At 72.5% G+C, this 111,279-nt stretch carries 92 protein-coding genes, 3 pseudogenes and 1 riboswitch (2 of these 96 running past the window's edge); of the genes and pseudogenes, 63 read left to right on the top strand and 32 right to left on the bottom strand.

Annotation, left to right across the window (positions count from 1 at the left end):
* Positions 1-4,473 carry the 5' portion of an ATP-dependent helicase gene (locus ABZ862_RS22750; RefSeq protein WP_360960810.1) on the bottom strand. The gene continues 402 nt to the left of window position 1, outside the view, so only the first 4,473 of its 4,875 coding nucleotides appear in the window; it begins with the start codon at positions 4,471-4,473; the stop codon falls past the left edge of the window.
* On the opposite strand from ABZ862_RS22750, the pseudogene ABZ862_RS22745 reads away from it, so the two are divergent.
* From ABZ862_RS22745 to recX, 7 genes and pseudogenes are all read left to right on the top strand, one after another.
* Positions 4,456-5,406 (top strand): annotated as a pseudogene (locus ABZ862_RS22745) (AraC family transcriptional regulator); the annotation flags it as partial. The gene ABZ862_RS22750 and the pseudogene ABZ862_RS22745 overlap by 18 nt on opposite strands.
* A gap of 167 nt (positions 5,407-5,573) precedes the next feature.
* On the top strand, positions 5,574-6,368 hold the full coding sequence (locus ABZ862_RS22740; RefSeq protein ID WP_360960852.1) for an AzlC family ABC transporter permease: 795 nt from the start codon (positions 5,574-5,576) through the stop codon (positions 6,366-6,368).
* Entirely contained in the window at positions 6,365-6,673 is a 309-nt protein-coding gene (locus ABZ862_RS22735; protein WP_360960808.1) for an AzlD domain-containing protein, read from the top strand. Before ABZ862_RS22740 ends, ABZ862_RS22735 begins: the two co-directional genes overlap by 4 nt.
* Before the next feature lie 89 nt (positions 6,674-6,762).
* Positions 6,763-6,957: a DUF3046 domain-containing protein gene (locus ABZ862_RS22730; RefSeq protein WP_360960806.1), complete on the top strand. Its 195-nt coding sequence runs from the start codon at positions 6,763-6,765 to the stop codon at positions 6,955-6,957.
* 60 nt (positions 6,958-7,017) lie between these two features.
* Positions 7,018-8,265 (top strand): AI-2E family transporter, encoded by a 1,248-nt coding sequence (locus ABZ862_RS22725; protein WP_360960804.1) that lies wholly within the window; start codon positions 7,018-7,020, stop codon positions 8,263-8,265.
* Positions 8,266-8,534: 269 nt separating this feature from the next.
* Positions 8,535-9,668, top strand: a complete 1,134-nt coding sequence (gene recA / locus ABZ862_RS22720; RefSeq protein WP_360960802.1) for a recombinase RecA — start codon at positions 8,535-8,537, stop codon at positions 9,666-9,668.
* 3 nt (positions 9,669-9,671) lie between these two features.
* Positions 9,672-10,475 carry a recombination regulator RecX gene (gene recX / locus ABZ862_RS22715; protein ID WP_360960800.1) on the top strand — a complete coding sequence of 268 codons (804 nt, stop codon included), beginning with the start codon at positions 9,672-9,674 and terminating at the stop codon, positions 10,473-10,475.
* 431 nt (positions 10,476-10,906) lie between these two features.
* Here the strand turns inward: recX and ABZ862_RS22710 are convergent.
* The 9 genes and pseudogenes from ABZ862_RS22710 to ABZ862_RS22670 form a co-directional block, all read right to left on the bottom strand.
* Positions 10,907-11,302, bottom strand: a pseudogene (locus ABZ862_RS22710) (rhodanese-like domain-containing protein); the annotation flags it as partial.
* A complete protein-coding gene (locus ABZ862_RS22705) occupies positions 11,299-11,928 on the bottom strand; it encodes a cysteine dioxygenase (RefSeq protein WP_360960798.1) in 630 nt (209 codons plus the stop codon). The pseudogene ABZ862_RS22710 and the gene ABZ862_RS22705, both read right to left, overlap by 4 nt.
* A 78-nt stretch (positions 11,929-12,006) precedes the next feature.
* On the bottom strand, positions 12,007-12,078 hold the full coding sequence (locus ABZ862_RS22700; protein WP_309544753.1) for a putative leader peptide: 72 nt from the start codon (positions 12,076-12,078) through the stop codon (positions 12,007-12,009).
* A 251-nt stretch (positions 12,079-12,329) separates the two neighbouring features.
* On the bottom strand, positions 12,330-13,940 hold the full coding sequence (locus tag ABZ862_RS22695) for an FAD-dependent monooxygenase (protein WP_360960796.1): 1,611 nt from the start codon (positions 13,938-13,940) through the stop codon (positions 12,330-12,332).
* 245 nt (positions 13,941-14,185) lie between these two features.
* Positions 14,186-15,100, bottom strand: a complete 915-nt coding sequence (locus ABZ862_RS22690; protein WP_360960794.1) for an amino acid ABC transporter permease — start codon at positions 15,098-15,100, stop codon at positions 14,186-14,188.
* Entirely contained in the window at positions 15,097-15,762 is a 666-nt protein-coding gene (locus ABZ862_RS22685; RefSeq protein WP_360960792.1) for an amino acid ABC transporter permease, read from the bottom strand. The genes ABZ862_RS22690 and ABZ862_RS22685 overlap by 4 nt, the downstream gene beginning before the upstream one ends.
* 112 nt (positions 15,763-15,874) lie before the next feature.
* Entirely contained in the window at positions 15,875-16,717 is an 843-nt protein-coding gene (locus tag ABZ862_RS22680) for a glutamate ABC transporter substrate-binding protein (RefSeq protein WP_360960790.1), read from the bottom strand.
* Positions 16,718-16,897: 180 nt separating this feature from the next.
* Positions 16,898-17,674 (bottom strand): amino acid ABC transporter ATP-binding protein, encoded by a 777-nt coding sequence (locus tag ABZ862_RS22675; protein WP_360960788.1) that lies wholly within the window; start codon positions 17,672-17,674, stop codon positions 16,898-16,900.
* 87 nt (positions 17,675-17,761) lie between these two features.
* Positions 17,762-17,887, bottom strand: coding sequence for a hypothetical protein (locus tag ABZ862_RS22670; protein ID WP_360960786.1), 126 nt, complete (start codon positions 17,885-17,887; stop codon positions 17,762-17,764).
* A 68-nt stretch (positions 17,888-17,955) separates the two neighbouring features.
* On the opposite strand from ABZ862_RS22670, the gene ABZ862_RS22665 reads away from it, so the two are divergent.
* Entirely contained in the window at positions 17,956-18,642 is a 687-nt protein-coding gene (locus ABZ862_RS22665) for a response regulator transcription factor (protein ID WP_360960784.1), read from the top strand.
* Positions 18,643-18,651: 9 nt separating this feature from the next.
* Positions 18,652-20,049 (top strand): HAMP domain-containing sensor histidine kinase, encoded by a 1,398-nt coding sequence (locus tag ABZ862_RS22660; RefSeq protein WP_360960782.1) that lies wholly within the window; start codon positions 18,652-18,654, stop codon positions 20,047-20,049.
* Positions 20,050-20,061: 12 nt separating this feature from the next.
* Here the strand turns inward: ABZ862_RS22660 and ABZ862_RS22655 are convergent, their stop codons facing one another.
* Positions 20,062-21,072, bottom strand: a complete 1,011-nt coding sequence (locus tag ABZ862_RS22655) for a TAXI family TRAP transporter solute-binding subunit (protein ID WP_360960780.1) — start codon at positions 21,070-21,072, stop codon at positions 20,062-20,064.
* A gap of 230 nt (positions 21,073-21,302) precedes the next feature.
* Between ABZ862_RS22655 and ABZ862_RS22650 the strand changes: the two genes are divergently transcribed.
* From ABZ862_RS22650 to ABZ862_RS22640, 3 genes are all read left to right on the top strand, one after another.
* On the top strand, positions 21,303-21,719 hold the full coding sequence (locus ABZ862_RS22650) for a MazG nucleotide pyrophosphohydrolase domain-containing protein (RefSeq protein ID WP_360960778.1): 417 nt from the start codon (positions 21,303-21,305) through the stop codon (positions 21,717-21,719).
* A 54-nt stretch (positions 21,720-21,773) separates the two neighbouring features.
* Positions 21,774-23,303: a tRNA (N6-isopentenyl adenosine(37)-C2)-methylthiotransferase MiaB gene (gene miaB, locus ABZ862_RS22645; protein WP_360960776.1), complete on the top strand. Its 1,530-nt coding sequence runs from the start codon at positions 21,774-21,776 to the stop codon at positions 23,301-23,303.
* A gap of 159 nt (positions 23,304-23,462) precedes the next feature.
* Positions 23,463-24,188 (top strand): class III extradiol dioxygenase subunit B-like domain-containing protein, encoded by a 726-nt coding sequence (locus ABZ862_RS22640; RefSeq protein WP_360960774.1) that lies wholly within the window; start codon positions 23,463-23,465, stop codon positions 24,186-24,188.
* A gap of 157 nt (positions 24,189-24,345) precedes the next feature.
* Here the strand turns inward: ABZ862_RS22640 and ABZ862_RS22635 are convergent, their stop codons facing one another.
* Positions 24,346-24,615 carry an antitoxin gene (locus ABZ862_RS22635; protein ID WP_360960772.1) on the bottom strand — a complete coding sequence of 90 codons (270 nt, stop codon included), beginning with the start codon at positions 24,613-24,615 and terminating at the stop codon, positions 24,346-24,348.
* Between the two features lie 169 nt (positions 24,616-24,784).
* Here ABZ862_RS22635 and miaA point away from each other — a divergent pair, with 169 nt between their 5' ends.
* The 6 genes from miaA (at position 24,785) to hflX (ending at position 33,363) form a co-directional block, all read left to right on the top strand.
* Positions 24,785-25,723 carry a tRNA (adenosine(37)-N6)-dimethylallyltransferase MiaA gene (gene miaA / locus ABZ862_RS22630; protein WP_360960770.1) on the top strand — a complete coding sequence of 313 codons (939 nt, stop codon included), beginning with the start codon at positions 24,785-24,787 and terminating at the stop codon, positions 25,721-25,723.
* Positions 25,724-25,831: 108 nt separating this feature from the next.
* The gene (locus ABZ862_RS22625; protein WP_360960850.1) at positions 25,832-26,335 is read left to right on the top strand and encodes a hypothetical protein; all 504 of its coding nucleotides are present in this window, start codon (positions 25,832-25,834) and stop codon (positions 26,333-26,335) included.
* Positions 26,336-26,445: 110 nt separating this feature from the next.
* On the top strand, positions 26,446-27,315 hold the full coding sequence (dapF, locus tag ABZ862_RS22620; protein ID WP_360960769.1) for a diaminopimelate epimerase: 870 nt from the start codon (positions 26,446-26,448) through the stop codon (positions 27,313-27,315).
* Between the two features lie 310 nt (positions 27,316-27,625).
* Positions 27,626-29,953 carry an HD domain-containing protein gene (locus tag ABZ862_RS22615; protein WP_360960767.1) on the top strand — a complete coding sequence of 776 codons (2,328 nt, stop codon included), beginning with the start codon at positions 27,626-27,628 and terminating at the stop codon, positions 29,951-29,953.
* Positions 29,954-30,052: 99 nt separating this feature from the next.
* A complete protein-coding gene (locus ABZ862_RS22610; protein WP_360960765.1) occupies positions 30,053-31,705 on the top strand; it encodes a M1 family metallopeptidase in 1,653 nt (550 codons plus the stop codon).
* Positions 31,706-31,869: 164 nt separating this feature from the next.
* Positions 31,870-33,363: a GTPase HflX gene (hflX, locus tag ABZ862_RS22605; RefSeq protein WP_360960763.1), complete on the top strand. Its 1,494-nt coding sequence runs from the start codon at positions 31,870-31,872 to the stop codon at positions 33,361-33,363.
* Positions 33,364-33,456: 93 nt separating this feature from the next.
* On the opposite strand, the gene ABZ862_RS22600 is transcribed toward hflX, so the two are convergent.
* Positions 33,457-34,698: a hypothetical protein gene (locus ABZ862_RS22600; RefSeq protein WP_360960761.1), complete on the bottom strand. Its 1,242-nt coding sequence runs from the start codon at positions 34,696-34,698 to the stop codon at positions 33,457-33,459.
* Between the two features lie 107 nt (positions 34,699-34,805).
* Positions 34,806-36,032 (bottom strand): hypothetical protein, encoded by a 1,227-nt coding sequence (locus ABZ862_RS22595; protein WP_360960759.1) that lies wholly within the window; start codon positions 36,030-36,032, stop codon positions 34,806-34,808.
* Positions 36,033-36,298: 266 nt separating this feature from the next.
* Between ABZ862_RS22595 and ABZ862_RS22590 the strand changes: the two genes are divergently transcribed.
* From ABZ862_RS22590 to ABZ862_RS22580, 3 genes are all read left to right on the top strand, one after another.
* Positions 36,299-37,366, top strand: a complete 1,068-nt coding sequence (locus ABZ862_RS22590) for a maleylacetate reductase (RefSeq protein WP_360960757.1) — start codon at positions 36,299-36,301, stop codon at positions 37,364-37,366.
* Positions 37,367-37,850: 484 nt separating this feature from the next.
* Positions 37,851-38,174, top strand: a complete 324-nt coding sequence (locus tag ABZ862_RS22585) for a hypothetical protein (RefSeq protein ID WP_360960755.1) — start codon at positions 37,851-37,853, stop codon at positions 38,172-38,174.
* Positions 38,175-38,186: 12 nt separating this feature from the next.
* Positions 38,187-40,205 (top strand): ATP-dependent DNA helicase, encoded by a 2,019-nt coding sequence (locus ABZ862_RS22580; protein WP_360960753.1) that lies wholly within the window; start codon positions 38,187-38,189, stop codon positions 40,203-40,205.
* Positions 40,206-40,583: 378 nt separating this feature from the next.
* Here the strand turns inward: ABZ862_RS22580 and lexA are convergent, their stop codons facing one another.
* Positions 40,584-41,366, bottom strand: coding sequence for a transcriptional repressor LexA (gene lexA, locus ABZ862_RS22575; RefSeq protein ID WP_360960751.1), 783 nt, complete (start codon positions 41,364-41,366; stop codon positions 40,584-40,586).
* A gap of 556 nt (positions 41,367-41,922) precedes the next feature.
* Here lexA and nrdR point away from each other — a divergent pair.
* Positions 41,923-42,474, top strand: a complete 552-nt coding sequence (gene nrdR, locus ABZ862_RS22570; protein ID WP_360960749.1) for a transcriptional regulator NrdR — start codon at positions 41,923-41,925, stop codon at positions 42,472-42,474.
* Between the two features lie 165 nt (positions 42,475-42,639).
* Positions 42,640-45,534, top strand: a complete 2,895-nt coding sequence (locus tag ABZ862_RS22565) for a vitamin B12-dependent ribonucleotide reductase (protein ID WP_360960747.1) — start codon at positions 42,640-42,642, stop codon at positions 45,532-45,534.
* 159 nt (positions 45,535-45,693) lie between these two features.
* Here the strand turns inward: ABZ862_RS22565 and ABZ862_RS22560 are convergent, their stop codons facing one another.
* Positions 45,694-46,224, bottom strand: coding sequence for a TerD family protein (locus ABZ862_RS22560; RefSeq protein ID WP_360960745.1), 531 nt, complete (start codon positions 46,222-46,224; stop codon positions 45,694-45,696).
* 153 nt (positions 46,225-46,377) lie between these two features.
* Here ABZ862_RS22560 and ABZ862_RS22555 point away from each other — a divergent pair, with 153 nt between their 5' ends.
* The 6 genes from ABZ862_RS22555 to ABZ862_RS22530 all read left to right on the top strand — a co-directional run bounded on the left by ABZ862_RS22555 (position 46,378) and on the right by ABZ862_RS22530 (position 51,238).
* Positions 46,378-46,983: a YdbC family protein gene (locus ABZ862_RS22555; RefSeq protein WP_360960743.1), complete on the top strand. Its 606-nt coding sequence runs from the start codon at positions 46,378-46,380 to the stop codon at positions 46,981-46,983.
* A gap of 205 nt (positions 46,984-47,188) precedes the next feature.
* The gene (locus tag ABZ862_RS22550) at positions 47,189-47,848 is read left to right on the top strand and encodes a phosphoglycerate mutase family protein (RefSeq protein WP_360960741.1); all 660 of its coding nucleotides are present in this window, start codon (positions 47,189-47,191) and stop codon (positions 47,846-47,848) included.
* A gap of 12 nt (positions 47,849-47,860) precedes the next feature.
* Complete coding sequence (locus tag ABZ862_RS22545; protein WP_360960739.1) at positions 47,861-48,763, top strand: ADP-ribosylglycohydrolase family protein; 903 nt, start codon at positions 47,861-47,863, stop codon at positions 48,761-48,763.
* A 357-nt stretch (positions 48,764-49,120) separates the two neighbouring features.
* The gene (locus ABZ862_RS22540) at positions 49,121-49,744 is read left to right on the top strand and encodes a TetR/AcrR family transcriptional regulator (protein ID WP_360960737.1); all 624 of its coding nucleotides are present in this window, start codon (positions 49,121-49,123) and stop codon (positions 49,742-49,744) included.
* Positions 49,745-49,826: 82 nt separating this feature from the next.
* Positions 49,827-50,528 (top strand): ribonuclease HII, encoded by a 702-nt coding sequence (locus tag ABZ862_RS22535; RefSeq protein WP_360960735.1) that lies wholly within the window; start codon positions 49,827-49,829, stop codon positions 50,526-50,528.
* Positions 50,529-50,596: 68 nt separating this feature from the next.
* A complete protein-coding gene (locus ABZ862_RS22530; protein ID WP_360960733.1) occupies positions 50,597-51,238 on the top strand; it encodes a hypothetical protein in 642 nt (213 codons plus the stop codon).
* A gap of 537 nt (positions 51,239-51,775) precedes the next feature.
* Here ABZ862_RS22530 and ABZ862_RS22525 read toward each other — a convergent pair.
* On the bottom strand, positions 51,776-52,396 hold the full coding sequence (locus tag ABZ862_RS22525; protein WP_360960731.1) for a hypothetical protein: 621 nt from the start codon (positions 52,394-52,396) through the stop codon (positions 51,776-51,778).
* Positions 52,397-52,687: 291 nt separating this feature from the next.
* Positions 52,688-54,856, bottom strand: coding sequence for a RecQ family ATP-dependent DNA helicase (locus ABZ862_RS22520; RefSeq protein WP_360960730.1), 2,169 nt, complete (start codon positions 54,854-54,856; stop codon positions 52,688-52,690).
* Between the two features lie 112 nt (positions 54,857-54,968).
* Between ABZ862_RS22520 and ABZ862_RS22515 the strand changes: the two genes are divergently transcribed.
* The 6 genes from ABZ862_RS22515 (at position 54,969) to ABZ862_RS22490 (ending at position 64,201) form a co-directional block, all read left to right on the top strand.
* Entirely contained in the window at positions 54,969-56,693 is a 1,725-nt protein-coding gene (locus ABZ862_RS22515; protein WP_360960729.1) for a DUF4192 domain-containing protein, read from the top strand.
* 388 nt (positions 56,694-57,081) lie between these two features.
* Positions 57,082-57,840, top strand: coding sequence for an NUDIX hydrolase (locus ABZ862_RS22510; protein ID WP_360960727.1), 759 nt, complete (start codon positions 57,082-57,084; stop codon positions 57,838-57,840).
* Positions 57,841-58,077: 237 nt separating this feature from the next.
* Positions 58,078-60,135: an ATP-binding cassette domain-containing protein gene (locus ABZ862_RS22505; protein ID WP_360960725.1), complete on the top strand. Its 2,058-nt coding sequence runs from the start codon at positions 58,078-58,080 to the stop codon at positions 60,133-60,135.
* A gap of 162 nt (positions 60,136-60,297) precedes the next feature.
* Entirely contained in the window at positions 60,298-61,185 is an 888-nt protein-coding gene (locus ABZ862_RS22500) for a FadR/GntR family transcriptional regulator (RefSeq protein WP_360960723.1), read from the top strand.
* A gap of 472 nt (positions 61,186-61,657) precedes the next feature.
* Entirely contained in the window at positions 61,658-63,202 is a 1,545-nt protein-coding gene (locus ABZ862_RS22495; RefSeq protein WP_360960721.1) for an RNA polymerase sigma factor, read from the top strand.
* A gap of 141 nt (positions 63,203-63,343) precedes the next feature.
* Positions 63,344-64,201, top strand: coding sequence for a serine protease (locus tag ABZ862_RS22490; RefSeq protein ID WP_360960719.1), 858 nt, complete (start codon positions 63,344-63,346; stop codon positions 64,199-64,201).
* 130 nt (positions 64,202-64,331) lie between these two features.
* Here the strand turns inward: ABZ862_RS22490 and ABZ862_RS22485 are convergent, their stop codons facing one another.
* On the bottom strand, positions 64,332-64,562 hold the full coding sequence (locus ABZ862_RS22485; protein ID WP_079309265.1) for a hypothetical protein: 231 nt from the start codon (positions 64,560-64,562) through the stop codon (positions 64,332-64,334).
* Between the two features lie 440 nt (positions 64,563-65,002).
* Between ABZ862_RS22485 and ABZ862_RS22480 the strand changes: the two genes are divergently transcribed.
* The 4 genes and pseudogenes from ABZ862_RS22480 to ABZ862_RS22465 all read left to right on the top strand — a co-directional run bounded on the left by ABZ862_RS22480 (position 65,003) and on the right by ABZ862_RS22465 (position 69,854).
* The gene (locus ABZ862_RS22480; protein WP_360960717.1) at positions 65,003-67,126 is read left to right on the top strand and encodes a DNA topoisomerase IV subunit B; all 2,124 of its coding nucleotides are present in this window, start codon (positions 65,003-65,005) and stop codon (positions 67,124-67,126) included.
* Between the two features lie 144 nt (positions 67,127-67,270).
* Positions 67,271-67,643 (top strand): annotated as a pseudogene (locus tag ABZ862_RS22475) (LuxR C-terminal-related transcriptional regulator); the annotation flags it as partial.
* A gap of 61 nt (positions 67,644-67,704) precedes the next feature.
* On the top strand, positions 67,705-68,268 hold the full coding sequence (locus ABZ862_RS22470; protein WP_360960715.1) for a DUF485 domain-containing protein: 564 nt from the start codon (positions 67,705-67,707) through the stop codon (positions 68,266-68,268).
* Complete coding sequence (locus tag ABZ862_RS22465) at positions 68,265-69,854, top strand: cation acetate symporter (protein ID WP_360960714.1); 1,590 nt, start codon at positions 68,265-68,267, stop codon at positions 69,852-69,854. Before ABZ862_RS22470 ends, ABZ862_RS22465 begins: the two co-directional genes overlap by 4 nt.
* Positions 69,855-69,986: 132 nt before the next feature.
* Here ABZ862_RS22465 and ABZ862_RS22460 read toward each other — a convergent pair whose 3' ends face one another.
* From ABZ862_RS22460 to ABZ862_RS22450, 3 genes are all read right to left on the bottom strand, one after another.
* Positions 69,987-70,928: a sucrase ferredoxin gene (locus tag ABZ862_RS22460; protein WP_360960712.1), complete on the bottom strand. Its 942-nt coding sequence runs from the start codon at positions 70,926-70,928 to the stop codon at positions 69,987-69,989.
* A 233-nt stretch (positions 70,929-71,161) separates the two neighbouring features.
* Positions 71,162-71,398, bottom strand: a complete 237-nt coding sequence (locus tag ABZ862_RS22455; RefSeq protein WP_360960710.1) for a hypothetical protein — start codon at positions 71,396-71,398, stop codon at positions 71,162-71,164.
* Positions 71,399-71,568: 170 nt separating this feature from the next.
* Positions 71,569-72,108, bottom strand: a complete 540-nt coding sequence (locus ABZ862_RS22450) for a DUF6082 family protein (protein ID WP_360960708.1) — start codon at positions 72,106-72,108, stop codon at positions 71,569-71,571.
* 535 nt (positions 72,109-72,643) lie between these two features.
* Between ABZ862_RS22450 and ABZ862_RS22445 the strand changes: the two genes are divergently transcribed.
* Positions 72,644-73,780 carry a GTP-binding protein gene (locus ABZ862_RS22445; RefSeq protein WP_360960848.1) on the top strand — a complete coding sequence of 379 codons (1,137 nt, stop codon included), beginning with the start codon at positions 72,644-72,646 and terminating at the stop codon, positions 73,778-73,780.
* 60 nt (positions 73,781-73,840) lie between these two features.
* Here ABZ862_RS22445 and ABZ862_RS22440 read toward each other — a convergent pair whose 3' ends face one another.
* Positions 73,841-76,297: a DNA topoisomerase IV subunit A gene (locus ABZ862_RS22440; protein WP_360960706.1), complete on the bottom strand. Its 2,457-nt coding sequence runs from the start codon at positions 76,295-76,297 to the stop codon at positions 73,841-73,843.
* Positions 76,298-76,909: 612 nt separating this feature from the next.
* Between ABZ862_RS22440 and ABZ862_RS22435 the strand changes: the two genes are divergently transcribed.
* From ABZ862_RS22435 to ABZ862_RS22420, 4 genes are all read left to right on the top strand, one after another.
* Positions 76,910-78,313, top strand: a complete 1,404-nt coding sequence (locus ABZ862_RS22435) for a pitrilysin family protein (protein WP_360960704.1) — start codon at positions 76,910-76,912, stop codon at positions 78,311-78,313.
* Positions 78,310-79,698, top strand: a complete 1,389-nt coding sequence (locus ABZ862_RS22430; RefSeq protein ID WP_360960702.1) for a pitrilysin family protein — start codon at positions 78,310-78,312, stop codon at positions 79,696-79,698. Before ABZ862_RS22435 ends, ABZ862_RS22430 begins: the two co-directional genes overlap by 4 nt.
* A gap of 226 nt (positions 79,699-79,924) precedes the next feature.
* Positions 79,925-80,087, top strand: a riboswitch (cyclic di-AMP (ydaO/yuaA leader).
* A 12-nt stretch (positions 80,088-80,099) separates the two neighbouring features.
* Positions 80,100-80,861 carry a M23 family metallopeptidase gene (locus ABZ862_RS22425; RefSeq protein WP_360960700.1) on the top strand — a complete coding sequence of 254 codons (762 nt, stop codon included), beginning with the start codon at positions 80,100-80,102 and terminating at the stop codon, positions 80,859-80,861.
* Between the two features lie 279 nt (positions 80,862-81,140).
* A complete protein-coding gene (locus ABZ862_RS22420; protein WP_360960698.1) occupies positions 81,141-81,836 on the top strand; it encodes a GntR family transcriptional regulator in 696 nt (231 codons plus the stop codon).
* A gap of 244 nt (positions 81,837-82,080) precedes the next feature.
* On the opposite strand, the gene ABZ862_RS22415 is transcribed toward ABZ862_RS22420, so the two are convergent.
* A complete protein-coding gene (locus ABZ862_RS22415) occupies positions 82,081-82,362 on the bottom strand; it encodes an HPr family phosphocarrier protein (RefSeq protein ID WP_360960697.1) in 282 nt (93 codons plus the stop codon).
* Positions 82,363-82,654: 292 nt separating this feature from the next.
* On the opposite strand from ABZ862_RS22415, the gene ABZ862_RS22410 reads away from it, so the two are divergent.
* From ABZ862_RS22410 to ABZ862_RS22395, 4 genes are all read left to right on the top strand, one after another.
* Positions 82,655-85,543, top strand: a complete 2,889-nt coding sequence (locus tag ABZ862_RS22410; protein ID WP_360960695.1) for a GNAT family N-acetyltransferase — start codon at positions 82,655-82,657, stop codon at positions 85,541-85,543.
* Positions 85,544-85,614: 71 nt separating this feature from the next.
* Complete coding sequence (locus tag ABZ862_RS22405; protein ID WP_360960693.1) at positions 85,615-86,211, top strand: DUF5998 family protein; 597 nt, start codon at positions 85,615-85,617, stop codon at positions 86,209-86,211.
* Complete coding sequence (locus ABZ862_RS22400) at positions 86,211-87,449, top strand: nucleotide pyrophosphatase/phosphodiesterase family protein (RefSeq protein ID WP_360960691.1); 1,239 nt, start codon at positions 86,211-86,213, stop codon at positions 87,447-87,449. The genes ABZ862_RS22405 and ABZ862_RS22400 overlap by 1 nt, the downstream gene beginning before the upstream one ends.
* 81 nt (positions 87,450-87,530) lie before the next feature.
* Positions 87,531-88,181, top strand: a complete 651-nt coding sequence (locus tag ABZ862_RS22395; RefSeq protein WP_360960689.1) for a thymidine kinase — start codon at positions 87,531-87,533, stop codon at positions 88,179-88,181.
* Between the two features lie 94 nt (positions 88,182-88,275).
* On the opposite strand, the gene ABZ862_RS22390 is transcribed toward ABZ862_RS22395, so the two are convergent.
* On the bottom strand, positions 88,276-89,079 hold the full coding sequence (locus tag ABZ862_RS22390) for a VOC family protein (RefSeq protein ID WP_360960687.1): 804 nt from the start codon (positions 89,077-89,079) through the stop codon (positions 88,276-88,278).
* A gap of 321 nt (positions 89,080-89,400) precedes the next feature.
* Between ABZ862_RS22390 and ABZ862_RS22385 the strand changes: the two genes are divergently transcribed.
* The gene (locus ABZ862_RS22385) at positions 89,401-90,252 is read left to right on the top strand and encodes a sulfurtransferase (protein WP_360960686.1); all 852 of its coding nucleotides are present in this window, start codon (positions 89,401-89,403) and stop codon (positions 90,250-90,252) included.
* A 304-nt stretch (positions 90,253-90,556) separates the two neighbouring features.
* On the opposite strand, the gene sepH is transcribed toward ABZ862_RS22385, so the two are convergent.
* The 3 genes from sepH to ABZ862_RS22370 form a co-directional block, all read right to left on the bottom strand.
* Positions 90,557-91,573 (bottom strand): septation protein SepH, encoded by a 1,017-nt coding sequence (sepH, locus tag ABZ862_RS22380; protein ID WP_360960684.1) that lies wholly within the window; start codon positions 91,571-91,573, stop codon positions 90,557-90,559.
* A 490-nt stretch (positions 91,574-92,063) separates the two neighbouring features.
* Complete coding sequence (locus ABZ862_RS22375; protein ID WP_360960682.1) at positions 92,064-93,383, bottom strand: D-arabinono-1,4-lactone oxidase; 1,320 nt, start codon at positions 93,381-93,383, stop codon at positions 92,064-92,066.
* Positions 93,343-94,581: an MFS transporter gene (locus ABZ862_RS22370; protein WP_360960680.1), complete on the bottom strand. Its 1,239-nt coding sequence runs from the start codon at positions 94,579-94,581 to the stop codon at positions 93,343-93,345. The genes ABZ862_RS22375 and ABZ862_RS22370 overlap by 41 nt, the downstream gene beginning before the upstream one ends.
* 324 nt (positions 94,582-94,905) lie before the next feature.
* Here ABZ862_RS22370 and ABZ862_RS22365 point away from each other — a divergent pair, with 324 nt between their 5' ends.
* On the top strand, positions 94,906-96,033 hold the full coding sequence (locus ABZ862_RS22365) for a ferrochelatase (RefSeq protein WP_360960678.1): 1,128 nt from the start codon (positions 94,906-94,908) through the stop codon (positions 96,031-96,033).
* 65 nt (positions 96,034-96,098) lie between these two features.
* Positions 96,099-96,926, top strand: a complete 828-nt coding sequence (locus tag ABZ862_RS22360) for an inositol monophosphatase family protein (RefSeq protein WP_360960846.1) — start codon at positions 96,099-96,101, stop codon at positions 96,924-96,926.
* A gap of 89 nt (positions 96,927-97,015) precedes the next feature.
* Here the strand turns inward: ABZ862_RS22360 and ABZ862_RS22355 are convergent, their stop codons facing one another.
* A complete protein-coding gene (locus tag ABZ862_RS22355; RefSeq protein WP_360960676.1) occupies positions 97,016-97,189 on the bottom strand; it encodes a hypothetical protein in 174 nt (57 codons plus the stop codon).
* 532 nt (positions 97,190-97,721) lie between these two features.
* Here ABZ862_RS22355 and ABZ862_RS22350 point away from each other — a divergent pair.
* From ABZ862_RS22350 to ABZ862_RS22335, 4 genes are all read left to right on the top strand, one after another.
* A complete protein-coding gene (locus ABZ862_RS22350; protein WP_360960674.1) occupies positions 97,722-98,375 on the top strand; it encodes a response regulator transcription factor in 654 nt (217 codons plus the stop codon).
* Positions 98,376-98,380: 5 nt separating this feature from the next.
* A complete protein-coding gene (locus ABZ862_RS22345) occupies positions 98,381-99,628 on the top strand; it encodes a HAMP domain-containing sensor histidine kinase (RefSeq protein WP_360960844.1) in 1,248 nt (415 codons plus the stop codon).
* A 433-nt stretch (positions 99,629-100,061) separates the two neighbouring features.
* Positions 100,062-100,358 carry a DUF4193 domain-containing protein gene (locus tag ABZ862_RS22340; protein ID WP_003993510.1) on the top strand — a complete coding sequence of 99 codons (297 nt, stop codon included), beginning with the start codon at positions 100,062-100,064 and terminating at the stop codon, positions 100,356-100,358.
* Between the two features lie 13 nt (positions 100,359-100,371).
* Entirely contained in the window at positions 100,372-101,412 is a 1,041-nt protein-coding gene (locus ABZ862_RS22335) for a hypothetical protein (protein ID WP_360960672.1), read from the top strand.
* 189 nt (positions 101,413-101,601) lie between these two features.
* On the opposite strand, the gene ABZ862_RS22330 is transcribed toward ABZ862_RS22335, so the two are convergent.
* A complete protein-coding gene (locus ABZ862_RS22330) occupies positions 101,602-102,069 on the bottom strand; it encodes a DUF3093 domain-containing protein (RefSeq protein WP_360960671.1) in 468 nt (155 codons plus the stop codon).
* A 58-nt stretch (positions 102,070-102,127) separates the two neighbouring features.
* On the opposite strand from ABZ862_RS22330, the gene ABZ862_RS22325 reads away from it, so the two are divergent.
* From ABZ862_RS22325 to ABZ862_RS22295, 7 genes are all read left to right on the top strand, one after another.
* Positions 102,128-102,712: a PaaI family thioesterase gene (locus ABZ862_RS22325; RefSeq protein ID WP_360960669.1), complete on the top strand. Its 585-nt coding sequence runs from the start codon at positions 102,128-102,130 to the stop codon at positions 102,710-102,712.
* 116 nt (positions 102,713-102,828) lie between these two features.
* Complete coding sequence (gene dut, locus ABZ862_RS22320; protein WP_360960842.1) at positions 102,829-103,380, top strand: dUTP diphosphatase; 552 nt, start codon at positions 102,829-102,831, stop codon at positions 103,378-103,380.
* Position 103,381: 1 nt separating this feature from the next.
* Positions 103,382-104,143, top strand: a complete 762-nt coding sequence (locus tag ABZ862_RS22315) for a DUF3710 domain-containing protein (RefSeq protein WP_360960667.1) — start codon at positions 103,382-103,384, stop codon at positions 104,141-104,143.
* 280 nt (positions 104,144-104,423) lie between these two features.
* Positions 104,424-107,108 (top strand): sensor histidine kinase KdpD, encoded by a 2,685-nt coding sequence (locus tag ABZ862_RS22310; RefSeq protein WP_360960665.1) that lies wholly within the window; start codon positions 104,424-104,426, stop codon positions 107,106-107,108.
* Positions 107,105-107,788 carry a response regulator gene (locus ABZ862_RS22305; protein ID WP_360960663.1) on the top strand — a complete coding sequence of 228 codons (684 nt, stop codon included), beginning with the start codon at positions 107,105-107,107 and terminating at the stop codon, positions 107,786-107,788. The genes ABZ862_RS22310 and ABZ862_RS22305 overlap by 4 nt, the downstream gene beginning before the upstream one ends.
* 84 nt (positions 107,789-107,872) lie before the next feature.
* Positions 107,873-108,271 (top strand): OB-fold nucleic acid binding domain-containing protein, encoded by a 399-nt coding sequence (locus ABZ862_RS22300; RefSeq protein ID WP_360960661.1) that lies wholly within the window; start codon positions 107,873-107,875, stop codon positions 108,269-108,271.
* A gap of 3 nt (positions 108,272-108,274) precedes the next feature.
* The gene (locus ABZ862_RS22295) at positions 108,275-109,048 is read left to right on the top strand and encodes a DUF3159 domain-containing protein (protein WP_360960659.1); all 774 of its coding nucleotides are present in this window, start codon (positions 108,275-108,277) and stop codon (positions 109,046-109,048) included.
* Between the two features lie 199 nt (positions 109,049-109,247).
* Here the strand turns inward: ABZ862_RS22295 and ABZ862_RS22290 are convergent, their stop codons facing one another.
* Both ABZ862_RS22290 and ABZ862_RS22285 read right to left on the bottom strand, forming a co-directional pair.
* Positions 109,248-109,925, bottom strand: coding sequence for a TrkA family potassium uptake protein (locus ABZ862_RS22290; protein ID WP_360960658.1), 678 nt, complete (start codon positions 109,923-109,925; stop codon positions 109,248-109,250).
* Positions 109,922-110,593: a TrkA family potassium uptake protein gene (locus ABZ862_RS22285; protein ID WP_360960656.1), complete on the bottom strand. Its 672-nt coding sequence runs from the start codon at positions 110,591-110,593 to the stop codon at positions 109,922-109,924. The genes ABZ862_RS22290 and ABZ862_RS22285 overlap by 4 nt, the downstream gene beginning before the upstream one ends.
* 637 nt (positions 110,594-111,230) lie before the next feature.
* Between ABZ862_RS22285 and ABZ862_RS22280 the strand changes: the two genes are divergently transcribed.
* Positions 111,231-111,279, top strand: partial view of an APC family permease gene (locus ABZ862_RS22280; protein WP_360960654.1) — the 5' portion only. It continues 2,006 nt past the right edge of the window; the window shows 49 of its 2,055 coding nt (coding positions 1-49); the start codon lies at positions 111,231-111,233; the stop codon falls past the right edge of the window.

Raw genomic sequence — 111,279 nt, 5'->3', positions numbered from 1 at the left:
GTGGGGGGGGGGGGGGGCGGCCCCGCCCCCGGGGGGGGGGGGGGCGGGGCCCGGGGCCCCCCCCCCGCCGCCGGGATCGCCGAAGTCCACCGGCCCGTCGGGGACTTCGAAGGGGCCGAGGGGCGTGAAGCCGTCCGGGTCGCGGGGACCGGTCCGGCCGGGGCCGGGGCCACGGCCGGTGACGGGGTCGACGCCGTACGGCAGGTCCGGCAGTGCCGTCCCGCGCTCGCGGGCGTTGGCCACCGCGCGGAGACGGTCCACGGCGCCGTCCATGGCGAACTGGGCCGCGCCCAGCCCCTCCACGACATAACCGCGCCGTGCCTGGCCGCTCTCCTCGAACACCGACAGCACCCGGTACGTCGCTGAGAAGCCGCCCTCGACGCCCTCCGCGGCGACCGCTCCCCGGGTCACCACCCCGTGCCGGTCCAGGAGCGTGCGCGCCAGGGCATGGGCGCGCACCGTGAGATCGGGCTCCTGGGCGGGAAGCAGCGACCAGCGGCCCCCCACCGTCGGGGGCCCGCCGCGGGACGCCGTGCGGGCGGCGGCCGTCAGCGAGCCGTAACGCCCGCGCGGCGCCGCGCGCCTGGCGCGGTGCGCGGTGGAGCCGGCGGTGCGGCCCGAGCCGAGCAGGGCACGCATCGGCGCCAGCGTGTCGTTGGTGAGCCGACCGGACCAGGCCAGGTCCCAGACCGCGTCGGCCAGCTGGGGATCGGTGGCCTCGGGGTGGGTGTCGGCACGGACCTGATCGGCGATCTGACGGAAGAACAGGCCGTAGCCGCCGGAGAGCGCGTCCAGGACGGACCGGTGCAGCGGGGTGAGCTCCAGGGGGTGCGGGGGAGGCAGCAGCAGCGGTGCCGCGTCCGCCAGGTACAGCGAGACCCAGCCGTCCTTGCCGGGCAGGGAGCCCGCTCCGGCCCACACCACTTCGCCCGCCGCGGTGAGTTCGTCGAGCATCGCCGGCGTGTACCCGGTGACCCTGGACGGCAGGACGAGCTTCTCCAGCGCGGAGGCGGGCACCGAGGCGCCCTGCACCTGCTCGACGGCGCGCACCAGCCCGTCCACCCCGCGCAGGGCGTGCCCCCTGCCGATGTGCTGCCACTGGGGGAGGAACTGGGCGAGGGCGGCGGGCGGCACCGGCTCCAGTTCCTGCCGCAGGGCGGCCAGCGAGCGGCGGCGCAGCCGGCGCAGGACCGCCGCGTCGCACCACTCCTGCCCGATGCCCGCCGGATGGAACTCTCCCTGCACGACACGCCCGTTCGCCGCGAGCCGCTGCAGCGCGCCCTCCGTGACGGCGACCCCCAGGCCGAAGCGGGCCGCCGCCGCGGCCGACGTGAACGGTCCGTGGGTGCGCGCATGGCGGGCGAGGAGGTCCCCCAGAGGGTCCTTCACCGGCTCCGTGAACGCTTCCGGGATTCCCACCGGGAGCGCCGTGCCGAGTGCGTCACGCAGCCGGCCCGCGTCCTCGACGGCCGCCCAGTGATCGGCTCCGGCGACACGGACCCGGATCGCCCGGCGGGCGGCGGCCAGCTCCGCCGCCCACTGCGGCTGTGCGCCGCGCTCGGCCAGCTCGGCCTCCGTCAGCGGCCCGAGCAGCCGCAGCAGATCGGCGACACCCTCGGCGTCCTTCACCCGGCGGTCCTCCGTGCGCCACTGCAGCTCGCGCTCCAGCTCGGCGAGGACCTCCGCGTCCAGCAGTTCGCGCAGTTCCGCCCGGCCCAGCAGCTCGGCCAGCAGCCGTGAGTCCAGCGACAGCGCGGCGGCCCGCCGCTCGGCGAGCGGCGAGTCCCCCTCGTACAGGAACTGGGCCACGTACCCGAACAGCAGGGAACGCGCGAACGGGGACGGCTCCGGCGTGGTCACCTCGACCAGACGCACCGTGCGGGACTCCAGGTCGCCCATCAGCTCGACCAGGCCGGGCAGGTCGAACACGTCCTGGAGGCACTCGCGGACGGCCTCCAGGACGATCGGGAACGAGCCGAACTCGCTCGCCACCTGGAGCAGCTGCGCCGCGCGCTGGCGCTGCTGCCACAGCGGCGTCCGCCTGCCGGGGCTGCGGCGCGGCAGCAGCAGCGCACGCGCCGCGCACTCGCGGAACCGGGACGCGAACAGCGCCGAACCGCCGACCTGGTCGGTGACGATCTGATCGACCTCGCCCCTGTCGAACACGATGTCCGCCGCGCCCACCGGCGCCTGGTCCGCGTCGGTCCCCGAAGCGAAGGGCGCCGGCTGCGCCGGATCCTGGTCGAGCAGGTCCAGGCCCATCAGATCGGCGTCCGGCAGGCGCAGCACGATGCCGTCGTCGGCGTGCATGACCTGGGCGTCCATGCCGTACCGCTCGGAGAGGCGGGCGCCCAGTGCCAGCGCCCACGGGGCGTGCACCTGGGCGCCGAACGGCGAGTGCACCACCACCCGCCAGTCGCCGAGCTCGTCACGGAAGCGCTCCACGACGATCGTGCGGTCGTCGGGCACATGGCCGCACGCCTCGCGCTGCTCGGCCAGATAGGACAGCAGGTTGCCGGCCGCCCAGGCGTCCAGCCCCGCCGCGAGCAGGCGCAGCCGGGCGTCCTCCTCGGGCAGCGAGCCGACCTCGCGCAGGAACGCGCCGACCGCGCGCCCCAGTTCGAGCGGGCGGCCCAGCTGGTCGCCCTTCCAGAACGGCAGTCTGCCCGGCACGCCCGGCGCCGGGGACACCAGGACGCGGTCGCGTGTGATGTCCTCGATCCGCCAGCTGCTGGTGCCGAGCGTGAACACATCGCCGACCCGGGACTCGTAGACCATCTCCTCGTCCAGCTCGCCGACCCGGCCGCCGCCCTTCTTCGGGTCGGCGCCCGCGAGGAACACGCCGAACAGCCCGCGGTCGGGGATGGTGCCGCCGGACGTGACGGCCAGGCGCTGCGCGCCCGGGCGCCCGGTGACCGTGCCCGTGATCCGGTCCCACACGACGCGGGGGCGCAGCTCGGCGAACGCGTCGGACGGGTAGCGGCCCGCGAGCATGTCCAGGACGGCCGTGAACGCCGACTCGGGCAGCGACGCGAAGGGCGCCGCCCGGCGGACCGTGGCGAGCAGGTCGTCGACCTGCCAGGTGTCCATCGACGTCATCGCCACCAGCTGCTGGGCGAGTACGTCCAGCGGGTTCGCCGGGACCCGCAGCGCCTCGATGGCACCCGTCCGCATCCGCTCGGTGACCACGGCGGACTGGACGAGGTCGCCCCGGTACTTCGGGAAGACGACACCCGTGGAGACCGCCCCGACCTGGTGCCCCGCGCGGCCGACGCGCTGCAGCCCGGAGGCCACCGACGGCGGTGACTCGACCTGGACCACCAGGTCCACCGCGCCCATGTCGATGCCCAGCTCGAGACTGGAGGTGGCCACCACGGCGGGCAGCCGGCCGGCCTTGAGGTCCTCCTCGACCAGGGCGCGCTGCTCCTTGGACACCGATCCGTGGTGGGCGCGCGCGAGGACCGGGGGCGCGCCCAGCGCCGCGCCCGAGCCGCCCATCAGCGCGGCGGGCGTGTGATGCTCGTCCAGAGGCTCGCCGGTCGCGCGCTCGTGGGCGATCTCGTTCAGCCGGTTGCACAGGCGCTCGGCGAGGCGGCGGGAGTTGGCGAACACGATCGTGGAACGGTGCGCCTGGACGAGATCGGCGATCCGCTCCTCCACGTGCGGCCAGATCGACGGCCGCTCGGCGCCCTCGCCGCCGTCGGCCACCGGGGATCCGCCCAGCTCGCCGAGGTCCTCCACCGGGACGACGACGGAGAGGTCGAACTCCTTGCCGGACTCCGGCTGGACGATCTCCGCCTTGCGGCGCGGCGAGAGGAAACGGGCCACCTCGTCCACCGGGCGCACGGTCGCGGACAGACCGATCCGGCGGGCCGGCCTCGGCAGCAGCTCGTCGAGCCGCTCCAGGGTGAGCGCCAGATGCGCGCCACGCTTGGTGCCCGCCACCGCGTGCACCTCGTCCAGGATCACCGTCTCCACCCCGGTCAGCGCGTCCCGGGCGGCCGACGTCAGCATCAGGAACAGCGACTCCGGGGTGGTGATCAGGATGTCCGGCGGGCGGGTGGCCAGGGCGCGGCGCTCGGCGGCCGGGGTGTCGCCGGAGCGGATGCCCACCTTCACCTCGGGCTCGGGCAGACCGCGCCGGACCGACTCCTGGCGGATGCCCGTCAGCGGGCTGCGCAGATTGCGTTCGACGTCGACCGCCAGGGCCTTGAGCGGGGAGACGTACAGCACGCGGCAGCGTTTGCGGGGGTCGGCGGGCGGCGGCGTCGAGGCGAGCTGGTCGAGGGCGGCGAGGAACGCGGCCAGGGTCTTGCCGGACCCCGTCGGCGCCACCACCAGCACGTCCGAGCCCGCGCCGATGGCCTGCCACGCGCCCGCCTGGGCCGCGGTGGGCGCGGAGAACGCCCCCGTGAACCAGCCGCGGGTCGCGGGGGAGAAGCCGTCGAGGGCCCGATGTGCGGAGTCGACCATGCGTCCATCCTGCACCCGGCCACTGACAATCGCTCTGACCTGCGCAAATGGTGCGAAAAAGGGGGGAATAGGTGTCAAGTGCGCTGTCCGGGCCCGCGCCGCGCTGCTCCGCCCCTCGTGGACAATGGCCCCATGACGGGCGCGGCGAAGGAACGGGCGCGGCACTGGCGGTACGCCGAGCTGCCCGGTGTCGATCTGCTCAGGGCCCGGTACGTGCGCAAGACGTTCGTCCGGCACACCCACGAGGACTACGTCATCGCCGCCGTCTCCGACGGCGTCGAGATCTTCCACCACCACGGCTCCGAGCAGTACGCGGGCGCCGGCACGCTGGCTCTCATCAACCCGGACACGCCGCACACCGGACGCGCGGGCGTCCCGGAGGGCTGGCGCTACGGGGCTCTCTACCCCTCTCCGGGACTGGTCGCCGAGATCGCGGCCGAGACCACCACACTCCGCGGCACGCCGGGCTTCGTCCACCCGGTGCTCGACGACCCGTACGCCGCCGCCCTGGTCCACCAGGTGCTGCGGGCCGCCGACGAGGGCGACGCGCTGACTGCCGACACGCTGCTCAGGGTTGCCGTGACCCGGCTGCTGAGGCTGAACGGCGGCCCGCTGCCGCGGCGCGAGCCCCGCACGGCCGGAGCCCTGACCGCCGCACGCGCGCGTGCCCTGCTCGAGGAGCGGATGGCCGACCCGCCGACCCTGGAGCAACTGGCCGCCGAGTTCGGCGCCGGTCCCTTCGCGCTGCTGCGGGCCTTCCGGGACGCCTACGGAATGCCGCCGCACACCTGGCTGACGGATGCGCGCGTGCGCCGGGCACGGCGGCTGCTGGACGCGGGCGGCACGCCCGCCGAGGCCGCCGCGGCTGTCGGGTTCGCCGACCAGCCGCACCTGAACCGCCACTTCACCCGCATCGTGGGCGTGCCCCCGGGCGCCTACCGGCGGGAGCGCAAGAACGTACAAGACGAGCACCGCGGGCTGCGCATATCGTCCGACGAGTGGCAGAACAGACCGCTCCCCCAGACACCGAAGACGTCGAACACGCCGAACACGTCAAGAACGTCAAGAACGCCAAGAACGCCAAGAACAACGTCAAGGACATCGCAGACACCGAAGGCGCCGCAGACGCCGAAGACACCGCCGCGGGCAGGCCGGACTCCGCCGTCGTCAGGGACGCCCTCGGGGTCGGCGTCGCGGTGGGACTGTCCGGCTTCGCCTTCGGGGTGACGTCGGCGGGCAGCGGGCTCACCCTGCCGCAGACCTGCGCGCTCAGCCTCCTGGTGTTCACCGGCGCGTCGCAGTTCGCGCTGGTCGGTGCCCTCGCCGCCGGGGGCAACCCGCTCACGGCGGCCGCCGGCGCCTTCTTCCTGGGCGTGCGCAACGCGTTCTACGGGCTGCGCCTGTCCCAGCTGCTCGCCCTGCCGCGCGCGGTGCGGCCCTTCGCCGCCCAGTGGGTCATCGACGAGACGACAGCGGTCGCGCTCGCCCAGCCCGCCCGGCGAGCGGCCCGCATCGGCTTCACCGTCACCGGGCTCAGCCTGTATCTGCTGTGGAACCTCACCACGCTGCTCGGCGCGCTGGGCGCCAAGGCGATCGGTGACACCGGCACCTGGGGCCTCGACGCGGCGGGACCCGCCGTGTTCCTGGCCCTGCTCGCACCCATGCTGAGGACCGCCACCGAGCGCGCCGTCGCGGGACTCGCCGTCGTCCTGGGTCTCGGCCTGCTGCCGTTGCTGCCCGCCGGAGTACCCGTCCTGGCGGCCGCCCTGGCGGCACCGGCGGTCCTGTACCTGGAAGGCGTCCGCAGCCGTCGCGGCGGCCCGCGCGGCCTCCCCCCGGCGGCGCGCCGGAGCGGCGAGGACGCCGACGGCACCACGGGAAAGGAGAGGCAGTGAACACCTGGATCGCGATCGGCGTCACCGCCCTCGGCTGCTACCTCGTCAAGCTCGCCGGTCTGCTGGTGCCCGCGGGCGCACTGGAACGGCCGCTCGTGCGGCGCCTCGCCGCCCTGCTGCCCGTCGCCCTGCTCGCGGCGCTCACCGCCCAGCAGACGTTCGCCGACGGTCACACGCTCGTGCTCGACGCGCGCGTGGCGGGGCTCGGGGCGGCCGCCGTGGCGCTGGTGCTGCGCGCCCCGTTCCTGGCCGTCGTCGCGTCGGCCGTCGTGGTGACGGCTGCGGTACGGGCCCTGGGCGGCTGACCGGACGGCCCCGGACAGGCGGCCGTCCCGCCGCCGGGCGCGGGACGCCGGCCGCACCGTACGCCCGCAGGGGCGGGGATACTGGTCCCATGCGGTTGACGGTCTTCTGGCAGCGGATGGCGGAGCACTTCGGCGCGGGCTCCGCCGAGACCTTCGCGCGCGATCACGTGATGTCCGAACTCGGCGGGCACACGGTGCACGAGGCGCTGTCCGAGGGCTGGGCGGCGAAGGACGTGTGGCATGTGGTCTGCACCGTCATGAACGTTCCGCAGGAGCGGCGCTGACCGGGGAGAAGATCCGGAGACCTGGTTCCGGCTGTCGGCGGCGTGGGCGAGACTTGATCCGTGGCACCCACTGACGAGACCGGCCAGACCCCTCAGCACGCACACGCAGCCCCGTCCGGCGCATCCCCGTCCGACACGGCACCACCCGCCCGGCCGGCCGCCGCGGGCACCGCGGCGCCGGACACGCGCATGCCGCGCTGGCTGCCGCGCGCCATGGTGCTCGCCCTCGGTCTCATCGCCACGTTCCAGCTGGGCAGCTGGGCCTTCCACCGGCTGACCGGCCTGCTGGTCAACGTCCTCATCGCGTTCTTCCTGGCCCTCGCCATCGAACCCGCGGTCGGCAGGATGGCCACGCGCGGCATCCGCAGAGGGCTGGCCACCTTCCTCGTCTTCCTCGGCCTGGTGATCGTGAGCGCCGGTTTCGTCGCGCTGCTCGGTTCGATGCTGGCCGGCCAGATCGTCAAACTGGTGGAGGGCTTCCCCGACTATCTGGACTCGGTGATCCACTGGGTCAACACCACCTTCCACACCCAGCTCAGACGCGTGGACGTCCAGGAGGGCCTGCTCCGCTCCGACTGGTTGAAGAAGTACGCCCAGAACAGCGCCGCCGGAGTGCTCGACGTCTCCGCCCAGGTGCTCGGCGGGCTGTTCCAGCTGCTGACGATCACGCTGTTCTCGTTCTACTTCGCCGCCGACGGACCGCGGGTGCGCCGCGCCCTGTGCTCGGTGCTGCCGCCCGCCAAGCAGGCCGAGGTGCTGCGCGCGTGGGAGATAGCCGTGGACAAGACCGGCGGCTATCTCTACTCGCGCGGCCTGATGGCTCTCGTCTCCGGCATCGCCCATTACATCCTGCTCCAGGCGCTGGGGGTGCCGTACGCGCCCGTGCTCGCCGTCTGGGTCGGTCTGGTCTCGCAGTTCATCCCCACCATCGGCACCTACCTCGCGGGCGCCCTGCCGATGCTGATCGCGTTCACGGTCGACCCGTGGTACGCGTTGTGGGTGCTGGTCTTCGTCGTGATCTACCAGCAGTTCGAGAACTACGTGCTGCAGCCCAAGCTGACCTCGAAGACCGTCGACATCCATCCCGCGGTCGCCTTCGGCTCGGTCGTCGCCGGAACGGCGCTGCTCGGCGCCGTGGGCGCCCTGATCGCCATCCCGGCGGTCGCCACGCTGCAGGCGTTCCTGGGGGCGTACGTGAAGCGCTACGACGTCACGGACGATCCCCGTGTCCACGGCCACCGGGGGCGCGAGCCCGGCAGGGGACTGCTGACGCGGGTGCGGCGGCTGTGGGGACGGGGCCCGGCGTAGCGGCCCGCGGCATGCCGGCGAGGGAGCCGGGGCGTTCCCGCGTCCGGGGGAAAGCCCCGGGTGTCGCTTGACACAAAAATCGAACATCCATTCTTATGGAGTGGGCGGCGAGGCTCGTGGAACGAGTTTCGACGGGTGTTTCGCCCCGTTAGGGGCGGTTGTGTACCCGAGTTGTCCACAGGCCGGACCGGCGTCGGGGCGCATTGTCAGTGGCAGGCGTTAGCGTCTTTGACGTGAAGCGATCGACTCAAGCAAACCGGGTGGAACCCATGGCAGGAACCGACCGCGAGAAGGCGCTGGACGCCGCGCTCGCACAGATTGAACGGCAGTTCGGCAAGGGCGCGGTCATGCGCATGGGCGAGCGGTCGAGGGAGCCCATCGAGGTCATCCCGACCGGGTCGACCGCGCTGGACGTCGCGCTCGGCGTCGGAGGTCTGCCGCGCGGCCGTGTCGTGGAGATCTACGGCCCCGAGTCCTCCGGCAAGACGACCCTGACCCTGCACGCGGTGGCCAACGCCCAGAAGGCCGGCGGGCAGGTCGCCTTCGTGGACGCGGAGCACGCCCTCGACCCCGAGTACGCCCGCAAGCTCGGCGTCGACATCGACAACCTGATCCTCTCCCAGCCGGACAACGGGGAGCAGGCCCTGGAGATCGTGGACATGCTGATCCGCTCCGGAGCCCTCGACCTCATCGTCATCGACTCCGTCGCCGCGCTCGTCCCGCGTGCGGAGATCGAGGGCGAGATGGGCGACAGCCACGTGGGTCTGCAGGCGCGGCTGATGAGCCAGGCCCTGCGGAAGATCACCAGCGCGCTCAACCAGTCCAAGACCACGGCGATCTTCATCAACCAGCTCCGCGAGAAGATCGGCGTGATGTTCGGCTCCCCGGAGACCACGACCGGTGGCCGGGCGCTGAAGTTCTACGCCTCGGTGCGTATCGACATCCGCCGCATCGAGACCCTCAAGGACGGCACCGAGGCGGTCGGCAACCGCACCCGCTGCAAGGTCGTCAAGAACAAGGTCGCGCCGCCCTTCAAGCAGGCCGAGTTCGACATCCTCTACGGCCACGGCATCAGCCGCGAGGGCGGTCTGATCGACATGGGCGTGGAGCACGGCTTCGTCCGCAAGGCCGGTGCCTGGTACACGTACGAGGGTGACCAGCTCGGCCAGGGCAAGGAGAACGCGCGCAACTTCCTGAAGGACAACCCCGACCTCGCCAACGAGATCGAGAAGAAGATCAAGGAGAAGCTGGGCGTCGGGGTGCGGCCGGAGGAGCCCGCCGCCGAGCCGGGTGCGGACGCCGCCGTCTCCGCCCCCGTGGACACCGTGAAGCCGGACGCCGTGAAGCCGGCCACCGCCCCCGCTGCCAAGGCCACCAAGGCCAAGGCGCCGGCGGCCAAGTGACCCGTGACCCGGCGAACCGAATGGCCGGAGCACACCCGCCCCGGCGCCCCGCGCGGGCGGGACGGCCGGCACGGCGGGGCCCCGGCGGCGGAGGACGACGACCTGTACGGGAGTGACGGCTCGTACGGGGGTGAGGAACCGGGCACGGGCTCGCCCCGGAGCGAAGGCACGTCCGGCGGCAGCGGCCGCCGCGGCACCGGGGACGCGCGGGGCGGCCGAGGCCGCCGCAGGCGCGGCTTCGGCGAGCCGTCCGGTGATGACGGGGCCACCTCTTTCCCGGCGAGGGCCGAGAAGGAGGAGCCCCCCGCGGACCCGGTGGAGCGGGCACGGGCGATCTGCCTGCGCCTGCTCACCGGGACCCCGCGGACCCGCAAGCAGCTCGCCGACGCCCTGCGCAAGCGGGAGATCCCCGACGAGGCGGCCGAGGAGGTGCTGTCCCGGTTCGAGGAGGTCGGACTGATCGACGACGGCGCGTTCGCGGGCGCCTGGGTGGAATCCCGGCACCACGGCCGCGGCCTGGCCCGCCGCGCGCTCGCCCGGGAACTGCGGACCAAGGGGGTCGACTCCGCACTGATCGACGAGGCCGTCGGCCGGCTCGACCCCGAGCAGGAGGAAGCGACCGCACGCGACCTCGTGGCCCGTAAGCTGCACGGCACCCGCGGCCTCGACCGCGACCGGCGGATACGGCGTCTCGCGGGCATGCTGGCCCGCAAGGGCTACCCCGAGGGCCTGGCCCTGCGGGTGGTCCGGGAGGCGCTGGAGGAGGAGGGCGAGGACATCGAGTTCCTCGGCGGGGAGGACGGCTGAGCGGCTCGGCTCGGCTCGGCTCGGCTCGGGCCCGGCCCGGCCCGAGGAGCGGACCCGGCCCCCGCGCCGCACCTTCCGGCCCCGTCGCGCACGTGGCGCCGTGTCCTCGGCCGTCGTACCGAAGAGTGCCGCTGGTGCTGCGACCGGAAGGGGCCACCGGCTCGCGACGCCCGGCGCGGTCACCCCACGCACGGCAACGCTCGCGCGGGAAGGACCTCCACACCGTCGACCCCCGCCTCGCTCACCCGGGCCGACGGGGTACCGTCCGACTCCTCCCGCCCGATCCGCCGGGACCGGCCCTACTGTGCCGCGTCCGCGGCTTCGTCCCCGCCCGGGCGGACGACGCCCGGTGGTGAGACGCCGGGCGCGCGGACGGCCGCTGTGGGCACCGCCGTGGCAGGGACGGCCGCGGAAGGGGCGGCCGTAGCGGGGACGACCGGCAGTCCCGCCGCCCGCCATGCCTGGAACCCGCCGACCAGGTCGGTCGCGCGGCTCAGGCCGAGCCGGTGCAGGGAATCGGCGGCGAGACTCGACGCGTAACCCTCGTTGCAGATCACGACGGCACGGACGTCGTACCCCGTGGCCTCGGGGACACGGTGGCTGCCCCGCGGATCGAGCCGCCACTCCAGCTCGTTGCGCTCGATGACGAGGGCGCCCGGGATCAGCCCGTCACGCTCCCGCAGGGCCGCGTACCGGATGTCGACCAGCAGCGCGTCGCCCGCCCGCGCGGCCCGGTGGGCGTCCTCGGGACCGACCCGCCGGTAGCCCTCGCGTACCTGCTCCAGCAGCTCGTCGATGCCGGGCGGCCGTTCGTCCGTACCGCTCACTGCCAGTCCTCCGGACGCTCGACGTGCTCCAGGCGCAGCGTGTCGCCGGTGCGGCTGTAACGGCGGATCCGCGGCAGTGGCGGGTAGTAGGCGTGCACGGAGACGGCATGCCCGTCCGCGGACTCGTTGAACACCTCGTGGACGTGATGGCGCCCGAACGTGCGGCCCTGACCTGCCGTCAGCCGCCGCTCGCGGTCCGCGCCGCCGGTGAGTTCCAGGGTCCGCCAGCCGTCCGTGGGCAGCCGGACGGCGAGGGAGTTCTCCCGGAGCTCGCCGCGGGCGGTGACGAAGGCGCCGACCGAGTCGGCGTGGTCGTGCCAGCCGGTGCCCGTGCCGGGCGGCCAGCCGATCAGCCACGCCTCGCTGCCCGCGGGCCCGGCCAGCCGTACCCAGGTACGGCCCTCAGGGTCCAGGGGGAGCGAGGCGACCAGCGCGGTGTCGGCGGCCGCGCGCCGTGCGAAGTCGAGGAGCTCCGCCTGCGTGGGACCGGACCGGGAGCCGGACCCGGGGTCCGGCACCGGCGCCGCGCCGGTGCCCCGGGCGGAGGGAGAAGTCTCGGAAGACTCAGAAGCCAGGGAGGACAGGTCAGAAACCAGGGAGGACAGGGAAGACGAGGAGGCAGACATGTACACCGTCCTGAAGTGCGTTCGCGTGGGAGCGCGCGGCGGCACAGGGGGCGGCGCGCGCGTGGTGAGGAGGCGAATTCAGCAGGACGGCCGACACACGCAGCCCGCATAGCGGACGAGGTCCATATGGACCCTCCGCCACAGGCGCACATCGGTGTCGGTCACGGACCGGAGTAGACCAGGTGGACGCGTGGCGGTCAACTCGTCGTCACCATGTGGACCACACCGTCGCCGGCGCCCCGCCCGAAGGCCCTCGCGCGCCTTCCGGCAGGGGTTCTGCCGCCGCGTGCGGGCAGGGCGCCGGCTCCGGCCGGCGCGTCGCCGGACGGCTGTGGACCGGCGGGGCCAGGACGGGGTGCGGGGTTGCCGGAGCGGGCCCCGGCGCTGCCTTCGGCGGTCCGTCAGGAGGCCGAGCCGGCCGGTGCCTCCGCCTCTTCCCTCTCCCGCGCCGCGTCTCCCAGTACCGCCCCCGTCGCGGCGAACAGGTCGGCCGACCGGACTCCGCTCAGCGCGGTCACCAGATGACCGTCGGGGCGTACGAGCAGGACGGTGTGGGCGGCCGCGCCGGGATAGCTCTCGGCGACCAGCAGCTCGGCCGGGTGCGGCAGCGCCGCGACGGCGGCGGCCAGCCGGGGCATGACACCCGCCGTGACCCAGTGCCGCCGTTCCCACACGGCCGAGCCCGGCGCCACCAGCAGCACCAGCAACGCCCCCCGCCCCAGCCGGTCCCGCAGCCGCACCAGGGACCCGTCCTCGGCCGTGACCGCCACGTCGGTGACCGCGGCGCCCGGCGGGGTGTCGACCGGCACCTCCGCCTCCAGATGCCGCGGCGCGAGCGGCGAGCCCGCGTAGGTCCCCGGAGCGCCCAGCACCCCCTGCCCCAGGTGGCCGTCGGCGAGCAGCGCGTCGTGGCCGCGGGCCGAGCCCGGGACGTACGTGCGCAGCCCCCCGCCGCCGCGCAGCAGCGGCAGCACCTGGTCGGCGGCCCGCAGCCGGGCGGAGACCACGGCGCGCCGCTCGGTCTGGTAGCTGTCGAGCAGCGCCTCGTGCGGCCCGTGGTGCCACGCCGAGGCCAGCTTCCAGGCGAGGTTGTCCGCGTCCCGCAGCCCCTCGTCGAGCCCCTGGGTACCGAGCGCGCCGAGCAGGTGCGCGGCGTCCCCGGCGAGGAAGACCCGTCCCGCGCGCCACCGGCGGGCGAGCCGGTGGTGGACCGTGTGGACCCCGGTGTCGAGGAGTTCGTACGGCGGTGTGGGGCCGCCGGTCCAGCCCGAGAGGGTCTCCCTGATGCGGGCGACCAGCACATCGGGGGTGACCAGGTCCTTGCCCGGCGGCAGCAGCCAGTCCAGCCGCCAGACACCGTGCGGGAGCGGTCGCGCGGTGATCTCCCCGGCGGAGGGGCCGGACGTCCGCCACGGCGGGCTCCGGTGGAGCAATGCCTGACCGGGCCAGGGCAGTTCGGTGCGCAGCGCGGCGACGGCGTGCCGTTCGACGGCCGTACGGCCGGGGAAGCGGATGTCCATGAGCTTGCGCACGGTGGAGCGCGGACCGTCGCAGCCGACCAGATGGCTGCCCCGCCACCAGGTGCCCTCGGGCCCGCGCGTGTGGGCGGTGACGCCGGAGCGCTCCTGCTCGACCGCGTCGAGCCGGCTGTGGGCGACGAGCCGGGCGAGCGGCTGTGCGGCGAGCGCCGCGCGCAGGGAGCCGGTCAGCACGTGCTGGGCGATGTGGAGGGGGGCGGGATCGGCGTCGCCGAACGTGATCTCGCGCGTCAGCTGCTTGCGCCGCATCGACCGCCATCCGGACCAGCGGATTCCCGCCTCCTCGAGCCGGACCCCGGTCAGCCGGGACATCAGCGCGGCGGTGTCCTCGCGCAGTACGACGGTGCGCGCGAGGCGTGGTTCGTCCGTGCCCGGCCCCTCGTCGAGGACGACGGACGGCACCTCGTGGCGCGCCAGTGCCAGGGCGAGCGTGAGCCCGACGGGCCCTGCCCCGACGATGATCACCGGGTCCATGACGTGCCGCCCCCTGCCCGCGGCGGAGTCCCGTGGGACGGGTGTGAACAGGAGGTTTGAGCAGGGTGCACGATCACAGAACGTATGCAACCCATTGCCGGTGACCGCGTCAAGCGATGAGGGGCAGTGGCGATCTTGCCACTGCCCCTCGGGTTGTTCCAACCCGGTCGGTCGACGGACGTCGCGGGGTGCCGTACCGGTGGACGGATGTGACGCCGGGGGCCGCCGTGCCGGTGGACGGGCCGTCAGACCGCCTGGGCCGTTCCGGCCGGTGCGGAGACCGTGGTGCCGACCTCACCGGCGTTGAGCTCGTCGGCCTCCTCGGCTCCGATCACCGTGCCCGTGCCCCGCTTGCTGCGGCGCAGCCGGCCTTCCAGCCAGTGCGCGAAGCTGGTGAGCGCGAAGTTCACCACGATGTAGACGGCGCCCACGACGATGAAGCTGGGCACCACGTTGGCGTAGTTGGCCGCCAGGGTGCTGCGCGAGTTGAGCAGCTCGGTGTACCCGATCATCACACCGCCCAGGGCGGTGTCCTTCACGATGACCACGAGCTGGCTGACGATCGCGGGCAGCATCACCGCCACGGCCTGGGGGAGCAGGATGCCGGCCATCGTCTGGCCCTTGCGCAGCCCGATGGCGTACGCCGCCTCCGTCTGCCCCCGGGGAAGGGCCAGGATGCCCGCCCGGACGATCTCGGCGAGCACCGAGGCGTTGTAGAGCACCAGGCCGGTGACGACCGCGTACAGGGGCCGCTCCTCGCTGCCGACGCCCGTGGAGCGCGAGTAGAACTCGTTGGCGAACAGCATCAGCAGCAGTACCGGGATCGCCCGGAAGAACTCGACGATCCAGCCGGCCGGCAGGCGTACCCAGCGGTGGTCGGACAGCCGCGCGATGCCGAACACGGCGCCGAGCGGCAGCGCGATCACCATGGAGAGCGCGGCGGCCTCGAGTGTCTTGCCTAGCCCGGGCAGCAGATACGTCGTCCACGCGTCGGCGGTGGTGAACGGCTGCCACAGGGTCCACTTGAGCTGGCCCTTGTCGTCCATCGTCCGCCACGCCCACCACAGGACCAGGGCGAGCAGGACGAAGAAGACGACCGCGAAGACGATGTTGCGCCGCCGGGCGTTCGGGCCGGGAGTGTCGTAGAGGACGGAACTCATCGCTTCACCGCCAGTCGTTTGCCGAGCCAGCCGAGGAGCAGGCCGGTGGGCAGGGTCAGGACCACGAACCCGAGGGCGAAGACCGCGCCGACCGCCACGGTCTGGGCCTCGTTCTCGATCATTTCCTTCATCAGGGTGGCGGCCTCGGCCACGCCGATGGCGGCCGCCACGGTGGTGTTCTTGGTCAGGGCGATCAGTACGTTGGCCAGGGGGCCGATCACCGCGCGGAACGCCTGCGGCAGGACGACGAACCACAGCACCTGGAAGAAGTTCAGCCCGATCGCGCGGGCGGCCTCGGCCTGCCCGACCGGCACGGTGTTGATGCCGGACCGCAGCGCCTCGCAGACGAACGCCGCGGTGTAGGCGGCGAAGCCGAGCACCGCCAGCCGGAAGCCCTGGACGCCGAAGTCGGACGCGCCCATGGTCACACCGAAGATGTCGGCGAGCCCGAGCGAGGTGAAGACGATGATGACCGTCAGAGGGATGTTCCGGACGATGTTCACGTAGGCGGTGCCGAACCCGCGCATCAGAGGGACCGGACTGACCCGCATGGCGGCCAGCACGGTGCCCCAGACCAGGGAACCCAGGGCGGACAGGGCGGTGAGCTTCACCGTCATCCAGAACGCCCCGATGACGTCATAACCTTGAAGAAAGTCGAACACGATCTCCCGCGCTTCCGCGTGTGCCGGGGGGTGGCGCGCCGGTGTGCGGCCCGTGACCGCGGCCGGTCCACCGCAGCCCGGTCGACCGCGGCGCGCCACCCCAGGGGGTGTCCTACTTGACGATGTTGCCGATCTGCGGGGCCGGCTCGTTCTTGTACTCCGCCGGGCCGAAGTCGGCGTCCACGGCCTTCTGCCAGGAGCCGTCCGACACCATCTTCTTCAGCGCGTCGTTGATCTTGGTGACGGTCGCGGAGTCCCCCTTCTTCACACCGATGCCGTAGTTCTCGTTGCTCAGCTTCAGACCCGCCAGCTTGAACTGGCCCTTGTACTTGTCCTGTGCCGCGAAGCCCGCGAGGATCGAGTCGTCGGTGGTCACCGCGTCCACGGCACCGCTCTGCAGGCCGGCGATGCACTCCGAGTAGCCCGCCAGTTCGCGCAGGTTGGCCTTCGGGGCGATGGTCTTCTGCACGTTCTGCGCCGAGGTCGAACCCGTCACGGAACACAGCTTCTTGCCGTTGAGATCCGTGCCCTTGGCGATGGCGGAGTCCTTCTTCACCAGCAGGTCCTGGTGGGCCAGCAGATACGGGCCGGCGAAGTCGACCTTCTGCTTGCGCTCGTCGGTGATCGAGTAGGTGGCCGCGATGAACTTCACGTCGCCGCGCTGCAGCGCGTTCTCACGGTCGGCGCTCTTGGTCTCCACCCACTCGATCTGGTCGGCCTTGTACCCGAGCGCCGCGGCCACGTACGTCGCCACGTCCACGTCGAAGCCGGAGTAGGAGCCGTCAGGCTGCTTGAGGCCGAGACCGGGCTGGTCGAACTTGATACCGACCTTGATCTTCTTGCCGCCGCCGCTGCCGGAGGAGGAGCCGCTGTCGTCGCTGGAGCCGCAGGCGGTGGCCGTGACGGCGAGCGCGAGTACGAGGGCCGAGGCCGCGGTGACCTTGCGGAGCTTCATGGAGCACTTCCTTCGTGTGATGAACGGGTACAGACCCTCACGCGCACGTGGGGCAGGAACGAGTGCATGACCGGCCGCCTGCGGGGGCGGGGCCGGGGCCGGGTGGACGACCGGCTGTCAGTGGTGCGGCCGTCAGTGGTGCGGAAGTCGGTGGTGCGGAAGTCGGTGGGTGACCGGACGTCAGTGGTGCAGGATCTTGGACAGGAAGTCCTTGGCCCGGTCGCTGCGCGGATTGCTGAAGAACTGTTCCGGGGTGGCCTCTTCGACGATCCGGCCGTCCGCCATGAACACGACGCGGTTCGCGGCGGACCGGGCGAAGCCCATCTCATGGGTGACGACGATCATCGTCATGCCGTCCCGGGCGAGCTGACGCATGACCTCCAGGACCTCGTTGATCATCTCCGGGTCGAGCGCCGACGTCGGCTCGTCGAAGAGCATGACCTTCGGGTCCATGGCCAGGGCCCGGGCGATGGCGACGCGCTGCTGCTGACCACCGGACAGCTGCGCGGGGTACTTGTCGGCCTGCGTGCCCACGCCCACCCGGTCCAGCAGGGCCCGGGCCTTGTCCTCCGCGGCCTTCTTGCCGGCCTTGCGGACCTTGATCTGACCCAGCATCACGTTCTCGAGCACCGTCTTGTGCGCGAAAAGGTTGAACGACTGGAAGACCATGCCGACGTCCGCCCGCAGCCGGGCGAGCGCACGGCCCTCCTGCGGCAGCGGGAGCCCGTCGATGGTGATCGTGCCCGAGTCGATCGTCTCCAGACGGTTGATCGTGCGGCACAGCGTCGACTTGCCGGACCCGGAGGGCCCGATGACCACGACGACCTCACCGCGGTCGATCGTCAGGTCGATGTCCTGGAGCACATGCAGCGCGCCGAAGTGCTTGTTGATGCTCTTCAGGACGACCAACTCGCCGGTCGCGACCGCGTCTTGCTTGGCAACCGATACTTCGGTCATTGCTTTTGGGCTCCGTCCTCCTCGGTTGCGGAGGACAGTAGGTGAGCGTGATGACCTGCGTCATTACATCTGAGGGAGATCTGAGCATCACGACACGGCATCGAACGGATACACTGTGTGATCATCGCCGTGGCGCGTTTCGGCCGGGTTACGGAACATGAATGCCGCCGGAACCCTCTTGACGCCGCCGCCGTCCATCAGCGTGACTGCCATCGTGCAGGTACGCGTGTCTGCGTTCTACTCATCGAAACCGTACGAACGTTGAACCGGAGGGGGCCGGGATGAGACTTCTCCTCGTCGAGGACGACAACCACGTCGCCGCCGCTCTGTCCGCGATCCTGCGGCGGCACGGTTTCGACGTCACGCACGCCCGCAGCGGCGAGGAGGCACTCAGGGCACTCGTCCCGGAAGGCCCCGGCTTCGGCGTCGTACTCCTGGACCTCGGCCTCCCCGACCAGGACGGCTACGAGGTGTGCGGCAAGATCCGCAAGCGCACCGCCACCCCGGTCATCATGGTGACCGCCCGCGCCGACGTGCGCTCCCGCATCCACGGCCTCCATCTCGGAGCCGACGACTACGTGGTGAAGCCCTACGACACCGGCGAACTCCTCGCCCGGATCCACGCCGTCAGCAGGCGTACCGTCCACGAGGACGGGTCGGGCGGCGGCGACAGCGCGCTGCGCCTCGGCGCCGTGCTCATCGAACTGCCCAACCGCCAGGTCAGCGTGCACGGTTCGGTCGTCCAGCTCACCCGCAAGGAGTTCGACCTCCTGGCGCTGCTCGCCCAGCGTCCCGGCGTCGTCTTCCGCCGGGAGCAGATCATCAGCGAGGTGTGGCGCACCAGTTGGGAGGGCACCGGGCGCACCCTGGAGGTGCATGTGGCCTCCCTGCGGGCCAAGTTGCGCATGCCGGCGCTGATCGAGACCGTGCGAGGCGTCGGTTACCGGCTCGTCGCCCCGGCCGCGTAGCGTGGACGGGTGCGCACCCGGCTTCTCCCTCTGCTCATCGTCCTGATGGCGGCCGTCCTGCTCGCGCTCGGCTTCCCGCTCGCCGTCAGCCTCGCCTCGGCGCAGCAGCAGAAGGTGGTCGTCGACCGCATCGACGATACGGCGCGTTTCGCCGCGCTCGCCCAGTTCGTCACCGACGCCTGCGGCACCGGCCGGCCTCCCGGGGACAGCCGCCTGGAGACCCTCAGCAGCGAACTCGGCAGCTACGACGACGTCTACGGCATCCGGGCCGGTGTGTTCTGCCGTACCGGCACCCCCATGGCGCAGGCGCCGTCGGCCTGGCTGCTGCCCCGCGGGGGCGAGGTGCGCGACGCGTTCGCCGAGGCGCTGCTCAGCCGCCGCAGCCACGACCCGCGGCAGGTGTGGCCGTGGCAGCGGACCCGTCTCGTCGTCGCCTCGCCGGTCATCCGGGACGGCGACGTCGTGGCGGTCGTCGTCACCGACTCGCCGACCGGGCCGATGCGTTCGCGGATCCTGCACGGCTGGCTGCTCATCGGCGCGGGGGAGTTCGCCGCGATGCTCCTCGCGGTGGGCGCCGCGCTGCGGCTGACCGGCTGGGTGCTCAAGCCGGTGCGTGTCCTGGACGCCACCACGCACGACATCGCCACCGGCCGGCTGAAGTCCCGGGTCGCCGTGGCGAGCGGGCCTCCGGAACTACGGCGCCTGGCACGGTCGTTCAACGAGATGGCGGGCAACGTCGAGGATGTCCTGGAACAGCAGCGGGCCTTCGTCGCCGACGCGTCGCACCAGTTGCGCAACCCGCTCGCCGCGCTGCTGCTGCGGATCGAACTGCTCGCCCTGGAACTGCCCGAGGGCAACGAGGAGATCGCCTCGGTGCGCACCGAGGGCAAGCGCCTGGCGCAGGTCCTGGACGATCTGCTCGACCTGGCGCTCGCCGAGCACACCGAGGCGGACCTCAGGGTGACCGACATCGGCGCGCTGGCCGCGGAACGCGTCGCGGCGTGGTCACCGGTCGCCGACGCGAAGGGCGTACGGCTCGTGGGGAAGTGCCCGCCCACCACGGCCTGGGCCGACCCCGTCACCCTGTCCAGCGCCCTGGACGCGGTGATCGACAACGCGGTGAAGTTCGCGCCGCAGGACGGTCGCGTGGAGGTCTTGGTGGCCGCCGAGGGCGCGGTGTCCACGGTGGTCGTCACCGACACCGGGCCCGGCCTCACCGAGGAGGAACTCGCGCGCGTGGGCGACCGGTTCTGGCGCAGCGGCCGCCATCAGAACGTCAAGGGTTCCGGCCTGGGTCTGTCCATCTCCCGGACCCTGCTGGCGGCGGGCGGAAGTTCGATCGTATACGGACGTCATGAGCCGCACGGGCTGAAAGTCACGGTGCGGGTGCCGCGGAACGGGACCTGAGGACGGACGCCTTCACGGCTTCACCGAGCGGTAGTAGCGCCGGGCGCCCTCGTGGAGGGTCAGCGGGTCGGTGTAGATGGCGGTGCGCAGATCGACCAGCTGCGCGGAGTGGACGCGTTCGCCGATGCCGTCGCGGCTCTTGATGACGGTACGGGTCACCCATTCGGTGAGCCGGGGATCCATGTCGGCGCGCGTCATCAGCAGGTTGGAGACGGCGATGGTGGCCACGGTCCGGCCGTTCTGGACACGGGGGTAGGCCGATTCGGGCATGGTGGCGGCGCGGTAGTAGCGGGTGGCGTCGCTCGCCGAGTGGAGCCTGGCGACCAGGGCCGCGCTGATCGGCACGAACCGGAAGGCGAACTTCCCGGCCAGCTCCTGCAGTCCGCCGGTCGGCAGACCGCCCGACCAGAAGAACGCGTCGATCTTCCCGGTCCGCAGCCGGTCCGGACCGGTGTCGATGCCGTCGGCCTCCGGCACGATGTCCGTGGCGGGATCGACACCGGCCGCGTCCAGGACCCGGTTCGCGATCAGCCGTACGCCCGAGTCGGCCGGCCCGATCGCCACCCGCCTGCCGCGCAGGTCCGCGATCGAGCGGACGGGGGAGCCGCGCGGCACGATCACCTGGACGTAGTCGTCGTAGAGACGGGCGACACCGCGCAGCCGGGCGGCGCCGGGCCCGTGGCCGAGCTCGTACGTCTCCACCGCGTCGGCGGCGGCGATGGTGAAGTCGGCCTTGCCGGCCGCCACGCGCGCGACGTTCTCCTGCGAACCGTCGCTGGTCTCCAGCTTCACCGTCAACCCCGGCATGTCCCTGCCGAGTTCGGTGCGCAGCAGTTCGCCGTACTCCTGGTAGACGCCGCGCTGTGTGCCCGTGCTGAAGGTGATCGTCCCGCCCGGCGGCCCCTCGCGCAGGGGCAGCAGCCACCACAGCAGCAGCCCGAGGACGACGAGGGCGGCGGCCGCGGACCACAGGACACGGCGCCTGCCGGGGCGCGGGGACAGGCCGGGCGACAGCAGCGACATGCGCGCGATCCTGCCAGCCCGGCCGCGGTGGTGACCAGGGCGGGCGGGGCGCCAGGAGGCCGCACGGTACGGGGCGGGCCGCGCCGGGGCCGCGTGGGCTGCCGGGCCACAGGGGCCGCCGGGGCCGCGGGGGCGGCTGAGGCCGGGACGGGGCCGCACCGGGTTCCTCGGGCCGCCGGGGCGCCCGCTCTGCCGCCCGGATCGCCGGTGGCGGTCGGTACAGTCGCCGCATGAGCACATCGCCCGCCGAACTGGTCCGTGCGTTCCACCTGGCCTTCGGTCTGGACGCCCGGGAGACCCCCACCGAGGTCCCGCCCGCCCTCGCGGCGCACCGCGGCGAACTCCTCGCGGAGGAGGCCGCGGAGGTGGCCGAGGTGTCGGTCGGCGCCCCGCTCGACAGACTCGCCCACGAACTGGCCGACGTGGTCTACGTCGCGTACGGCACGGCCCTGGTCCACGGCATCGACCTGGACGCGGTGATCGCCGAGATCCACCGCTCCAACATGACCAAGCTGGGTCCCGGCGGCCAGGTCGCCCGCCGGGCCGACGGCAAGGTGCTCAAGGGCGAGCACTACGAGGCCCCGGACGTGGGGGCGGTGCTGCGCGGCCAGGGGTGGACACCCGGCGAGGCCCGCGATCCGGCCTGAACCCCGGCTGAATCCCGGGGCGGGGGCTCCCCGGTGACCACCTACCCTTGAGGCATGACCAGCAGCAGCGACCGGAGCCTCGCAGTGGACGTCCCCGCACCCAAGAGCTACGAGATCCGCACCTACGGGTGTCAGATGAACGTCCATGATTCCGAGCGTCTGTCCGGGCTGCTGGAGGAGGCCGGGTACGTGCGGGCTCCGGAGGGGGCCGACGGCGACGCCGATGTCGTCGTCTTCAACACCTGCGCCGTGCGGGAGAACGCCGACAACCGGCTCTACGGCAACCTCGGCCGGCTCGCGCCCAGGAAGGCGGCCCGGCCCGGGATGCAGATCGCGGTCGGCGGCTGTCTCGCGCAGAAGGACCGCGACACCATCGTGAAGAAGGCGCCCTGGGTGGACGTCGTCTTCGGCACGCACAACATCGGCAGGCTGCCCGTGCTGCTGGAGCGTGCCCGCGTCCGGGAGGAGGCGCAGGTCGAGATCGCCGAGTCCCTCGAGGCGTTCCCCTCCACCCTGCCCACCCGGCGCGAGAGCGCCTACGCGGCCTGGGTGTCGATCTCCGTCGGCTGCAACAACACCTGCACCTTCTGCATCGTCCCGGCCCTGCGCGGCAAGGAGAAGGACCGCCGCACCGGCGACATCCTCGCCGAGATCGAGGCCCTGGTGGCCGAAGGCGTCAGCGAGATCACCCTGCTCGGGCAGAACGTCAACGCCTACGGCTCCGACATCGGCGACCGCGAGGCGTTCGGCAAGCTGCTGCGGGCCTGCGGCACCGTCGACGGCCTCGAGCGGGTCCGTTTCACCTCCCCGCACCCGCGCGACTTCACCGACGACGTCATCGCCGCCATGGCCGAGACGCCGAACGTCATGCCGCAGCTCCACATGCCGCTCCAGTCCGGCTCGGACACCGTTCTCAGGGCGATGCGCCGCTCCTACCGCCAGGAGCGCTACCTCGGGATCATCGAGAAGGTCCGCGCCGCCATCCCGCACGCCGCGATCACCACCGACATCATCGTGGGCTTCCCCGGCGAGACCGAGGAGGACTTCGAGCAGACGATGCACACGGTGCGTGAGGCGCGTTTCGCCCAGGCGTTCACCTTCCAGTACTCCAAGCGGCCCGGCACCCCCGCCGCCACCATGGAGGACCAGATCCCCAAGGAGGTCGTCCAGGCGCGCTACGAGCGCCTCGTCGCCCTCCAGGAGGAGATCTCCTGGGAGGAGAACAAGAAGCAGGTCGGGCGCACCCTGGAGCTGATGGTCGCCGAGGGCGAGGGCCGCAAGGACGGTGCCACCCGGCGGCTGTCCGGGCGCGCCCCCGACAACCGTCTCGTGCACTTCACCAAGCCCGGACAGGACGTGCGCCCCGGCGACGTCGTCACCGTCGAGATCACCTACGCCGCCCCGCACCACCTCCTCGCCGAGGGTGCCGTCCTCGGTGTGCGCCGCACCCGCGCGGGCGACGCCTGGGAGAAGCGCAACGCCGACGACGCGGCCAAGCCCGCCGGGGTCATGCTCGGTCTGCCGACGATCGGCGCACCGGCCCCCCTGCCGGTCGCCTCGGGCAGCGGCTGCGGCTGCGACTGACCCGGCGGCAGGCCCGGGCTGCGGACACCCGGCGGACGCCGACAGGGCTGCGGACGCCGGTGGAGCCGCGGGAAGGCTCCGGCGGGGTCCGGGCGCCCGATGGCCCCGGTCCCGCCCCTGACTGACGCGCGGCCGCCCTGCGGCGTTACCCTGCCGATCATGCTGGTCGCCGCTGCCGTCTGCCCCTGCCCGCCGCTGCTCGTGCCCGAGGTCGCCGCCGGTGCCGCGCCCGAACTGGACGCCGCGCGTGACGCGTGCGCGGACGCGCTGGGCGTGCTCGCCGCGGCGAGGCCCGACCGGCTCGTGGTCGTCGGCCCCGTCGCCGGGCCCGCCGGCGTGAGCGGGCACGGGGCGTACCCGCAGGGCGCCCGTGGTTCCTTCCGCGGCTTCGGTGTCGGTCTCGACGTACGGCTGGGGCACGCCGAGGACGACGGGGACGGACCCCGGCTGCCCGCCTCCCTGGCCGTCGCCGCGTGGCTGCTGGAGCGCGCCGGCTGGGCCGACGCGCCGATCGAGGGCCGGGCGGTCGGGGAGGGACTCGCGCCCGCCGCGTGCGCGGCGGTGGGGCGTGAGACCGGGGCACTGGCCGGGCGGGTCGCCCTGCTCGTGATGGGCGACGGGAGCGCCTGCCGGACCCTGAAGGCGCCCGGCTATCTGGACGAGCGGGCCGCGCCCTTCGACGCCGCGGTGGCGAGGGCGCTGGCGACGGCCGACACGGCCGCCCTGACGGCCCTGGACGCCCCGTCGGCGTCCGCGCTCAAGGTCTCCGGGCGGGCGCCCTGGCAGGTCCTCGCGGGCGCGGCCGAGGACGCGGACCTCACGGGCTCGCTGCTCTACGAGGACGCGCCCTACGGGGTCGGATACATGGTCGCGGTCTGGTCCTGAGCCCGCCCTCCCCGCCCCGAGCGCGTGCTGCCCCGGCCGCCACCCCGGGCCTCACCGGCCCCCGGTGACGGCCCACGGGCCCTGCCGTCGGGTTCTGACGGGGCGCCTGTCCTGCGGTCTGCCCGGCTGGGAGCGGCTGGGAGCGGTCAGGAGCGGTTCACGAGCGGGGCGGCGACCCCTCCGGTCCCGTCCCGTCGGAGCGGCCGGTCCCGGCGCCGCCCCGCTGCGCGAGGCGGTCCATGGCGTCCTTGGCCCTGCCGGTACCCGCCCGGATCCTGCCGCTGTACCTGTGCCCGGTCCGGTCGTCGACGGCCTTCGCGGCTCTGTCGAGGCCGTGCCCGACCGTCCCGCCGTGGTGCTGCGCGAGGTCCGACACCTTGTCCCTGGCCGGACCGAGCCTGCCCTTCAGACTGTCCAGAAGACCCATGGTCCACCTTCCCCCGGCTCGCACGAGCCGGCTCCGGCGGCACGGGCGGGAACATACACGCCCATGTCGGTCTTCCACGCTACCCGCGCGGACGCGTCCCCGCGTCGCCCGAACGGCTGACCGCATAACTCGTTCGAGGAGGGGGCCGGAGGTTTGGGAGACTGTGAAAGTGAGCATCGCAGCCCCCGCCCCCCGAGTCATCGCCGTCGTCGGCCCCACCGCCGCAGGAAAGTCGGACCTGGGCGTCTTCCTCGCCCAGCAGCTCGGCGGGGAGGTCGTCAACGCCGACTCCATGCAGCTGTACCGGGGGATGGACGTCGGCACGGCGAAGCTGACACCGGACGAACGCGGCGGCATCCCGCACCACCTCCTCGACATCTGGGACGTGACCGTCACGGCCTCCGTCGCCGAGTACCAGCGCCTCGCGCGCGGACGCATCGACGCCCTCCTCGCCGACGGCCGCTGGCCCGTCCTCGTCGGCGGCTCCGGCCTCTACGTCCGCGGCGCCGTCGACCACCTCGAGTTCCCCGGCACCGACCCCGGTGTGCGGGCCCGTCTGGAGGAGGAACTCCAGCTGCGCGGTTCGGGCGCGTTGCACGCCCGCCTGGCCGCCGCCGACCCGGAGGCGGCGCGCGCCATCCTGCCGAGCAACGGGCGCCGTATCGTGCGCGCCCTCGAGGTGATCGAGATCACCGGCAAGCCCTTCACCGCCAACCTCCCCGGCCACGACTCCGTCTACGACACCCTCCAGATCGGTGTCGACGTGGCGCGCCCCGAGCTGGACGCCCGCATCGCGCGCCGTGTCGACCGAATGTGGGACGCCGGGCTGGTCGACGAGGTACGCGCGCTGGAGGCGCGGGGACTGCGCGAGGGGCGCACGGCGTCGCGCGCGCTGGGCTACCAGCAGGTGCTCGCCGCGCTCGCCGGTGAGTGCACCGACGACGAGGCGCGCGCGGAGACCGTGCGGGCCACCAAACGCTTCGCGCGCCGCCAGGATTCATGGTTCAGGCGCGACCCGCGGGTGCACTGGTTGAGTGGGGCCGCGGTCGACCGCACGGAACTTCCGCAGCTCGCGCTGGCATTGGTCGAACGACCGGTCACAGCCTGATCACGTGATGGCATCGGGATGCTCCGGCCGCCATCGCGGCCTCCGGCACCGTGCCATCATCGACCTTCGATCGACCGAGTTGAGTCCTAGTTGGGAGGGCGCGTGGCGATGGAGGCCGGCCCTCGCGACACCGCACAAGGCACCGAGAACGTCACCACCGATCCCGGTGGTCCGGACCCGGACGAGGACCGTCTGAGCTCCGACGGCCCCGACGAGACCGAGGGCGGTGTGACCGCCGACGGCCCGGACCCGGACGACGAGCTGTTCACCGGCCCGGAGGTCGAGGTCGAGCTGCGCCCGCAGCGCCGGCTGCGTCTGTGGCAGCTCGCGCCCATCGTCGGGCTGGCCGCGGTCGGCTCGCTGATGTTCGCCTTCCCGCTGGCCTTCGACTTCGGTGACAGCGGCGCCGTGATCGCCATGCTGGGGCTGCTGATCTGCTCCTGTGCGGCCGGCTGGGGGATGACGGCCGCACTCCGTGTCGGCCACACCTGGCCCGGTTTCCCGCCGCGCGGTTCCGGCCGCCGCCCCGACTGGCGTGTCGTGCTCGGCTACGTGGTCGTGGTCGCCGTCGTCGTGGTCCTCGCCGTGTGGCGCGTGGCCCGGCTGCGCTGACGGCCGTACCGCGCGCGGGCCGCCCCCGGACGTCCAGGGCGCGCGGGGCGCACGGAGGCGGCCTCCGCGGCCCGCACGGCACTGCCGGGGCCGCACCGTACGATCGAGGAATGAGCACGCGGATCGCCTTCCTCAAGGGACACGGGACCGAGAACGACTTCGTGATCGTCCCGGACCCCGAGAACGCCATCGACCTGTCCCCGGCCGCCGTGGCCGCCCTGTGCGACCGCCGGGCCGGCATCGGAGGGGACGGCGTGCTCCACGTCGTGCGTTCCGCGGCGCATCCGGACGCCGCGGGCATGGCGGCCGAGGCCGAGTGGTTCATGGACTACCGCAACGGTGACGGCTCCGTCGCGGAGATGTGCGGCAACGGCGTGCGGGTGTTCGCCCGCTACCTCCAGCACGCCGGGTACGCCACCGAGGGCGACCTCGCCGTGGCCACGCGCGGCGGGGTGAAGGCCGTGCACATCGCCAAGGACGGCGACATCACCGTCCGGATGGGCAGGGCGCGGCTGCCCGGAGGGGACGTCACGGTGAGCGTCGGCGGGCGCAGCTGGCCCGCGCGGAACGTCGACATGGGCAACCCCCACGCGGTGGCCTTCGTCGACGACCTCGCGCACGCCGGTGATCTGCTCTCCCCGCCGCCCTTCAGCCCGGCCACCGCCTATCCGGACGGGGTGAACGTGGAGTTCGTCGTCGACCGGGGCCCGCGGCACGTCGCCCTGCGGGTGCACGAGCGCGGCGCCGGTGAGACCCGCTCGTGCGGCACCGGCGCGTGCGCCGTCGCCGTCGCCGCGGCGCGCCGGGACGGGGCCGACCCGGCCGGGACCGGCACCCCGGTGACGTACACCGTGGACGTCCCCGGCGGACGCCTCGTGATCACCGAGCTGCCCGACGGCGAGATCGAGATGACCGGCCCCGCGGTGCTGGTCGCCGAGGGCACGGTCGATCGCGACCTGCTCGCCGGGGCCGTCGGCTGACCGCTCTTGGGGGACGGCCGCCCGGTCCGAGTGGGCCGGATCACACGTGTCGCCGGTCCGCCGGTCCCGGCCCGCCCGCTCGCCGGGACCCGGTGCCACGACTCACCGCAGGTCAGGCGGCGGCAACCGTAAACCTTGAAAACGTCGCTCGTAAGGGTGATCCGTTTCACGCTCGGCGGGAGGCGGTAAATCCGGCGTGCCGGGCTCGGTAGCATCAAGCACCGGCCCGGACGGGGGATCCGTCGCCATCCCCTGAGCCGCGTCCGCCATGGGGCACCCCGTCCGCCGGTCGACGCAGCCGGAGGTGCCCATGAGTGCGGAGGCCACGAATCCTGCGAGCCCAGGTCCTGTGACGGCCACAGCCGCCGCGGAGCCGCCCGCGGCGCCACGCAGGAGGACCCGTCCCCGGATCGACCTGCGCCGGCTGGGCCGGGCCGCGCTGCTCGGCACCACCTCCCGTGACCGGCTGCCCGACGCGATCGGCCATGTCGCCGACGCCCACCGCGCCCACCACCCCGACGCCGACCTCGAGCCGCTGCGGCACGCCTATGTGCTGGCCGAGTCCTCGCACCGCGGCCAGATGCGCAAGAGCGGCGAGCCGTACATCACGCACCCGCTCGCCGTCACCCTCATCCTCGCCGAACTCGGCGCGGAGACGACGACGTTGACGGCCGCGCTGCTGCACGACACCGTCGAGGACACGGACGTGACGCTCGATCAGGTGGGTGAACAGTTCGGTGAGGAGGTGCGCTACCTCGTCGACGGCGTCACCAAACTGGAGAAGGTCGACTACGGCGCGGCGGCCGAGCCCGAGACCTTCCGCAAGATGCTCGTCGCCACCGGCGACGACGTCCGCGTGATGTCGATCAAACTCGCCGACCGGCTGCACAACATGCGCACCCTCGGCGTGATGCGCCCCGAGAAACAGGCCCGCATCGCCAAGGTCACCCGTGACGTCCTCATCCCGCTCGCCGAGCGCCTCGGCGTCCAGGCGCTCAAGACCGAGCTGGAGGACCTGGTCTTCGCGATCCTCCACCCCGAGGAGCACGCGCGCACCCGCGAGATGATCGCCGGCAACGCGGCCCGCCCGGACGACCCGCTGGCCGAGACCACCGAAGAGGTCCGCGCGGTCCTGCGCGACGCGAACATCCCCGCCGAAGTCCTGATCCGCCCCCGGCACTTCGTGTCCGTGCACCGTGTCGCGCGCAAACGCGGGCAGCTGCGCGGCGCCGACTTCGGACGCCTGCTGGTGCTGGTCAACGAGGACGCGGACTGCTACGCCGTCCTCGGCGAACTGCACACCTGCATGACGCCGGTCGTCTCGGAGTTCAAGGACTTCATCGCCGTACCCAAGTTCAACCTGTACCAGTCCCTGCACACGGCGGTCGCCCGCGCCGACGGCCAGGTCGTCGAAGTCCTCATCCGCACCCACCAGATGCACCAGGTCGCCGAGGCCGGGGTCGTCGCTCTCGGCAACCCCTACACCCCCCATCCCGGGGAGCAGCCCGGACCGTCCGCACCGTCCGGACCGGCCGCGCGTCCCGAAGCCACCGACGACCCCACGGCGGCCGACGGCGAGCGTGCCGACCCCACCCGCCCGGGCTGGCTCTCCCGCCTCCTCGAATGGCAGCGCGGCGCGCCCGACCCCGACACCTTCTGGTCCACGCTCCGCGAGGACCTCGCCCAGGACCGCGAGATCGCCGTCTTCCGGCCCGACGGCGGCGCACTCACCCTGCCCGAGGGCTCCACCTGTGTGGACGCCGCCTACGCGCAGTACGGCGAGGACGCGCACGCCTGCATCGGCGCGAGCGTCAACGGCCGCCTGGCGACCCTCAGCACCGTCCTGAAGGACGGCGACACCGTGCAGCTCCTCATGGGCCAGGACCCGGCCTCCGAGCCGTCCAGGGAGTGGCTGGAGCACGCGCACACCCCGGCCGCGCGGATCGCCATCCAGCGCTGGCTCGCGGCCCATCCCACGGACGGCGACGGCAAGGACGGCGAAGACGCCAAGGACGGCGACCGGGCCGCAGGCGGCGACGGGCCCGGGGAGAGACCCGGCAGGCGCGGAAGAGCCGGTGCCGGAGCACGGACCGGGCGTTCCGCGCCGGCGGGCACGGGCCGCCCGGACTCCGGTCCGGCCGCGGCCGACCGCCCCGGCGCGGCGTCCGGCGCCACCGTCACCGCGACCATCGGCGCCGCCGTGGACCGGGCCGGCGCGACCGTACGCCTCGCCGGCTGCTGCACGCCCGTACCGCCCGACGAGGTCACCGGGTTCGCCGTGCGCGGGGGAGTGGTGACCGTGCACCGGGTGGAGTGTCCCGTGGTCGCGCGGATGAAGAGCGGGGGCCGCCCCGAGGTCGGTGTCCGCTGGGGCGACACCACCGAGTGCCGGGTCACGCTGATTGCCGAATCGTTCGGCCGCCCCGGACTGCTCGCCGACCTGACCGAGGTGATCGCCATGGAGGGCGTCGCCATCGTCTCGGCGACCGTGGGGGCGCCCAACCAGCAGCAGGTGCGGCACACCTACACCCTCCAGCTGCCCGACGCGGCCCACCTCCCGGCCCTGATGCGCGCCATGCGCGGCGTGCCCGGCGTGTACGACGTGAGCCGCGCCCGCCCGCAGACGGCGGGCGCCTGAGCCGCACCCGGCATCTCCTCGCGTCCCCGGATCCCCCGTCGGAGTGGGCCGGTCGCGCGCCGCCGCGGCACCGCACGCGCGCACTGGTAGCGGTGGTCCATGCCGCTGACCCCCCGATCCAGTCCTCGATCCAGCCCCCGATCCGGTCCTCGATCCGGATTCCGGTCCCGCGCCGGATCGCGTTCCCGTTCCCGGTACTCCCGCCGCTCCCGGCCGGTCCGCCGGTTGCGCGCCGCGCTGCTCGCCCCGGCCGTGGCCGTCTGTCTCCTGGCCGCGAGCGCCCTGCCGGTTCCCGCGGGTGTCGGCGACCGGCTCTACCCGTCGCTGGGCAACCCCGGCTACGACGTGGTGTCGTACGACCTCTCGTTCACGTACTCCGGCAGCAACAGCGAGCCGCTCCAGGCGGTCACGACGATCGACGCCTGGACGACGGCCCGGCTCGACCGGTTCGACCTGGACTTCGCGCACGGCGAGGTGCAGTCGGTCGTGGTCGACGGCAGACCCGCCGCGTTCACCCGTGCGGGCGACGAGCTGGTGGTCACGCCGGAGCGGCCGCTGCCGCAGGGCGGCTGGACGCGGATCACCGTGCGCCACACCAGCGACCCGAGGCCCCCCGAGGGCCGGGACGGCGGCTGGGTGCGGACGGCGGACGGTCTGGTGACCGCCAACCAGGCCGACGCCGCCCACCTGGTGTTCCCGTGCAGCGACCACCCCTCCGACAAGGCGATGTTCACCGTTCACGTGACCGCGCCGGACGGCTACACCGCCGTGGCCAACGGTCTCCCGGCCGGGACCGGGCGGACCGCCGGGGGCACGACATGGACGTACCGGACCCGGCACCCGATGGCCACGGAGCTGGCGCAGATCTCCGTCGGGCACTCGGCGGTGGTCCGCCGCACCGGCCCCCACGGGCTGCCCGTACGCGACGTCGTGCCGACCGCCGACCGTAAGGCGCTCGAGCCGTGGCTCGCCAGGACCCCCGGCCAGATCGCCTGGCTGGAGAGCAAGGTCGGCCCGTATCCCTTCGAGACGTACGGCCTGCTCATGGCGCGGGCCTCCACCGGGTTCGAACTCGAGACGCAGACGCTCTCCCTCTTCGAGGAGGACCTGTTCACCGAGCCCGCCTACCCGGCGTGGGCCGTCGAGGCGGTCATGGTGCACGAGCTGTCCCACCAGTGGTTCGGCGACAGTGTCAGCCCGCGCACCTGGTCCGACGTCTGGCTGAACGAGGGACACGCCACCTGGTACGAGGAGCTCTACGCCGAGGAGAAGGCGCACAAGCCCATGGCGACCAGGATGAAGGCCGCCTACGCCCTCTCCGACGGCTGGCGCGAGGCGGACGGGCCGCCGGCCGCGCCCCGGCCGCCCGCGCCCGGACACAAGATCGGCATCTTCCGGGCCGATGTCTACGACGGCGCCGCCCTCGCCCTCTACGCGCTCCGCGAGGAGATCGGCCGGCCGGCCTTCGAGCTCCTGGAACGCCGCTGGGTGCGCGAGCACGCGGACGGCACGGCGACGACGGCGGACTTCGTACGCCTGGCATCGGCCGTCGCCGGGCGCGACCTGGGAGGTTTCCTCGGGGCGTGGCTCTACGGCGCGAAGACCCCGCCGATGCCCGGCCACCCGGACTGGACCTCCTCGCCGGGCGGCACGTCCTCGCCGGGCAGGACACCGTCCTCCGGTTCCGGCGGGAGCACCCGTGGACGCACCGGTGGACGAACCGGGGACCCGGTCGCGGTGTCCGGGGGATAAGGCCGTGACGGGACGCGCCGCCCCGTGCGACCATCGTCGGGTCGGCGCGCGCAGCGAGGCGGGTGCGGGGAATCTTCCCGGCCGCCCGCGCGTTGCCATGAGTGACGGACCGGCTCCGCCACGAACCGTCACCGCATCCGTGTTCCTCACGACGTAAGGGCCCAATGACCTCCTCTTCTTCCTCTTCCCAGGACACCAGGCGCGCAGCGCACTCCTACCCCGAAGGTCTCCGGGCCGATGCCCTGATGGAAGAGGACGTCGCCTGGAGCCACGAGATCGACGGGGAGCGGGACGGCGACCAGCTCGACCGCTCCGAGCGCGCGGCCCTGCGCCGTGTGATCGGCCTCTCCACCGAACTCGAGGACGTCACCGAGGTCGAGTACCGCCAGCTCCGCCTGGAGCGGGTCGTCCTCGTCGGCGTCTGGACCACGGGAACCGTGCAGGACGCGGAGAACTCCCTGGCCGAGCTCGCCGCCCTCGCGGAGACCGCGGGAGCGCTCGTGCTCGACGGTGTCATCCAGCGCCGTGACAAGCCGGACGCGGCCACCTACATCGGCTCCGGCAAGGCCGAGGAACTGCGCGACGTCGTCATCGAGACGGGCGCGGACACCGTCGTGTGCGACGGTGAACTCAGCCCCGGCCAGCTGATCCACCTCGAGGACGTCGTCAAGGTCAAGGTCATCGACCGTACGGCCCTGATCCTGGACATCTTCGCCCAGCACGCCAAGTCCCGGGAGGGCAAGGCGCAGGTGGCGCTCGCGCAGATGCAGTACATGCTGCCGAGGCTGCGCGGCTGGGGCCAGTCGCTGTCCCGGCAGATGGGCGGCGGCAAGGGCGGCGGCCTCGCCACCCGCGGTCCCGGTGAGACGAAGATCGAGACGGACCGGCGCCGGATCCGCGAGAAGATGGCGAAGATGCGCCGGGAGATCGGGGAGATGAAGACCGGCCGCGAGATCAAGCGTCAGGAGCGCAAGCGCCACAAGGTGCCCTCCGTCGCCATCGCGGGCTACACCAACGCGGGCAAGTCGTCGCTGCTCAACCGCCTCACGGGGGCGGGCGTGCTGGTCGAGAACGCCCTGTTCGCGACCCTGGACCCGACCGTGCGCCGGGCCGAGACCCCGAGCGGGCGGATCTACACGCTGGCGGACACCGTCGGCTTCGTACGCCATCTGCCGCACCACCTGGTCGAGGCGTTCCGCTCCACCATGGAGGAGGTCGGCGACGCCGATCTCATCCTGCACGTGGTGGACGGCTCGCACCCCGTGCCGGAGGAGCAGCTCGCCGCCGTGCGCGAGGTGATCCGCGACGTCGGCGCCACCGGCGTGCCCGAGATCGTCGTGATCAACAAGGCGGACATGGCCGACCCCCTGGTGCTCCAGCGGCTGCTGCGGGTGGAGCAGCGCTCCATCGCGGTCTCGGCGCGCACCGGCCAGGGCATCGACAAGCTGCTCGCCCTGATCGACGACGAACTGCCGCGGCCGTCCGTCGAGATCGAGGCGCTGGTGCCGTACACGCACGGCAAGCTGGTCGCGCGCGCCCACACCGAGGGCGAGGTGATCTCCGAGGAGCACACCGCGGAGGGCACCCTGCTCAAGGTGCGGGTGCACGAGGAACTGGCCGCCGACCTCGCACCGTACGTACCGACCCCGGCCGCCTGACGCATCGCCGGGACGACACCCCGTACAGCCCGAAGGCCCGCTCCCTCCGGGGGGCGGGCCTTCGGCGTGGTGGGCGGGACGGACCGGTGGCGGTCAGCGGCCGCCGTAGGTCTCGCTCATGTTCTGGTAGAGGGCCTCCGCCTCCTTGCCGAGCTGCGGGCCCGCGAGCCAGGTGTTGCCGGCCGGGCCGATCGAGGTGTTCGAGACCAGTTCGGTCCTGCCGTCCACCACCCGGAACCAGCCGCCGCCGGACGAGCCGCCGGTCATGGTGCAGCCGATGCGGTACATCGTCGGCAGCGACGTGCCCAGCGACAGTCGGCCGGGCCGGTCGAGGCACTTGAACATCGTCAGACCGCTGTACGGCGGAGCCGCCGGGTAGCCCCAGGCGCCCATCGAGGACACCTGGGTCGCCGACGGGGCCGAGAAGTCCACGTCGAGCGCGGCGCCGACCGTCTCCTCCAGCGACTTGGAGCCGTGCTCCGGCTTCACGTGCAGAACGGCGTAGTCGTACGGCGCGCCGGCGCCGCCCGACTCCGAGCCGCCCCGGATCCACTCCTTCGACGTCGACGCCCAGTCCGCCCACCAGCTGCCGTACGGGGCGATCTGCGAGCTGCTGGAGTTGTTCAGCTGCGACGCGGACCTGCCGAGGTCGTTGTAGGCAGGGACGAAGGCGATGTTGCGGTACCAGCCGCCGCCCGAACCGGCGTGCACACAGTGACCCGCCGTCCACACCAGGTTGGACCTGCCCGGGTGGTTGACGTCCTTGACGACCGTGCCGGAGCAGACCATCGAGCCCTCGGGGGAGTCGAAGAAGACCTTGCCCACCGGAGCCGCGTGCTCGTGGTAGGGCGTCTTCTCCGCCACCGCCCGCACGGGCTGCGGCTCCGGGTCGCTGACGCCCTGGTCGGCGGCGGCGTCCTTCGTGGTGAGCGTCTTGTCGGCCTCCTTGGCGGACTTCATCCGCTCCGGCTTCCACAGACCCTCGATCACCGGATTGACGAAGTCCTTGGCCTCACTGAGCCACTTGTCCTTGTCCCAGTTCTTCCAGGCGCCGTTCTTCCACTTGCCGGCATCGATCCCGTGCTCCTCGAGCCTGCGGGCGATGTCGCCCGGGAGCGCCGCCTTGCCGTCGCCGCCGCCGGCGGTCGGGGAAGCGGTGGCACCGGACGTGCCACCGGCCTTGCCGTCACCGGAACCGCCGCCGCAGGCGGTCGCGGTGAGCGCCAGGGCGGCGAGGAGACCGGTGGCGGCGAGCACGGTACGGTGCCGGCCGCGCCGCGGTGCGGTGGCCGCCGTGGGCGACCCGGGTATGGAGGACTTCGTGGTGGGACGCATGGTGCGGTGACCCCCGTGTGCGATGGTGGAGTTGATCGTGGAGCCGATGGCGGAACGAGGCGGAACGGGGCGGGAGGGGGATGCCGGCCGGCGGCCGGCGGACGCCGCTACCGGCCGGCGAACTTCTTGCTCACCGACTGGTACACGCCCTTGGCCACGTCACCCAGCCGGGGACCCGCCAGCCAGCCGGAACTCACCGGCCCGATCGAGGTGTTGGACACCAGCACCGGCTTGCCGTCGGAGCCCGTCTCCGTCCAGCCGCCGCCGGACGAGCCGCCGGTCATGGTGCAGCCGATGCGGTACATCGTGGGGTCGGTGTCGTTGAGCGAGAGCCGTCCCGGCTTGTCCTGGCACTGGTACAGCTTCTGCCCGTCGAACGGCGCCGCCGCCGGGTAGCCGCTCGCGGTGATCGCCGACACCTTCGGCACCGCCGGCGCGTCGAAGTTCACCTTCAGGGCCGAACCGACCGTCTCCTCCAGCGACTTGCCGCTGCCGCCCTGTTCCGGCGTCACATGGATGACCGCGTAGTCGTACGGGGCCCCGTCGCCGCCCGTCTCGCCGCCCTGCTCGATCCACTGCTGGGACGTCTGCGCCCAGTCCGCCCACCAGGCGCCGTACGGGGCGACCTCGGCCCTGGGAGCGCCCTGGAGCTGCTGCTCCGTCCTGCCGGAGTCGTTGTACGACGGCACGAAGGCGATGTTGCGGTACCAGCCGCCCTTCTTGCCGGCGTGCACGCAATGACCCGCGGTCCAGATCAGGTTGGACTTGCCCGGGTGAGCCGGGTCCTCGACGACCGTCGCGGAGCAGACCATCGTGCCCTCGGGGGCGTCGAAGAACACCTTGCCGGCGGTGGCGGCGTTGACGTGGTAGGCCGGAGCCACGGCCTGGGCCCTGACCGGCACCGGCGTCGGGTCGGTCACCCCCTGGTCACCCGAGATGTCGTTGGCGACGGCCTTGTCGGGGTCGTTGGCCTCACGCATGCGGTCCGAGTCCCACAGACCCTTGATGATCGGGTTGACGAAGTCGTTGGCCTCGCGCAGCCAGTCGTCCTTGTTCCAGTTCTTCCAGGCGCCGTTCTTCCACTTGTCGATGTCGATCCCGTGCTCTTTGAGCTTGTTCCTGATGTCGTCCGGGATCTTGATCTTGCCGTCACCGGCGCCGTCACCCGTGGCGGCGGTGGCGGATGCCTGGCCGTCCGCCTTCGGGTCGCCCGACTGGCACGCGGTCGCGGTGAGGGCCAGCGCGGAGGCGAGAGCGACGGCCGCCAGCACGGGCGGGGTGCGTCGGGCGCTCCTTCCCCGGCGAGCGGTGGCGGACGGCCGTATGGTTGGCATGGTGGTGACTCCCCCTGCAGTGAAGGATCTGAGCGCCTGATCCGCGATCTCGGCGTGAACCCGGGGGAGTTCATACCGGTCCCACGGATCTCCGGGAACGGCACCTCACACTATGCGCTCGCTGTGGGCGACTTCCCACGGAACGGCAACGGTTCGGCTACAAGGCGCCTGACCTGGCTCGGCGCCCGATCGCCGTACGGCCGCGTACGGCGGGCACCGGACGGGCCGTGCCCCCTGCGAGCGGCCGACGGAAGGACACCTGCCCCATGCCCGCGGTTCCCGCCCAGCCCGACGGAGCCCCTCTCACCGTGTACGAGACGCATCCCTGCCGGGTCCTGCTCGGGCGCGGCGCCCGCGGGAAGGTCCCCGGCGAGGCCGAACGGCTCGGCGCCCGGCGGGTGCTGCTCGTGGAGACCCGCTCCGCCGCGGCCGCCGCCGGTGAACTGGCCGCCGCCCTGGGCGGTGTCCTGGCCGCCCGGTTCGCCGGACCCGTCGTCCACACTCCCGTCGAGGTGACCGACGAGGCCATGCGGACCGTCCGCGCCACCCGGGCGGACCTGGTCGTCGCCCTCGGGGGAGGGGCGGCGATCGGGCTGGGCAAGGCCCTGTCGGCCAGGACCGGGGTGCCCCAGATAGCTGTACCGACCACGTACGCGGGCTCCGAGGCGACCCCCGTCCTGGGCGAGACCGCGGGCGGCCGCAAGACCACCCGCCGCGATCCCTCCCTCGCCCCGGGAACCGTGGTGTACGACCCCGAACTCACGGTCACGATGCCACCGGGACTCACCCTGACGAGCGCCCTCAACGCGCTCGCGCACGCCGTCGAGGCGCTGTGGGCCCCGGACGCCACCGCCGTCACCGACGCGCTGGCGGGCGAGGCCGCGGCACGCATCACGGACGCCCTGCCCCGGGTGCTCGACGACCCCACCGCCCTCCCCGCCCGCGAGGAACTCCAGTCGGCCGCCTGGCTCGCCGGGATCTGCCTCGCGCAGACCCGTATGGGGCTGCACCACCAGCTGGCGCACGCGCTGGGCGGCACGTTCGACCTGCCGCACGCGGAACTGCACGCCCTGCTGCTGCCGCACGTACTGGAGTTCAACCTCCCGGCGGCTCCCCGGGCCGCCGCCCGCCTGACACAGGCCCTGCGGGGCGACCCCGTCGCCGTCGTCGGTGCGCTCGCGCGCCGCCACACCGGCCCCGGACGGCTGCGCGACCTGGGCGTGCCCCGTGACGGCCTGCGCGCCGTCGCGGAGGAGGTCGGCGCCCGCCCCTACCCGAATCCGCGCCCTCCGGCCGCGGACGAGGTGACAGCACTGCTCGAACGCGCCTGGTGACGCGACACGCCCGGGTCCACGAAGAATGCCGAAGACACCCGTGACCTCCGCGCATCCTCCGCAGTTGCGCATGACGGGGCCGGCCGTCCGTGACGGTCCCGTGAAACCTGGGACGGGGGCGGGACCGAGGTGGGGGCTGAGGTGGGTCCGGGCCGGGACGGTGACGGTGATGTGCCGCGACCACGGCGACGCGCTCGGCGCCGGCCACAGCCCCGGGATCGGGGAGACGGCCGCCCCCGAGGCCGTCCTGCCCGCCCGCGTACGAGCCGTCGACGCGGCACCGCGGCGGAACCTGCGGGCGCCGGAACGGCGGGACGCGCAGGACCCGGAGCGCGCAGCACACGGGACGGACGCGCAGGACCCGGGACGTGCGCAGGAGAGCGGCTCGCCCCGGTCTCCACGCCCGCACACGGCCGTACGGCGCCCTGACCGGTGCGCCGAGCCTCCGCAGCCCGTCCCCCGTCCCTTCCGAAAGGAGCACGCCGTGCCGTCCACCGAGGCGGGTGCCGCCGCCGGTCCGGACCGGGCCCCGGCCGACCTGCCCGCAGCCGACCTGCCGCCCACCTTCCGGCGCCCGGCACCGGGAGTGGCCCGGGGCGAGGGAACGGGCCGGGGAACGGACCCGGGCTGGGACAGCGAGGAGACCCTGGAGCTGCGCCTGCCCGGCAGGGTCCCCGCGCCCGCCCCTTCAGACCCCTCCACCTCCTCCACCCCCTCCACCCCGTGCACCCCTTTCGCCCCCTTCACCACTCCCGACCGCCCCGGGCGCCGGGGGCTTGATCACCCGATTGTCAGTGCCGGGTCGTAGGGTGGTCGCGCTATGACGAAGCCCTCACTCCCCGAACTCCTGCATGCCGCCGTCGCAGCCGTCGGCGGTACGGAGCGCCCCGGCCAGGTGGCCATGGCCGAAGCCGCCGCAGAGGCCATCGACGACGGCTCCCACCTGCTGGTCCAGGCCGGCACCGGCACCGGTAAATCGCTCGGGTACCTGGTGCCCGCGCTCGCGCACGGGGAGCGCGTCGTCGTCGCGACGGCCACCCTCGCCCTGCAGCGCCAGCTCGTGGAGCGCGATCTCCCGCGCACCGTCGAGGCCCTGCATCCGCTGCTGCGCCGCCGGCCGGAGTTCGCGATGCTCAAGGGCAGATCGAACTACCTGTGCCTGCACCGTCTGAACGAGGGCGTGCCCCAGGACGAGGAGGACGGCCTCTTCGACCAGTTCGAGGCCGCCGCGCCCACCAGCAAGCTGGGCCAGGACCTGCTGCGCCTGCGGGACTGGGCCGACGAGACCGAGACCGGCGACCGCGACAACCTCACACCGGGCGTCTCGGACCGTGCCTGGGCTCAGGTGTCGGTGTCCTCCCGGGAGTGCCTGGGCGCGCCGAAGTGCGCCTACGGCGCCGAGTGCTTCGCGGAGACGGCCCGGGAACAGGCCAAGCTCGCCGACGTCGTGGTCACCAACCACGCCCTGCTCGCGATCGACGCCATCGAGGGTGCCCCCGTGCTGCCGCAGCACGAGGTCCTCATCGTCGACGAGGCGCACGAACTGGTCTCCCGCGTCACCGGCGTGGCCACCGGCGAGCTGACCCCCGGTCAGGTCAACCGGGCGGTCCGGCGCGCCGCCAAACTGGTGAACGAGAAGGCCGCCGACCAGCTGCAGACCGCCGCGGAGGGCTTCGAGCGGCTGATGGAACTGGCGCTGCCCGGCCGCCTGGAGGAGATCCCGGAGGACCTCGGCTACGCCCTGATGGCGTTGCGGGACGCCGCGCGCACCGTCATCTCCGCGATCGGCGCGACCCGTGACAAGTCCGTCCAGGACGAGGACGCGGTCCGCAAGCAGGCCCTGGCCTCGGTGGAGACGGTCCACGACGTGGCGGAGCGGATCGTGAACGGCTCCGAATGGGACGTCGTCTGGTACGAGCGGCACGAACCCCGCGGCGGAGCCGCCGCCTATCGACCCGGCGGTGCGTCCCTGCGGGTGGCTCCCATGAACGTCTCGGGGCTGCTGAGGGAGAAGCTCTTCACGGACCGCTCCGTCGTCCTGACCTCGGCGACGCTGAAGCTCGGCGGCGACTTCAACGGCGTCGGAGCCTCCCTCGGCCTCGCCCCCGAAGGCACCCGGGGCGACGACCTGCCGCAGTGGAAGGGCGTCGACGTGGGCTCGCCGTTCGACTACCCCAGACAGGGCATCCTCTACGTGGCCAAGCACCTCGCGCGCCCGGCGCGCGACGGCGACCGCGCCGACATGCTCGACGAGCTGACGGAGCTGATCCAGGCCGCCGGCGGCCGTACCCTCGGCCTGTTCTCCTCCATGCGGGCCGCGCAGCTGGCGGCCGAGGAGCTGCGCTCGCGCATTCCGGAGTACCCGATCCTGCTCCAGGGCGAGGAGACCCTCGGCGAGCTGATCAAGAACTTCGCGGCCGATCCGCAGACCTGCCTGTTCGGCACGCTGTCGCTCTGGCAGGGTGTCGATGTCCCCGGGCCCAGCTGCCAGCTGGTCGTCATGGACAAGATCCCGTTCCCGCGCCCTGACGACCCGCTGATGAGCGCCCGCCAGAAGGCGGTCGAGGAGGCGGGCGGCAACGGCTTCATGGCCGTGGCCGCGACCCACGCCGCGCTGCTGATGGCCCAGGGCGCCGGCCGTCTGGTCAGGGCGTCGGGCGACCGGGGTGTCGTCGCCGTCCTCGACCAGCGGCTCGCGACCGCGCGCTACGGGAGCTATCTCAGGGCGTCGATGCCGGACTTCTGGCTCACCACCGACCGCAACCAGGTGCGCAAGTCCCTTGCCGCCATCGACGCGGCGGCGAAGCGGGAACAGCAGGAAGAAGCGGAACAGGAGTAGCGGCGGCATCATCCCGCAGCCGCGGCACGGCCACCGGTCATGGGCCACCGAGACCGGCCGGCCGTCCGCTGTGCCGGCGTCCGGGCGCCTTCGGCGGGTCCGGTGGGGTGGGTCTGGCCGGTGGGGTGGGCCTGGACGGGCGGGACCTGGGGCGAGGGGCCCTGGCGTCGGCCCGGTCGCCGGGGCCGCCTGTCCGCTTTCCCGGTGGCCGGCCGCCCTCCGGCGGTTGCGGACCGGTGGGTCCAGGTCGCCGGTCCGGGACGGCCGCCCCGGACGGACGGCGGGGACGCCCTGTCCGCGCACAGCAGGACCCCGGAACCGGCGCAGTTGGTTCCGGGGCCCGGTCAGGGGGCCAGGGGGACCCGCCCGGCACCGTCGTCAGACGCGGCGCAGTACGGCCACCACCTTGCCGAGGATGGTCGCGTCGTCGCCCGGGATGGGCTCGTAGGCCGCGTTGTGCGGGAGCAGCCACACATGGCCGTCCTCGCGCTTGAAGCGCTTCACGGTGGCCTCGCCTTCCAGCATCGCGGCGACGATGTCACCGTTCTCGGCGACGGGCTGACGGCGGACGGTGACCCAGTCGCCGTCACAGATCGCGGCCTCGATCATCGAGTCGCCGACGACCTTCAGCACGAACAGCTCGCCGTCCCCGACGAGCTGCCGGGGCAGGGGGAAGACGTCCTCGACCGACTCCTCGGCGAGGATTGGGCCACCGGCGGCGATCCGGCCGACCAGCGGGACGTAGGACGCGGCGGGCTTGCCGGCGGTGTCCGCGGGCTGCATGGAGACGGCCTGGTCGGAGCCGCGCACCTCGTACGCGCGCGGGCGGTGCGGGTCACGGCGCAGGAAACCCTTGCGCTCGAGTGCCATCAGCTGGTGCGCGACCGAGGAGGTGCTGGAGAGCCCGACGGCCTGACCGATCTCCCGCATGGACGGCGGGTACCCCCGCCGCTGGACGGAGTCCCTGATGACCTCGATCACCCGGCGCTGCCGGTCGGTGAGTCCCGAGCTGTCGGCCCGGATACCTGGAGGTCGGCCCGGCAGGGAGCGCTTGTGTCCCTCTGGACTGGCGGCGGCTTCGTTCATGGCATGCACCGGCTCGTATCGGCCCTGGGAGCGGTCCTGGGCGGTGATGGTGGCACTGTCTGCGGTCGTGGTCACGTCGTCGGCCCCTCTCGATGGTCTCCCTGCAGCACAACGGTAGTTGCTTTCGAAAGGTTGCGCCAAACACACGTTCGAGTGAAAAAGTGCGGATTGCCTGACTTGATCATGTGTCCGGGTGTATGGCCGACGCGGCGCCAGGCGGAGCGGCCGGTTGCTGTACTCTCCGCCGCCGGGGTGCGACCTCGTGGCTGCCACGCCGCCCTCGTCCGCCGTCCGGGCGCCCGCCGGGCCCTTTCCGCACGGGACCTCTGGGCCTCCCGTGCGCGGCCCCCACGCTATCCCCGCAGCCGCCGCGGCGATACGGCCGCGCGTCCGCGTGTTCCGCTTCGGCGACCGTGGGTACCCGTCGCGCGGCGGTCCGTAGGCGACACGCGGGATTGTGCCGGAGTGTGGGCCAATACCCACATCTAGTGGTTGGATGGCTTAAGCGGCCCAGAAGTTGTGGTCCCCCGGGTCTTCGGAGCCCTGGCGATCGCCTATGCTGAGGGCTGCTTCGCGGGGCCCGGGTGGCCCTGTGAGGTCAATGAGTCTGCTGCGAGGAGGGTCGGAAACCATGCACTGCCCCTTCTGCAGGCACCCCGACAGCCGTGTCGTCGACAGCCGTACGACGGACGACGGCACGTCGATCCGCAGGCGCCGTCAGTGCCCGGAGTGCTCCCGCCGCTTCACGACCGTCGAGACGTGTTCGCTCATGGTGGTCAAGCGGTCCGGGGTCACCGAGCCGTTCAGCCGCACCAAGGTCATCAACGGCGTGCGCAAGGCGTGCCAGGGGCGCCCGGTCACCGAGGACGCCCTCGCCCAGCTCGGCCAGCGGGTCGAGGAGGCGGTGCGCGCCACCGGGAGTGCCGAGCTGACCACCCACGACGTGGGACTGGCCATACTCGGCCCGTTGCAGGAACTCGACCTCGTCGCCTATCTGCGATTCGCCTCCGTCTACCGGGCGTTCGACACGCTCGAGGACTTCGAGGCCGCCATCGCGGAGCTGAGGGAGGCGACACCGGACCCCGCCGCGGACGACGACGACGCGGCAGCGGGGAGCCGTGAGGACGGAACGGGCCCCGCGGGGACCGTCCAGGTCCCGGAGCCCACCCGCGCCGCCGGCTGACCGGCGGGCCGGAAACCGGGCGGAAGCCCCGGATCCGGCCGGGCGGCGGCGCGGCAAGACCTGTTGCGGGCGGCAGCGTGAGGCTGCCTGCAACACCAGACAGAAACACGATGCCATGGGAACAGCGTGGCATTTCAGGGCGTTTCGCCCGTACAGGGAGGCGGCATGACAGAGACGGCGAGCGGTCCGGCACGAGGTTCCCGGACCAAGGGGACCAGGGCCACCAAGGGACTGCGTATCGAGCGCGTCCACACCACCCCCGGCGTGCATCCGTACGACGAGGTGATCTGGGAGCGCCGTGACGTCGTCATGACCAACTGGCGCGACGGCTCGGTCAATTTCGAGCAGCGTGGCGTCGAGTTCCCCGACTTCTGGTCGGTGAACGCGGTCAACATCGTCACCAGCAAGTACTTCCGCGGTGCCCTCGGCACCCCGCAGCGCGAGGTCAGCCTCAAGGAGCTGATCGACCGCATCGTCAAGACGTACCGGAAGGCCGGGGAGGACCACAAGTACTTCGTTTCGCCCGCGGACGCCGAGATCTTCGAGCACGAGCTGGCGTACGCCCTGCTGCACCAGATCTTCAGCTTCAACAGCCCCGTCTGGTTCAACGTCGGCACCCCGCAGCCCCAGCAGGTGTCCGCCTGCTTCATCCTGGCCGTCGACGACTCCATGGAGTCGATCCTCGACTGGTACAAGGAAGAGGGGATGATCTTCAAGGGCGGCTCCGGAGCCGGCCTGAACCTCTCCCGTATCCGTTCCTCCAAGGAACTGCTCTCCTCCGGCGGCAACGCCTCCGGTCCCGTCTCCTTCATGCGCGGCGCCGACGCCTCCGCCGGAACCATCAAGTCCGGCGGTGCCACCCGGCGCGCCGCCAAGATGGTCATCCTGGACGTCGACCACCCCGACATCGAGGGCTTCATCGAGACCAAGGTGAAGGAGGAGGAGAAGATCCGCGCCCTGCGCGACGCGGGCTTCGACATGGACCTGGGCGGCGACGACATCACGTCCGTCCAGTACCAGAACGCCAACAACTCGGTCCGGGTCAACGACGAGTTCATGAAGGCCGTCGAGCAGGGCGGCACCTTCGGACTGCGCGCGCGGATGACCGGCGAGGTCATCGAGAAGGTCGAGGCCAAGTCCCTCTTCCGCAAGATGGCCGAGGCCGCCTGGGCCTGCGCCGACCCCGGCATCCAGTACGACGACACGATCAACAACTGGCACACCTGCCCGGAGTCCGGCCGGATCAACGGCTCGAACCCCTGCAGCGAGTACATGCACCTGGACAACACGTCCTGCAACCTCGCGTCGCTGAACCTGATGAAGTTCCTCAAGGACGACGGCAAGGGCACCCAGTCCTTCGACGTCGACCGCTTCACCCAGGTCGTCGAGCTGGTCATCACGGCGATGGACATCTCCATCTGCTTCGCCGACTTCCCGACCGAGAAGATCGCCGAGAACACCCGCGCGTTCCGCCAGCTCGGCATCGGCTACGCCAACCTCGGCGCCCTGCTGATGGCGACCGGCCACGCCTACGACTCCGAGGGCGGCCGGTCCCTCGCCGGTGCCATCACCTCCCTGATGACCGGCACGGCCTACCGGCGCTCCGCCGAGCTCGCCGCGGTCGTCAGCCCGTACGACGGCTACGCGCGCAACGCCGACGCCCACAACCGCGTCATGAAGCAGCACTCCGACGCCAACGCGGTGGCCGTCCGCATGGACGACCTCGACACGCCGATCTGGGCCGCCGCCACGGAGGCCTGGCAGGACGTGCTGCGCCTGGGCGAGAAGAACGGCTTCCGCAACGCCCAGGCGTCCGTCCTGGCGCCCACCGGCACGATCGGCCTGGCGATGTCCTGCGACACGACCGGTGTCGAGCCCGACCTCGCCCTGGTCAAGTTCAAGAAGCTGGTCGGCGGCGGCTCGATGCAGATCGTCAACGGCACCGTGCCGCAGGCCCTGCGCCGCCTGGGCTACCAGGAGGAGCAGATCGAGGCGATCGTCGCCCACATCGCCGAGAACGGCAATGTGATCGACGCGCCCGGCCTCAGGCACGAGCACTACGAGGTGTTCGACTGCGCCATGGGCGAGCGCGCCATCTCCCCGATGGGGCACGTCCGCATGATGGCCGCGATCCAGCCGTGGATCTCGGGCGCGATCTCCAAGACGGTCAACATGCCGGAGTCGGCGACCGTCGAGGAGGTCGAGGAGATCTACTTCGAGGCCTGGAAGCTCGGCGTCAAGGCCCTCGCGATCTACCGGGACAACTGCAAGGTCGGCCAGCCCCTCTCCGCGAAGACCAAGGAGAAGGAGAAGACCGAGGTCACCGCGAAGGCCGAGGACACGATCCGTGCGGCGGTCGAGAAGGTCGTCGAGTACCGTCCGGTCCGCAAGCGCCTGCCCAAGGGCCGTCCGGGCATCACCACGTCCTTCACGGTCGGTGGCGCCGAGGGCTACATGACCGCCAATTCCTACCCGGACGACGGTCTCGGCGAGGTCTTCCTGAAGATGTCCAAGCAGGGTTCGACCCTCGCCGGCATGATGGACGCGTTCTCCATCGCGGTCTCGGTGGGCCTCCAGTACGGCGTGCCGCTGGAGACGTACGTCGCGAAGTTCACCAACATGCGCTTCGAGCCGGCCGGTATGACGGACGACCCGGACGTGCGGATGGCGCAGTCGATCGTCGACTACATCTTCCGTCGCCTGGCGCTCGACTTCCTGCCCTTCGAGACGCGCTCCGCGCTCGGCATCCACTCCGCCGAGGAGCGTCAGCGCCACCTGGAGACGGGGTCGTACGAGCCCGCCGACGACGAGGTGGACGTCGAGGGCCTCGCCCAGTCGGCGCCGCGCGCCCAGGAGCTGAAGGCCGTGTCGGCCGCCACGGCCGAGATCGCGACGGCCCAGCCGGCGCCGCGGCAGGCCCACACCAGCGCCGAACTGGTGGAGATGCAGCTGGGCATCCACGCGGACGCGCCGCTGTGCTTCTCCTGCGGCACCAAGATGCAGCGGGCCGGCTCCTGCTACATCTGCGAGGGCTGCGGTTCGACGAGCGGCTGCAGCTGAGTCCGTTCGCCCGGCGGGTGTGAGACGCTCGCCGGGCGTGGCACGACGGACCGAGGGCGGTGGAACCGGGAACTCCCGGGTCCACCGCCCTCGGCGTCGTCCGCCGGCCACGTCCGCCGATGACGTCCGGCTGCGCGGACCGGTCGGCCGGCGTGCGGACTACTGCCGGGCGTCGCCCATGACACGGGTGAAGACCGCCGGGTCGTCCTCGAAGCCGTGCAGTCCGGGGCGGAAGGCCCAGCCGCCGCCCTTCTCCTGCACGAACTCCGCCACCGTGCACGCCGTGGCGGCGGGCACCGATCCGAAGTCGTCCTCGGCGAGCACGGTGTAGCCCTCACGGACCCGCACCCCCGGGTTGAGGACCCCGGAGAACGTGCGCTCCATGCCGCGCTGCTGGATGATCACACCGACCACGACGCGCGCGTAGCGGCCGTCGAGCCGGTCGAGTTCGACCGTCATGACCTCGTCCCAGCCGAAGCCCTTGCCGTCCGTGCTGTCACGGTTGAGATAGATGGTGCCGTCCGGCGACCGGCTGTCGAAGTGCACCACGTACGCGGGCGGTCCGTACGGATCGCCCGGCGGATAGGTCGCGGCGACGAGATCCAGATCGGTGGGCGGCTGCCCGGCCGGACTCGGATCCCACTTCAGCGCGACCTCGACCCTGCGGATGCCTTTGCTGAGGCCGTTCAACAGGCTTCCCCTTCCCCGTTCCCGTTGCCTCCACCCCAACTACTGGGCGAACAAGGCTTTTTGTCCATCGTGCCACGTGTGCGCGGGAGCGTGCGCGGGTCCCGTCCGTCCGCGCCGTGCCGGTGCCGCCTTCCATGGCCTTACCATGGCGCGGTGCTGGTCAAGTGGATTCGCTGCACCGTGGTGGACCGTCGCGGTTTCGAGCGGGGGCAGCGGAAGTGGGCGGGGCTTCTGGGAGAACCGGGATTCCGTGGGCAGGGCGGTGGCTGGAGCCGGGGGCGTCCCGGCGTGGCGCACGTCTTCGCCTTCTGGGAGAGCCGTGCCTTCTACGACTCCTTCATGGCCCGCTCGCACGACCGGCTGGCCGCGACCCAGGCGGGCACTTTCAAGGACTCCCAGGTCAGGTTGTTCGAGTACCGCTTCGACGTGAAGACCGGCTTCGAGCCCCGCTTCACCGAGGCCGACCTGGTCCGCGTGGCGCACGCCCGGGTCCACGAGGAGCGGGTGGACAACTTCACGCTGATGCAGGAGAAGGTCTGGAACCCCGCCATGGCCGGCTCGCCGGGCATGATCCGGGGGATGTTCGCCGAGGCCCCGGGGAACGAGTTCCTCGTGATGTCGATGTGGCAGTCGGCCGCCGAGCACGGGAAGTACCGCACCGAGCGGGTGGAGCGGCTCGCGCTGCGCGCCCAGACGGAGGCCGACGTCGCGGCCCTCAGCGGCGACATCGTGGAGCTCGAACCCAGCTGGACGGTGTGAATCCCCTGCGCACCGGAACGGCGGATGCGGCCGCTCCGTCGGGCGCGCACGACCGGTGCGCGGGGGCACGCGGTGGCATGGGAGGGCGCGGGAGGGCGCGCGGGTGGTGCACGCGGGACGACTGGTGCACGATTGATGTGATCTACGCCGTATGAGGCCCCTACGGGTGCTCGATCGGCGGTGACCCGATCTAGGGTTTCCTTCCATGGCAAGACCGCGGCGCATAGTACTGGTCCGGCACGGGGAGTCGGTCGGCAATGTCGACGACACCGTGTACGAGCGGGAGCCCGACCATGCGCTCCCGCTGACCGACCGCGGCTGGCAGCAGGCGGAGGAGACCGGCAAGACGGTGCGGGAGATCCTCGGCCGCGAGCAGGTGAGTGTGTACGTCTCCCCGTACCGGCGTACCCACGAGACCCTCCGCGCCTTCCATCTCGACCCCGACCTCATACGGGTGCGGGAGGAACCCCGGCTGCGGGAGCAGGACTGGGGCAACTGGCAGGACCGGGACGACGTACGGCTCCAGAAGGCCTACCGGGACGCCTACGGCCACTTCTTCTACCGTTTCGCCCAGGGGGAGTCCGGTGCCGACGTCTACGATCGGGTCGGCGGCTTCCTGGAGAGCCTCTTCCGCAGTTTCGAGGCCCCCGACCACCCGCCCAACGTGCTCATCGTGACGCACGGGCTGGCCATGCGGCTGTTCTGCATGCGCTGGTTCCACTGGACCGTCGCGGAATTCGAGTCGCTGTCGAATCCCGGGAACGCGGAGATGCGCATGCTCGTTCTGGGGAACGACGACCGTTACACCCTTGACAGGCCCTTCGACCGCTGGCGGGACCCGGAGTCGTACGGGACCGGCGGCTAGAGTGGCAGTCCGATGACCGTACACACCTCTTCCGGCGTACGTCTGGAGCGTGCCCTCGCCAGCCTGAGCGGACTGGCGGTGGGGGACGCGCTCGGTTCGCAGTTCTTCGTTCCCGGCAACCATCCGCTCCTCAGGCGCCGCGAACTGCCGGCCGGCCCCTGGCAGTGGACCGACGACACGGAGATGGCCTGCTCCGTGGTGGCGGTCCTGGCCGCGGAACAGCGCGTCGACCAGGACGCCCTGGCGCAGTCCTTCGCCCGGCACCATGACTTCGACCGGGGCTACGGCCCCGCTGTCGGCCGGCTCCTGCGGCTGGTGCGGGAGGGCGGCGACTGGCGCGAACTGGCCGCGGACCTCTTCGGCGGCCAGGGATCGTGGGGCAACGGCGCCGCGATGCGCATCGCCCCGCTGGGCGCCTGGTACGCGGACGACCCCGAGCAGGCCGTCCACCAGGCGGAGATCTCCGCCTATCCCACGCATCAGCACCGTGAGGCGGTGGTCGGCGCCATGGCCGTCGCCGCCGCTGCCGCGCTGGCCGCGGCCCCGGGCGGCCCGCCCGCCCCGGAGGCGCTGCTCGACGAGGTGGTCGGCCTCGTCCCGAAGAGCGCCGTCGGCGCGGGACTGCGGCGCGCCCGGGACATGCTCGACTACGGGGACGCCGCCACCGTCGCGGCCGTCCTGGGGTGCGGACGGCGTACGTCCGCCCACGACACCGTGCCCTTCGCGCTATGGTCGGCGGCCCGGGCGCTCGGTGACTACGAGGCCGCGTTCTGGACGACCGCCCAGGTCGGCGGCGACGTCGACACCACCTGCGCGATCGTGGGCGGTGTGCTGGCCGGTGCGAGGGCCGGGACACCGCCGGCCGCCTGGCTGGCGCGCACGGAGCGGCTGCCGGACTGGGTGCCCGGGGCGTAGGGGAAGGGCTGGAGCGAGGGCCCGGAGATCTCCGGGGCCGTTGAACCGCGCCTTCTTCTGGAGGACTCTGAGACTGATGGCCGAGCGGGCGCGTCGAGTACCACCATGAGCCGGCGGGCCACGGCGACGGTGAGCGCGATGCCGGGACGCCCGTCCAGGCGGGCCGCACCCGGATTCTGTCCCTGAGTCAGCTGAGAGGTTGTCACGATGGGTCCTCCACGAGTGCGTCAGTGAACGCAGTCGTTCCCTCGGGGCGTCGCCGTGAGGTGCCTCCTCGCTCCACCGCCCCACCGCCACCCGGTACGTCTCTCCCCACCGCTCCGTACCCCCGCTCCCCTGTCTGCTGGAGACACTCAGATGGTTACCTCGCGCTGGACGGCCGCCCCCGCTCCGACGGCCTCCCTCCGCAGGCGCGGCGTCGTCCTCGAACGCGCCATCCTGGACGCCGCGCTGGAACAGCTCGGCACGGTCGGCTGGAAGGGCCTCACCATGGAAGGTGTCGCCGCCGGCGCCCAGACCGGCAAGGCCGCGGTCTACCGGCGCTGGCCCTCCAAGGAGGACCTCGTCGCGGACGCCCTGCAGGCCGGGCTGCCCCGTTTCGATGCCGCGCCCGATCTCGGAAGTGTGCGCGCGGATCTCCTGCAACTGTGCCGTCAGGCCCGCGAGGCGATGTACTCCCGTCCAGGGTTCGCGCTTCGCTCTGTCATTCACGAATGCGATCCGGTGCAGGCCGGGCGCTTTCGTGAAGTCATTTTCGCGGGGGTGCTCGAACCGGCCGGCAGACTGCTCCGAGAGGTCATCGAGCGGGGTATACGGCGAGGTGAGGTGCGGCAGGATGCGGCCAACGGTTACGTCTACGACGCCATCCCGGCCATGATGATGTACCGCTCCAAGGTGTGCGGAAGCGAATGGCCTGCATCGGACCTCGAGGAGATGGTGGACCGGCTGATGCTGCCGCTGCTGCGGCCCGGCCCGCGCTGACCGGGAGTGGCGCATCCCGCACGCCCGCGCGGGGAAACCTGGGTGTCGCCGGGGGATCCAGGCGGCGTACGCTATGGGCGCCATGCCGTACGAACCGCCTACTCACACCGTTGAGCGCTCCCTCCGTGCCACGACCGGAGCGAAGGTCATTGCCGGTGTCGACGAGGTGGGGCGCGGCGCGTGGGCCGGACCGGTCACCGTGTGCGCGGCCGTGACGGGACTGCGCCGACCCCCGGAGGGCCTCACCGACTCCAAGCTGCTCACCGTCAAGCGGCGTGACCGGCTCGCCGAACTCCTGCGCGAGTGGGTCACGTCGTACGCGCTGGGGCATGCCTCGCCGCAGGAGATCGACAGCCTGGGGATGACCGCGGCCCTGCGGCTCGCCGCGGGGCGCGCCCTGGAGGCCCTGCCCGTCCGGCCCGACGCGGTGATCCTCGACGGGAAGCACGACTACCTCGGTGCCCCGTGGCGGGTCCGTACGGTCATCAAGGGCGACCTGTCCTGTGTGTCCGTCGCGGCGGCTTCCGTGATCGCCAAGGTCCAGCGCGACAAAATGATGGCCGAACTGGGTATGGACCATGCAGACTTCGGTTTTGCGGACAATGCCGGGTATCCGTCGCCCGTGCACAAGGCCGCGCTGGAGAAGCGGGGACCCACCCCGTACCACCGGTTGACGTGGGCCTATCTCGATGGGCTGCCCCAGTGGCGGCACCTCAAGAAGGTCCGCGGTCGGGCGGACGGAGGCGGTCCGGAGATCGAGGGGCAGCTGGGCTTCGACTTCTGACCGTTCTGTTCGCACTCATGTGCCACCCGACGACGCGATCAGCGCCGACGTTTGATAGACATCAGCCCATGCCTCTCATTCCCGAGGAGCCTCAGATTCACGAGAGTGCCCAGGGTCCCCGCGTCACTCCGGCCAGTGGCCGTACCGCGCCGACCCCCCGCCCTGTACCCGGCCCGCGCCCCGCGGCTCCGTCGCGTCCGGGCCGTCCCGGACCTCTCCGGCCCACGCCCCCGGCGCAACGCGCGCCGCGTGACGTGCCCCCGGCCGTGCCCGGACCCAAGGGTCCGGCCGCGGCTTCCCCGTCCTCCGCCACCTCTGTGACCCCGCAGATCCAGCTGATCCCGGCCACCCTCGACGGCGCGCTCGACGCCGCCGACGAAGCCGTGGACCTGCTGCTGGACTCGGGCCGTGCCCCCGGCGACGTCCTGGTGATCACCACCGGTGACCCGCACCCGTGGGCCGCGCACGAACTGTCCTTCGGCGACGCCTCCTACTGGGCGCAGCACGATGCCGGTGACGACGTGTTCTACACGGACGCCGCCGGCGCGGGACGTGCCGCGCCACGTGCCGTGGTCGTCGTGGCCGTCAACGGCGGCCCGGACGCCGCTGCCGCCACCGTGCTTCCGCTGGCGCATGCCAGGGCCGGTGCCCTGCTGATCGTCTGCGGTGACCCGCAGCGGATCAACTCGGTGCTGGGTACGGGCGTCTGAACGTCCCCGTGCGCCGGGTGCGTTCAGGAGTGTGACGACGGGTGCCGCCGAGGCGGCACCGGCACGGAGTCGCCTCCGGCGTGCCCGGATGTCCGGACGTCCTGCGGGCAGGTGTCTGCGGGCCTGCCGGACATCCGGTCGGCAGCGGCCATGGTGCCGGTCCGCCCGTGCCGGTCCGCCCGTGCCGGGCGGATCGTTCGCGGGTGCGTCCGGCGGTCCGTTCACGGGTGTGCCGTCATGCCGCCGTCCGACGTCGGCGTCGCACACTCCGGCCCGCGGAGCGGCGCACGACGGGCCCCCGTACCGCCGCCGGGCCTGACGGGCGGCGGAGGCGTGAGGCGACGGCCCACGGTTCCGTACCCGGCAAGGCCCCGTTTTCCGAAGAGCTCCGGCCCGGCAGGGTTCCGGAAGGACGGCGAGCGCACGGCGGTCCCGCGCGGGGCACCGGCGGGTGAGGCGGACGCCGTTCGCCGTCGGCCGACGGCGAACGGGCGGGTCCGCGCGTTCCCGGCCGTCGCGGCGCGGCCGGGCGCCGCCTCATCTGGCGGCAGCGCGGCGCAGGACCTCCGAGACGGCGCCGCCGGTGCGCGGCAGCGGAGGAGGGGCCTCCGAGAGCCCGAAGGGCTCGGGTGACGAGTGCGCGTTCGGACGGCGGCCGCCACGGCCCTCGCCGAGCACGTTCCAGCCGTCGTGCGTCAGCGTGATGTACGCCCCGCAGCGCAGTCCATGGAGGGTGCACGCGTCACGCAGCCCCCACATCCACGCGCCGTCCTCCTCCGTCCAGCCCGGGTCGCCCTCGCGGCAGTAGACCAGTACGGCGGTCCGCACGGGGGACCGGCGCCGCAGGTCGTGCGGGATGATCCGGCGCAGCTGGGAGAGCAGCGCGTTGCGGAACATCCAGCCGTCCGCCGGGGCGGGACGGCGCGCGAACGAGGCGCTGGCCAGCAGCCGCTCCTCGGGGTCCAGCACGGCCACGATCGCGGTCGACGGTCTCGGGCGGTGCCGGGAATGCAGACCGCTGACCACTTCACGGGGACTGACCAGCAGCGGGATCCCGGCGGAAGTCCACTCCGCAGGCTCGAGCAGACGGCTGGCGGAAGATGCGGACGCGGACGTCGGCAAGGATGCCGCCGAGGACGGAGCGAATCCGAAGGTCACGTTCCTCCCTTCGGCTACGCGCCCACACTGCGGGCGGGATCGGATTCCAGGGGCGCACACCGCAGCAGGGCTCAACCTGATCACGGCCGAGCCGTGCGGGGAGCGGACTCCAATTCTCGCTGTCGAACTGAGATGCGGCAACGAGCAATTGGGACCACTCGAAATTATCTGCTGATGTGCGTCATATGTTCCTACCCGGTGTGTCCTCGGACACGCCCGGTGGGGAGGGACGGGCCCTCGCCGGCACCGCGGACCCCCGGAGGCGGCACGGTCGGCCCCGCGGGAGACGCGTCAGCCCCGCACGGCGAGGACGAGCGGCAGCACCTCCTCGGCGCCGGACTGCAGCAGCATGCGCGCCGCGACGGCGAGCGTCCAGCCCGTTTCCGTGCAGTCGTCGACGAGGAGTACGGGCCCCCGGGCCTCGGCCAGCGTCGCCGCGAGCGAGGGCGGTACGGTGAGCGCGCCCTCCAGGGCCCTCAGCCGCTGTGCGCTGTTGCTCCGGGGGATCGGTGCGGCGTCCGTCGCGTACGACACGGAGCCCAGCAGCGGCAGCCGCCCGACCTCCGCGATGCGCACGCCCAGGGAACGGATCAGCTGCGGCCGGGTGCGTGAGGGGAGGGTGACGACACCCACCGGGCGGGGTCTGCCGCCGGCCGTGGCGGACGCCCAGCCGTCCGGTCCCTTGGCCCAGTCGGCCAGCACGCCCACCACGGCCCGTGCCACGTCGTCCGGCACCGGGCCGTCGGAGGTCCCGGGCGCCAGCAGCGGCCGCAGCCGGTTGCCCCAGCCGATGTCCGACAACCGCCCCAGGGCGCGCCCGGCCGAAGCCTGTTCACGGGCCGGGATGCGTCCCCTGAGACCGATGCCGATCGCCGGCAGTCCCGTCGGCCACATCCGGCGCGGCTCCACCTCGACACCCGCCCGGCCCAGATCGGCGAGCGCGGCGTCCACCGCCGTGGCGGACGCGTCCCCCGTGAAGCGGGCCCCCGCGCAGTTGTCGCAGCGGCCGCACGGCTTCGCGCCCTCGTCGTCCAGCTGCTGCTGCAGGAACTCCATCCGGCAGCCGGTCGTCGCCGCGTACTCGCGCATCGCCTGCTGCTCGGCCTTGCGCTGCCGTGCCACCCAGGCGTAGCGCTCCGCGTCGTACGTCCACGGCTGCCCGGTCGCGGTCCAGCCGCCCTTGACCCGCCGGACCGCACCGTCGACGTCCAGCACCTTGAGCATCGACTCCAGCCGGGAGCGGCGCAGCTCCACCAGCGGCTCCAGCGCCGGCAGCGACAGCGGCCGGTCCGCCGCGGCGAGAACGTCGAGGGTGCGGCGCACCAGGTCCTCGGACGGGAAGGCGAGCGAGGCGAAGTACTCCCAGATGGCCTCGTCCTCCCGGCCCGGCAGGAGCAGTACCTCGGCGTGCTCGACCCCGCGCCCGGCGCGGCCGACCTGCTGGTAGTACGCGATGGGGGAGGAGGGCGAGCCCAGATGCACCACGAAACCGAGATCAGGCTTGTCGAAGCCCATGCCCAGCGCGGAGGTGGCGACCAGCGCCTTGACCCGGTTGGCGAGCAGGTCGTCCTCGGCCTGCTGCCGCTCCGCGTTCTCCGTCTTCCCCGTGTACGCGGCGACCGTGTGCCCGCGCTGCCGCAGGAAGGCCGTGACCTCCTCGGCCGCGGCGACGGTCAGCGTGTAGACGATCCCCGAACCGGGCAGCTCGTCGAGGTGGTCGGCGAGCCACGCCAGCCGGTGGGCCGCGTCCGGCAGGCGCAGCACCCCCATCCGCAGGCTCTCCCGGTCCAGCGGCCCGCGCAGCACCAGTGCGTCCGAGGAACTGCCCGTGCCCAGCTGCTCCGCGACGTCCGCCGTCACCCGCGCGTTGGCGGTCGCCGTGGTGGCGAGCACGGGCACGCCCGGCGGCAGTTCGGTGAGCATGGTGCGCAGCCGCCGGTAGTCGGGGCGGAAATCGTGCCCCCAGTCGGAGATGCAGTGCGCCTCGTCCACCACGAGCAGCCCGGTGGCCGCGGCGAGTCCGGGCAGCACCTGATCGCGGAAGTCGGGATTGTTCAGCCGCTCGGGGCTCACGAGCAGTACATCCACCGCTCCCGCCGTGATCTCTTCCTGGACGGTGTCCCACTCCTCGGTGTTGGCGGAGTTGATCGTCCTGGCGTGGATTCCCGCACGCGCGGCGGCCTCCACCTGATTGCGCATCAGGGCGAGCAGCGGGGAGACGATCACGGTCGGTCCGCCGCCCCGCGACCTCAGCAGTGAGGTCGCCACGAAATACACCGCGGACTTCCCCCATCCGGTGCGCTGCACGACCAGCGCCCGGCGCCGCTCGGCGACCAGCGCCTCGACCGCCCGCCACTGGTCCGCGCGCAGCCGCGCCGCGCCCGTCCCGTCGCCGACGAGACGGGCGAGGACCGCATCGGCCTCCGCCCGCAGATCCGCATCGCTCGTGTGCTGCTCCATGCCCCCATACAACAGCACGCCACCGACAACGGCCCTTGGTGCTTGTCGTGTCCTTGATCGGACTTGTCCACAGGCTCCGACGGGATCCTGAGATCTGCGAGATCGTCACCGCATGACGAATCACAGCGAAACCACTGGATCCGCCGGATCCTTCGAGAACGGTGACATCGCGGGACGTGTCGGGCCTGACGGACATGGTGGGCGTGACCCGGACACCAGGCGCACCAGGCGCGAGGGGCGTGACGGGCGGGCGGCCGACGCCGGCCGCCCGCTGCGCGACGTCCCGTCCACCGCCCACCAGGTCACCCTGCGCACCCCCGGTGAACTGGCGGATGCCCTGCCGTACCTCCTCGGGTACCGTCCCGAGGACAGCATGGTCCTCGTGGCCCTCCACGAGGAGGGCGGACGCGGCAGGTTCGGCGGGCGGGCCCGGCTCGGCATTCCCGTGAGCGCCGAGGACTGGGACGCGGCGGCCCGGCAACTGGCCCAGGGCCTGGTCAAGGGCAGCGAGCGCAGGGGGACACGCCCCGCCCAGATGGTCGCCTACGTCTGCCGGGAACCGGCGGACGGCGGGTCGGGGCGTCAGGTCATGGAACGGCTGCGCCCGCTGGCGCAGTTGCTCCGCACGGAGTGCGGCCGGCTCGACATCCCGGTGATCGAGGCGGTGTGCATCTCCGCCGGGCGCTTCTGGTCGTACTGCTGCGAGCAGGAGGCGTGCTGCCCGTCCGAGGGCACGCCGATGGGCCTGCCCGGCACCTCCGTGATGGCGGCCGCGGCGGCCTACGCCGGAGTCCGGGTGCGCGGCACCCTCAGCGAGCTGCGGTCCCGGCTGATGCCCTGGGAGGGCGCCTCCGCCGCGGACCAGGAGAGGGCGCTGGACGCCGCCGCCCTGACCCTCGTCCCCCGGATCGTCGACGACGCGGCACGCGCGGACGTCGCACGGGAGACCCTGGCGCTCGCCGAGCGCCTGGTGAACCGCCTCGCTGCGACCCCACCCGTGTCCGGCACCCTTCCGGCGGACCTCCGCGACGACGAACTGCTGGCCCACGACGAGGCCGCCGCTCTCGTCCTGGGCCTCCAGGACCGCACGACCCGCGACCGCGCCGCCGAGTGGATGGAGGGAGAGGAGGCACCCCCGGCCCTGCGTCTGTGGCGCGCACTGGCCCGCCGCTGCGTCGCTTCCTACGGCGAGCACGCCGCGGCGCCGCTCACCCTCGCCGGATGGGTCGCATGGTCGACCGGTGACGACATCGAGGCCCGGGAGGCCTTCACCATGGCCCTGGCGGCCGACCCCGACTACCTCTTCGCCCGGCTGCTCCACCAGGCGTGCAACGAGGGCCTGGACCCGGAGTCCGTCCGCCGCTGCCTCCGCACGGAACGGGCGGGGCACACCGCGCCGGACGGCGCGGACGGGGCGGCGGACGGGTCGTCCCAGGAGCCCGGCAGGGCGGAACACGGAGAAAGGACACCGGACGGGCCGGAGGCGGCCGGCGGGATCGGGACCGGCCCGCGGACGGCGGCCACCGCCAGGTCGTGTGCCGACCCCGACACCGGGTTCCTCGCCCGCCACGGGCGTCTCGCACGCCGTCGGGCCGACGACCCCGTCCCGCGGCCCCGTGCCCTGCGTGCCGTGGGACGCCGGACGCGCCGCGCGCCCCTCGGCGGCCACGCCCGCCCCGGCACCGCCGGACCCGGCGCGCAGCGTCCGCGCACCGCGGGCAGGGACGACCTCCACCGGGCCGGCACCGGCACCGGTGGAGCGGGGCGGCGCACCGCCGCCGAACCGGACGGCTCACGGCCCGCGAGCGGGAACGACGGCACCGAAGGGGAGGTGTGACCGGTCGGGAGGAGGGCGCCGCGGGCTGGAAGCGAAGTGCCCCGGGCCGAGAAGGAGAGGTGACCCGGGCCGGAAGGGAGGTGCGGTCGGCCGGAGACGCCGGCCGGGGCACGCCTGCGGGCGCGGCAACCCGGCCCCAGGGCCGTGCCCGGGGCGGGACGGCCACGCGGCGGCGCCGGACGTGTCCGGGCGCGAGCCGGAGGGCGGGCCGCGGTGCCCCGGAAGGCGGCGGCGGTGCGCACGCATCCCGGGGCTGTGGCGGTGTGCACGCGCCCGGCGGCCGGCGCCCCTTCCTCGCAGGCCCGGACCCGCCCGGGTGATCTGGACCAACCGCCGGAGGGACGGCGAAGGGAGTGTTTATCGTCAGGGAGACGACTATGATCGCCGCATGCCCTACGACCCGTCAGCCTTTCCGCCCTTCGCCGTCACCGTGGACCTGGTCGTGCTGACCGTGCGCCGCCATGCCCTCTGTGCGCTGGCGGTGCGCAGGGGAGAGTCGCCCTTCCAGGGACGCTGGGCGCTGCCCGGTGGTTTTGTGCGGGCCGACGAGGATCTCGCCCAGGCGGCCGCGCGCGAACTGGCCGAGGAGACCGGGCTGCGTGCCCATGACCCGGCCGCCCCCGCCCACGTCAACGGCGCCCATCTGGAACAGCTCGCCACCTACGGCGACCCGGAGCGGGACCCCCGGATGCGCGTGGTCAGCGTCGCCCACCTGGCGCTCGCCCCCGACCTCCCGGCCCCCCGGGCGGGCGGCGACGCCAGCAACGCGCGCTGGGCGCCGGTGGAGGAACTGCTGAAGCAGGGCGGATACGGGCGCGACGGCGAACAGGCGGCACCCCTGGCCTTCGATCACGTCCAGATCCTCTCCGACGGGGTGGAACGGGCCCGCTCCAAGATCGAGTACTCGTCGCTCGCCACCGCGTTCTGCCCGCCCGAGTTCACGGTCGGGGAACTGCGCCGGGTCTACGAGGCGGTGTGGGGGGTGGTGCTCGACCCGCGCAACTTCCACCGGAAGGTGACGGGTACGCCCGGCTTCCTCGTGCCCACCGGAGGGACGACCACGCGCCAGGGCGGACGCCCCGCGCAACTGTTCCGTGCGGGTGGGGCCACCCTGCTCAATCCCCCGATGCTGCGCCCGGAGGTATGACCCCCTGGATCCGCCCCGGCGAGGGCCCGCGGGTGCCGAGAGCGACCGGGTTTCCGTGCACGGGCCGGGCCCGCGAACTCCGGACCGGGCACGCGGAGCGGCGGATCGCGGCTCCGGGACAGGGATCGCGCGCCGCGCGCGGGGCCCGTACGGTGCCCGCGCGGGCGTCCGTCGGGCGTTGCGCGCCTAAACCGCTTATGCCCAGAAAACCGCACATAGCGCGCTATCTTGCTGCGCGTGATCCAGGCCATCGGACTGACCAGCAACCCCCGCAAGGACCATCCCCCCGCCGTCGACGACGTCTCCTTCGAGGCCCACCCCGATCACGTCACCGCGCTCCTCGGAGCGCCGGGCGCGGGCAAGACGACGGCGCTGAGGCTGATGCTGGAGCTCCAGCAGGGCCGCGGGATCACCTACTTCAGGGGCCGTCCCCTGCACCGCATCGCCCATCCCGCACGTGAGGCCGGGGTGCTGCTGGGCGATGTGCCCGGTCACCCGGCCCGCACGGTACGCGGTCATCTGCGCATGCTGTGCGCGGCGGTGGGTGTACCGTCCGGCCGAGCCGACGAAGTCCTGGAAGAGACAGGTCTGGTCAGCCTGCGCGACCAGCACCTGGGAACCCTGTCCCGCGGCCTGGACCGCCGCCTCGGTCTCGCCTGCGCCCTGCTCTCCGACCCGCACACCCTCGTGCTCGACGACCCTGCCGGCGGGCTCTGTTCCCGTGAGGGCCGCTGGCTGCACGAGAGGCTGCGGGCCCACGCGGAGCAGGGCGGCACGGTGCTGTTCAGCACCGCCGACCCCAAGGAGGCGGCCCGTACCGCCGACCGCGTCGTCACCCTCGAACAGGGCAGACTGGTCGCCGACCAGGCGGTCCGGGACTTCGCGCGTACCCGGCTCCGCCCTCGCGTGGCCGTCCGCAGCCCGTACGCCGCGCGGCTGGCCGCCTTCCTCGCCAAGGAGGCCCGTGGCGAACGGCGTTCCGTCGAGGTGGTCCAGGAGGGCGGCAACCGCCTCTCCGTCTACGGCAGTAGCTGCGCGGACATCGGTGAGACCGCGTTCCGTCACGGCATCCTCGTTCACCGACTGGCCGACGAGGTCGGTGACATGGGCCCGGCAGCGGCCACGGAGGTCCCGGACCGCGGGGCTCCCGGGTCCACCGCCCGGCCGACCCGGTCGGCTGCGACGGCCGCCCGTCCGCCGGCGTGGGTGACCACCGCGCCGGGTGCTGCGGAGGCGCCGGAGGCGCCGCGCATGCCGGGTGCTCCGCAGCCTGCGGCCGGGGGTGAGCGGCCTTCCGCCGAGACCCCCTGGCCGTCCCCGTCCGTGGACACCATGCCCGTCCAGGATGCCCGGGCGGCCGCGGAAGCCACGGACCCGGAGGCCGTGGACGCGGAGGACACCGGGCGGACCGGGACCGTGCCGCGCCCGGCATCCCTTCCGAACCCGGCGTCCCTTCCGCGCCCGGCGGACGGCCCTGCCCGCGATCGCCTGTCCCCGCTGCCGCCTCCCCTCTCCGTGCGCCCGGCGCCCGGCCCCCTGCGGCCGCTGCGCTACGAACTGCACCGGATCGCCGGGGTGAGCACCGCATATCTCACCGCCGCCGCCGTGCTCGCCGTGTCCGCGCTCACCGCCGTACTGCTGGCCCGTGCCGGACACACGCCGCAGGCACGGCTGTTCGCGGCCTGGCCGCAGGAGTTTCCCCTGCCTCCGGCGGCTCTCGGCGCGGGACTGCTGGGTGCGCTGGCTTCCGGCGACGAGTTCCGTCATCCCGCTCTGGCGGCCGATCGCGGCACCGTGCCCCGCCGGCTGGGGCTGCTCACCGCGAAGCTCCTGGTGTCCACGGCCGTCGCCGTGCTGCTGGCCGTCCTCACGATCGGCTGCGACGCCGAACTCCTCTACCTCCTGTACGGGCGGGAGGTGGTGGAGGTTCCCGTGGACCGGTTCCCGCTCGCCGCGAGCTGGCTGGGTCTGGTCGCCGGGTGCGCCTGGGCCGGGGTGCTGGCCGCGGGAGTCTTCCGTTCCACCGCGGCCGGTCTCGCCGCGGTGGTGGCCGTGCCGGTCGTCGTCGTGCCTCTGCTGCGCAAGGTGATCGAGGGGCCGAACGTACGGACGGCCGCCGGATTCCCCCTGCGGCTGCGGCAACTGCTGCTGTGGCGGTGGCCCTTCGGAAGCGAGCGCCACCTGCTCGCGGCGGCCAGGGTGGTTGCCCAACCCGTGGGCGCCGCAATGGCGTTGTCGCTGGCCGTCCTGCTCTGCGCGTATCTGCTCACCACCCTGCGCAGCAGGGTCCGATGACGACCGACCGCTCCCTTCCGGTCCCGTCTCGTGCACAACTCCCCAGGGAAAGGCCAATTCTTTCCGATAAGGCGTCAATTCCGACGGGGTGAGCGATCACCCTTTCGTGTGCTTTTCACCAAAGCCCTCAAGGCAGTTGGGGACGGAGCCGACAAAGGATCCGTGAGTACCCTTGCGCACGCCATGATGACCGCCGCCCGCTCCTCGGACTCCGGCCTCGCCGGCCCGGGCGGATTCGACCGCTACCCCTACGCCGAAGGCCCCGCCCCCGATCGGATCGGACCGCACATCTGGGACGGCGCCGATCCCGAGCTGGCCCGGGTCGGCCGGCGCGCCGCCGGCAGCCGGGGCCGCGGCCTGCACGGCCAGCTCGTCCAGCAGCTCGGCCAGATGATCGTCTCGGGTGACCTGGGCGCCGACCGCCCGCTGGTGCCCGAGGAGATCGGCCAGCGTTTCGAGGTGTCCCGCACCGTGGTCCGTGAGTCGCTGCGTGTCCTGGAGGCCAAGGGTCTGGTGAGCGCCCGGCCGAACGTCGGCACACGCGTGCGTCCCGTCAGCGACTGGAACCTCCTCGACCCGGACATCATCGAATGGCGCGCCTTCGGGCCGCAGCGGGACGACCAGCGCCGCGAGCTGAGCGAGCTGCGCTGGACCATCGAGCCGCTCGCCGCCCGCCTCGCCGCCGGGCACGGGCGCGAGGACGTCCAGCAGCGCCTCTCCGACATGGTCGAGATCATGGGCCACGCCATGGGGCAGGGCGACGCGCTGACCTTCTCCCGTGCGGACGCCGAGTTCCACAGCCTGCTCATCCAGGTCGCGGGAAACCGGATGCTGGAGCACCTCTCCGGGATCGTGTCGGCCGCCCTCCAGGTCTCCGGCGGGCCGGTCACCGGCTGTGAGCGGCCCCACGAGACGGCGCTGGCGCAGCACGGCCGGATCGTCACCGCGCTCGCCGAGGGCGACGGAGCCGCGGCCGAGGGGGCCATGCGTCAGCTGCTCACCGTCCATCCAGAGGTCGAGCGTGTGGTGCCCGCGCCCCGCGAACACTGACCCGGGCGCGGGGCGCGACGCGGGGCCGGGCCGCGTCGCCGCCCGGTCATCCGCCGGGCCGCCCGCCCGGTCCGGGGCGCGCCTGCCTGCCGGACCCCGCCGGACCCCGCCCGACCCTTCGGGCGGTCGGCGGGGTCCGCTGCTGTGGCGGGGCGGGAAAGGGTGCCGCGCGGGCATGCTCCGGGGTGCCCCAAGATCCACAAGATCGCACATGAGCTACCCTGTATGCATATGACCGGTTTTACATGCTTATGGTGTGTGACTCGGGCCACGCGGATTCGGCGTAACACTGGTGGAAACAGCGCGATGACTTAAGAGGTGACAGCCGCGGAAGGAATACGGACGCCGTCATAGGCGCTGTGCATCTTCCCGGCCCCGCCCGCGCCGTCGGCCCATCCCCAAGCCGGCGGTCGGCTCCTGTCCGTCACGGACGGGGCCGGAAGCCGTTTTCCAACGTTCCGAGAGGTTGTTCGTGTCGGCCAGCACATCCCGTACGCTCCCGCCGGAGATCGCCGAGTCCGTCTCTGTCATGGCGCTCATCGAGCGGGGAAAGGCTGAGGGGCAGATCGCCGGCGACGATGTGCGTCGGGCCTTCGAAGCCGACCAGATTCCGGCCACTCAGTGGAAGAACGTACTGCGCAGCCTCAACCAGATCCTCGAGGAAGAGGGTGTGACGCTGATGGTCAGTGCCGCGGAGCCGAAGCGCACGCGGAAGAGCGTCGCTGCGAAGACTCCGGCCAAGCGCACCGCGACCAAGACGGTGGCGGCGAAGACGGTGACCACACGGAAGGCCACCGCCCCGACCCCGGCCGCTCCCGCCGCTCCGGTGGCCGACGAGTCCGCCGAGGAAACCGCTCCCGCGAAGAGGGCTGTCGCCAAGAAGGCCGCTCCCGCCAAGAAGGCGGCGGTGGCGAAGAAGGCGGCTCCCGCCAAGAAGACGGCGGCCAAGAAGACCACCGCCAAGAAGGACGACGGCGAGCCCGTCGAGGACGAGGTGCTCGAGGACGCCAAGCCCGGTGACGAGCCGGAGGGCACCGAGAGTGCCGGTTTCGTGCTCTCCGACGAGGACGAGGACGACGCGCCGGCCCAGCAGGTCGCCGCCGCCGGAGCCACCGCCGACCCGGTCAAGGACTACCTCAAGCAGATCGGCAAGGTCCCCCTGCTCAACGCCGAGCAGGAGGTGGAGCTCGCCAAGCGCATCGAGGCGGGTCTCTTCGCCGAGGACAAGCTGGCCAACGCCGACAAGCTCGCCCCGAAGCTCAAGCGTGAGCTGGAGATCATCGCCGAGGACGGGCGCCGCGCCAAGAATCACCTCCTGGAGGCCAACCTCCGTCTGGTGGTCTCGCTGGCCAAGCGCTACACCGGCCGCGGCATGCTCTTCCTGGACCTCATCCAGGAGGGCAACCTCGGTCTGATCCGCGCGGTCGAGAAGTTCGACTACACCAAGGGCTACAAGTTCTCCACGTACGCCACCTGGTGGATCCGTCAGGCGATCACCCGCGCGATGGCCGACCAGGCCCGCACCATCCGTATCCCGGTGCACATGGTCGAGGTCATCAACAAGCTCGCGCGCGTGCAGCGCCAGATGCTCCAGGACCTGGGACGCGAGCCCACCCCGGAGGAGCTGGCCAAGGAACTCGACATGACCCCCGAGAAGGTCATCGAGGTCCAGAAGTACGGCCGTGAGCCGATCTCGCTGCACACCCCGCTCGGTGAGGACGGTGACAGCGAGTTCGGTGACCTCATCGAGGACTCCGAGGCCGTCGTCCCGGCCGACGCCGTGAGCTTCACGCTTCTGCAGGAGCAGCTCCACTCGGTTCTGGACACCCTGTCCGAGCGTGAGGCCGGTGTCGTGTCCATGCGTTTCGGGCTCACCGACGGCCAGCCGAAGACCCTGGACGAGATCGGCAAGGTGTACGGCGTCACGCGCGAGCGCATCCGCCAGATCGAGTCCAAGACCATGTCGAAGCTGCGCCACCCGTCGCGTTCGCAGGTGCTGCGGGACTATCTCGACTAGAGACGGCCCGTCGACGGTCTGTGCGCCGGAGGCCCGGCTCCCTGGTGGGAGCCGGGCCTCCGGCGTCTTCGCGCGGGTGCGGGCCGTGGCCGTCTGGATCACTCTGGGTGTCTCGTGATCATCCCAGAGTGAGGATTCCGTATGCGTCATTCCCTGGTCCGGGCCCTGGCCCGGCCTCTGGCCCTGGCGGCGTCGGCGGCCGTCATACCCCTGGTGTCGGCGGCCCCCGCGGCCGCCGGCCGGGTCGTCGTCGGCGGTTTCCCCGTCGACGTGTCCGGGAGCCCCTGGACGGTCGCCCTGTCCAGCCGTGACCGGTTCGGGGGTACCCGCGCGGGGCAGTTCTGCGGTGGTGTGGCGGTCGGGCCGGTGACCGTGCTGACCGCGGCCCACTGTCTGGGCGACGAGGTGCTGGGTGCGCCACCCCACCGCGCGGTGGACCTGAAGATCATCGCGGGCCGTACGGAACTGTCCGGGTCCGGGGGAGAGGAGATCCCCGTGCGCGACGTGCGGGTGAATCCGGAGTACGACGGCGCGACCCACTCCGGGGACTTCGCCGTGCTCACCCTCGACGCCCCCCTGCCGGCGGACGCGGTGATTGCGACGGCGGGCGAGGGCGACCCGGCCTACCTGCCGGGGACCCCGGCCACGGTGTACGGCTGGGGAGACACCTCGGGCACCGGCCGGTACGCGCACGGCCTGTATGCGGCGCCTCTCCACGTCCTCGCCGACGACGTCTGCGAACGCGCCTATCCGGGCGGTGCCGACGGCACCTACCGGGCCGGCACCATGCTGTGCGGCGGGGAGGCCGAGGGCGGCCCGGACGCCTGTCAGGGCGACAGCGGCGGTCCGCTCGTGGCGGGAGGGAAGCTGATCGGTCTGGTGTCCTGGGGGAGCGGCTGCGGTCAGCCCGGGAAGCCGGGCGTCTATACGCGGATGTCCTACGTGGTGCGCGCACCGGGTGCGGAGGTCTCCGGGGCGCAGGGGCCCGGCCGCCGCTGAGGGAGCCCGGGGACACCTGGGCGCTCGGGGTGCTTCGAAGGAGTACGAGGGCGGGCGGTCGCCCCTTCTGCCAGGAGCCACCGCCCGCCCGCCGGCCTGTGCCGGAGATGCTCGTCGTGGTGGTGAGACGTCAGCGCTCTTCTTCGGATGCCGATGCCGGAACGGTGGTCAACCGCTCTGTCTCGTCCTGTATCTCAGCGGCGATCTTCTTGAGTTCCGGCTCGAACTTGCGACCGTGGTGGGCGCAGAAGAGCAGTTCTCCGCCGCTGAGCAGGACGACGCGCAGGTATGCCTGGGCGCCGCAGCGGTCGCAGCGATCAGCGGCCGTCAGCGGGCTCGCGGGGGTCAGAACAGTAGTCACGTCGCCTCTTCTCTAGCTCGACGAGCTGTCGTACCAGGGTCAACATCCAACCAGGCCCAAAACGTTCCCGCTCGGGCCTCTCGCTCGAAAAAAACTTCCGAGGTGGCCGTCTGCTGCCGGTTGGCGGCGAATGTGCCGTAATGCGTCGCTCTGTGTCTTACGGTTTCGCGCTGTCGGTCAATGTCGGTCCTCCCGGCCGGCTTGCCGGTTGTTCATGAGGACGTGCCCGGAGCCTAAATGGTTCATGCGCCGAAGGGAACGTGATATGTACTTCACTCCATCGAGGGATCGAACACGCTTACGACTCTGGTCTAGGCTGAGGGGCTGACGCGGGTGGCGTTACAACGTCTCTACCAGGGCTCGGTACCCTCGGGGGGCGACTGGAGCCCGCGCCCTTACCCCGAAGGGTCCCACCCGAAATTCAGCGAGGAGCGAACCGCGTGACCGCCGAGACGTCCGTGCCGTCCACCACACTGCTGGCCTCAGCAGACCGGGACGGTTCCAACTACACCGCGCGGCACCTGCTCGTCCTGGAGGGGCTCGAGGCGGTGCGCAAGCGCCCGGGCATGTACATCGGGTCGACCGACAGCCGCGGCCTGATGCACTGCCTGTGGGAGATCATCGACAACTCCGTCGACGAGGCCCTGGGCGGCTACTGCGACCACATCGAAGTGATCCTCCAGGACGACGGATCCGTGGAGGTGCGGGACAACGGCCGCGGCATCCCCGTGGACGTCGAGCCCAAGACCGGTCTGTCCGGTGTCGAGGTCGTCATGACCAAGCTGCACGCCGGCGGCAAGTTCGGCGGCGGCTCCTACGCCGCGTCCGGCGGTCTGCACGGCGTCGGCGCCTCCGTGGTGAACGCCCTGTCCGCCCGGCTCGACGTCGAGGTGGACCGTGCCGGGCACACCCACGCCATCAGCTTCCGCCGAGGTGTCCCCGGCGCTTTCGCGGGCGGCGGCCCGGACGCGGGGTTCGAGTCCGCCAGCGGACTGCGCAAGACCAAGAAGATCCCCAAGAACCGCACCGGCACGCGGGTGCGCTACTGGGCCGACCGGCAGATCTTCCTCAAGGACGCCCAGCTCTCCCTGGAGACGCTGCACCAGCGTGCCCGCCAGACCGCGTTCCTGGTCCCGGGCCTGACCATCGTCGTCCGCGACGAGTACGGTCTGGGCCCGGACGGCAGCAAGGGCGAGGAGTCGTTCCGGTTCGACGGCGGGATCAGCGAGTTCTGCGAGTACCTGGCCACCGACAGGCCGGTCTGCGACATCCTCCGCTTCACCGGGCAGGGCACCTTCAAGGAGACCGTGCCGGTCCTCGACGACCACGGCCAGATGACCCCGACCGAGGTCACCCGTGAACTCGGCGTCGACGTGGCGCTGCGCTGGGGCACCGGCTACGACTCGACCCTCAGGTCCTTCGTCAACATCATCGCGACACCCAAGGGCGGCACCCATGTCGCCGGCTTCGAGCAGGCCGTCCGGGAGACGATGAACGAGGCGCTGCGCGCCAAGAAGCTGCTGCGTGTCGCCGAGGACGACATCGTCAAGGACGACGCCCTCGAAGGGCTGACCGCCGTCGTCACCGTGCGGCTGGCGGAGCCGCAGTTCGAGGGCCAGACCAAGGAGGTCCTCGGCACCTCGGCGGCCCGCCGCATCGTGAACACCGTCATCTCCAGGGAGCTCAAGGCATTCCTGACCTCCACCAAGCGTGACGCGGCCGCCCAGGCCCGGGTGGTGATGGAGAAGGTCGTCGCCGCCGCACGCACCCGCATCGCGGCCCGCCAGCACAAGGACGCCCAGCGCCGGAAGACGGCTCTGGAGTCCTCCTCCCTGCCCGCCAAGCTGGCCGACTGCCGCAGTGACGACGTGGAGCGCAGCGAGCTGTTCATCGTCGAGGGGGACTCGGCGCTCGGCACGGCGAAGCTCGCCCGCAACTCCGAGTTCCAGGCCCTGCTGCCGATCCGCGGCAAGATCCTCAACGTCCAGAAGTCGTCCGTGACGGACATGCTCAAGAACGCCGAGTGCGGTGCCATCATCCAGGTCATAGGGGCCGGGTCGGGCCGTACCTTCGACATCGACGCGGCCCGCTACGGCAAGATCATCATGATGACCGACGCCGATGTGGACGGCTCCCACATCCGTACGCTGCTGCTGACGCTGTTCCACCGCTACATGCGGCCCATGGTGGAGTCGGGCCGGGTCTTCGCCGCGGTGCCGCCGCTGCACCGGATCGAGATCGTCCAGCCCAAGCGGGGCCAGGACAAGTACGTGTACACGTACTCGGACCGCGAGCTGCGGGACAAGCTGCTGGAGTTCCAGACCAAGAACATCCGCTACAAGGACTCCATCCAGCGCTACAAGGGCCTCGGCGAGATGGACGCCGACCAGCTGGCCGAGACCACGATGGACCCGCGCCACCGCACCCTGCGCCGGATCAACCTCTCCGACCTGGAGTCCGCCGAGACGGTGTTCGACCTGCTCATGGGCAACGACGTGGCACCGCGCAAGGAATTCATCTCCAACTCGGCGGCCACGCTCGACCGGTCGCGGATCGACGCGTAGCGCCCGTCCGGCGGAGGGCCCGGAGAGCGTCGGAGTCACCTCCCGACGCGGGTGAGCCCACGTGGCTCCGCCGAACCCCGGCGGAGCCACGCCGGCGAGCCCGGACGGCTTCGCCCGCCCCGTCCGGTTCGGCGGAGGCGGGGGCGCGGGTGTCTCACCGAGGACGCCGGCGGTGACGGGACCCTGCGGGCCGTGCGCGGCGCGCCTTTGGGGACGCGGGACTGTCACCGGGCATCCAACGGCGTCTGCCGGAGCGGCTGTCGGAGCCTCCGCCGCAGCCGCCGGTTCCCGCGGAGGCGCCCGACGGGCTCACCACGCGGGAGACCGCGGTGCCCGTCCTCGTCGCCGAGGGGCTCGCCGACCAGGAGATCGCCCGCGGTCCGCAGGTCTCCACCGCGACGGTGAAGACCCACAGCGGCAATCCGTTCGCCAGGACGGCCTCAAGGACCGTGCGGGTGTGGTGGGTTACGCGTCCGCGAGACGACTTGTGCGCCCTCCAGGGGATGTACTCACCTGATGGGGTGAATACCCCGAAGAAGTAGTTTTGGTGATCCTCCCGTTATGCCCATCCTTGGGGCATGCAGTCAAGCAATGTCCGTCCCCGCGAAGGCGGCGGCGGCTCCGAGAGCTGGGCCGGTGACGGCTGGCGTCCCGCGTCGGTGTCCACGACGGGGGAGACGATGTACGAGGATCCCTGGCGCGACCTCTTCGCCCCCGGCTGGGGGGAGCCGGCCGACGGGGAGACTCCGGCCCCCGGTCCCGCCGTTGTGCCCGCCGCCCGCCAGGAGCAGGAGGCGCCGGCGGACCGCGCCGCCGAGGTCTATCTGGACGTGCAGCGCAGCCCTGCCTTCCAGGAGGTCCGCAGGCGGTACCGGAGGTTCGTGGGACCGTGGACGGTCGCCTTCCTGTGCTGGTACGTGGGGTACGTGGTGCTGGCGACGACCGTCCCCGGCCTGATGGCACGGCCGGTGGCGGGGGCCGTGAACGTGGCGATGGTCGCCGGACTGGGGCAGTTCCTCACCACGTTCCTGCTCACCTGGGCCTATGCCCGGCACGCCCGGGTGCGCAGAGACCGGGCCGCGCTCGAACTGCGCTGGGACACACAGGAACTGACGCGTGAGGCGGGAGGCGGCAGACGATGACCGGGCCTCATCAGACTCTCGCCTTAGTGCTGTTCAGCGCCTTCGTCGCCGTCACCCTGGCGATCACGACCTGGGTGAGCCGCAAACGGCACGGATCGGCCGAGGAGTTCTACGCCGGAGGACGCCTCTTCACCCCGCTGGAGAACGGGTTCGCCATCGCCGGCGACTACATGTCGGCGGCGTCGTTCCTCGGCGTGGCGGGAGTGATCTCGCTCTTCGGCTACGACGGCCTGCTGTATGCGGTGGGCTTCCTCGTCGCCTGGCTGGTGGTGCTCTTCCTCGTCGCCGAACTGGTCCGCAACTGCGGCCGGTTCACCCTCGCCGACGTGCTCGCCGCGCGGATGAGCGAGCGGCCCGTGCGGATCGCGGCGGGAACCTCCTCGGTCATCGTCTCCGTCTTCTACCTGGTGGCCCAGATGGTGGGCGCGGGCAGCCTGGTGGCGCTGCTGCTCGGGCGGACCGGCGCGGCGGCCCAGGCGTGGACGGTCATCGGCGTCGGCGCGCTCATGGTGATCTACGTGTCGCTGGGAGGGATGCGGGCCACCACCTGGATCCAGATCGTCAAGGCGGTGCTGCTGCTCGGCGGCACCGTCGTACTGACGGTGCTCGTCATGATCCGTTTCCACGGTGACTTCAACCGGCTGCTGCTGTCGGCCGCCGCGCGCAGCGGCCACGGGGACGCGTTCCTGGCACCGGGCCTGAAATACGGCGGGGACTGGACCGAGCGGTTCGACTTCATCAGCCTCGGCCTGGCCCTGGTCCTGGGCACCGCCGGGCTGCCCCACATCCTGTCCCGCTTCTACACGGTGCCGACCGCCCGGGCCGCCCGCCGCTCGGTCGTCTGGTCGATCGCGCTGATCGGCGGGTTCTACCTGATGACGATCGTCCTGGGCTTCGGGGCGACCGCGATCGTCGGTCCGCAGGCCGTCCGGGAATCGAACGCAGCCGGCAACACGGCCGTCCCGCTGCTGGCCCTCGACCTGGGCGGCGGCGCGGACTCCACCGGAGGGACCGTGCTGTTCGCCGTCGTGGCGGCCGTCGCCTTCGCCACGATCCTCGCGGTGGTCGCCGGGATCACGCTCGCCTCCTCGGCGTCCGTGGCGCACGACCTGTACGCGTCGCTGCGCCGCCGCACCAAGCCGCGCAGCGAGGTGGCCGTCGCCCGGGTGGCGGCGGTCGGCATCGGCCTGGTCGCGATCGCCCTCGGTCTGCTGGCCAAGGACCTCAACGTCGCCTTCCTGGTCGGTCTCGCCTTCGCGGTGGCGGCCTCCGCGAACCTGCCCGTGCTGCTGTACTCGCTGTTCTGGCGCGGTTTCACGACCCGCGGCGCACTGTGGTCGGTGTACGGCGGCCTCGTTCCGGCGCTGGTGCTCGTGGCCCTGTCCCCGGTGGTGTCCGGGACGCCGGAATCGCTGTTCCCCGGCCTCGACTTCCAGTACTTCCCGCTGGAGAACCCGGGTCTGGTCTCCATCCCGCTGGGCTTCTTCGCGGGCTGGCTCGGCACGGTCACCTCGGCCGAGGCCCCGGACGAGGCCCGGCACGCGGAGACCGAGGTGCGCTCCCTGACGGGGGCGGGGGCCGTCTAGGCCCTGCCCCGGTACATCGTGCCGCCGTAACCGCCGCCGTAGCCGTGGGAGCACTCGTCCCACGGGTGCGTGCAGCGGCGCGGCGGTCACGGGGGTCAGGGGAGGCGGGGGTTGCGGCGCGACCCGCGCCGGTCAGCGGGCGGAGGCCGCCGCCGTCAGCTCGCGCACCGCGATCACGTCCATCCGGCCCGGCGTGCCGAGCACGGTGGCGCCGCAGCTCTCCCGGCGGGGCGGACCGGCGGCGCCCTGCGCCACGACGACACGCCAGTGGCGCCCGTCGGTGTGGGCGACGGTGACCTCCCAGAGCGGTGCGCCACCGTCCGTGCGGACGACGCTCAGCGCGTCCGCCGCGTACTCGCCGGCGGCCGAGCGCACGGCCAGCTCGGCCGCCTGCCCGGGCCGCTGCCAGGCCGAACTCCCGCGGCAGCCCTCGACGACGACCCGCCCCTCCCGGACGCCCCGCAGGATCTCCTTGACGGCAGGGGCCTCGACCCTCCCGTAGGCATAGCCGTACGGGAGGACGAGCACGGTCGGGGAGAAGCGGTGACCGCCCAGATGGGTGACCTCCCAGACGCCCGGGACGCCCGAGGCGCCGAGTTCGGCGGCCAGGGGGCGGCCGAGGAGGGCGCAGCAGCGGTCACGCTTGCCATTGGTGCACACGAGGGCCAGCGGACCGCCGGTGTGCCGGGTGCCGCCGAGTGCCGTGCCGAACGTGCGGTGGTCGCCGCGGCCGAGGGCGGCGAAGTCGAGGTCGAGCAGTTGCCGGGGGTCCCGGGTCGTGGCGCCGTGCAGCCACGCGTTGCCGGGCGTCGTGTGCGCCGCGTACACCTGGCGTACGGCGGATCCGCCGCGGTCGGCGTGCGGTCCAGGGCGGCGGACGAGCGCGATCCGTACGCCGGTGCCGTGGGCGGCCCGCTCCAGCGCGCGGCCGACGGCGGGGTCCAGATGGCTGGAGGTGAGCGCCCTGGCCCCCCAGGGGCCGGGCTGTTCCAGCAGCAGCCATGTCGTCGCGGTGGCCGCGGTCGCCGCGACGGGCTCGTCGAGACTGCGGGAGACGGTCGTGCACGTACTCACACAGGTGAGCCTAACCTGGCTTGCTGGTGGTGCTCTCCGGACGCACTGGTGCCGGGCTCCGGCAGTGGTCGAGGGACCTGGCCCGGCACGGTCGGGTGCCGGGCTTGCGGTGCGCAGAGGACGGGGTGGTGGTCTGCTGGGTCGGGGGCTGCCCTCAACCGCTCGGCGGTGGTGTGCGGGGGGCTGAACACGGCGAGGCTGCGGATCGGCTCGCTGCCCGGAACGGTCTCGGGTCAGGAGTCGGGGATGTCCGCCTTGGCGCGGACCAGTGTCTCCCGTGTGATGACGACGATGCGTTCGTAGTCCGCGCGTCCTGCGTCGGACGGCAGCATGCGCTCGAGTTCTGCCGTGGCCTCCGTGCCGATGACGGCGAAGTTCCCGTCATGGAGCTCGAAGATGTCAGGACAGGTGTCGCCGTTCAGGCTGCCCCGTTCGCGAGGTGACGCGCCGAGGCGGCGCACGATCTTCAACTGAATACCGATCCTTGCGATGTGCCGATGGAACAAGGCAAGTATCTCCCCGGTGATCACTGTGACTCCAGAGGTTTCATCCCGCCGATGTCGCCGGATCGGGTGATGACGGAGCGTCAGTTGTCGAACACCCCTGCCAGCGGCGCCGGACGGCCGGTTTCCTCAGCCGCTCACAGCGTCTCCTCGTCGGGCGGTTCGCCCACCACCCACCACTCGTCGGTGTCCGCCTCGGCCAGGGTCTCGATGATCCCGTCCACCATCCGGCCCACGCGCGCCTCGTCGGACGAGCTGATGAGGCTGCTGCGGCTGGGCCGGGTGGCTTCCCAGTACTCGCGGAAGATCTGGTTCTGGCAGGTGATCCTCAGATAGCCGTGCAGTTCCTCCCAGGTCACGACCTTGATGCGGTAGGCGAGCAGCGCATTGGTGTAGAGCGCGTTGGCGAACAGGAACTGACGGTGCCTCGGCGCCGGGACGGCACCGTTGTGGGTGTCCAGCACCGCCGCCAGCGCGGGGTCCTCCATGGCCTTGCTCAGCAGCTCCCACTGGAGCCGCTGCTGGCGGGCGAGATCGGCGTGCCGCTGCCGTTCGGCCAGCTGCGTGCTCCGCTCCCGTCTGCGCCGGGAGGACGCGGCGCCCGCCGCGACCGCGACGGCCAGTGCCGCCGCCGCGACCGGGCCGTATCCCCGGCGCCGGGACCTCTGTGCTGCCATGACCACCCCCGATTCAGGCGACCGCCCACCGGTCGTCGGGACCCGGGCGGCCGACGGGGACCGGCGGGCGGCGCATGCCTGCTCCCAGGGTGCCCCGGCCGGTGCCCGCGGGGGAGGCGGAGAAGAGGCGCACAGGAGGAAGCGAGGGTCGCACATCCCGGCGCCCTGCCCGGTGTCCGCCCGGTAGGTACGCCGGGTGACCGCGCGCCGGATGCCTGTCCGGCGGATCACGCGGCAGACGCGGGGACCGGTGTGTCCCGGCTCTGTGTGCGGGGGCGGTGGTCTGTCGTGCCGGCTCTCTCCCTCGCCGGGCAGCCATGCGTGCCGGTCTCCGTGCAGCCGGTCCGCCGGGTGCGGTGCCGCCGGTCTTGCCCCGCCCGGTCCCCGGGACGGGCCCCGTACCCGTCGGCCCCGCCCGTATCCTGGGCGGCGGGTGCTCGCCCCGCCTGCCTGCCCCTGCCCGCGCCGGTCCGCGGACCGGCGCACGTGTCGGCGTGAAAGAGGTCGCCCGTTGAGCCAGCCGAGCCCGAGCCCGATCACCGGGAGCCCGAGCCCGACCACCGGCCCGCACCGCGCCCCGCGGCAGATCCCCGTCGTCGTCCTCGCCGGTTTCCTCGGCGCCGGGAAGACGACCCTGCTGAACCATCTCCTCCACCACAGCGGAGGCAGCCGTATCGGCGCGATCGTCAACGACTTCGGGGCGATCGGGATCGACGCCATGGCCGTCGCGGGCGCCCTCGGCGACTCCACCGTCTCCCTCGGCAACGGCTGTCTGTGCTGCGCGGTGGACACCGGTGAACTCGACGACTACCTCGGTCGCCTGGCACGGCCCTCCCTGGGCGTCGACGTCATCGTCATCGAGGCCAGCGGACTCGCCGAACCACAGGAACTGGTGCGCATGGTGCTCGCCGGCGAGCAGCCGGACGTCGTCTACGGCGGGCTGGTCGAGGTCGTCGACGCCGCCGAGTTCGACGACACCCGGGCGCGGCACCCGGAGGTCGACCGGCACCTCGCCCTCGCCGACCTCGTCGTCGTCAACAAGGCCGACCGGGCCGGGGACACCGAACGGATCCTCGCCCTGGTACGGTCCCTCGCCGACCGGGCCGCCGTCGTCGCGGCCTCCTACGGGCGTGTCGACCCCGCGTTCCTCTTCGACTGCCGGCCCGCCGGGGAACGCGTCGGGCAGCTGTCCTTCGACGACCTGCACGACCCGCACGACCCGCACCCGGACCGTGCCCCCGGCCAGGGCGATCACCACGACATCCACGCCGGGCATCTCCACGCCGCGTACGACAGCCTCTCGTACGTCAGCGAGGTCCCCCTCGACCCACGCCGGCTGATGGCCTTCCTCGACAGCCGCGCCGAGGGCCTCTACCGCATCAAGGGCTACGTCGACTTCGGGCCGCACGACATCCGCAACCGCTACGCCGTGCACGCCGTCGGCCGCTTCCTGCGCTTCTACCCGGAGCCCTGGCCCGCCGCCGAGCCGCGCCGCACCCAGCTCGTCCTCATCGGCACCGCCCTCGACACGCCCGCCCTCGCCAAGGAACTGGAGGCCTGTACGAGCGACGCCCCGCACGCCGACGAGCACGGCATGTGGGGCGTCCTGCGCTATGTGCGGGAACCCGGGCCGCAGGACCCGGCCCCCCGCACACCTGCGCCGCAGGTCTGACCTGTCCTGCTTCTCTCCCTGCTCCCTGCGCCCTGTCTCTGTCCTTGCCCCGGTCCCGTCCTAGGCGGGTCCTGCCACCACCGACACCGTCTTCGCCAGCGACACGCCCGAGCCGTCCCGGCGCGGATCGATTTCCGGCATGTCCACCGGGGTGCCGTTCTTCTGCGCCGCGCGGGCCGGTGTCGGGCCCGCCCAGGCCAGCGACAGGCAGTCCTCGCCCTTCAGGAACCGCTGGCAGCGCACGCCGCCGGTCGCGCGGCCCTTGCGCGGATACTGGTCGAACGGGGTCAGTTTGCCCGTCGTCTGCACGGAGTCGTCCAGTGTGCCGCGCGAGCCCGCGACGGTGAGGACCACCGCGTCCACCGCCGGGTCCACCGCGGTGAAGGAGATCACCCGCGCGCCGTCGGTGAGCTTGATGCCCGCCATGCCGCCGGCCGGGCGGCCCTGCGGACGGACCTGGGACGCCTGGAAACGCAGCAACTGCGCGTCGTCCGTGATGAAGACCAGGTCCTCCTCGCCGGTGCGCAGCTCGACTCCGCCGACGATCCGGTCGCCCTCCTTGAGAGCGATGACCTCCAGCTCGTCCTTGTTGGCCGGGTAGTCCGGCACCACCCGCTTGACGACGCCCTGTTCCGTGCCGAGCGCCAGACCGGGGGAGGACTCGTCCAGCGTGGTGAGGCAGACCAGTGTCTCGTCGTCCGTCAGGGAGACGAACTCCGTGAGCGGTGCCCCGCCCGCCAGGGTCGGCGCGGCGGCCGTCGGCGGCAGCTGGGGAAGGTCGATCACATTGATCCGCAGCAGCCGCCCCGACGAGGTCACCGCGCCGATCTCGCCGCGCGCCGTCGCCGGGACCGCCGACACGATCACGTCGTGCTTCGCGCGCGTGCCGTCCGCCTCCGTGGTCAGCGGCGCGCCGTTGGCCGTGCGTGCCAGCAGGCCGGTGGAGGACAGCATGACCCGGCACGGGTCGTCGGCTACCTGGAGCGGTACCGCCGTGGCCGGGGCACCGCTCGACTCCAGCAGCACCGTACGGCGCTCGGTGCCGAACTTCTTCGCCACCGCCGCCAGTTCGGCCGCCACCAGCTTGCGCAGCTCCGCATCCGAGTCGAGGATCCGGGTCAGCTCGGCGATCTCCTCGGTGAGCCGCTCCTTCTCGGCGTCCAGCTCGATGCGGTCGTACCTGGTGAGGCGGCGCAGCGGCGTGTCGAGGATGTACTGGGTCTGCACGTCCGACAGGGAGAACCGCTCCATCAGGCGTTCCTTCGCCTGAGCGGAGTTCTCGCTGGAACGGATCAGACGGATGACCTCGTCGATGTCCACCAGCGCGGTGAGCAGGCCCTCGACGAGGTGCAGCCGGTCGCGCCGCTTGGTGCGGCGGAACTCGCTGCGGCGGCGTACGACCTCGAAGCGGTGGTCGAGGTAGACCTCGAGGAGCTCCTTGAGCCCCAGGGTGAGCGGCTGGCCGTCCACCAGAGCCACGTTGTTGATGCCGAAGGACTCCTCCATCGGCGTCAGCTTGTAGAGCTGCTCCAGGACCGCCTCCGGCACGAAGCCGTTCTTGATCTCGATGACCAGACGCAGACCGTGCTGGCGGTCGGTGAGGTCCTTGACGTCGGCGATGCCCTGGATCTTCTTCGAGCCGACCAGGTCCTTGATCTTGGCGATCACCTTCTCGGGGCCCACCGTGAAGGGGAGTTCGGTGACGATCAGGCCCTTGCGGCGTGCCGTCACCGTCTCCACCGCCACCGTGGCGCGGATCTTGAAGGTGCCGCGGCCCGACTCGTAGGCGTCGCGGATGCCGGACAGGCCGACGATCCGGCCGCCGGTGGGCAGATCGGGGCCGGGGACGAACCGCATGAGGGCGTCCAGGTCCGCGTTCGGGTAGCGGATCAGATGGCGGGCGGCCGCGACGACCTCGCCGAGGTTGTGCGGCGGCATGTTGGTCGCCATGCCGACCGCGATGCCGGACGCGCCGTTGACCAGGAGGTTCGGGAAGGCGGCGGGGAGGGCCTCCGGCTCCTGTTCCTGGCCGTCGTAGTTGGGCGCGAAGTCGACCGTGTCCTCGTCGATCGACTCGGTCATCAGGCTGGTCGCCGCGGCCATCCGGCACTCGGTGTACCGCATGGCGGCGGGCGGGTCGTCGTTGCCCAGGGAGCCGAAGTTGCCGTGGCCGTCGACCAGCGGGAGGCGCATCGAGAAGGGCTGGGCCATCCGCACCAGCGCGTCGTAGATCGACGCGTCGCCGTGCGGATGCAGTTTGCCCATGACCTCGCCGACGACACGCGCGCACTTCACATAGCCGCGCTCGGGACGCAGGCCCATCTCGTTCATCTGGTAGACGATGCGGCGGTGCACCGGCTTCAGGCCGTCCCGGGCGTCGGGAAGGGCGCGGGAGTAGATGACCGAATACGCGTACTCGAGGAAGGAGCCCTGCATCTCGTCCACGACGTCGATGTCGAGGATCTTCTCCTCGTACGGTTCGTCGGGCGGCGGGGTCTTCGTGCTGCGGCGGGCCATCCTGCCGGCTCCTCCTGTTTCCTGGTCGCTAGCCTGCGGGGCACGCCCCTTCGGCTCGCTCGTGCTGAAGCGTGAACGGGATCTGCTGCGGACCATTGTGGACCGCGGGACTGACAACTCGGACCGGCACCTGTCCGGCCGGGGGCGCGTCCGGGCGCCCGGACCTGCGCGTCAGCGGACCGGAACCACTGAGCCGGGGGTTCCGCACCGCCCGGGCGGGACAGCCGCGTTGCCCTCGCACCGTACCCGCCGAAGGGCCTGCACCGTACCGCCGTGCGGCCTGCACCGTACCGCCGCGGACCCCGGACCGTACCGCCCGGGGCCTCGCGCCGCCTCCGCGCCGCCTCCGCGGCACGGCCGTCCCGCCGCCGTCGCGCCTCCGCGGCGGGCCCGCAGCGTCCGCCGTCCCGGGACCGCGTCCCACCCGCGCACCCGGCCCCGCGACCACCTCCCCCCGCACCTCCGCGGGCGCGGTGGCCGGTCTCGCTCTCGGCGTACGGCCTCCGGGAACTTCGCCGCGGCACCGCACGCTTGCATACAGTGGCAGGACCGGCGGGATCCTGTGGTTCCGGCCACAGCCGCCGCCACAGCTCCGCGAGCGAAGGGACGTACATGCCCATGGGTCACACGGCCACAGCTGAGGCAGGCTCCGGGGGCCTGACAGCGACCGAGCACCGCCTGGCCAACGGTCTGCGGGTGGTGCTCTCCGAGGACCACCTGACCCCCGTGGCGGCGGTGTGCCTCTGGTACGACGTCGGCTCGCGCCACGAGGTCAAGGGCCGCACCGGTCTGGCTCACCTCTTCGAGCACCTGATGTTCCAGGGCTCCGCCCAGGTGAAGGGCAACGGCCACTTCGAACTGGTGCAGGGCGCGGGCGGTTCGCTCAACGGCACCACCAGCTTCGAGCGCACCAACTACTTCGAGACGATGCCCGCCCACCAGCTGGAGCTCGCGCTCTGGCTGGAGGCCGACCGCATGGGCTCCCTGCTCGCCGCCCTGGACGACGAGTCGATGGAGAACCAGCGCGACGTCGTGAAGAACGAGCGCCGCCAGCGCTACGACAACGTGCCCTACGGCACCGCCTTCGAGAAGCTCACCGCCCTCGCCTACCCGGACGGCCACCCCTACCACCACACCCCCATCGGCTCGATGGCGGACCTGGACGCGGCCACGCTGGAGGACGCGCGCGCGTTCTTCCGCACGTACTACGCGCCGGGCAACGCCGTCCTGTCGGTGGTCGGCGACATCGACCCGGCCGAGACGCTGGCCTGGGTCGAGAAGTACTTCGGGTCCATCGCGTCGCACGACGGCAAGCCCGCGCCGCGTGACGGCTCGCTGCCGGACGTCATGGGCGGCCAGCAGCGCGAGGTCGTCGTGGAGGAGGTGCCGGCCCGCGCGCTGATGGCCGCCTACCGGCTGCCGGAGGACGGCACGCGCGCCTGCGACGCCGCCGACCTGGCGCTCACCGTCCTCGGCGGCGGCGAGTCCTCCCGCCTCTACAACCGGCTGGTACGGCGCGACCGTACCGCCGTGGCCGCCGGGTTCGGTCTGCTGCGGCTGGCCGGGGCGCCCTCCCTGGGCTGGCTGGACGTGAAGACGTCCGGCGACGTCGAGGTCCCGGTGATCGAGGCCGCCATCGACGAGGAGCTCGCCCGGTTCGCCGAGGAGGGCCCCACCCCCGAGGAGATGGAGCGCGCCCAGGCCCAGCTGGAGCGGGAGTGGCTGGACCGGCTCGGCACGGTCGCGGGCCGCGCCGACGAACTGTGCCGCTACGCGGTGCTGTTCGGCGACCCGCAGCTCGCCCTCACCGCCGTCGGGCGCGTCCTCGAGGTCACCGCCGAGGAGGTCCAGGAGATCGCCAAGGCCCGCCTGCGCCCCGACAACCGCGCGGTCCTCGTCTACGAGCCCGTCGCCGGCGCCGAGGAGGAGTCCGCAGAGGAAGCCGAACGCACCGAGGACCCCGAGTCCGCGGCGACCGTGGAAGCCACCGACGACAACGAGGAGGCGGCCAAGTGACCGAGCTCGCCACGATGGAGTTCCACCCCCGGCCCCAGGCGGGCACGGCCAGGCCGTGGGCCTTCCCCGCGCCGGAGCGCGGCACGCTGGACAACGGCCTGACGGTGCTGCGCTGCCACCGCCCCGGCCAGCAGGTCGTCGCCGTCGAGGTGCTGCTCGACGCGCCGCTCGACGCCGAGCCGGCCGGCCTCGACGGTGTCGCCACGATCATGGCGCGCGCCTTCTCGGAGGGCACCGACACGCTCTCCGCCGAGGAGTTCGCCGCCGAACTGGAGCGCTGCGGCGCCACGCTCGACGCGCACGCCGACCACCCCGGCGTCCGGCTGAGCCTGGAGGTCCCGGTCTCCCGGCTCCCCAAGGCGCTCGGACTGCTCGCCGACGCGCTGAGGGCGCCCGCGTTCGCCGACAGCGAGGTCGAGCGCCTGGTGCGCAACCGTCTCGACGAGATCCCCCACGAGCTGGCCAACCCGGCGCGCCGGGCCGCCAAGGAGCTGTCCCGGCAGCTCTTCCCGGAGACCGCCCGCATGTCGCGCCCGCGCCAGGGCACCGAGGAGACCGTCGAGAAGATCGACGCCGCGGCCGTACGCCGGTTCTACGAGCGGTACGTGCGCCCCGCGACGGCCACCGCCGTGATCGTCGGCGACCTCACCGGCGTCGACCTGGACGAGCTGCTCGCGGACACCCTGGGCGGCTGGAGCGGTGCCCCGGCCCGGCCCCGTCCGGTGCCCGCGGTGACGTCCGACGACACCGGCCGCGTCGTCATCGTGGACCGGCCCGGTGCCGTCCAGACGCAGCTGCTCATCGGCCGCACCGGTCCCGACCGGCACGACCGGACGTGGGCGGCCCAGGTGCTCGGCACGTACTGCCTCGGCGGCACCCTGACCTCGCGCCTGGACCGTGTGCTGCGCGAGGAGAAGGGCTACACCTACGGTGTGCGGGCGTTCGGGCAGGTCCTGCGGTCCGCGCCGGACGGCACCGGCGCCGCGATGCTCGCCATCAGCGGTTCCGTCGACACGCCGAACACCGGTCCCGCACTGCAGGACCTGTGGACGGTGCTGCGCACGCTCGCCGCGGAGGGGCTGACCGACGCCGAACGGGACGTCGCCGTGCAGAACCTCGTCGGCGTGGCGCCGCTGAAGTACGAGACCGCCGCCGCCGTGGCGAGCACGCTGGCCGACCAGGTCGAGCAGTACCTGTCCGACGACTTCCAGGCGACGCTCTACCGGCAGCTCGCCGCGACCGGCACCGTGGAGGCCACCGCGGCGGTCGTGAGCGCCTTCCCGGTGGACCGTCTGGTGACGGTCCTCGTCGGCGACGCGGCACAGATCAGGGAGCCCGTCGAGGCCCTCGGTATCGGCGACGTCACGGTCGTCACGGCGGAGTAGCACCGCGCGCGGGTGAGCCCTGACGGCCGGACGGCCCGGCCGTCAGGGCTCCTGTCCGCCCACCGGCCGTCAGCAGGGGTGGGCGTATGCCCGATTTACGGGAGAGGCAACCTGTATGCCCTGTGGCGTGCGCTACAAAAGATGTGATCCGTTTGAGGACCGAAAGCCGCCCCGTCTAGCGTCGTCCCGGCCTGTCCGTCACGCAGCACGCCGCATCCGCGGCAGCGGACAGCCATCGCCGAGTCCCCGTACGGCGCGAGCCGGGGGAGCCGGGGACCCACAGTCCCCCGGGGTGAATCGGACGCCCGCGCGTACAGCGAGGGGGTCCGTAGGAGACCTTCCTGCTCCGAACCCGTCAGCTAACCCGGTAGGCGAGAGGGAAGGAAAGGACCAGCCCCTTCATGGCGTCGTGCGCCCCCGGGAAGCACCGCCGGCCCAGCCGGATGAAGCGTTCCACCACCCAGGCCGCGGGTGTCGCGGCCCTCGCCACCAGCGGCGTGGTGGGCACCCTCGCGGCCCCCGCACTCGCGGCCGGCGACCCCGCGCAGAACGCGCTCGAGACGAGCGGGCTCATCCCCGTCGTCGCCCTCGGTGACACGGTCGCCGACACGATCGACGCCCAGGCCACCGCCCAGCAGGCGGCAGCCGCGCGCAAGGAGGCCGAGCAGGCCGCCCGCAAGCGCGCGGCCGAGCTGGCGGAGAAGGCCCGTGAGGCCAAGGAGCGCGCCGCCCGCGACGCGGAGCGCAAGCGCCTCAACACCTTCGTCGCGCCGATCTCCCACTCGTACGTCTCCACCGGCTACCAGGCCAGCAGCGCCCTGTGGTCCTCCGGCGCGCACACCGGCATCGACTTCCACGCCGCCAGCGGCACGAGCGTCCACGCGGTGGGCTACGGCACCGTCGTCGAGACCGGCTGGGGAGGTTCGTACGGCAATCAGATCGTCATCAGGATGAACGACGGCACCTTCACGCAGTACGGCCACCTGTCGTCCATCGCGGTGTCCGTGGGCCAGCAGGTCGTCACGGGCCAGCAGATCGGCCTGTCCGGCGCGACCGGCAACGTCACGGGACCGCACCTCCACTTCGAGGCCCGTACGACCGCGGAGTACGGCTCCGACATCGACCCCGTCGCGTACCTGCGTCAGCACGGTGTGAGCATCTGACACCCGTCGCCCGCCCCGCCGGCACGATGTGAACATCCGGCACCGGCAGCCGGCAGCCGCCGTCCCGCGCCCGGCGCGGAGTGCGGTACATCACGTCCCCGGGAAGCCCCGGCTCGTCCGAGCCGGGGCTTTCGGTTTTCCGGTGGCCCGCTGTCCAAAAAATATCCCCGGATTCCGGCCCGCCGTCGGAAATTCCGTCCCGTTGCCATAGAGTCACGGAACACACGTCAGCACAACTCGATCGTCGACGTTTCACGGGGATTAAGGCGGAGGTCGGTCATGCGTATTCCGGCGCACTCGGTGTGCACCGCTATCCGGGACGACATCGTCGCCGGTGTCTACGAGCGCGGCAGCCGCCTCACCGAGGAACTCCTCGCCCGCCGCTACGGCGTCTCCCGCGTCCCCGTCCGCGAGGCGCTGCGCACGCTGGAGGCCGAGGGCTTCGTCGTCACCCGGCGGCACGCGGGCGCGTGCGTGGCCGAGCCGACCGAGCACGAGGCCGCCGACCTGCTGGAGATGCGCATGCTCCTGGAGCCGCTCGGCGCCTCCCGGGCCGCCCAGCGCCGCACGGAGGCCCATCTGAAGGTGCTGCGCGGCCTGGTCCGGCTGGGCCAGGAACGCGCCCGGCGGGGCAACAGCGAGGATCTGCGCTCGCTGGGCGGCTGGTTCCACGAGACGCTCGCCCAGTCCTCCGGCAGCCACGCCCTGACGTCGATGCTCACCCAGCTCCGGCACAAGATCGCCTGGATGTACACGGTGGACGCGCCCGCCAGCCCGGTGGACTCCTGGGCCGAGCACGGGGCCATCGTGGACGCGGTGGCGCGCGGCGACAGCGAGCGCGCGCGGGCCGTCACCGCCCTGCACACCGAGCGCGCGACGGCCGCGCACCGGCTGCGTTTCCCCGGCGGACCGGACCGGCCGGACCGCGTGAGGACTTCGCAACCTCCCGTAAACATGACGGGTCTGCGGCTTTAACACGGCCGCCGTATACAAAGAAGTGGTATTCCGCAGGGATCTGTTTTCCGCTGCCCGAATTCCCGTGCGCCGGTGTATTACGCCGGTGCGCCTTTTGCGTGCCCGGTTTACGGATGCCTGGCCCCGGGTCCCGGGCCTGGGTCATGCCCGTGATAATTCCCGGGCCGCCGTCGAGGACGCGGAAACGACAGAACCGCGCCACCCGTCAGGGCGGCGCGGCTCCGTCGTGCGGTGCCGGGGCGGTTCAGACCGTCTCCGGAAGCTCCTCGAGCCCCTCGGCAACCAGCTTGGCCAGCCGGTCGAGCGCGGCGTCCGCGCCCTCGGCGTCGGAGGCGAGGACGATCTCCTCGCCGCCCTTGGCGCCGAGGCCCAGGACGGCCAGCATGGACGCCGCGTTGACGGGGTTGCCGTCGGCCTTGGCGATCGTCACGGGGACGCCGGTGGCCGTGGTGGCCCGGACGAAGATGGAAGCGGGACGGGCGTGGAGGCCCTCGGCCCAGCCGACGTTGACGCGGCGCTCAGCCATGTGATGCTGCCCTTCAGGTTCTCAGCGTTGTCTAGACCAGTGTTCCATATCGGCGGAGGTGCCTCGACGGGCCGTACGGCCCGTCCGGTTGGTCCGACCCGTCCACACCTGTCCAGGACGTCCGGCTCATCCGTTCCGTCCGGACTGTCCCTGTCGTCACCGCACCGTGACCCGGACCCGGTCCGGCACCCCGGCCGGCCCCCACCGGTCGCCGCGGCTCCCCGTGGCCCTCCCTGGCCGCCTCGGGGACCGTCTCGCGCCGTTGTCGTACGCGAGCCGTACGCTGGGGCGCATGCAGAGCTCGCCGGACCGGCAAGAGTACCCCGCCCACTGGGAAGCCGACGTGGTGCTGCGCGATGGCGGCACCGCACGGATCCGGCCCATCACCGCCGACGACGCCGGCCGCATGGTCAGCTTCTACGAGCAGGTCTCCGACGAGTCGAAGTACTTCCGCTTCTTCGCGCCCTACCCCCGCCTGTCCGCGAAGGACGTCCACCGTTTCACGCACCACGACTTCGTGGACCGGGTGGGACTCGCCGCCACCGTCGGCGGAGAGTTCATCGCCACCGTACGCTACGACCGCATCGGCCCCGGCGGGATGCCCGCCTCCGGAGCCGCGGACGAGGCCGAGGTCGCCTTCCTGGTGCAGGACGCGCACCACGGCCGCGGTGTCGCCTCCGCCCTCCTGGAGCACATCGCCGCCGTCGCGCGCGAGCGCGGCATACGCCGCTTCGTCGCCGAGGTGCTCCCCGCCAACACCAAGATGATCAAGGTGTTCACGGACGCCGGCTACACCCAGAAGCGCAGCTTCGAGGACGGCGTCGTGCACCTGGAGTTCGGCATCGAGCCCACGGACCGCTCGCTCGCCGTCCAGCGCGCGCGGGAGCAGCGTGCCGAGGCCCGCTCCGTGCGGCGTCTGCTGGCGCCGGGCGCGGTCGCCGTCGTGGGCACCGGCCGGGCTCCCGGCGGCGTGGGCCGCGACGTCCTGGACAACATCCGGGACGCCGGTTTCACCGGCCGCCTGTACGCCGTGAACCGTGCCCTTCCCGAGGGACAGCGGGAACTCGACGGCGTCCCCGCCCGCCGCTCGGTGCGGGAGATCGAGGGCCCGGTCGACCTCGCCGTGATCGCCGTACCCGCCGAGCAGGTTCCCGGCGTCCTGGCCGAGTGCGGTGAACACGGTGTCCAGGGCCTCGTCGTGCTCTCCGCCGGGTACGCCGAGAGCGGCCCCGAGGGCTTGCAGCGCCAGCGCGAACTCGTCCGGCAGGCGCGCGCGTACGGGATGCGCATCGTCGGCCCCAACGCGTTCGGGGTGATGAACACCGCACCCGGCGTACGGCTCAACGCCTCCCTCGCCCCCGCCCTGCCGCGCCCCGGCCGCATCGGGGTGTTCGCCCAGTCCGGCGCCATCGGCGTGGCCCTGCTGGCGCGGCTGCACCGGCGCGGCGGCGGCGTCACCGGGGTCACCGGCGTGTCCACCTTCGTCTCCTCCGGCAACCGCGCGGACGTCTCCGGCAACGACCTCATGCAGTACTGGTACGACGACCCGGACACCGACGTCGTCCTCATGTACCTGGAGACCATCGGCAACCCGCGCAAGTTCACCCGCCTCGCCCGGCGCACCGCGGCGGTCAAGCCGCTGGTCGTCGTCCAGGGCGCGGGCTCCGTCCCCACGGGACACGCCGTACGTGCGACGCGCCTGCCGCGCGCGACCGTCTCCGCGCTGCTGCGGCAGGCCGGCGTGATGCGCGTCGACACGATCACCGAACTCGTCGACACGGGTCTGCTCCTGGCCCGGCAGCCGCTGCCGGCCGGCCCGCGCGTGGCGATCCTCGGCAACTCCGAGTCGCTGGGCCTGCTGACCTACGACGCCTGCCTCGCCGAGGGGCTGAAGCCGCTGCGCCCGCTGGACCTGACGACGGGCGCCTCGGCGGACGACTTCCACGCCGCCCTGACGAAGGCCCTGGCCGGCGACGAGTGCGACGCGGTGGTCGTGACCGTCATACCCGCGGTCGGCGAGGGGGCCAGCGGGGACACCGCCCTGGCCGAGGCCCTCCAGTCGGCCGCCTGGCAGGTCCCCGGGAAACCGGTCCTCGTGGTGCACGTCGAACTCGGCGGACTCGCCGCGGCCCTGTCCACCGCCGCGAGCACCGGCCCCCGGACCGACGACGACACCGGCACCGGGCCGGAGCCCGAGCCCACGCCCGGTACGACGGCCGAGCCCGCGCCCGCCCCACCGGCCCCCGGCAGCACGACCGCCACGGCCCCCGGCGCCACGGCCCCCGGCGCCACGGGCACCGCGACCCGTCACGTCCACTCCCGCCTCATCCCCGCCTATCCCGCCGCCGAGCGGGCCGTCCGGGCTCTCGCCGAAGCCGTGACCTACGCACAGTGGCGGGCCGACGCCGCCGTACCCGGCAAGGTGCCCGACCACGAGGACGTCGACGAGAAGGGCGCCGCCACCGTCATCGGCACCCTTCTCGCACGCGGACAGGGACTGACGCTCAGCGACGAGGAGACCTGCGAACTGCTGGGCCGGTACGGCATCGACGTGCACCGCGCGCTGCCCGCGGCCACCCCCGACGCCGCCGCCGAGGCCGCCCGCACCCTCGGCTACCCCGTCGCCCTCAAGGCCACCGCCCCGCATCTGCGCCACCGCGCCGACCTCGGCGGGGTCCGCCTCGAACTCGCGGACGAACGGGAACTGCGGCGGGCGTACGGCGAGTTGACCGAGCTGTTCGGCTCACCCGTGGAACTGCGGCCGGTCGTCCAGCGGATGGCACCGCGCGGCGTCGACACCGTCGTACGCGCCGTGATCGACCCCGCGGCGGGCGCCGTCCTGTCGTTCGGCCTCGCCGGAGCCGCCTCCCAGCTGCTCGGGGACATGGCGCACCGGCTGGTCCCCGTCACCGACCGGGACGCCGCCTCGATGATCCGGTCCGTCCGGACGGCACCGCTCCTGTTCGGCTGGCGCGGCTCCGCGCCCGTCGACTCGGCCGCCCTGGAGGAACTGCTGCTGCGCGTGTCACGGCTGGTCGACGACCACCCGGAGGTCGTCGCGGTCTCCCTCGAACCCGTCGTCGTCGCCCAGCACGGCCTGAGCGTGCTCGGCGCCACGGTGCGCCTCGCCCGGCCGCCCGCCCGCGACGACCTCGGCCCGCGCACCCTGCCGGCCTACTGACCGAACCGGACACCCCCGCCGTGCCGGGGCGACGGCTGACAGGTCCCTCGCAGTCAGCGCACCCCCGTAGGATGGACGTCATGGCCAAGACCAGTACGTCGACCCAGGGGCTGCGCGCGGCGATCGAGCGCAGCGGCTACTACCCGGCCCTCGTGGCCGAGGCGGTGGAGGCCGCCGTGGGCGGCGAGCCCATCCGGTCGTACCTGGTCCACCAGGAGACCACGTTCGACCAGAACGAGGTGCGGAGGCACGTGACCGTGCTGGTCCTCACCCACAACCGGTTCATCGTCAGCCACACGGACGAGCAGGCCGCCGACACCACCTCCCCGACGCCGTACGCGACCACCTCGACGGAGTCCGTGAAGCTCGGCCGGATCTCCTCCGTGGTCGTCAGCCGGGTGGTCGCCAACCCCGAGCAGTACGTGCCGGGCACCCTGCCCCGCGAGGTCGTGCTGACCATCGGCTGGGGCGCCGTCTCCCGGCTCGACCTGGAGCCGGCCGCCTGCGGCGATCCCAACTGCGAGGCCGACCACGGCTACACCGGCAGTTCGACGGCGGACGACCTGAGCCTGCGCGTCAGCGAGGCCGGCGACGGCCCGGAGACGGTGCGCCAGGCGCTGGCCTTCGCGCAGGCGCTCTCCGAGGCGACCGCGGACACCAGCCGCTGATGTCGCACCCCTCGCCCCCCGCCGCCCACGACCCCGGCCGTCCCGTCCCGTCCCCCGGGAACTGGGACGAGCCCGAGACGCTCGCACCGCACACCGCGCCGCTGCCCGAGTACGGCAGCGGCTCACTGGCCGATCTGCTGCCCACCCTCGCCGCCGGCCTCGCCGTCCCCGGCGCCGTCGCGGCGATCGCGGAACTCACCCCCGCCGACCGCAACTGCGTGTTCCTGATCGACGGCCTCGGCTGGGAGCAGCTGCGGCAGCACCCGCAGGAAGCCCCCTTCCTCACCTCGCTGCTCGCAAGCTCCCGCGGCGGCACCGGCCGTCCCCTCACCGCCTGCTTCCCGGCGACCACCGCGACCTCCCTCGCCTCCGTGGGCACCGGCCTGCCCCCGGGCGCGCACGGCCTGCCCGGCTACACGGTGCGCAACCCGGCGACCGGCGAGCTGATGAACCAGCTGCGCTGGCAGCCCTGGTCGGCGCCGTGTGAGTGGCAGCCGTACCCCACGGTCTTCCGGCAGGCCCACGAGGCGGGCGTGCACACCGCGCAGGTGTCGTCGCCGGCCTTCGAGGCCACCCCGCTGACCAAGGTCGCGCTCAGCGGCGGAACGTTCCACGGCCGGCTGTCCGGCGAGGACCGTATGGACCTCGCCGCCGCGCAGCTCGCCGCGGGCGACCGCTCCCTGGTCTACACGTACTACTCCGAACTGGACGGCGCGGGCCACCGCTTCGGTGTCGACTCCGACACCTGGCGCGGCCAGCTGATGTACGTCGACCGGCTGGTCCAGCGGCTCGCGGAGCAGCTCCCGCCGCGCAGCGCGCTGTACGTCACCGCCGACCACGGCATGGTCGACGTGCCGTTCGACGAGCAGCACCGCATCGACTTCGACGAGGACTGGGAGCTGCGCGCCGGGGTCGCCCTGCTCGGCGGCGAGGGCCGCGCCCGTCATGTCTACGCCGTGCCGGGTGCCGCGAACGACGTGCTGACCTGCTGGCGCGAGGTGCTGGGCGAGCAGTTCTGGGTGGCCTCGCGGGAGGAGGCGATCGCGACGGGCTGGTTCGGCCCGCAGGTCGACGAACGGGTCCACGACCGGCTCGGTGACGTGGTCGCGGCCGCCCGGGACGACGTGCTGATCATCGCCTCCGAACGGGAGCCCAAGGAGTCGGCGATGGTCGGCAACCACGGCTCCATGACCCCGGCGGAGCAACTGGTCCCGCTCCTCGAAGTACGCACGCCCTGATACGCACACCCTGAAGCAGCCGCCCGCCCTCCCGACCCCGCACGCCCCGTTCACGTTCCGCCGAAAGGTGCTCAACCTCCCATGTCCGAGCTGGTGTTCTTCTCCGGAACGATGGACTGCGGGAAGTCGACGCTGGCTCTCCAGATCGAACACAACCGCTCCTCGCGCGGCCTCGCCGGTATGATCTTCACGCGGGACGACCGTGCCGGTGAGGGCAAGCTGTCCTCCCGCCTCGGCCTGGTCACCGACGCGGTGGAGGTCGGCGACGGGCAGGACCTGTACGTCTACCTCGTCGACCACCTCTCCCAGGGTGGCCGGGCCGACTATGTGATCGCCGACGAGGCGCAGTTCCTGGCACCCGAGCAGATCGACCAGCTCGCGCGCGTGGTCGACGATCTCGCCATCGACGTCTACGCCTTCGGCATCACCACCGACTTCCGCTCCAAGCTCTTCCCCGGTTCGCAGCGGCTGGTGGAACTGGCCGACCGGGTCGAGGTCCTCCAGGTCGAGGCGCTGTGCTGGTGCGGCGCACGCGCCACGCACAACGCCCGTACGGTGGGCGGCGAGATGGTCGTCGAGGGCGCCCAGGTGGTCGTCGGCGACGTCGACCAGTCCCCGGACGAGATCGGTTACGAGGTGCTGTGCCGCCGTCACCACCGCCGCCGCATGACGGCGGCGACGGCCCGGGCGGCGGCCCTGTCCCCGGACGTGCTCCCCGTGCACCCGTCCTGACCCGGTGCGTCCACCGGGTCCCGTCCACCGGGTCCCGTCCGGTCGGCCCCGTCCTGAACAGCCCCGTCCACCCGGCCGTGTGCCGGGGGTCGCCTCAGCGCGGGTCCTGGATCAGCGAGAACACCGCGCCCCCGGGGTCGGCCACCGTGGCCACCCGGCCGTGGGGACTGTCGTGGGCCGGTTCGAGGAGCCGGCCGCCGAGGTCGGTGACCTGACGCACGCTCTTGTCGGTGTCGGCCACCTGGAAGTACGTCATCCAGTACGGTCCCCGGTCGCGCGGCACGGCGTCACCGGCGCCGTGGATGCCGGCCACCTGCCTGCCGCCGACGGACAGGGTCAGGTAGTCGAGCCCGGGGGACTCCACCGCCTGCTCCTCGTAACCGAACACGGTCCGGTAGAACTTGGCGACGCTCTCCGTCTCGTAGGTCACCAGCTCGTGCCAGGCGGGTGTGCCGGGCACGCCGGTGATGCCGGTGCCCAGGTGCCGTGCCCCCTGCCAGATGCCGAACACGGCGCCCGACGGATCGGAGCCGATCGCCATGCGGCCCGCGTCGGCCTCGTCCAGCGGGCCCACCCCGATCGTGCCGCCGCACAGCCGCACCGTTTCTGCGGTGAGATCGACGTCGTCCGAGGCCAGGTACGGCGTCCACGCGACGAGGAGTTGACGGTCCGGCGGCAGCTGGCCGATGCCCGCCACGTCCTGTCCGTCGAGCAGGGCCCGCAGGGAGGGGCCGTGCTGCCGTGGGCCCTCGATGAACTCCCAGTCGAACAGGGTGCCGTAGAACTCCTGGGTCGCTTCCAACGCGTGCGCCATGAGACTCACCCAGCAGGGTGTGCCGGGCGGGCGAAGGGCGTGCGTGTCGCCGTTCGGATCCGCCGATGCACGTGCGTCGGTCATCGTCACTCTTTCCTCGGCCCCTTGTGGTGGCCGTGTCGCTTCCGCTCTCCGCAACCCGCGTACAGCAACCGCGCGCATGCCCGTGCCGATGCTCGCACCACCGGCGGCACCGCACGCCCTGCCGCGCCGCAGACGCGCGCGGGCTCGCGGGATAGATGCCCGGCCTGTGGTGTCCCACCCGTCACCCGGGTGGCAGCCGTCGAATTTCGGTCGTCCGTACAGCATGTGCCCGATCCGGTACGCCCGGTGATCGAGACTGTTGGCGGAGCAGAGTAGCCCGACCTGGACGAGGCGGCCACCCCTGACGTAAGGATGGTGACCATGGAAGCCATCATCACCGCGTCCCGGCTCGCGGACGCGCTGGAGTCGGAGACCCCGCCCACCGTGCTCGACGTCCGCTGGCAGCTGACCGCGGCCAGGACCGACGGCGGGCCGCCCTTCGACGGCCGGGCCGAGTACGCCGCCGGGCACATCCCCGGCGCGGTCTACGTCGACCTCGACCGGGAACTGGCCGCGGCCCCGGGCGGCCGGGGCCGCCATCCCCTTCCCGACCTGGCGGAATTCGGCGCCGCCATGCGCCGTGCGGGCGTGTCGCGGGACCGCCCCGTGGTCGTGCACGACGGCGGGCAGGGCTGGGCGGCGGCCCGCGCGTGGTGGCTGCTCTGCTGGACGGGTCACCCGGACGTGCGAGTCCTCGACGGCGGACTGCCGTCCTGGGAGGGACCGCTGGAGACCGGGGAACACGTCCCGGCCGAGGGCGACTTCGTCCCGGTCCCCGCCGCCGACGGCCTCCTGGACGCCGATACGGCGGCCGGCCTGGCGCGTTCCGGTGTGCTGCTCGACGCGCGTGCGGGGGAACGGTACCGGGGGGACGTCGAGCCGATCGACCGGATCGGAGGGCACATTCCGGGCGCCGTCTCCGCGCCCACGGCCGGGAACGTGGCCGCGGATGGCCGATTCCTGACGGTCGAGGAGCTGCGGGCGCGTTTCGCCGCGCTGGGCGCGGCCGACGGGGCGCGGGTCGGCGTCTACTGCGGTTCCGGGGTCTCCGCGGCGCACCAGGTCCTCGCACTCGCGGTGGCCGGCATTCCGGCGGAGCTGTACGTCGGTTCGTGGTCCGAGTGGTCGTCGGACCCGAGGCGTCCGGTCGCCGTGGGCCCGGACCCGCAGTAGGGACGGCACCCGGCCCCGACGCCGGCGGCGGGCTCAGGGGGTGCGCCGAGCAGGGCCGGACGGCGGTGCCGATCGGCCGGACGCGCTCTCGTGGCTGCCGTCCGCCCGTCTGGCGGGTGGCGCCCCGCCGGGCGTCGGCGGTCCGGCTGCCGGAAGACGGTTTCGCGCCGTCATGAAGCGCTCGGGCCTGAAAGGGAGCGTCAGCCGTCGATCCGCCGACCGGGCGAGGACGCCGGGGCCGGCCGGGGTCGGGAAAGGAGGGGCCGCGTGCGGGTGACGCGGCCCCTCCTCCTCGTACGGTCGGCTACTCCTGCTTCTTGCGCCGGGTCCCGAACACGATCTCGTCCCAGCTCGGCACCGCCGCCCGGCGGCCCGGACGGACGCCGTCCGCCTCGGCCTGACGGTCCGTGGCGCCGATGAGCCGGTCGCGGTGACTGCTGACGGCGCGCGGCATGAGGACGTCGGCGTAGGCGGACCCGGCCGACGCGGCGGGCGCCGGGGGCTCCTCCGCCACGGGCTCCTGGTCAGGCTCCTCGGACGGCTCCGCCGGACGCTCCGGTACGACCAGGTCGCCCCGGAAACTGGGCACCGCCTCCAGCAGGCTGGTCAGCGAGTCGCGTTCGCCGGAGCCCTCCTCGTCGGACTCGGCCGCCGGAAGCATGGGACGCTCGGGCCGGTCTAGGCCGCGGTCCCGCGGCAGCCGTGCGATACGCGGGACGAACGGGAAGCTCGGCTCCGGCGCGGCGAGATCGTCCGCCTCGCCGATCAGCGAGCGGGCCTCGTCGTCCACGGCCTGGACCAGCCGCCGCGGCGGGTCGTACGTCCAGCTCGCCGCGTGCGGTTCGCCCGCGACCAGATAGACCAGCAGAACTTCCCAGGTGCCGTCGTCGCGGCGCCACGAGTCCCACTGGACGGAGTCCTTCTCGGCACCGCGCAGCACCAGCCGCTCCTGCACGGCCTCGCCCAGCTGCGGTCCCGCGTTCTCCCCGGGACGGCGCACCGGGGTCTTGCGGGCCCGCTCCGCCATGAAGGCGCGCTCGGCGAGCACCGGTCCCTCGAAACGCCGTACCCGGTCGACGGGGATGCCGGCGAGTTGCGCGACCTCTTCCGCGGTCGCGCCGGCGCGTATCCGCGCCTGGATGTCTCGGGGGCGGAGATGGCTCTCCACCTCGATCTCGATCTGGCCGAGGCGTGGACGGTCGCCGCGCACGGCGGCGCGGAGGCGCTCGTCGATCGGAAGCGTGTACTCCGTGCTGTCCGCAGCCTTCAGCACCAGCCGTGTGCCGTCATTCGAGACGGCCACGACACGCAGTTCGGGCATGGGGACCTCCCGGGTGGTGCCTGCCGACGTCACGTGCGTCGCTGCTTCCGCTAGTCGAGTGTGGCCTGCCCGGGTGCAGCCTGCCACAACCTTACCGAGTTGCCCGGCGTGTCGGGCGAGGACCCTGGTACGCCGTCATGACACGGTCACCTGTTCGCAACGCTAAGTGACTGACCCCGTCGCCCTGTGCACCAAGCCCCCTCCTCGCGGTCCGGCAGGGCCCGGAGCACCCTGGCGGGAAACCGGGCCCAGGGCTCGCAACACTACTCCATTTGGACCATGTACGTGGAAGGGCACGCCGCTCAACTTCTGGCAAGGAGTGGGACTTGGCCGTACGGGACCGGCATTTCCTGATCTTGAAAGTGGCGTACTTCACGCAATCCCCGGAAACGGAACTATTGGTTTCGTAGGTATGCCCCTTCCACTGCGATCGATTCCTGTGCGCTGGGCTGTTTGCGTGACGGCGCCCGCCGGCGCCGTTCCCGGCCGGCTACTCGCCGAGAACCCTCCGCAAGTAGGCGTTCTGGAACAGGCGATCGGGATCGAGCCGGTCGCGCAGCGCGAGGAACTCACCGAAACGGGGGTAGACCCCGGCGAGGTACTCCGCGTCCCGGGTGTGGATCTTGCCCCAGTGCGGGCGCCCCTCGTGCGCGGTGAAGATCCGCTCGGCGGCGGTGAAGTACGCCTGGTAGGGCGTGCCCCGGAACATGTGGATCGCGATGTACGCGCTGTCACGGCCGGACGCCGTGGACAGCGTGATGTCGTCGGCGGGGGCGGTGCGCACCTCGACGGGAAAACTGATTCTGAGCCGGGAACGGTCGACCATCGCCCGGAGTTCCCGCAGTGTCTCCACCACGGCCTCGCGCGGAACGGCGTACTCCATCTCCGTGAACCGCACCCGGCGCGGCGAGCAGTAGACCTTGTAAGGGATGTCGGTGTAACTCCGCGCGGACAAGGCCCTGCTGGAGATCCGGGCGATCGCCGGAATCGACGCCGGAACCGCGCGGCCGACCCAATTGGCGGCGTGGAAGACACCGTTGGAGAGGAACTCGTCCTCGTACCATCCGGCGAGACGTCCCACCGGCCGCTCCGGGCCCGCGCTGCGGTTGTTGCGCTTCGTATTCGTGCTGCCGGTGTGCGGGAACCAGTAGAACTCGAAGTGCTCGTTCTCCGCCCACAGCTCGTCGAAAGCGGAGAGCACCCGCTCGAAGGGCATCGGCTCCTCGCGGGCCGTGAGGAGGAAGAGCGGCTCCACGGCGAAGGTGATCGCCGTGACGACGCCCAGCGCGCCGAGGCCGATCCGCGCCGACGCGAAGACCTCCGGGTTCTCCTTCTCGGAGCAGGTGAGCACCGTGCCGTCGGCCGTGACCAGCTCCAGGCCCCTGATCTGGGCGGCGATCGAGCCCGACTCGCGGCCCGTGCCGTGGGTGCCCGTGCTCGTCGCGCCGGACACCGTCTGCACCATGATGTCGCCCATGTTGGTCAGCGACAGGCCCTCCCGTGCGAGGGCCGCGTTCAGCCTTCTGAGCGGCGTCCCGGCCTCCACCGTCACGGTGCCCGCCGCGCGGTCGATGTGCCGGATGCCGGTCAGCAGCTGAGGGCGGATCATCACACCGTCGGTGGCGGCGATGGCGGTGAAGGAGTGCCCGGAGCCCACCGCCTTCACCTTCAGACCGTCCTCCGCGGCCTTCCGCACCGCCGCGGCCAGCTCCTCGACGGAGGCCGGCTCGACCTCCCGCGCGGGGCGCGCGCCGACGGTGCCCGCCCAGTTACGCCACGTGCCGTTCCTGCCGTTCGCCGTGCTGCCCAACGGTGCCTCCCCGACCCGTGGCCGGCCTGTCCAGCCGGCGGTACCCGAGGAAACCGACCGCGACCGCGACGGCCCCGGCCACGGCCGGAACCCCGTACCCGGCGCGCGCACCGGCCGAGTCGATCACCCAGCCGGCCGCCGAGGAGCCGAGCGCGACCCCCATCGCGAGGCCGGTGCTCACCCAGGTCATTCCCTCGGTCTGCTGCGCGCGTGGTACGTGCTCCTCGATGAGGGACATCGTCGTGATCATCGTGGGTGCGATGGACAGTCCCGCAACGAACAGCGCCACGGCCAGAAACGGAAGGTTCCCGACCAGTAGGAGGGGGATCATACTCACGGCCATCGCACAGACGCCCAGCAGCCACCTGCGTGCGGGCGCCCCCGAGAAGCGCAGCAGCCCGAACACGATGCCCGCCAGGCAGGAACCCGCCGCGTAGAGCGCCAGGACGAGGCTCGCGGCGCTCTTGTGACCGTGTTCCTCGGCGAACGCCACGGTGACCACGTCGACCGATCCGAAGATCGTCCCGGTCGCCGCGAAGGTGGTCACCAGGACCTGGAGCCCGTGCGAGCGCAGCGCCGTACCGCCGCCGTGCCGGCCGCGCGGGTGCGGCTCCGGTTCGGTCGCGCGCTGGGACGTCAGCCAGAAGACACCGGTGGCGAGGAAACAGGCGGCCAGCAGCGGCCCCGCCTCGGGGAACCAGGCGGTCGACAGACCGATGGAGAGGATCGGCCCGAAGATGAAGCAGACCTCGTCCACCACGGACTCGAAGGAGTACGCGGTGTGCAGCTGCGGGGTGCCCCGGTACAGCACGGCCCAGCGGGCGCGGACCATCGCGCCGAGACTCGGCACCGAACCTATGCCGACGGCGCACGCGAAGAGCACCCATTCGGGCCAGCGGAAGTGCGCCGCGAGCAGCAGCCCCGCCGCCGCGGTCAGCGCGACCAGCGTCGCCGGGCGCAGCACGCGCCGCTGCCCGTGCAGATCCACGAGCCGCGAGATCTGCGGCCCGAGCGCCGCGGCGGCGAGCGCGATGGTGGCCGACAGGGCGCCCGCGAGCCCGTAGCGCCCGGTCAGCTGGGAGATCATCGTGACCACGCCGATGCCCATCATCGACAGCGGCATGCGGCCGATGAACCCCGCGGTGGAGAAACCCCTGGTGCCGGGGGCGGCGAACAGGGCGCGGTAAGGGCTGGGCACGGGGCGCTCCCGGAGGTCCGGTCACGCGCGGACGACGGCTCGGCGCGGCGTGAGGAAGATTGCGGCTCGGACCAGGATGCCGTATCCGTAAGGTGCGAATCCATCGGATACGACTTACGGGTAAAGTGGCCATAAAGACTCCTCCGTTCGTCCGGTCCGTCCGGGCCCTCCCTCCGGTCCGTCCGCCCCCTGCCGGGGCGCGTCTCCGCCCGCATCATCCGCTCTCGCCGCCGTCACCGCCATCGCGATCGCCACGGCGACGCGCCGTCCTCCGCCGTGCCCCCGCAGTCCCCGGCCGGCGAGGACGGGTGGGAGGATCGGGGCATGCCAGACGCGCTCGATGCCACCCCTTACGACGCCCTGCTCCTGCTCTCGTTCGGCGGCCCCGAAGGGCCGGACGACGTGGTGCCGTTCCTGGAGAACGTCACCCGGGGCCGCGGCATCCCCCAGGAACGCCTCAAGGAAGTCGGCCGGCACTACTTCCGGTTCGGCGGGGTCAGCCCCATCAACGCCCAGAACCGCGCCCTGCTCGACGCCCTCCGCAAGGACTTCGCCGACCACGGCCTGGACCTGCCGGTGTACTGGGGCAACCGCAACTGGGCCCCGTACCTGACGGACACCCTGCGCGAGATGGCCGCCGACGGCCGCCGCCGCGTCCTCGTCCTGGCCACCAGCGCCTACGCCTCCTACTCGGGCTGCCGCCAGTACCGTGAGAACCTCCACGACGCCCTGGCCGCCCTGGAGAACGAGGGCCTGCGGCCTTTGGCGGTCGACAAGCTGCGCCACTACTTCAACCACCCCGGCTTCCTCGAACCGGTGATCGACGGTGTGACCGAGGCCCTCGCCGGCCTCCCCGAGGACGTCCGGGACGGCGCGCACATCGCGTTCTCCACGCACTCGATCCCGACGTCCGCCGCGGACACCTCCGGCCCTGCCGAGGGCCACGGCGAGGGCGGGGCGTACGTCCGGCAGCACCTGGACGTGGCACGGACCGTCACCGAGGCCGTCCGCGAGCGCACCGGCGTCGAGCACCCCTGGCGGCTCGTCTACCAGTCCCGCTCCGGCGCCCCCCGGATCCCGTGGCTCGAGCCCGACATCTGCGACCACCTCCAGGAACTGCACGACGCCGCCGTCCCGGCGGTCGTCATCGCCCCGATCGGCTTCGTCTCCGACCACATGGAGGTCCTCTACGACCTCGACACGGAGGCCAGGGCCAAGGCGGAGGAACTCGGCCTGCCGATGCGCCGCTCGGCCACCCCGGGCGACGACCCCCGGTTCGCCGCGGCGATCCGCGAACTCGTCCTGGAACGCGCCGCGACCGAACGCGGCCAGGAGGTCGCTCGCTGCGCCCTGGGCGCGCTCGGCGCGAGCCACGACCTCTGCCCGGCCGGCTGCTGCCCGGCCCGCGCCCCGCGTCCCGCCGCGGCGGGCGCCGACAGCGTCTACGCCTGAGGAGCACCAGCACCGTGACCGACCACCCCTCGAACACCCCTGCACCCCACCCCGTCACCGGCCCGGTGACCGGTTCTGCGACCGACCCCCTGCACGAGGAACTGCTGGCGATCGCCCTGGAGGCCGCGGCGCGCGCCGGTGAGCTGCTGCGCGACGGCCGCCCGGCCGACCTGGCGGTCGCCGCCACCAAGTCCAGCCCGGTCGACGTCGTGACCGAGATGGACATCGCGGCCGAGAAGCTGATCACCGGCCTCATCGCCGGACACCGCCCCCACGACGGCTTCCTCGGCGAGGAGGGCTCCTCCGTGGCAGGCACCAGCGGCGTCCGCTGGGTGATCGACCCGCTCGACGGCACGGTCAACTACCTGTACGGGCTGCCGACGTGGGCGGTCTCCATCGCGGCCGAGCTGGACGGCGAGACGGTGGCCGGAGTCGTCGCGATCCCGATGCGCGGCGAGACGTTCCACGCCGTGCGCGGCGGCGGGGCCAAGGCCACCGGCGCCTGGGAGGGCGAGCGGGTGCTCGCCGTGCGTCCCGCGCCCGTGCTGGACCAGGCGCTCGTCGCGACCGGCTTCAACTACGTCGCCACGGTCCGCGCCCACCAGGCCGAGGTCGCCCGGCTGCTCGTCCCGCTGCTGCGCGACATCCGGCGCAGCGGCTCGGCGGCCAGTGATCTGTGCGACCTGGCCGCGGGCCGCCTGGACGGCTACTACGAGCGGGGCCTCAACCCCTGGGACATGGCCGCGGGCGACCTCATCGCGCGTGAGGCGGGCGCCCTGACCGGTGGACGCCCCGGAGAGCGCCCGTCAGGCGATCTGGCGGTCGGGGGCACCCCGGGTGTCTTCGAGCCCCTCCAGGCCCTCCTGGAGGACTTCGGCGCCTGGCACGACTGAACGGCCCCGCGCCCCGGCCCGACGTCCAGGCCGGGCACGGGACGGGGCCCCGGCGCTGGATTCGCCGGGGCCCCGTTCCGCCGGGCCTGTCAGACGCTGTACGCGCCGACCTCCACACCGTGTTCGGCCGCGAGGCGGCGCAGGTCGTCGAGCTCGCCCTGCTCCACCTCGACGAGGAAGTCGTCGCCTTCGTCGCGTGCCCGCGTGAGGTCGGACTCGGTCGTCTTTATACGCTGCAGAAGTCCTGCGGTGAATGCGTCCATCTGCGCCCCCTCGTCCTGGGTCGTGGGTCGGGTGGCACGGGGGTGTGCCGTTGGGGAAAGGGGCGATCACGACTCCTGCGGGTGCCCAGCGCTGCCCTGCCGGGCGGCGACGGTGCCGGACACCCACGCCCGCCCTGGACAAGCGGATGGTGACGTACCGCATGGCGTGGCGGCAGACACATACAGAGCGTGATCGCGGGGTGTAAAGCCGTCCTCCCCCCGCTCCCTTCCCGGGAAACCTCAACGGCGCGAGAATGTTCGGCATTCCCGCCTTCCCCGTGTCCCCGCCTTCCCCGTGTCCCCGGGGCCGCCCCGCCCGGCCTCCCACCCCCGGGCCCGGTCCCCCGCTCCAGGGAAGGGCCCTTGCGGCCCGCGGGGAGGGACCCTCGTGACCTGGGCTGGCGGCCCGTCAGACGCCTTACCGCCGACTTATGGCCGAAAAGGGCAGGATGGAGGTCACACACCCACGGAACACCCTCCCCGCGTGTGCCCGAGTGGTGCCGCGCGGGGGGACAGAGGAAGGACAAGCGACGTGCGCGTACTCGTCGTCGAGGACGAGCAGCTGCTCGCGGATGCGGTGGCCACCGGACTGCGCCGGGAGGCCATGGCCGTCGACGTCGTGTACGACGGTGCGGCCGCCCTGGAGCGCATCGGCGTCAACGACTACGACGTGGTCGTCCTCGACCGCGACCTCCCGCTCGTGCACGGCGACGACGTCTGCCGGAAGATCGTCGAGCTGGGCATGGCCACCCGCGTGCTGATGCTCACCGCGTCCGGCGACGTCAGCGACCGTGTGGAGGGCCTGGAGATCGGCGCCGACGACTATCTCCCCAAACCCTTCGCGTTCAGCGAGCTGATCGCGCGCGTCCGCGCGCTGGGACGGCGTACCAGCGTGCCGCTGCCGCCCGTCCTGGAGCGCGCCGGCATCAAGCTGGACCCCAACCGCCGCGAGGTCTTCCGCGACGGCAGAGAGGTGCAGCTGGCGCCGAAGGAGTTCGCCGTCCTGGAGGTGCTGATGCGCAGCGAGGGCGCGGTCGTCTCGGCGGAGCAGCTGCTGGAGAAGGCCTGGGACGAGAACACCGACCCGTTCACCAACGTGGTGCGCGTCACGGTCATGACCCTGCGCCGCAAGCTGGGCGAACCGCCCGTCATCGTCACCGTCCCCGGCTCGGGCTACCGGATCTGATGACCGTGGCCGCGACCCCCGCCCCTCCCCAGGCACCGCCGAAGCCGACCTGGGACCCCAGGAAGCCCGAGCCCCCGTTCCCCTGGCTGCGCCCGACGATCCGGATAAGGCTCACGCTGCTGTACGGCGGCATGTTCCTGATCGCCGGCATCCTGCTGCTGTCGATCATCTATCTGCTGGCCGCCCAGGCCCTGAACACGGGCAACGAACCCCTGTTCAAGATCGCGGGCGGTACGGAGATCAAGGTCACCAGCGACAACTGCCCGGCCGTCAACACGGGCAATCTGACGCTCACCGAGTTCAACTCGGCGATCAGCGCCTGTATCGACCACCAGCGGCAGGTGGCGCTGGACAACCTGCTCAGCCGGTCACTGCTGGCCCTGCTCGGCCTCGCCGTGATCGCCTTCGCGTTCGGCTACGCGATGGCGGGCCGGGTGCTCTCCCCGCTGGGGCGGATCACCCGGACCGCCCGCGCGGTGGCCGGCTCGGACCTCTCCCGCCGGATCGAGATGGACGGACCGGACGACGAGCTGAAGGAACTCGCCGACACCTTCGACGAGATGCTGGAGCGGCTCCAGCGGGCCTTCACGGCCCAGCAGCGGTTCGTCGGCAACGCCTCGCACGAACTGCGCACCCCGCTCGCGATCAACCGCACCCTGCTGGAGGTGCATCTGTCCGATCCGCAGGCGCCGGTGGAGCTCCAGCAGCTCGGCAGGACGCTGCTGGCCACCAACGAGCGCAGCGAGCAGCTCGTCGAGGGGCTGCTGCTGCTCGCCCGCAGCGACAACCAGATCATCGAGCGCAAACCCGTCGATCTGGCCGAGGTGGCCTCCCAGGCCGTCGATCAGGTGCACGCCGAGGCGGAGGCCAAGGGCGTCGCGATCCGCGGTGAGTGCGGACCGGCGGTCGTCCAGGGCAACGGGGTGCTGCTGGAACGCATCGCGCTCAACCTCGTGCAGAACGCCGTGCGGTACAACGTGCCCGAGGGCGGCTGGGTCGAGGTCAGCACGGAGGTACGGCACGGGCAGGCGGTGCTGGTGGTGTCGAACACCGGCCCGGTCGTGCCGGCGTACGAGATCGACAACCTCTTCGAGCCGTTCAGACGGCTGCGTACGGAGCGCACGGGCAGCGACAAGGGCGTGGGTCTCGGCCTGTCCATCGCCCGGTCCGTGGCCCGGGCGCACGGCGGCCACATCACCGCGCAGCCCCGCGAGGGCGGGGGGCTCGTGATGCGTGTCACCCTGCCGCTCTGAACCGGTGCCGCAGCGGCCCCTGCGGCACCGGGAGACGACAGCCGACACACGGAGGATGTTCGCTTTGCGCGGAATTTTCCGGGCACCCGTCTGACCGTAGGATGTGTGATCGATCACATGGGCGATTTTCCGGCCATATACTCTCCGTGGCTGAAGTACCCGCCGTAAAGCCGGGAAAGTCCGGGTTTTCAGGGCTCTTGATCACGGGAAGTACTCGGTGAGACGCCTTTGAGGTGCGGCCTTCCGACCGTGTACGGTCCCCATCGCCATCCAAGCCGATCACTCTTGGGGAGTCCGGTTGGGTGTCGATTGAGTAACAGACCTTGATGTGAGGCAAAATCTCCGCCTCAGGTCGGGCACAAGTCCGGCCTCTCGCGCGTTACGTGCGCTGGAGACACCGCAGAACCGCAGACACCCAGAGGGGGAGAGCGACATGGCAACCGATTACGACACTCCACGTAAGACCGACGACGACGTCGATTCGGACAGCCTCGAGGAACTCAAGGCCCGGCGCAACGACAAGTCGGCCTCCGCGGTCGACGTCGACGAGTTCGAGGCCGCAGAGGGGCTGGAGCTGCCCGGCGCCGACCTCTCGAACGAGGAGCTGGCCGTCCGGGTGCTGCCGAAGCAGCAGGACGAGTTCACGTGCATGAGCTGCTTCCTGGTGCACCACCGCAGTCAGCTGGCCAGGGAGAAGAACGGCCAGCCGATCTGCCGCGACTGCGACTGAGGCGGGGTCGGCCGTGACTGGCTCGACCCCACCTCGGAAGCGCCGCTTCCTCGGCGCGGAAGCGGACCAAGGGCCGTTCATCGGCCCGCAGCGCGCGCGTGACGACGAGCGGGGCTCATCCGGTGCCGGACCGTCCGGCGGAGGAGCCCCGCTCGACGCTGCGGAAGCCCGGGACGCCGAGATCCTCCGGGATCCCGGAGCCGGCCCGGACCCCGCGGCCGACCGGGACGTCCGGGACGGCCTGCCCGCGGTGGCACGGCCCGCCGGACCCGCCGCCCGGCGACGGACGGCACGGGTGGCGCGGATGGCTGAGATCCGCGACCTGGCCTGGGACCGGACCCGGGAGAGAGCCCTGGAAGGGGTCCGCAGGGGCGGCGACCGCGCCCGCGCGGGGCTGTCCTCGCTCGCGGACCGGATCATCGACCTCGCGCCGCGTGTCCCGGTCCGCGACCTCGCCACGCTGCGCGCCCAGTTCCCCGGCCTGGGGCCCGAGCAGCTCGCCGACAAGCTCGTGGCGGGTGCCGCGGCCGCGACGTCGGCGGTCGGGGCGGGAGTGGGCGCGGCGGCCATGCTGCCGGTGCCGCCCGCGATGCCCACCGAGATCGCTGTCGAGATCACCGGGGTCGCGGCGATCGAACTGAAGCTGATCGCCGAGCTCCACGAGGTCTACGGCCTGCGGCCGCCCGGCGGTGTCAGGGAGCGCAGCGTCGCGTATCTGTCCTCCTGGTCGGGGGAGCGCGGCATCCAGGTGCTCAGGCCGTCCACGGTGAACTCGGCCGTCAGCAGCCGTATGAAGCGCGAACTGCGCCAGCAGATCATGAAACGGACGGTCCGCGACCTGCCCAACCTGATGCCGTTCATGGTGGGGGCGGCCGTCGGCGCGGCCATGAACCACCGGGACACCAGGAGAGTCGCGGAGCGCATCCGCAAGGACCTCAGACACGCGCGGATCCCCTGGGACGTGCTGCCGGAACTGCCCCCGCTGGAGAGTCCGGACGACCCGCTGCCGATGGACGAGATCACCGGAGGACCCGGCACCGGCGGCAACGGCTGATGCCGGTGCGGTCTCTGTGACCGCTCTGTCCTCCGTGTCCTCTGTGAGTGCGGTGGCCCCCGTGGCGTACGACCGACCCGGAAGCCGTCGCGGCCCGGCCCGCGCCGGGACGGTGGCCGGACCCCGGGAACCGGGTCGCCGCCGTGGTCCCCGGCCCCCTACGGGAGGGGCGGGTCCCGCCGCCCCGTGTCACGCCGGGGCGGCCTTGCGGGCCGCCTCGATGGCGGCCGCCAGCCGCTGCGGCTCCCGCGTGGACAGATACAGGTACGGCGTCGGGTCCGCGGGGTCGGTGACCTCCACGCGCAGGGCCGTGGGGATGTAGGAGCGCAGCAGCAGGAAGGCGCGGGTGTCGGCCTTGTGGGTCCGCCAGGCGCGGGCCTCTTCGGCGTCCATGACATGCGCCTCGCCCAGCGCCGTCACGGGGATCTTCGCCTCGCCCGCGATCAGCGAGTCGCCCACCACACGGATGCGCAGCGAGCCGTACGCGCTGGCGACGACCGCCGCCGCGGCCGTACCGCCGACCAGGCCGGCGAGCAGCGGCAGAGTGCCGAGCGGCAGCAGGATCAGAGCGAGCGAGATCCCGACCAGGAAGCAGATGACCCACCAGGAGCGGGGCGCGGTGAGGCGTTCGTCGTACGGGGACGCGGAGAGCTGCATGGAGCCAAGCTTGGCACGGTGTCCGGAATGGCCCGACGCGCGGGTAAGGTCTGCGGCTGTGAGCCGTAGTCCCGCATCTCTCGAGCCCCCCGCCGACGCCGTGAGCCCCGTGCGTCATCCCGAAGCCCCCGCCCCCGGCGAACTGCTGGGCGCGCACTACGGGGAGTGTTTCGGCTGCGGCGGCGGCCAGCCCCACGGACTGCATCTGGCGGCCCGCGCGGGCGAGGGCGTCTCGATCACCGCCGAGTTCACCGTGCAGCCGGCCCACCAGGGCGCACCCGGCCTCGCCCACGGCGGGGTGCTCGCCAGCGCCCTCGACGAGACCCTCGGCTCACTGAACTGGCTGCTGCGCACCATCGCGGTGACCGGCCGGCTGGACACCGACTTCGTACGGCCCGTTCCGGTGGGCACCACGCTGTACCTGGAGGCCGAGGTGACGGCGGTCGCCGGCCGGAAGATCTACTCGACCGCCACCGGACGCATCGGCGGTCCCGGCGGCCCGGTCGCGGTCCGCGCCGACGCGCTGTTCATCGAGGTGAAGGTCGACCACTTCACCGACAACGGCCGCCCCGAGGAGATCCGCGCCGCGATGGACGACCCCGACCAGCTCCGCCGCGCCCGCGCCTTCGAGGTGAACCCGTGACCGGTGACTCCGTGACCGGTGACCGCGCGTCCGGAGGTCCCACGTCCGGTGACTCCGTGACCGGTGACCGCGCGTCCGGTGTTCCCGGGGCCGGGGAGCCCGTGCCGGGGCAGCCCGTGGGCCGGGGTCCCGTGCAGGTGCTCATCCGGCGCGTCGACCCCGGCGTACCGCTTCCGTCGTACGAGCACCCCGGCGACGCGGGAGCCGATCTGCGCACCACCGAGAGCCGTGAACTGCGGCCCGGCGAGCGTGCCGTGCTGCCCACCGGGGTGTCCGTCGCCCTCCCGGAGGGGTACGCGGCCTTCGTGCATCCGCGCTCCGGCCTGGCCGCCCGCTGCGGCGTCGCTCTGGTCAATGCCCCGGGGACGGTTGATGCCGGGTACCGTGGGGAGATCAAGGTGATCGTGGTGAATCTCGACCCGCACGAGTCCGTACGGTTCGAGCGGTTCGACCGGATTGCCCAACTGGTCGTCCAGCAGGTCGAGAGGGTCCGCTTCCGGGAGGTCGCGGAACTTCCCGGCTCGGCACGGGCCGAGGGGGGCTTCGGATCCACCGGCGGCCATGCCGCGGTGGGCGGGGAGAGCGGCACAGGCGGTCGGGTCGCCGAGGGCGGCCGGACGGGTGGGAATCGATACGCTTCGGTCGTATCCGACCGGGAAGGACAGTGACGTGTTCGGACGTCGCAAGAAGAAGGGTGCCGCCGAGGACGCGGCCGGCGAGGCCGAGCAGGTCGTCGACAGCGTCGGCACCGAGGCGGACGAGGAAGGCGAGCGCGAGCGCGTACGGCTCGAGCCCGAGCCGCGGCCCGACGGGCCCTGGGACGGCACCGAGGTGCGCGACCCCGCCGAGGGACGCGTGGACCTGGGCGGGCTCTTCGTGCCCGGCGTGGACGGCATGGAACTGCGCGTGGAGGTCGCGGGCGACGCGATCGTCGCCGCGACCGTCGTCCTGCGCGACAGCGCCGTGCAGTTGCAGGCCTTCGCCGCGCCCAAGCGTGAGGGCATCTGGGGCGAGGTGCGCGAGGAGATCGCGTCCGGCATCACCCAGCAGGGCGGCATCGTCGACGAGGTCGAGGGGCCGCTGGGCTGGGAACTGCGCGCCCAGGTGCCCGTCCAGCTGCCGGACGGCACGGGCGGCTTCCAGGTCGTGCGGTTCGTCGGCGTGGACGGTCCGCGCTGGTTCCTGCGCGGGGTGATCTCGGGCCAGGGCGCGGTGCAGCCGCAGGCCGCCGGGCTGCTCGAGCAGATCTTCCGGGACACGGTCGTGGTACGCGGCGAGGGCCCGATGGCGCCCCGTGACCCGATCGTCCTGAAGCTGCCGAACGACGCGCAGATGGTCCCCGAGGGCGTCCAGCAGGACGAGGGCACCTCGCGCTTCTCGGGCGGCATGGGCCAGCTCCAGCGCGGCCCGGAGATCACCGAGGTCCGCTGACCGGCGGCATCTGCCCCACCTGCCCCACCGGAACACCGGCACGGCGGAAGCGACACCGCACAGCAGACCGATGCAGCACAGCAGGGCCGTGCCCGGACGCCGGGTACGGCCCTTCGCCGTGCGCGGGCGCATGGCCGCGCGAGGCCGGCCACGCACGTCAGGGTTGCGTCAGGGTTGTGTCAAAGGCGGGTCGCGGGCCGCCCTCCCGTTCCGTTCGGCGGGGCGGTTGGCCGTAGGGTCGTCGCTGCGCAGGGGACCGGCACGGAAAGACGATGAGGCCATGGCACGCGGCAAGCTCCGGATCTATCTCGGCGCGGCACCGGGGGTGGGGAAGACCTACGCGATGCTGTCCGAGGCGCACCGCCGGGCCGAGCGCGGCACCGATGCCGTGGTCGCCTTCGTGGAACACCACGCACGGCCGCGCACCGAGACGCTGCTGCACGGGCTGGAGCAGATACCGCGCAGGGAACTCGGCCACCTCGGCGGGACGTCCACCGAGATGGACGTGGACGCGGTCCTGCGCCGCGCCCCGGCCGTCGCCCTCGTCGACGAGCTCGCGCACACCAACGTCCCGGGCTCGCGCAACGCCAAGCGCTGGCAGGACGTCGCGGAACTGCTGGCCGCGGGGATCGACGTGGTGTCCACGGTCAACATCCAGCACCTGGAATCGCTCGGTGACATCGTCGAGTCGATCACCGGGATCCGCCAGCAGGAGACCGTGCCGGACGAGGTGGTGCGGCGCGCCGACCAGATCGAGCTCGTCGACATGTCGCCGCAGGCACTGCGCAGGCGGCTGGCGCACGGCAACGTCTTCCCGCCGGACAGGATCGACGCGGCCCTCTCGAACTACTTCCGCCCCGGCAACCTCACGGCACTCAGGGAACTGGCCCTGCTGTGGGTGGCGGACCGGGTGGACGAGTACCTCACGGAGTACCGCAGCGAGCACCGGGTGTCGCGGATCTGGGGCTCGCGGGAGCGGATCGTCGTCGGCCTGACCGGCGGCCCGGAGGGACGCACCCTGATCCGGCGCGCCGTACGGCTCGCGGAGAAGGGCGCGGGCGGCGAGGTGCTGGCCGTGTACATCTCCCGCAGCGACGGCCTGACCTCGGCGTCCCCGAAGGAACTCGCCGTGCAGCGCACCCTGGCCGAGGACCTGGGCGGCACCTTCCACCATGTGGTGGGCGACGACATACCGGACGCCCTGCTGGACTTCGCCCGGGGCGTCAACGCCACCCAGATCGTCCTCGGCACCTCCCGGCGCAAGGCCTGGCAGTACGTCTTCGGGCCCGGCGTGGGCTCGACCGTGGCCCGCGAGTCGGGGCCCGACCTGGACGTCCACATCGTCACCCACGAGGAGGCGGCCAAGGGGCGCAGGCTGCCCGCGGCCCGGGGCGGCCGGCTCAGCCGGGGCCGGGTGGTGTCGGGCTGGGCGGTCGGGGCGGCCGGACCGGTGGCCCTGGCGGTGCTGCTGGACGTCGTGCACCTCGGCCTCGCCAACGACATGCTGCTGTTCCTGACGCTGACCGTCGCGACGGCTCTGCTCGGCGGCCTGCTGCCGGCGCTGGTGTCGGCGGCCCTCGGGTCCGTGCTGCTGAACTACTACTACACGCCGCCGCTGCACCGCCTGACGATCTCCGACCACCGCAACCTGGTGGCCCTCGCGATATTCGCCGGCGTGGCGGCGTCGGTGGCGTCGGCCGTGGACCTCGCCGCCCGGCGTACGGACCAGGCGGCCAGACTGCGGGCGGAGTCGGAGATCCTGTCCTTCCTCGCGGGCAGCGTGCTGCGCGGCGAGAACACCCTGCAGGCGCTGCTGGAGCGGGTCAGGGAGACGTTCGGCATGGAGTCCGCGGCCCTGCTGGAACGCGGCGGCGGCACCGCTCCCTGGACCTGCGCCGGACGGGCGGGCCCGGGGGACCGGTCCCTGGCACGGCCGGAGGACGCGGACGTGGACGTCCCGGTCGGCGAGCACATGGCGCTCGCCCTGACCGGCCGGGTACTGCCCGCGGCCGACCGGCGGGTGCTGGCCGCGTTCGGCGCGCAGGCCGCCGTGGTGCTGGACCGCGAGCGCCTGCGGGCGGAGGCCGACCAGGCCCGCGCCCTCGCCGAGGGCAACCGCATCCGCACGGCGCTGCTCGCCGCCGTCAGCCACGATCTGCGCACCCCGCTGGCGGGGATCAAGGCAGCGGTCACCTCGCTGCGCTCGGACGACGTGGTGTGGTCGCCGGAGGACCGGGCGGAGCTGCTCGCGTCCATCGAGGAGGGCTCCGACCGGCTGGAGCATCTGGTGGGCAACCTGCTGGACATGTCCCGGCTGCAGACCGGCACGGTCCGCCCGATCGTCCAGCGGGCGGACCTCGACGAGGTGGTGCCGATGGCGCTCGGCGGGGTGCCCGAGGGCAGCGCCGAGCTGGACGTCCCGGAGTCGCTGCCGATCGTGCTGCTGGACAAGGGGCTGGCGGAGCGGGTGGTGGCCAACCTGGTGGAGAACGCGGTCAAGTACAGCCCGCCCGGCGAACCCGTCCTCGTCGCCGCCAGCGCCCTCGGGAACCGGGTGCAGGTGCGGGTCGTCGACCGCGGTCCCGGCGTGCCGGACGAGGCCAAGGAACGCATCTTCGAGCCCTTCCAGCGCTACGGCGACTCCCCGCGCGGCGCCGGGGTGGGCCTCGGCCTCGCCGTGGCCCGGGGCTTCGCCGAGGCGATGGGCGGCACCCTGGAGGCCGAGGACACGCCCGGCGGCGGCCTCACGATGGTCCTCACCGTCCACGCGGCCCCGCCGCCCCCCGAGTTCCCCGAACCCCCCGCCGGGCCGCCCGCCGCCTCGCCCGCCCCGGTCCCGGCGGCTCCCGTCCCGGCCGATCCTGCTCCCGTCACCCCGGCCCCGGCCCCGGCCCGCACCGCCCCGGCTCCGGCCCCGGAACAGCCCGCGCAGGGCTCCGTACCACCTGAAAGGCAGGACTCATGACCCGGGTGCTGGTCGTCGACGACGAGCCGCAGATCGTGCGCGCCCTCGAGATGAACCTCAGGGCACGCAAGTACGAGGTCGACGCGGCGTCCGACGGCGCCACCGCCCTCCGGCTTGCCGCCGCCCGCCCCCCCGACGTGATCGTGCTGGACCTCGGGCTGCCCGACATGGACGGTGTCGAGGTGATCAGGAAGCTGCGCGGCTGGACCCGGGTGCCGGTCCTCGTGCTGTCCGCCCGGCACTCCTCCGACGAGAAGGTCGAGGCGCTGGACGCGGGCGCCGACGACTACGTCACCAAACCGTTCGGCATGGACGAGCTGCTGGCCCGGCTGCGGGCGGCGGTGCGGCGGGCCGAACCCGTGGGCGGCGACGAGGAGGACGTCCTGGTGGAGACCGACGCGTTCACCGTCGACCTCGCGAGGAAGAAGGTCGGCAGGGGCGGCAAGGACGTACGGCTGACCCCGACGGAATGGCACCTCCTGGAGGTGCTGGTACGCAACACCGGCCGCCTCGTCGGCCAGAAGCAGCTGTTGCAGGAGGTGTGGGGGCCGTCGTACGGGACGGAGTCCAATTACCTGCGGGTCTACATGGCGCAGCTGCGCCGCAAGCTGGAGACCGACCCCTCGCACCCGAAGCACTTCATCACCGAGCCGGGAATGGGATACAGGTTCGAAAGGTGATCGGGGGGCGGCCGGGACCTTGGCCGGTTCGGGTGACGGGCCCGTGGGTACGTAGCTGTCCGTACACCCCGGTACCCTTCAGACATGGGCGCTGTTCCTCATCCCGATAAGCCGGCAGGTCGTTTCCGGCGCATGCTCGGCCGGCTCTCCACGTCGCAGGCGGACCTGGAGTCCGAGGAGCTGCGTGAGGACGCGGACGACACGGGCTGTACCAGGATCGACGACTGCCATGACCGGCAGCTCGTCACGGTCACTGGTACCTTGCGCACGGTCACGCTGCGGCCGCGCGCGGGCGTCCCGGCCCTGGAGGCCGAACTGTTCGACGGTACCGCCGCGCTGGACGTGGTGTGGCTGGGCAGGCGCTCCATAGTGGGGATAGAGCCGGGGCGCAGACTGATCGCGTCCGGCCGGGTCTCGATGAGCCGGGGCCGCCGGGTGCTGTTCAATCCGAAATACGAACTGAGACCCCTCGGACGGGAGTAGCCGGTGACGTCACTCGACAAGCCGACGACCGAAGACACCACTCAGCAGGACGACGCCCGGGCGGTGACCGAGGCCGCGCTTTTCGAGGCGTTCGGCGGTGTCCGGGGCATGGTCGAGACGGTGCTGCCCGGCCTGCTCTTCGTCACCATCTTCACCATCGACAAGGATCTGCACTGGTCGGCGATCGCCGCCCTCGCGGTGTCCGTGGTGCTGGTCGTGGTCCGGCTGGTGATGCGGGACACCGTCAAACACGCCTTCAGCGGCGTCTTCGGCGTGGTGTTCGGTGTCGCCTTCGCGATGCTGACGGGCAACGCCAAGGACTTCTATCTGCCGGGCATGCTCTACACCCTGGGGCTCGCCGTCGCGTACATCGTCTCGGCGGTCGCCGGATATCCGCTGATCGGGGTACTGCTCGGCCCGGTCTTCAAGGAGAACCTCTCCTGGCGCACCCGTAACCCCGGGCGCAGGACCGCGTACGTCAAGGCCAGCTGGGCCTGGGGTCTGATCCTGCTCGCCAAGTGCGCCGTCCTCTTCCCGCTGTACTGGTGGGCCGACACCACCCAGCTGGGCTGGGTCCTGATCGCCCTGAAGATCCCGCCGTTCCTGCTCGCCGTCTGGCTGACGTGGGTGTTCCTGGCGAAGGCGCCCGCGCCGATCGACGTGTTCGCGGAGATGGAGGCGGAGGAGCGCGCCGAACGGGAGCGCGAGGAGGCCCTGGCCCGCGAGCGCGGCGACTCCCCGGCCCCCGAGCCCGGCCGCCACCGCCGCGGCTCGTAGCCCCGGCAGGAGGCCCGCACGGGGCTGTGAGGCCGGACGGCGGCCCGCTTGCGCACCGTTGACGGCATACGCCAGGGGGCGGGGAGAGACCAGCTCTCCCCGCCCCCTGGCGTGCGTACGGCCGCGTACCGCCCCCGTGGTCGCCGTACCGGCCCCCGGGTGACCCCGAGGCCGGCCCGGTGACCCCGTGACCGAGCGGCTAGCGCTCCTCGTCCTCCCGGCGCACCGACAGCAGGTCCTCCAGCTGCCCCTCGCGGGCCTGGGCGGCGACGAAGAGAAGCTCGTCGCCCACCTCCAGCGCGTCCTCGCGGGACGGCGTGAGGACCCGGGTGCCGCGGATGATGGTGACCAGGGACGTGTCCTGCGGCCACTCCACCTCGCCGACCGGGGTGCCCGCCAGGGCCGACTCCTCCGGCAGCGTCAGCTCGACGAGGTTGGCGTCGCCGTGGCTGAAGCGCAGCAGCCGGACCAGGTCGCCGACGCTCACCGCCTCCTCGACCAAGGCGGACATCAGGCGCGGCGTGGAGACGGCCACGTCGACGCCCCACGCCTCGTTGAAGAGCCACTCGTTCTTCGGGTTGTTGACGCGGGCGACGACCCGCGGGACGCCGTACTCCGTCTTGGCGAGCAGCGAGACGACCAGGTTGACCTTGTCGTCGCCGGTCGCGGCGATCACGACGTTGCAGCGTTGCAGGGCGGCCTCGTCCAGCGAGGTGATCTCACAGGCGTCGGCGAGCAGCCACTCGGCCTGCGGCACACGCTCGACCGAGATGGCGGTCGGCGCCTTGTCGACGAGCAGGACCTCGTGACCGTTCTCCAGCAACTCGCCCGCGATCGAACGGCCGACCGCACCGGCACCGGCAATGGCGACCCTCATCGCTGACCGCCCTCCTCGGGACCCTCGGCGAACGCCGACTCGACCTTCTCGACCTCGTCGGTCCGCATCATCACATGCACCAGGTCACCTTCCTGGAGCACCGTCTGCGACGAGGGCAGCATCGCCTCGCCGAGCCGCGTCAGGAACGCCACCCGGACCCCCGTCTCCTCCTGCAACTGGCTGATCTTGTGCCCCACCCAGGCGGACGAGGCATGCACCTCGGCGAGCTGGACGCCGCCGGTGGGATCGCGCCACAGCGGCTCGGCGCCCGAGGGCAGCAGCCGGCGCAGCATCTGGTCGGCGGTCCAGCGGACCGTGGCCACGGTGGGGATGCCCAGGCGCTGGTAGACCTCGGCGCGCCGGGGGTCGTAGATACGGGCCGCGACGTTCTCCACGCCGAACATCTCCCGGGCCACCCGCGCGGCGATGATGTTCGAGTTGTCGCCGCTGGAGACCGCGGCGAAGGCGCCGGCCTCCTCGATGCCCGCGTCGCGCAGGGTGTCCTGGTCGAAGCCGACCCCGGTGATCCGGCGACCGCCGAATCCGGGGCCGAGGCGGCGGAAGGCGGTGGGATCCCGGTCGATCACGGCAACCGTGTGGCCGTGTTGCTCCAGGGTCTGGGCGAGAGCTGAGCCCACTCTCCCGCAGCCCATGATGACGATGTGCACGCCCGTCCTTCCGAAGGCAAGAATTGTCCGTTGTCAAGAATAATTTGACTTGGCCTTACCAGACTCTCAGAACCGGCGCCCAAGCTACACACGGACCTTCCCCGGGCGGCACCCCCGTGCACCCTTCGACGATCAGTTCCGGGTCGGCCCCGGGATCAGCGCCTGCTGATGCTGCGGACGCTGACGAGAGTCAGAATGGCGAGGCCGACAAGTGCGGCTGCGGCACCGATGAGTTCCGCGGGGGCTGGCGACATGGGGTCTCCCGGGGGACGGTTGAGGGCGGCATGCGAAGGGCAGAGGTGAGGGTGGTGACGGGAGTGGGCAGAGCGATCGAAGTGATGGGAGTAACAGGGGTGACGGGGGTTACCGCAGGTTCGGTTCCCGGAAGGCTTCCCGGACCCGACGGACCGCACATCGGGACCGTGGGGCCGGAGATCGGGACCACCGGTGCCGCGCCCGGTCCGGACGGCCCGGCCACACCGCCCCGTACCCCGGCAACGGCTGCGCCGGTGACCGGCCTCACGGCTCCGGTCATCAAGGCACACGGACCCGGACAGGGGTGCCGACCGCCCCGCCGATGGTCTCGATTTCACCCGGATGTGCCCATCGCGGCGCCTGAGCCTTACGATCCTCTCTCGTGTCCAAACTGACCGACCTGCCCAAACGGATTCTCATCGGGCGTGCCC

Origin of the sequence: Streptomyces sp. NPDC047000, from assembly GCF_040644295.1 — a bacterium.
GTDB lineage: Bacteria > Actinomycetota > Actinomycetes > Streptomycetales > Streptomycetaceae > Streptomyces.
This window is presented reverse-complemented; position numbering and strand designations above follow the sequence as displayed.

Bases quoted from the DNA above. Each gene is read 5' to 3' on its own strand.
- ABZ862_RS22640 (WP_360960774.1), top strand. From the start codon at position 23,463: ATGCTGGTCGCCGCTGCCGTCTGCCCCTGCCCGCCGCTGCTCGTGCCC.
- ABZ862_RS22650 (WP_360960778.1), top strand. From the start codon at position 21,303: ATGAGCACATCGCCCGCCGAACTGGTCCGTGCGTTCCACCTGGCCTTC.
- ABZ862_RS22490 (WP_360960719.1), top strand. From the start codon at position 63,344: ATGCGTCATTCCCTGGTCCGGGCCCTGGCCCGGCCTCTGGCCCTGGCG.
- ABZ862_RS22600 (WP_360960761.1), bottom strand. From the start codon at position 34,698: ATGCGTCCCACCACGAAGTCCTCCATACCCGGGTCGCCCACGGCGGCC.
- ABZ862_RS22705 (WP_360960798.1), bottom strand. From the start codon at position 11,928: ATGTCTGCCTCCTCGTCTTCCCTGTCCTCCCTGGTTTCTGACCTGTCC.
- ABZ862_RS22340 (WP_003993510.1), top strand. From the start codon at position 100,062: ATGGCAACCGATTACGACACTCCACGTAAGACCGACGACGACGTCGAT.
- nrdR (WP_360960749.1), top strand. From the start codon at position 41,923: ATGCACTGCCCCTTCTGCAGGCACCCCGACAGCCGTGTCGTCGACAGC.
- ABZ862_RS22595 (WP_360960759.1), bottom strand. From the start codon at position 36,032: ATGCCAACCATACGGCCGTCCGCCACCGCTCGCCGGGGAAGGAGCGCC.
- ABZ862_RS22435 (WP_360960704.1), top strand. From the start codon at position 76,910: ATGCCCATGGGTCACACGGCCACAGCTGAGGCAGGCTCCGGGGGCCTG.
- ABZ862_RS22625 (WP_360960850.1), top strand. From the start codon at position 25,832: ATGGAGGCCGGCCCTCGCGACACCGCACAAGGCACCGAGAACGTCACC.
- ABZ862_RS22535 (WP_360960735.1), top strand. From the start codon at position 49,827: ATGCCGTACGAACCGCCTACTCACACCGTTGAGCGCTCCCTCCGTGCC.
- ABZ862_RS22330 (WP_360960671.1), bottom strand. From the start codon at position 102,069: ATGCAGCTCTCCGCGTCCCCGTACGACGAACGCCTCACCGCGCCCCGC.
- ABZ862_RS22400 (WP_360960691.1), top strand. From the start codon at position 86,211: ATGTCGCACCCCTCGCCCCCCGCCGCCCACGACCCCGGCCGTCCCGTC.
- ABZ862_RS22670 (WP_360960786.1), bottom strand. From the start codon at position 17,887: ATGGCAGTCACGCTGATGGACGGCGGCGGCGTCAAGAGGGTTCCGGCG.
- ABZ862_RS22305 (WP_360960663.1), top strand. From the start codon at position 107,105: ATGACCCGGGTGCTGGTCGTCGACGACGAGCCGCAGATCGTGCGCGCC.
- ABZ862_RS22520 (WP_360960730.1), bottom strand. From the start codon at position 54,856: ATGGAGCAGCACACGAGCGATGCGGATCTGCGGGCGGAGGCCGATGCG.
- ABZ862_RS22365 (WP_360960678.1), top strand. From the start codon at position 94,906: ATGCCAGACGCGCTCGATGCCACCCCTTACGACGCCCTGCTCCTGCTC.
- hflX (WP_360960763.1), top strand. From the start codon at position 31,870: ATGACCTCCTCTTCTTCCTCTTCCCAGGACACCAGGCGCGCAGCGCAC.
- ABZ862_RS22590 (WP_360960757.1), top strand. From the start codon at position 36,299: ATGCCCGCGGTTCCCGCCCAGCCCGACGGAGCCCCTCTCACCGTGTAC.
- ABZ862_RS22610 (WP_360960765.1), top strand. From the start codon at position 30,053: ATGCCGCTGACCCCCCGATCCAGTCCTCGATCCAGCCCCCGATCCGGT.
- ABZ862_RS22615 (WP_360960767.1), top strand. From the start codon at position 27,626: ATGAGTGCGGAGGCCACGAATCCTGCGAGCCCAGGTCCTGTGACGGCC.
- dapF (WP_360960769.1), top strand. From the start codon at position 26,446: ATGAGCACGCGGATCGCCTTCCTCAAGGGACACGGGACCGAGAACGAC.
- ABZ862_RS22695 (WP_360960796.1), bottom strand. From the start codon at position 13,940: ATGGACCCGGTGATCATCGTCGGGGCAGGGCCCGTCGGGCTCACGCTC.
- ABZ862_RS22675 (WP_360960788.1), bottom strand. From the start codon at position 17,674: ATGACCGAAGTATCGGTTGCCAAGCAAGACGCGGTCGCGACCGGCGAG.
- ABZ862_RS22355 (WP_360960676.1), bottom strand. From the start codon at position 97,189: ATGGACGCATTCACCGCAGGACTTCTGCAGCGTATAAAGACGACCGAG.
- ABZ862_RS22410 (WP_360960695.1), top strand. From the start codon at position 82,655: ATGCAGAGCTCGCCGGACCGGCAAGAGTACCCCGCCCACTGGGAAGCC.
- miaB (WP_360960776.1), top strand. From the start codon at position 21,774: ATGACCAGCAGCAGCGACCGGAGCCTCGCAGTGGACGTCCCCGCACCC.
- ABZ862_RS22515 (WP_360960729.1), top strand. From the start codon at position 54,969: ATGACGAATCACAGCGAAACCACTGGATCCGCCGGATCCTTCGAGAAC.
- ABZ862_RS22300 (WP_360960661.1), top strand. From the start codon at position 107,873: ATGGGCGCTGTTCCTCATCCCGATAAGCCGGCAGGTCGTTTCCGGCGC.
- ABZ862_RS22405 (WP_360960693.1), top strand. From the start codon at position 85,615: ATGGACGTCATGGCCAAGACCAGTACGTCGACCCAGGGGCTGCGCGCG.
- ABZ862_RS22580 (WP_360960753.1), top strand. From the start codon at position 38,187: ATGACGAAGCCCTCACTCCCCGAACTCCTGCATGCCGCCGTCGCAGCC.
- ABZ862_RS22310 (WP_360960665.1), top strand. From the start codon at position 104,424: ATGGCACGCGGCAAGCTCCGGATCTATCTCGGCGCGGCACCGGGGGTG.
- ABZ862_RS22665 (WP_360960784.1), top strand. From the start codon at position 17,956: ATGAGACTTCTCCTCGTCGAGGACGACAACCACGTCGCCGCCGCTCTG.
- recA (WP_360960802.1), top strand. From the start codon at position 8,535: ATGGCAGGAACCGACCGCGAGAAGGCGCTGGACGCCGCGCTCGCACAG.
- ABZ862_RS22550 (WP_360960741.1), top strand. From the start codon at position 47,189: ATGGCAAGACCGCGGCGCATAGTACTGGTCCGGCACGGGGAGTCGGTC.
- ABZ862_RS22730 (WP_360960806.1), top strand. From the start codon at position 6,763: ATGCGGTTGACGGTCTTCTGGCAGCGGATGGCGGAGCACTTCGGCGCG.
- sepH (WP_360960684.1), bottom strand. From the start codon at position 91,573: ATGCCCGAACTGCGTGTCGTGGCCGTCTCGAATGACGGCACACGGCTG.
- ABZ862_RS22510 (WP_360960727.1), top strand. From the start codon at position 57,082: ATGCCCTACGACCCGTCAGCCTTTCCGCCCTTCGCCGTCACCGTGGAC.
- ABZ862_RS22385 (WP_360960686.1), top strand. From the start codon at position 89,401: ATGGAAGCCATCATCACCGCGTCCCGGCTCGCGGACGCGCTGGAGTCG.
- ABZ862_RS22425 (WP_360960700.1), top strand. From the start codon at position 80,100: ATGGCGTCGTGCGCCCCCGGGAAGCACCGCCGGCCCAGCCGGATGAAG.
- ABZ862_RS22545 (WP_360960739.1), top strand. From the start codon at position 47,861: ATGACCGTACACACCTCTTCCGGCGTACGTCTGGAGCGTGCCCTCGCC.
- ABZ862_RS22635 (WP_360960772.1), bottom strand. From the start codon at position 24,615: ATGGGTCTTCTGGACAGTCTGAAGGGCAGGCTCGGTCCGGCCAGGGAC.
- ABZ862_RS22465 (WP_360960714.1), top strand. From the start codon at position 68,265: ATGACCGGGCCTCATCAGACTCTCGCCTTAGTGCTGTTCAGCGCCTTC.
- ABZ862_RS22655 (WP_360960780.1), bottom strand. From the start codon at position 21,072: ATGTCGCTGCTGTCGCCCGGCCTGTCCCCGCGCCCCGGCAGGCGCCGT.
- ABZ862_RS22290 (WP_360960658.1), bottom strand. From the start codon at position 109,925: ATGAGGGTCGCCATTGCCGGTGCCGGTGCGGTCGGCCGTTCGATCGCG.
- ABZ862_RS22420 (WP_360960698.1), top strand. From the start codon at position 81,141: ATGCGTATTCCGGCGCACTCGGTGTGCACCGCTATCCGGGACGACATC.
- ABZ862_RS22530 (WP_360960733.1), top strand. From the start codon at position 50,597: ATGCCTCTCATTCCCGAGGAGCCTCAGATTCACGAGAGTGCCCAGGGT.
- ABZ862_RS22395 (WP_360960689.1), top strand. From the start codon at position 87,531: ATGTCCGAGCTGGTGTTCTTCTCCGGAACGATGGACTGCGGGAAGTCG.
- ABZ862_RS22540 (WP_360960737.1), top strand. From the start codon at position 49,121: ATGGTTACCTCGCGCTGGACGGCCGCCCCCGCTCCGACGGCCTCCCTC.
- ABZ862_RS22390 (WP_360960687.1), bottom strand. From the start codon at position 89,079: ATGACCGACGCACGTGCATCGGCGGATCCGAACGGCGACACGCACGCC.
- ABZ862_RS22450 (WP_360960708.1), bottom strand. From the start codon at position 72,108: ATGGCAGCACAGAGGTCCCGGCGCCGGGGATACGGCCCGGTCGCGGCG.
- ABZ862_RS22470 (WP_360960715.1), top strand. From the start codon at position 67,705: ATGCAGTCAAGCAATGTCCGTCCCCGCGAAGGCGGCGGCGGCTCCGAG.
- ABZ862_RS22440 (WP_360960706.1), bottom strand. From the start codon at position 76,297: ATGGCCCGCCGCAGCACGAAGACCCCGCCGCCCGACGAACCGTACGAG.
- ABZ862_RS22690 (WP_360960794.1), bottom strand. From the start codon at position 15,100: ATGAGTTCCGTCCTCTACGACACTCCCGGCCCGAACGCCCGGCGGCGC.
- ABZ862_RS22565 (WP_360960747.1), top strand. From the start codon at position 42,640: ATGACAGAGACGGCGAGCGGTCCGGCACGAGGTTCCCGGACCAAGGGG.
- ABZ862_RS22415 (WP_360960697.1), bottom strand. From the start codon at position 82,362: ATGGCTGAGCGCCGCGTCAACGTCGGCTGGGCCGAGGGCCTCCACGCC.
- ABZ862_RS22680 (WP_360960790.1), bottom strand. From the start codon at position 16,717: ATGAAGCTCCGCAAGGTCACCGCGGCCTCGGCCCTCGTACTCGCGCTC.